This is a genomic window from Sphingomonas hominis, from assembly GCF_013328205.1.
In the GTDB taxonomy this organism is placed as follows: Bacteria; Pseudomonadota; Alphaproteobacteria; order Sphingomonadales; family Sphingomonadaceae; genus Sphingomonas; species Sphingomonas hominis.
Genome location: NZ_JABULH010000001.1, coordinates 730,272 through 841,589, shown reverse-complemented (window position 1 = coordinate 841,589; position 111,318 = coordinate 730,272). Strand labels below are relative to the sequence as shown.

112 protein-coding genes and 2 tRNA genes (2 of these 114 running past the window's edge) are annotated in these 111,318 nt (G+C 66.7%); 53 read left to right on the top strand and 61 right to left on the bottom strand.

Annotated features, from left to right (window positions below; translation table 11 throughout):
* Positions 1-63: the 3' end of a Holliday junction resolvase RuvX gene (gene ruvX / locus HRV97_RS04260; protein ID WP_174192393.1), read on the top strand. 408 nt of this gene lie to the left of the window's left edge; only the last 63 of its 471 coding nucleotides appear in the window; its start codon lies off the left edge, out of view; it ends in the stop codon at positions 61-63.
* Between the two features lie 43 nt (positions 64-106).
* Complete coding sequence (trmFO, locus tag HRV97_RS04255) at positions 107-1,417, top strand: methylenetetrahydrofolate--tRNA-(uracil(54)-C(5))-methyltransferase (FADH(2)-oxidizing) TrmFO (protein WP_174192392.1); 1,311 nt, start codon at positions 107-109, stop codon at positions 1,415-1,417.
* On the opposite strand, the gene HRV97_RS04250 is transcribed toward trmFO, so the two are convergent.
* Both HRV97_RS04250 and HRV97_RS04245 read right to left on the bottom strand, forming a co-directional pair.
* Entirely contained in the window at positions 1,414-1,887 is a 474-nt protein-coding gene (locus HRV97_RS04250; protein ID WP_174192391.1) for an EF-hand domain-containing protein, read from the bottom strand. The two genes, trmFO and HRV97_RS04250, sit on opposite strands and share 4 nt — an antisense overlap.
* Positions 1,888-1,953: 66 nt before the next feature.
* Positions 1,954-2,754, bottom strand: a complete 801-nt coding sequence (locus tag HRV97_RS04245; RefSeq protein WP_246248504.1) for a hypothetical protein — start codon at positions 2,752-2,754, stop codon at positions 1,954-1,956.
* Between the two features lie 65 nt (positions 2,755-2,819).
* On the opposite strand from HRV97_RS04245, the gene HRV97_RS04240 reads away from it, so the two are divergent.
* From HRV97_RS04240 to HRV97_RS04230, 3 genes are read left to right on the top strand one after another with little or no spacing between them, the layout of a single operon-like run.
* Positions 2,820-4,694, top strand: coding sequence for a pilus assembly protein TadG-related protein (locus tag HRV97_RS04240; protein ID WP_174192390.1), 1,875 nt, complete (start codon positions 2,820-2,822; stop codon positions 4,692-4,694).
* Positions 4,695-4,735: 41 nt separating this feature from the next.
* On the top strand, positions 4,736-5,284 hold the full coding sequence (locus HRV97_RS04235; RefSeq protein ID WP_343044424.1) for a TadE family protein: 549 nt from the start codon (positions 4,736-4,738) through the stop codon (positions 5,282-5,284).
* A gap of 44 nt (positions 5,285-5,328) precedes the next feature.
* Complete coding sequence (locus HRV97_RS04230) at positions 5,329-6,009, top strand: TadE/TadG family type IV pilus assembly protein (RefSeq protein WP_174192735.1); 681 nt, start codon at positions 5,329-5,331, stop codon at positions 6,007-6,009.
* 19 nt (positions 6,010-6,028) lie between these two features.
* Here HRV97_RS04230 and HRV97_RS04225 read toward each other — a convergent pair whose 3' ends face one another.
* Both HRV97_RS04225 and pdhA read right to left on the bottom strand, forming a co-directional pair.
* Positions 6,029-7,489 carry a pyruvate dehydrogenase complex E1 component subunit beta gene (locus HRV97_RS04225; RefSeq protein WP_174192389.1) on the bottom strand — a complete coding sequence of 487 codons (1,461 nt, stop codon included), beginning with the start codon at positions 7,487-7,489 and terminating at the stop codon, positions 6,029-6,031.
* Between the two features lies 1 nt (position 7,490).
* Entirely contained in the window at positions 7,491-8,540 is a 1,050-nt protein-coding gene (pdhA, locus tag HRV97_RS04220) for a pyruvate dehydrogenase (acetyl-transferring) E1 component subunit alpha (protein WP_174192388.1), read from the bottom strand.
* A 162-nt stretch (positions 8,541-8,702) separates the two neighbouring features.
* Here pdhA and HRV97_RS04215 point away from each other — a divergent pair, with 162 nt between their 5' ends.
* The 3 genes from HRV97_RS04215 to HRV97_RS04205 are packed head-to-tail and all read left to right on the top strand — an operon-like array spanning position 8,703 to position 12,285.
* The gene (locus HRV97_RS04215; RefSeq protein WP_174192387.1) at positions 8,703-9,983 is read left to right on the top strand and encodes an MFS transporter; all 1,281 of its coding nucleotides are present in this window, start codon (positions 8,703-8,705) and stop codon (positions 9,981-9,983) included.
* On the top strand, positions 9,980-10,900 hold the full coding sequence (cysK, locus tag HRV97_RS04210; protein WP_174192386.1) for a cysteine synthase A: 921 nt from the start codon (positions 9,980-9,982) through the stop codon (positions 10,898-10,900). Before HRV97_RS04215 ends, cysK begins: the two co-directional genes overlap by 4 nt.
* Positions 10,901-10,923: 23 nt before the next feature.
* The gene (locus HRV97_RS04205; protein ID WP_174192385.1) at positions 10,924-12,285 is read left to right on the top strand and encodes a cell wall hydrolase; all 1,362 of its coding nucleotides are present in this window, start codon (positions 10,924-10,926) and stop codon (positions 12,283-12,285) included.
* Positions 12,286-12,312: 27 nt separating this feature from the next.
* On the opposite strand, the gene HRV97_RS04200 is transcribed toward HRV97_RS04205, so the two are convergent.
* The 4 genes from HRV97_RS04200 to hisI are packed head-to-tail and all read right to left on the bottom strand — an operon-like array spanning position 12,313 to position 15,425.
* Positions 12,313-14,115 carry an acyl-CoA dehydrogenase C-terminal domain-containing protein gene (locus HRV97_RS04200; protein WP_174192384.1) on the bottom strand — a complete coding sequence of 601 codons (1,803 nt, stop codon included), beginning with the start codon at positions 14,113-14,115 and terminating at the stop codon, positions 12,313-12,315.
* 1 nt (position 14,116) lies between these two features.
* Positions 14,117-14,548 (bottom strand): MerR family transcriptional regulator, encoded by a 432-nt coding sequence (locus HRV97_RS04195; protein WP_174192383.1) that lies wholly within the window; start codon positions 14,546-14,548, stop codon positions 14,117-14,119.
* 32 nt (positions 14,549-14,580) lie between these two features.
* Entirely contained in the window at positions 14,581-15,072 is a 492-nt protein-coding gene (locus tag HRV97_RS04190) for a hypothetical protein (RefSeq protein WP_246248503.1), read from the bottom strand.
* On the bottom strand, positions 15,069-15,425 hold the full coding sequence (gene hisI / locus HRV97_RS04185) for a phosphoribosyl-AMP cyclohydrolase (protein ID WP_174192382.1): 357 nt from the start codon (positions 15,423-15,425) through the stop codon (positions 15,069-15,071). Before hisI ends, HRV97_RS04190 begins: the two co-directional genes overlap by 4 nt.
* A 138-nt stretch (positions 15,426-15,563) precedes the next feature.
* Here hisI and purF point away from each other — a divergent pair, with 138 nt between their 5' ends.
* Complete coding sequence (gene purF, locus HRV97_RS04180) at positions 15,564-17,021, top strand: amidophosphoribosyltransferase (protein WP_174192381.1); 1,458 nt, start codon at positions 15,564-15,566, stop codon at positions 17,019-17,021.
* 1 nt (position 17,022) lies between these two features.
* A complete protein-coding gene (locus tag HRV97_RS04175) occupies positions 17,023-17,733 on the top strand; it encodes an SDR family NAD(P)-dependent oxidoreductase (RefSeq protein WP_174192380.1) in 711 nt (236 codons plus the stop codon).
* Between the two features lie 117 nt (positions 17,734-17,850).
* Here HRV97_RS04175 and HRV97_RS04170 read toward each other — a convergent pair whose 3' ends face one another.
* From HRV97_RS04170 to HRV97_RS04160, 3 genes are read right to left on the bottom strand one after another with little or no spacing between them, the layout of a single operon-like run.
* Positions 17,851-19,074, bottom strand: coding sequence for an SAM-dependent methyltransferase (locus tag HRV97_RS04170; protein ID WP_174192379.1), 1,224 nt, complete (start codon positions 19,072-19,074; stop codon positions 17,851-17,853).
* Between the two features lie 12 nt (positions 19,075-19,086).
* A complete protein-coding gene (locus HRV97_RS04165) occupies positions 19,087-20,439 on the bottom strand; it encodes an FAD-binding domain-containing protein (RefSeq protein WP_174192378.1) in 1,353 nt (450 codons plus the stop codon).
* The gene (locus tag HRV97_RS04160) at positions 20,436-21,386 is read right to left on the bottom strand and encodes a histone deacetylase family protein (RefSeq protein WP_174192377.1); all 951 of its coding nucleotides are present in this window, start codon (positions 21,384-21,386) and stop codon (positions 20,436-20,438) included. The genes HRV97_RS04165 and HRV97_RS04160 overlap by 4 nt, the downstream gene beginning before the upstream one ends.
* A gap of 60 nt (positions 21,387-21,446) precedes the next feature.
* Between HRV97_RS04160 and HRV97_RS04155 the strand changes: the two genes are divergently transcribed.
* The 7 genes from HRV97_RS04155 to HRV97_RS04125 all read left to right on the top strand — a co-directional run bounded on the left by HRV97_RS04155 (position 21,447) and on the right by HRV97_RS04125 (position 27,834).
* Positions 21,447-22,457, top strand: a complete 1,011-nt coding sequence (locus HRV97_RS04155) for an alpha/beta hydrolase fold domain-containing protein (RefSeq protein WP_174192376.1) — start codon at positions 21,447-21,449, stop codon at positions 22,455-22,457.
* A 64-nt stretch (positions 22,458-22,521) separates the two neighbouring features.
* Positions 22,522-23,001: an RNA pyrophosphohydrolase gene (locus tag HRV97_RS04150; protein ID WP_174192375.1), complete on the top strand. Its 480-nt coding sequence runs from the start codon at positions 22,522-22,524 to the stop codon at positions 22,999-23,001.
* Between the two features lie 72 nt (positions 23,002-23,073).
* A complete protein-coding gene (locus HRV97_RS04145; protein ID WP_174192374.1) occupies positions 23,074-23,964 on the top strand; it encodes a DUF481 domain-containing protein in 891 nt (296 codons plus the stop codon).
* 112 nt (positions 23,965-24,076) lie between these two features.
* On the top strand, positions 24,077-25,282 hold the full coding sequence (locus HRV97_RS04140; RefSeq protein WP_174192373.1) for a hydrolase: 1,206 nt from the start codon (positions 24,077-24,079) through the stop codon (positions 25,280-25,282).
* Positions 25,279-26,295 carry an arginine N-succinyltransferase gene (locus tag HRV97_RS04135; protein WP_174192372.1) on the top strand — a complete coding sequence of 339 codons (1,017 nt, stop codon included), beginning with the start codon at positions 25,279-25,281 and terminating at the stop codon, positions 26,293-26,295. Before HRV97_RS04140 ends, HRV97_RS04135 begins: the two co-directional genes overlap by 4 nt.
* A gap of 1 nt (position 26,296) precedes the next feature.
* Positions 26,297-27,550, top strand: a complete 1,254-nt coding sequence (locus HRV97_RS04130) for an N-succinylarginine dihydrolase (RefSeq protein ID WP_174192371.1) — start codon at positions 26,297-26,299, stop codon at positions 27,548-27,550.
* A gap of 65 nt (positions 27,551-27,615) precedes the next feature.
* Entirely contained in the window at positions 27,616-27,834 is a 219-nt protein-coding gene (locus tag HRV97_RS04125) for a hypothetical protein (RefSeq protein ID WP_174192730.1), read from the top strand.
* 111 nt (positions 27,835-27,945) lie between these two features.
* Here HRV97_RS04125 and HRV97_RS04120 read toward each other — a convergent pair.
* Positions 27,946-28,022: transfer RNA gene (locus HRV97_RS04120), tRNA-Arg, on the bottom strand.
* A gap of 84 nt (positions 28,023-28,106) precedes the next feature.
* On the opposite strand from HRV97_RS04120, the gene HRV97_RS04115 reads away from it, so the two are divergent.
* Positions 28,107-28,634 (top strand): hypothetical protein, encoded by a 528-nt coding sequence (locus HRV97_RS04115; RefSeq protein ID WP_174192370.1) that lies wholly within the window; start codon positions 28,107-28,109, stop codon positions 28,632-28,634.
* Positions 28,635-28,640: 6 nt separating this feature from the next.
* Here HRV97_RS04115 and HRV97_RS04110 read toward each other — a convergent pair whose 3' ends face one another.
* The 3 genes from HRV97_RS04110 to hemB form a co-directional block, all read right to left on the bottom strand.
* Positions 28,641-30,854 carry a hypothetical protein gene (locus HRV97_RS04110; RefSeq protein ID WP_174192369.1) on the bottom strand — a complete coding sequence of 738 codons (2,214 nt, stop codon included), beginning with the start codon at positions 30,852-30,854 and terminating at the stop codon, positions 28,641-28,643.
* An 88-nt stretch (positions 30,855-30,942) separates the two neighbouring features.
* Positions 30,943-31,467 carry a GNAT family N-acetyltransferase gene (locus tag HRV97_RS04105; protein ID WP_174192368.1) on the bottom strand — a complete coding sequence of 175 codons (525 nt, stop codon included), beginning with the start codon at positions 31,465-31,467 and terminating at the stop codon, positions 30,943-30,945.
* A 42-nt stretch (positions 31,468-31,509) separates the two neighbouring features.
* Positions 31,510-32,502 carry a porphobilinogen synthase gene (gene hemB / locus HRV97_RS04100; RefSeq protein ID WP_174192367.1) on the bottom strand — a complete coding sequence of 331 codons (993 nt, stop codon included), beginning with the start codon at positions 32,500-32,502 and terminating at the stop codon, positions 31,510-31,512.
* Between the two features lie 74 nt (positions 32,503-32,576).
* Between hemB and HRV97_RS04095 the strand changes: the two genes are divergently transcribed.
* Positions 32,577-33,485 carry a diacylglycerol/lipid kinase family protein gene (locus tag HRV97_RS04095; protein ID WP_246248502.1) on the top strand — a complete coding sequence of 303 codons (909 nt, stop codon included), beginning with the start codon at positions 32,577-32,579 and terminating at the stop codon, positions 33,483-33,485.
* 10 nt (positions 33,486-33,495) lie between these two features.
* On the opposite strand, the gene HRV97_RS04090 is transcribed toward HRV97_RS04095, so the two are convergent.
* Both HRV97_RS04090 and HRV97_RS04085 read right to left on the bottom strand, forming a co-directional pair.
* Positions 33,496-34,956 carry an MATE family efflux transporter gene (locus HRV97_RS04090; protein ID WP_174192366.1) on the bottom strand — a complete coding sequence of 487 codons (1,461 nt, stop codon included), beginning with the start codon at positions 34,954-34,956 and terminating at the stop codon, positions 33,496-33,498.
* 102 nt (positions 34,957-35,058) lie between these two features.
* A complete protein-coding gene (locus HRV97_RS04085) occupies positions 35,059-37,713 on the bottom strand; it encodes a valine--tRNA ligase (protein WP_174192365.1) in 2,655 nt (884 codons plus the stop codon).
* Between the two features lie 129 nt (positions 37,714-37,842).
* Between HRV97_RS04085 and HRV97_RS04080 the strand changes: the two genes are divergently transcribed.
* On the top strand, positions 37,843-38,256 hold the full coding sequence (locus tag HRV97_RS04080; RefSeq protein ID WP_174192364.1) for a hypothetical protein: 414 nt from the start codon (positions 37,843-37,845) through the stop codon (positions 38,254-38,256).
* Between the two features lie 4 nt (positions 38,257-38,260).
* On the opposite strand, the gene HRV97_RS04075 is transcribed toward HRV97_RS04080, so the two are convergent.
* The 4 genes from HRV97_RS04075 to HRV97_RS04060 form a co-directional block, all read right to left on the bottom strand.
* A complete protein-coding gene (locus HRV97_RS04075) occupies positions 38,261-40,297 on the bottom strand; it encodes a S9 family peptidase (protein ID WP_174192363.1) in 2,037 nt (678 codons plus the stop codon).
* Positions 40,298-40,360: 63 nt separating this feature from the next.
* A complete protein-coding gene (locus HRV97_RS04070) occupies positions 40,361-40,885 on the bottom strand; it encodes a DUF2497 domain-containing protein (protein ID WP_174192362.1) in 525 nt (174 codons plus the stop codon).
* A 35-nt stretch (positions 40,886-40,920) separates the two neighbouring features.
* Complete coding sequence (locus HRV97_RS04065; protein WP_174192361.1) at positions 40,921-42,432, bottom strand: TolC family outer membrane protein; 1,512 nt, start codon at positions 42,430-42,432, stop codon at positions 40,921-40,923.
* A 10-nt stretch (positions 42,433-42,442) separates the two neighbouring features.
* Positions 42,443-43,111 (bottom strand): protein-L-isoaspartate O-methyltransferase family protein, encoded by a 669-nt coding sequence (locus tag HRV97_RS04060; protein ID WP_174192360.1) that lies wholly within the window; start codon positions 43,109-43,111, stop codon positions 42,443-42,445.
* Positions 43,112-43,256: 145 nt separating this feature from the next.
* Between HRV97_RS04060 and HRV97_RS04055 the strand changes: the two genes are divergently transcribed.
* From HRV97_RS04055 to HRV97_RS04045, 3 genes are all read left to right on the top strand, one after another.
* Positions 43,257-43,330 (top strand) — tRNA-Cys (locus tag HRV97_RS04055).
* 110 nt (positions 43,331-43,440) lie between these two features.
* Positions 43,441-44,109: a response regulator gene (locus HRV97_RS04050; RefSeq protein WP_174192359.1), complete on the top strand. Its 669-nt coding sequence runs from the start codon at positions 43,441-43,443 to the stop codon at positions 44,107-44,109.
* Positions 44,106-45,440 carry an ATP-binding protein gene (locus HRV97_RS04045; protein ID WP_343044422.1) on the top strand — a complete coding sequence of 445 codons (1,335 nt, stop codon included), beginning with the start codon at positions 44,106-44,108 and terminating at the stop codon, positions 45,438-45,440. Before HRV97_RS04050 ends, HRV97_RS04045 begins: the two co-directional genes overlap by 4 nt.
* A 42-nt stretch (positions 45,441-45,482) precedes the next feature.
* Here the strand turns inward: HRV97_RS04045 and HRV97_RS04040 are convergent, their stop codons facing one another.
* Positions 45,483-46,772, bottom strand: coding sequence for an Hsp70 family protein (locus HRV97_RS04040; protein ID WP_174192358.1), 1,290 nt, complete (start codon positions 46,770-46,772; stop codon positions 45,483-45,485).
* A gap of 175 nt (positions 46,773-46,947) precedes the next feature.
* On the opposite strand from HRV97_RS04040, the gene HRV97_RS04035 reads away from it, so the two are divergent.
* Positions 46,948-47,943: a glycosyltransferase gene (locus HRV97_RS04035; RefSeq protein WP_174192357.1), complete on the top strand. Its 996-nt coding sequence runs from the start codon at positions 46,948-46,950 to the stop codon at positions 47,941-47,943.
* Here HRV97_RS04035 and HRV97_RS04030 read toward each other — a convergent pair.
* The 4 genes from HRV97_RS04030 to HRV97_RS17755 all read right to left on the bottom strand — a co-directional run bounded on the left by HRV97_RS04030 (position 47,833) and on the right by HRV97_RS17755 (position 51,310).
* Entirely contained in the window at positions 47,833-48,414 is a 582-nt protein-coding gene (locus HRV97_RS04030; protein ID WP_174192356.1) for a class I SAM-dependent methyltransferase, read from the bottom strand. The genes HRV97_RS04035 and HRV97_RS04030 overlap by 111 nt on opposite strands.
* Positions 48,404-49,153 (bottom strand): PIG-L deacetylase family protein, encoded by a 750-nt coding sequence (locus HRV97_RS04025; protein ID WP_174192355.1) that lies wholly within the window; start codon positions 49,151-49,153, stop codon positions 48,404-48,406. Before HRV97_RS04025 ends, HRV97_RS04030 begins: the two co-directional genes overlap by 11 nt.
* The gene (locus HRV97_RS04020) at positions 49,144-50,229 is read right to left on the bottom strand and encodes an acyl-CoA dehydrogenase family protein (protein ID WP_174192354.1); all 1,086 of its coding nucleotides are present in this window, start codon (positions 50,227-50,229) and stop codon (positions 49,144-49,146) included. Before HRV97_RS04020 ends, HRV97_RS04025 begins: the two co-directional genes overlap by 10 nt.
* A gap of 427 nt (positions 50,230-50,656) precedes the next feature.
* Complete coding sequence (locus HRV97_RS17755) at positions 50,657-51,310, bottom strand: (deoxy)nucleoside triphosphate pyrophosphohydrolase (protein WP_343044421.1); 654 nt, start codon at positions 51,308-51,310, stop codon at positions 50,657-50,659.
* A 150-nt stretch (positions 51,311-51,460) separates the two neighbouring features.
* Here HRV97_RS17755 and HRV97_RS04010 point away from each other — a divergent pair, with 150 nt between their 5' ends.
* On the top strand, positions 51,461-51,634 hold the full coding sequence (locus HRV97_RS04010) for a Flp family type IVb pilin (RefSeq protein ID WP_174192353.1): 174 nt from the start codon (positions 51,461-51,463) through the stop codon (positions 51,632-51,634).
* A gap of 66 nt (positions 51,635-51,700) precedes the next feature.
* On the opposite strand, the gene HRV97_RS04005 is transcribed toward HRV97_RS04010, so the two are convergent.
* The 4 genes from HRV97_RS04005 to HRV97_RS17620 are packed head-to-tail and all read right to left on the bottom strand — an operon-like array spanning position 51,701 to position 55,500.
* Positions 51,701-52,651 (bottom strand): acetyl-CoA carboxylase carboxyltransferase subunit alpha, encoded by a 951-nt coding sequence (locus HRV97_RS04005; protein WP_174192352.1) that lies wholly within the window; start codon positions 52,649-52,651, stop codon positions 51,701-51,703.
* 9 nt (positions 52,652-52,660) lie between these two features.
* Positions 52,661-53,596: a tyrosine-type recombinase/integrase gene (locus HRV97_RS04000; RefSeq protein ID WP_281356771.1), complete on the bottom strand. Its 936-nt coding sequence runs from the start codon at positions 53,594-53,596 to the stop codon at positions 52,661-52,663.
* Between the two features lie 7 nt (positions 53,597-53,603).
* A complete protein-coding gene (locus HRV97_RS03995) occupies positions 53,604-55,376 on the bottom strand; it encodes a hypothetical protein (RefSeq protein ID WP_174192351.1) in 1,773 nt (590 codons plus the stop codon).
* Positions 55,366-55,500, bottom strand: a complete 135-nt coding sequence (locus HRV97_RS17620; RefSeq protein ID WP_281356770.1) for a hypothetical protein — start codon at positions 55,498-55,500, stop codon at positions 55,366-55,368. The genes HRV97_RS03995 and HRV97_RS17620 overlap by 11 nt, the downstream gene beginning before the upstream one ends.
* A 101-nt stretch (positions 55,501-55,601) precedes the next feature.
* Between HRV97_RS17620 and HRV97_RS03990 the strand changes: the two genes are divergently transcribed.
* The 3 genes from HRV97_RS03990 to HRV97_RS03980 all read left to right on the top strand — a co-directional run bounded on the left by HRV97_RS03990 (position 55,602) and on the right by HRV97_RS03980 (position 58,134).
* A complete protein-coding gene (locus HRV97_RS03990; RefSeq protein ID WP_174192350.1) occupies positions 55,602-56,141 on the top strand; it encodes a shikimate kinase in 540 nt (179 codons plus the stop codon).
* Positions 56,138-57,238, top strand: coding sequence for a 3-dehydroquinate synthase (gene aroB / locus HRV97_RS03985; protein ID WP_174192349.1), 1,101 nt, complete (start codon positions 56,138-56,140; stop codon positions 57,236-57,238). Before HRV97_RS03990 ends, aroB begins: the two co-directional genes overlap by 4 nt.
* A gap of 74 nt (positions 57,239-57,312) precedes the next feature.
* The gene (locus HRV97_RS03980) at positions 57,313-58,134 is read left to right on the top strand and encodes an alpha/beta fold hydrolase (RefSeq protein ID WP_174192348.1); all 822 of its coding nucleotides are present in this window, start codon (positions 57,313-57,315) and stop codon (positions 58,132-58,134) included.
* Between the two features lie 41 nt (positions 58,135-58,175).
* Here the strand turns inward: HRV97_RS03980 and HRV97_RS03975 are convergent, their stop codons facing one another.
* Positions 58,176-58,442, bottom strand: coding sequence for an FtsB family cell division protein (locus HRV97_RS03975; protein ID WP_246248500.1), 267 nt, complete (start codon positions 58,440-58,442; stop codon positions 58,176-58,178).
* A 91-nt stretch (positions 58,443-58,533) separates the two neighbouring features.
* Positions 58,534-59,814, bottom strand: a complete 1,281-nt coding sequence (gene eno / locus HRV97_RS03970; protein WP_174192347.1) for a phosphopyruvate hydratase — start codon at positions 59,812-59,814, stop codon at positions 58,534-58,536.
* A 134-nt stretch (positions 59,815-59,948) separates the two neighbouring features.
* On the opposite strand from eno, the gene HRV97_RS03965 reads away from it, so the two are divergent.
* Genes HRV97_RS03965 through HRV97_RS03945 form a run of 5 tightly spaced genes read left to right on the top strand, consistent with a single transcriptional unit; the run spans position 59,949 to position 61,977 of the window.
* Positions 59,949-60,494: a hypothetical protein gene (locus tag HRV97_RS03965; protein ID WP_174192346.1), complete on the top strand. Its 546-nt coding sequence runs from the start codon at positions 59,949-59,951 to the stop codon at positions 60,492-60,494.
* A 4-nt stretch (positions 60,495-60,498) separates the two neighbouring features.
* Positions 60,499-60,879 (top strand): phage holin family protein, encoded by a 381-nt coding sequence (locus HRV97_RS03960; RefSeq protein ID WP_174192345.1) that lies wholly within the window; start codon positions 60,499-60,501, stop codon positions 60,877-60,879.
* On the top strand, positions 60,876-61,196 hold the full coding sequence (locus HRV97_RS03955) for a DUF3618 domain-containing protein (RefSeq protein WP_174192344.1): 321 nt from the start codon (positions 60,876-60,878) through the stop codon (positions 61,194-61,196). The genes HRV97_RS03960 and HRV97_RS03955 overlap by 4 nt, the downstream gene beginning before the upstream one ends.
* Positions 61,197-61,227: 31 nt before the next feature.
* Positions 61,228-61,710, top strand: coding sequence for a hypothetical protein (locus tag HRV97_RS03950; RefSeq protein WP_174192343.1), 483 nt, complete (start codon positions 61,228-61,230; stop codon positions 61,708-61,710).
* A gap of 39 nt (positions 61,711-61,749) precedes the next feature.
* Positions 61,750-61,977: a DUF4170 domain-containing protein gene (locus tag HRV97_RS03945; RefSeq protein ID WP_174192342.1), complete on the top strand. Its 228-nt coding sequence runs from the start codon at positions 61,750-61,752 to the stop codon at positions 61,975-61,977.
* A gap of 158 nt (positions 61,978-62,135) precedes the next feature.
* Here HRV97_RS03945 and greA read toward each other — a convergent pair whose 3' ends face one another.
* The 5 genes from greA to carA all read right to left on the bottom strand — a co-directional run bounded on the left by greA (position 62,136) and on the right by carA (position 67,895).
* A complete protein-coding gene (greA, locus tag HRV97_RS03940; RefSeq protein ID WP_174192341.1) occupies positions 62,136-62,612 on the bottom strand; it encodes a transcription elongation factor GreA in 477 nt (158 codons plus the stop codon).
* A gap of 76 nt (positions 62,613-62,688) precedes the next feature.
* Entirely contained in the window at positions 62,689-66,054 is a 3,366-nt protein-coding gene (gene carB / locus HRV97_RS03935; RefSeq protein ID WP_174192340.1) for a carbamoyl-phosphate synthase large subunit, read from the bottom strand.
* Positions 66,054-66,362, bottom strand: coding sequence for a hypothetical protein (locus HRV97_RS03930; protein WP_174192339.1), 309 nt, complete (start codon positions 66,360-66,362; stop codon positions 66,054-66,056). Before HRV97_RS03930 ends, carB begins: the two co-directional genes overlap by 1 nt.
* A complete protein-coding gene (locus HRV97_RS03925) occupies positions 66,349-66,651 on the bottom strand; it encodes a hypothetical protein (RefSeq protein WP_174192338.1) in 303 nt (100 codons plus the stop codon). Before HRV97_RS03925 ends, HRV97_RS03930 begins: the two co-directional genes overlap by 14 nt.
* A gap of 50 nt (positions 66,652-66,701) precedes the next feature.
* Complete coding sequence (gene carA / locus HRV97_RS03920) at positions 66,702-67,895, bottom strand: glutamine-hydrolyzing carbamoyl-phosphate synthase small subunit (RefSeq protein WP_174192337.1); 1,194 nt, start codon at positions 67,893-67,895, stop codon at positions 66,702-66,704.
* Positions 67,896-68,039: 144 nt separating this feature from the next.
* Here carA and HRV97_RS03915 point away from each other — a divergent pair, with 144 nt between their 5' ends.
* Entirely contained in the window at positions 68,040-68,507 is a 468-nt protein-coding gene (locus HRV97_RS03915; protein ID WP_174192336.1) for a GatB/YqeY domain-containing protein, read from the top strand.
* 31 nt (positions 68,508-68,538) lie between these two features.
* On the opposite strand, the gene serB is transcribed toward HRV97_RS03915, so the two are convergent.
* Positions 68,539-69,417, bottom strand: a complete 879-nt coding sequence (gene serB, locus HRV97_RS03910; protein WP_174192335.1) for a phosphoserine phosphatase SerB — start codon at positions 69,415-69,417, stop codon at positions 68,539-68,541.
* Between serB and miaA the strand changes: the two genes are divergently transcribed.
* The 6 genes from miaA (at position 69,416) to HRV97_RS03880 (ending at position 75,383) form a co-directional block, all read left to right on the top strand.
* Positions 69,416-70,339 carry a tRNA (adenosine(37)-N6)-dimethylallyltransferase MiaA gene (miaA, locus tag HRV97_RS03905; RefSeq protein WP_343044439.1) on the top strand — a complete coding sequence of 308 codons (924 nt, stop codon included), beginning with the start codon at positions 69,416-69,418 and terminating at the stop codon, positions 70,337-70,339. The genes serB and miaA overlap by 2 nt on opposite strands.
* A gap of 81 nt (positions 70,340-70,420) precedes the next feature.
* On the top strand, positions 70,421-72,181 hold the full coding sequence (locus tag HRV97_RS03900) for an acetolactate synthase 3 large subunit (RefSeq protein WP_174192334.1): 1,761 nt from the start codon (positions 70,421-70,423) through the stop codon (positions 72,179-72,181).
* A gap of 54 nt (positions 72,182-72,235) precedes the next feature.
* The gene (gene ilvN, locus HRV97_RS03895) at positions 72,236-72,751 is read left to right on the top strand and encodes an acetolactate synthase small subunit (RefSeq protein ID WP_174192333.1); all 516 of its coding nucleotides are present in this window, start codon (positions 72,236-72,238) and stop codon (positions 72,749-72,751) included.
* Positions 72,752-72,806: 55 nt separating this feature from the next.
* Complete coding sequence (ilvC, locus tag HRV97_RS03890) at positions 72,807-73,826, top strand: ketol-acid reductoisomerase (protein WP_174192332.1); 1,020 nt, start codon at positions 72,807-72,809, stop codon at positions 73,824-73,826.
* 65 nt (positions 73,827-73,891) lie between these two features.
* On the top strand, positions 73,892-74,668 hold the full coding sequence (locus HRV97_RS03885) for a hypothetical protein (protein ID WP_246248499.1): 777 nt from the start codon (positions 73,892-73,894) through the stop codon (positions 74,666-74,668).
* Positions 74,669-74,762: 94 nt separating this feature from the next.
* Entirely contained in the window at positions 74,763-75,383 is a 621-nt protein-coding gene (locus HRV97_RS03880) for a YceI family protein (protein WP_174192331.1), read from the top strand.
* 36 nt (positions 75,384-75,419) lie between these two features.
* Here the strand turns inward: HRV97_RS03880 and HRV97_RS03875 are convergent, their stop codons facing one another.
* Positions 75,420-75,809, bottom strand: coding sequence for a BLUF domain-containing protein (locus HRV97_RS03875; protein ID WP_174192330.1), 390 nt, complete (start codon positions 75,807-75,809; stop codon positions 75,420-75,422).
* A gap of 288 nt (positions 75,810-76,097) precedes the next feature.
* On the opposite strand from HRV97_RS03875, the gene leuA reads away from it, so the two are divergent.
* Positions 76,098-77,756 (top strand): 2-isopropylmalate synthase, encoded by a 1,659-nt coding sequence (gene leuA / locus HRV97_RS03870; protein WP_174192329.1) that lies wholly within the window; start codon positions 76,098-76,100, stop codon positions 77,754-77,756.
* 459 nt (positions 77,757-78,215) lie between these two features.
* Here the strand turns inward: leuA and HRV97_RS03865 are convergent, their stop codons facing one another.
* The 6 genes from HRV97_RS03865 to HRV97_RS03840 form a co-directional block, all read right to left on the bottom strand.
* On the bottom strand, positions 78,216-79,283 hold the full coding sequence (locus tag HRV97_RS03865) for a catalase family protein (RefSeq protein ID WP_174192328.1): 1,068 nt from the start codon (positions 79,281-79,283) through the stop codon (positions 78,216-78,218).
* A gap of 60 nt (positions 79,284-79,343) precedes the next feature.
* Positions 79,344-80,159: an SDR family NAD(P)-dependent oxidoreductase gene (locus HRV97_RS03860; protein ID WP_174192327.1), complete on the bottom strand. Its 816-nt coding sequence runs from the start codon at positions 80,157-80,159 to the stop codon at positions 79,344-79,346.
* A 35-nt stretch (positions 80,160-80,194) separates the two neighbouring features.
* A complete protein-coding gene (locus HRV97_RS03855) occupies positions 80,195-80,959 on the bottom strand; it encodes an SDR family NAD(P)-dependent oxidoreductase (RefSeq protein ID WP_174192326.1) in 765 nt (254 codons plus the stop codon).
* A gap of 19 nt (positions 80,960-80,978) precedes the next feature.
* Positions 80,979-82,028, bottom strand: a complete 1,050-nt coding sequence (locus HRV97_RS03850; RefSeq protein WP_174192325.1) for a phosphotransferase family protein — start codon at positions 82,026-82,028, stop codon at positions 80,979-80,981.
* Positions 82,025-83,113: a Zn-dependent alcohol dehydrogenase gene (locus HRV97_RS03845; RefSeq protein ID WP_174192324.1), complete on the bottom strand. Its 1,089-nt coding sequence runs from the start codon at positions 83,111-83,113 to the stop codon at positions 82,025-82,027. Before HRV97_RS03845 ends, HRV97_RS03850 begins: the two co-directional genes overlap by 4 nt.
* Before the next feature lie 87 nt (positions 83,114-83,200).
* Positions 83,201-84,508 (bottom strand): acyl-CoA dehydrogenase family protein, encoded by a 1,308-nt coding sequence (locus tag HRV97_RS03840; protein ID WP_174192323.1) that lies wholly within the window; start codon positions 84,506-84,508, stop codon positions 83,201-83,203.
* Between the two features lie 155 nt (positions 84,509-84,663).
* Here HRV97_RS03840 and HRV97_RS03835 point away from each other — a divergent pair, with 155 nt between their 5' ends.
* On the top strand, positions 84,664-85,893 hold the full coding sequence (locus HRV97_RS03835) for a TetR/AcrR family transcriptional regulator (RefSeq protein ID WP_174192322.1): 1,230 nt from the start codon (positions 84,664-84,666) through the stop codon (positions 85,891-85,893).
* 19 nt (positions 85,894-85,912) lie between these two features.
* On the opposite strand, the gene HRV97_RS03830 is transcribed toward HRV97_RS03835, so the two are convergent.
* The 6 genes from HRV97_RS03830 to HRV97_RS03805 form a co-directional block, all read right to left on the bottom strand.
* Positions 85,913-86,752 carry an AraC family transcriptional regulator gene (locus HRV97_RS03830; RefSeq protein ID WP_174192321.1) on the bottom strand — a complete coding sequence of 280 codons (840 nt, stop codon included), beginning with the start codon at positions 86,750-86,752 and terminating at the stop codon, positions 85,913-85,915.
* An 84-nt stretch (positions 86,753-86,836) separates the two neighbouring features.
* Entirely contained in the window at positions 86,837-88,138 is a 1,302-nt protein-coding gene (locus HRV97_RS03825; protein ID WP_174192320.1) for an MFS transporter, read from the bottom strand.
* A gap of 194 nt (positions 88,139-88,332) precedes the next feature.
* Positions 88,333-91,176 carry a TonB-dependent receptor gene (locus HRV97_RS03820; protein WP_174192319.1) on the bottom strand — a complete coding sequence of 948 codons (2,844 nt, stop codon included), beginning with the start codon at positions 91,174-91,176 and terminating at the stop codon, positions 88,333-88,335.
* A gap of 136 nt (positions 91,177-91,312) precedes the next feature.
* Complete coding sequence (locus tag HRV97_RS03815; protein WP_174192318.1) at positions 91,313-92,377, bottom strand: acyl-CoA dehydrogenase family protein; 1,065 nt, start codon at positions 92,375-92,377, stop codon at positions 91,313-91,315.
* A 141-nt stretch (positions 92,378-92,518) separates the two neighbouring features.
* The gene (locus HRV97_RS03810) at positions 92,519-93,739 is read right to left on the bottom strand and encodes an acyl-CoA dehydrogenase family protein (RefSeq protein WP_174192713.1); all 1,221 of its coding nucleotides are present in this window, start codon (positions 93,737-93,739) and stop codon (positions 92,519-92,521) included.
* An 88-nt stretch (positions 93,740-93,827) separates the two neighbouring features.
* Positions 93,828-94,616, bottom strand: coding sequence for an SDR family NAD(P)-dependent oxidoreductase (locus HRV97_RS03805; protein WP_174192317.1), 789 nt, complete (start codon positions 94,614-94,616; stop codon positions 93,828-93,830).
* A 70-nt stretch (positions 94,617-94,686) separates the two neighbouring features.
* Between HRV97_RS03805 and HRV97_RS03800 the strand changes: the two genes are divergently transcribed.
* The 5 genes from HRV97_RS03800 (at position 94,687) to HRV97_RS03780 (ending at position 99,890) form a co-directional block, all read left to right on the top strand.
* The gene (locus HRV97_RS03800) at positions 94,687-96,228 is read left to right on the top strand and encodes a class I adenylate-forming enzyme family protein (RefSeq protein WP_174192316.1); all 1,542 of its coding nucleotides are present in this window, start codon (positions 94,687-94,689) and stop codon (positions 96,226-96,228) included.
* On the top strand, positions 96,225-97,010 hold the full coding sequence (locus HRV97_RS03795) for an acyl-CoA thioesterase (protein ID WP_174192315.1): 786 nt from the start codon (positions 96,225-96,227) through the stop codon (positions 97,008-97,010). The genes HRV97_RS03800 and HRV97_RS03795 overlap by 4 nt, the downstream gene beginning before the upstream one ends.
* Positions 97,011-97,170: 160 nt before the next feature.
* Positions 97,171-97,761: a hypothetical protein gene (locus HRV97_RS03790; protein ID WP_174192314.1), complete on the top strand. Its 591-nt coding sequence runs from the start codon at positions 97,171-97,173 to the stop codon at positions 97,759-97,761.
* A 78-nt stretch (positions 97,762-97,839) separates the two neighbouring features.
* The gene (locus HRV97_RS03785) at positions 97,840-98,559 is read left to right on the top strand and encodes a response regulator (RefSeq protein WP_174192711.1); all 720 of its coding nucleotides are present in this window, start codon (positions 97,840-97,842) and stop codon (positions 98,557-98,559) included.
* Between the two features lie 41 nt (positions 98,560-98,600).
* Entirely contained in the window at positions 98,601-99,890 is a 1,290-nt protein-coding gene (locus tag HRV97_RS03780) for a sensor histidine kinase (RefSeq protein ID WP_174192709.1), read from the top strand.
* Between the two features lie 121 nt (positions 99,891-100,011).
* Here HRV97_RS03780 and HRV97_RS03775 read toward each other — a convergent pair whose 3' ends face one another.
* Entirely contained in the window at positions 100,012-100,305 is a 294-nt protein-coding gene (locus HRV97_RS03775) for an NUDIX domain-containing protein (RefSeq protein ID WP_343044420.1), read from the bottom strand.
* Positions 100,302-100,469, bottom strand: a complete 168-nt coding sequence (locus HRV97_RS17340) for a hypothetical protein (RefSeq protein ID WP_246248498.1) — start codon at positions 100,467-100,469, stop codon at positions 100,302-100,304. Before HRV97_RS17340 ends, HRV97_RS03775 begins: the two co-directional genes overlap by 4 nt.
* Positions 100,470-100,543: 74 nt before the next feature.
* On the opposite strand from HRV97_RS17340, the gene dcd reads away from it, so the two are divergent.
* Positions 100,544-101,098: a dCTP deaminase gene (gene dcd / locus HRV97_RS03770; protein WP_174192313.1), complete on the top strand. Its 555-nt coding sequence runs from the start codon at positions 100,544-100,546 to the stop codon at positions 101,096-101,098.
* Positions 101,099-101,398: 300 nt separating this feature from the next.
* Here dcd and HRV97_RS03765 read toward each other — a convergent pair whose 3' ends face one another.
* The 5 genes from HRV97_RS03765 to HRV97_RS03745 all read right to left on the bottom strand — a co-directional run bounded on the left by HRV97_RS03765 (position 101,399) and on the right by HRV97_RS03745 (position 104,747).
* Entirely contained in the window at positions 101,399-101,740 is a 342-nt protein-coding gene (locus HRV97_RS03765) for a tetratricopeptide repeat protein (RefSeq protein ID WP_174192312.1), read from the bottom strand.
* A gap of 474 nt (positions 101,741-102,214) precedes the next feature.
* Positions 102,215-102,643 (bottom strand): ExbD/TolR family protein, encoded by a 429-nt coding sequence (locus HRV97_RS03760; RefSeq protein ID WP_174192311.1) that lies wholly within the window; start codon positions 102,641-102,643, stop codon positions 102,215-102,217.
* Positions 102,644-102,667: 24 nt separating this feature from the next.
* Positions 102,668-103,138, bottom strand: coding sequence for an ExbD/TolR family protein (locus HRV97_RS03755; protein ID WP_174192310.1), 471 nt, complete (start codon positions 103,136-103,138; stop codon positions 102,668-102,670).
* A 92-nt stretch (positions 103,139-103,230) separates the two neighbouring features.
* Positions 103,231-104,019, bottom strand: coding sequence for a MotA/TolQ/ExbB proton channel family protein (locus HRV97_RS03750; protein ID WP_174192309.1), 789 nt, complete (start codon positions 104,017-104,019; stop codon positions 103,231-103,233).
* Between the two features lie 47 nt (positions 104,020-104,066).
* Positions 104,067-104,747 carry an energy transducer TonB gene (locus tag HRV97_RS03745; protein WP_174192308.1) on the bottom strand — a complete coding sequence of 227 codons (681 nt, stop codon included), beginning with the start codon at positions 104,745-104,747 and terminating at the stop codon, positions 104,067-104,069.
* A gap of 271 nt (positions 104,748-105,018) precedes the next feature.
* On the opposite strand from HRV97_RS03745, the gene HRV97_RS03740 reads away from it, so the two are divergent.
* Positions 105,019-105,864, top strand: coding sequence for a hypothetical protein (locus tag HRV97_RS03740; protein ID WP_246248497.1), 846 nt, complete (start codon positions 105,019-105,021; stop codon positions 105,862-105,864).
* Here the strand turns inward: HRV97_RS03740 and HRV97_RS03735 are convergent.
* Positions 105,839-106,210: a dihydroneopterin aldolase gene (locus tag HRV97_RS03735; protein ID WP_174192705.1), complete on the bottom strand. Its 372-nt coding sequence runs from the start codon at positions 106,208-106,210 to the stop codon at positions 105,839-105,841. The two genes, HRV97_RS03740 and HRV97_RS03735, sit on opposite strands and share 26 nt — an antisense overlap.
* A gap of 169 nt (positions 106,211-106,379) precedes the next feature.
* Here HRV97_RS03735 and HRV97_RS03730 point away from each other — a divergent pair, with 169 nt between their 5' ends.
* The 4 genes from HRV97_RS03730 to HRV97_RS03715 are packed head-to-tail and all read left to right on the top strand — an operon-like array spanning position 106,380 to position 109,314.
* The gene (locus HRV97_RS03730) at positions 106,380-106,901 is read left to right on the top strand and encodes a GNAT family N-acetyltransferase (RefSeq protein WP_174192307.1); all 522 of its coding nucleotides are present in this window, start codon (positions 106,380-106,382) and stop codon (positions 106,899-106,901) included.
* Between the two features lie 51 nt (positions 106,902-106,952).
* Complete coding sequence (locus HRV97_RS03725; RefSeq protein WP_174192306.1) at positions 106,953-107,522, top strand: DUF1285 domain-containing protein; 570 nt, start codon at positions 106,953-106,955, stop codon at positions 107,520-107,522.
* The gene (locus HRV97_RS03720) at positions 107,519-108,127 is read left to right on the top strand and encodes a CoA pyrophosphatase (RefSeq protein WP_425505720.1); all 609 of its coding nucleotides are present in this window, start codon (positions 107,519-107,521) and stop codon (positions 108,125-108,127) included. The genes HRV97_RS03725 and HRV97_RS03720 overlap by 4 nt, the downstream gene beginning before the upstream one ends.
* A complete protein-coding gene (locus HRV97_RS03715) occupies positions 108,115-109,314 on the top strand; it encodes a CCA tRNA nucleotidyltransferase (RefSeq protein ID WP_174192305.1) in 1,200 nt (399 codons plus the stop codon). Before HRV97_RS03720 ends, HRV97_RS03715 begins: the two co-directional genes overlap by 13 nt.
* Here the strand turns inward: HRV97_RS03715 and HRV97_RS03710 are convergent.
* The gene (locus HRV97_RS03710; RefSeq protein WP_174192701.1) at positions 109,311-110,882 is read right to left on the bottom strand and encodes a putative bifunctional diguanylate cyclase/phosphodiesterase; all 1,572 of its coding nucleotides are present in this window, start codon (positions 110,880-110,882) and stop codon (positions 109,311-109,313) included. The two genes, HRV97_RS03715 and HRV97_RS03710, sit on opposite strands and share 4 nt — an antisense overlap.
* Before the next feature lie 170 nt (positions 110,883-111,052).
* Positions 111,053-111,318, bottom strand: the final stretch of a protein-coding gene (gene parC / locus HRV97_RS03705; RefSeq protein ID WP_174192304.1) for a DNA topoisomerase IV subunit A. 1,993 nt of this gene lie beyond the right edge of the window; the window shows 266 of its 2,259 coding nt (coding positions 1,994-2,259); its start codon lies off the right edge, out of view — the gene reads right to left on this strand; the stop codon is at positions 111,053-111,055.

Here is a 111,318-nt window from a genome sequence, read left to right as displayed (position 1 = left end):
GCGGCGGCCGCACACATCCTGCAAGCCGCGATCGACGCGCTGGTGAACGTCCAGCAGCATTGACGCGATGCTTGCGGTCATGAGGTCAGGCGTTATCTGGCCACCCATGACCCATGACATTCACGTGATCGGCGGCGGGCTTGCAGGCTCGGAGGCCGCGTGGCAGCTCGCCGAAGCAGGCTTCAAGGTGCGCCTGTCGGAAATGCGCGGCAGCGGCGAGAACACGCCCGCGCACCACACCTACCACCTCGCCGAACTCGTCTGCTCCAACAGCTTCCGCTCCGACGATGCCGAGTCGAACGCGGTCGGGCTGCTTCACCAGGAGATGCGCGCGCTCGGCTCGCTGATCCTGCGCACCGGCGACACGCACCGCGTCCCCGCTGGCAGTGCGTTGGCGGTCGACCGCGACGGCTTCTCGGCGGGCGTCACCGCCGCGCTTAAGGCGCACCCCAACGTCACGATCGTGCGCGAGCGCGTCGACACGCTGCCTGATGGCCCAGCGATTATCGCCACCGGACCGCTCACCGCCGCGTCGCTGTCCGACAGCATCGCCGCCGAAACCGGGCGCGATTCGCTCGCCTTCTTCGACGCGATCGCGCCGATCGTCCACCGCGATTCGATCGACATGGACGTGGCCTGGGCACAGTCGCGCTGGAACAAGGGCGACGGCACCGACTACATCAACTGCCCGCTCGACAAGGAGCAATACCACACCTTCGTTCAGGCCCTGCTCGACGGCGAGAAGACCGAGTATAAGGAATGGGAGGACGTTCCCTATTTCGAGGGGTGCATGCCGATCGAGGTGATGGCGGCGCGCGGTCCCGAGACGCTGCGCTTCGGCCCCATGAAGGGCGTCGGCCTCGACGTGCCCGCCACCGGGCGCTGGCCCTATGCCGCGGTGCAATTGCGACAGGACAATGCGCAGGGCACGTTGTGGAACATCGTCGGCTTTCAGACCAAGCTGAAGCATGCCGAGCAGGTTCGCATCTTTCGCACCATCCCTGGCCTTCAGAATGCAGAGTTCGCGCGATTGGGCGGCCTGCATCGCAACACCTTCCTGCGCTCGCCCGAACTGCTCGACGCCACCCTGCGGCTCTCCTCTCGGCCGAACATCCGTTTCGCCGGGCAGATCACCGGCTGCGAGGGCTATGTGGAGAGCGCCGCGATCGGCCTGCTCGCCGGACGGTTCGCAGCGGCCGAACTAGCCGGACGCGACCTACGCTCGCCACCGCGCGAGACCGCGTTGGGTGCACTGCTGTCGCACATCACGGGCGAGGCGGTGGCGGAAACCTACCAGCCGATGAACGTCAATTTCGGCCTGTTTCCGCCGATCGCGGGCAAGATCAAGAAAGCGGATCGCAAGCGGATGTACACCGACCGCGGACGCGAGGCGCTCGCCGGCTGGCTGGCTGCCTAGTCGTCGTCGCGCGCTGCCGCAGCGAGGCACGCGCACGCCGACCGCGCGCGCCGCTTCGGCTTGGTCGTCGCGAACTCTGGTGCTGTCAGCGCGCCCGAACGGTCGGCATCGGCGTCGGCGAAGCGCTTGGCCGTTTTCGCCGACCATTCGTCGAACGACAGTTGTCGGTCGCCATTCAGGTCGAGCTTGGCGAATGCCTTGACGCGGCTCGTCAAATATTCGTCGCGCGTGATTTTGGCGTCGCGATCCTTGTCGTAACGATCGAACCGCTTCTGCTCGCGCGAACGCTCAGGCGCCTCTGGCAGCACGACTGGCGCCTCTTCACCCTCTTGTGTTTGCGCCAAAGGCATTGCCGCTGGTGCGACATCTGACCGAACTGCGGCGTCGCTGCGCGCCTCGCCGTGGAACATCAGCCAACCGGCCGCCGCCAGCAGCACGACGACCAACCCCGCCAACAGATACCGCCACATCCCCCAGCCCCCTTCTGCATCCCCGCCGCAAGGTTAACCGCCTCCCTTGCGCCAGGTAAAGCGGCGTCAGCGACCAAGTAGCCTGAAACGAGCAACCGCGGCAGCGCGGCGCGGCCCGCCAGGCGCCCCCTGCCCCAACATCGCGGCCCGCGCGTCGAGTGCGAGCGCGCCGAGCATCCGCGCGTCATCCCACCGCTGGGCGAACGCCTGCTCGCTCAACGCGATGGCCGTTGCACGCGCCTGCTCCCGCAGTGCATCACGAGTGACGTTGGTTGCAAGATCGGCGAGCGCCCAGATCATGCCCGCCTGCTCGAGCAGATCCGACGTGGCGCCCAACAGACACCCGACCGCGGCGAACAAGCCACCACCACGCAAACGCGCAAACTCCTTAAGTGAGGCGGCGTCCGATCGCTCATCGTCGAGCAATATTTCCCAGCCCTCGCTCATCGGCGCGAGCGCACTACCCGTCACCCCCGCCGGCAAGACGCGGGTCGCCAACTCGGTAAGCAGCGGTTGTGCCGGTGGCGGTGCATAATCGAGTGCCCGAAGCGCTTCGTACCACCAGGTCAGCCGCATCTGACCCACGATCGGCTGCACCGTGGTGCGCACGATCTGGCCGAGTTGCCGATCAAGCGCGAACAAGGCGTCGACGCCCGTCGTTCGCATCGCACGCCCACACCACGCGAAAACTTGTTCGGGGCTGCTGAGAGGTTGCATGTCGCGCACATGCCGCAGATGGCGCCCGGACCAGCGACCGGCAAGCGTGGCTAATGCGTCCTTAACCCTCTTCCTTGAGCCGATATTGGACGTTTCTGCGTCATCGCGACGCGGTGACAACCGAGACTTGCCCCCCGCACCGCTCCGCATCCCACGACCGTGCGCACTTTCTCACGCGCTTGCTGCACGATCGTTCTGCGAACACGCTGGTCATCATGGCCGCTGCCATGATCCCGCTGACGGCTTTCGCCGGATCGGCGGTCGACATGGGGCGTATGTACGTGGTCAAGTCCCGCCTACAGCAGGCATGCGACGCGGGCGTACTCGCCGGGCGCAAGTTCATGCTCTCCGACGGCTCGTCCACACTCGACGCCAACGCCACCCGCCGCGCGCAGGACTTCTTTAACAACAACTTTCCAGCAGGCTGGGCCAATACCACTAACCTGACGTTCACGCCGACCAAGACCGGGGACCAGCAAGTATCCGGGACCGCGTCGGTCACCGTGCCGATGACGGTCACGAAGATCATGAGAGCGGGTGACGCCACGATCGATGTTACCTGCAAGGCCCGCTACGACATCGCGGATACCGACATCGTCTTCGTGCTCGACACCACCGGGTCGATGGCGTGCCGACCGGAGGACAGCGAAGCGCAGTGTAATACCTACGTCAACGCCAATCCTGCCGTTGCGTATACGCGGCCGTCGAACGACCCCGATGCGATGCCGGGTTACTCGGGCACGATGAGCTATGGTGTGCCCGAAACGCTGGTGGGCTCCGGTTCTCGGATGAAGGCGCTGCGGCAGGCGGTGAAAGACTTCTACAGCACCGTTGCCACGTCGGTCGATAGTTCGACCCGGGTCCGGTATGGATTCGTCAGTTACACCTCAATCATCAACGCCGGAAAGGCGATCTCCGCGGTCTCTCCCTCATACCTTGCCGGATCGAACAGCGGAGAAAGGGTTGATTATGAGACCCGACAGGTTTCAGACGAATACCAGATCTCGCTGAGCAGCACGTCGCAAGCAAACACCAAACCACAGGCTCAATGCCCGTCCAGCGCCAACACTCCGACACGCAGCCCCACTACGGCCCTGACATTTAGAACGTCTGATTCCAGCGCGACTTATACTTGGCAGGACTGGAACGCGAACACCGGGCGCTGTTCGGATTATACTAGGGTCGTTGGTCCTATCTGGTTGTACAAACAATATCCCATCGACGTGTCGAAGTACGTGACCGGCGTGTCCGTGGTGGACCCGACGCAAGTGAACGGTGCGACCTCGCGATGGGACGGCTGCATTGAGGAGCGTCAAACCCAGGCTGGTGTGACAAGCTTCAATTCCACCTCGTACGACCTCGACCCGTCGCTTGTTCCGACAACCGCAATGGCAACGCGCTGGCGCCCGGCTTGGGCTCCGATCACATGGGCGCGCTACAGCTATGCGGCCAACTGGGACCAAAAAAGTAACGGCGAGGATTTCAGCCCCTACCTTTACGGCAGCAATTATCCTGCCTTGAACATGGGTGCAGAGGCGCGGCGCAAATCGGGCTTTTACTCGTGCGGCAAGCCGATCCGCCGTTTGTCCGTCATGTCGGCGTCCGACGTCGCCGGTTACGTCGACGCCGCGGACTTCAAGCCGCTCGGCGGTACCTACCACGACACTGGCATGATCTGGGGCGTTCGACTGCTTGCCTCCAACGGTATCTTCGCCGCCGACAATATCGGACGCAGCGGACAGCCCGCTCCGAAGAAAGTCATCGTCTTCCTGACCGACGGCGACATGGCACCAAACGCTAACATCTACGGGCTGTACGGAATGGAATATTACGATCAGCGCGTCGGAGGAACCAACACGACCACGTCACTGAAGGACTTCCACAACGCCCGCTTCCTTTACGCATGTAGCCAAGCATCGAAACTCAAGATCGATGTCTGGACAGTCGCAATCGCGCCCAACACAACCGATCAGTTGACGCAATGCGCCAGCAATAGCGGACAGGCGCTTTACACGACGACGGGCAGCGGACTGACTACGCTGTTCCAAAAAATTGCCAAGCAGGTGGCGATGCTGAGGCTCGACAAGTGAGGCCTATCTTTTTCAAGCGGCTCGCACGCGAGCGGCGCGGGGTGACCGCGATCGAGTTCGCGTTCGTTGCGCCGGTGATGTGCGGATTGCTGATGGGCTTGTGTGACCTGCTATACCAGTCATATGCCCAGTCGATCCTCGATGGCGCAATGTACAAGGCCGGCCGGGACTCGGCGCTGGAGGATAACGTCAGTAGTGCGACACAGATCGACGCCAAGGTTCAAGCAATGGTCAGCCTGCTCGGTCCAGGCATGAAGTTCGAACCCGAGCGGCGGAGCTACTCGAGCTTTCTGTTGGTCAAGCCGGAGCAGATCACCGACAAGAACGGCAATGGTCAACTCGACAGTGGAGAATGCTTCGATGACGTGAACGGCAACAAGCAGTGGGACGCCGATCCCGGTCGCCGCTCACAAGGCGGCGCCAACGACGTGACGCGTTATACGATGCGGGTGACGTACACCCGATTGTTTCCGGTGTTCGGTCTCTTGGGCATGTCTCCCAACCAGACGATCGTTGGGGAGACGCTGCTGAAGAACCAGCCCTACCGCACGCAAGTAACCCAACCAGTCGAGTCTGTATGCATCAAGTGAGCGCGCGTTCCATCAAGCGATACGGGTTGCGCCCCTTGCGAAAGATGCTCGCGACGATCGGCCACGATCGTCGGGGCCTCGCGCTCATCGAGTTTGCGTATACATTTCCTGTCGTCTTGAGCCTTGGCTGCTTCGCGGTGGAGAACGCCAATCTGACTGTGATGAACGAGCGCGTGAACCAGATCTCGCTCAATCTCGCCGATAATGCCTCGCGCGTCGGGGACATGCAGAGCAACAATTCGTCGCAGCTACGCGAGATCGACGTCAACGACGTGCTCACCGCCGCACGCCTGCAAGGTGAGAAATGGGGCCTGACGCAATATGGTCGCATTACGCTGTCCAGCCTGGAAGAGCATGATGGACAACAATTCATCCACTGGCAGCGATGCCTAGGCATGAAGAAGGGCGCGATGTACGACTCGCGCTACGGCGTGGCTCCCACGGATGCGGGCACGCAACCGCTTCCTGCGACGCCCGGAACCCGGGTCGCCGGCATGGGCGATCCTGGTGCATTGGTGACCGCACCACCCGACTCAGGCGTGATGTTCGTCGAGATCGCCTATGATTACCAGCCGGTGTTGGGACGTATCTGGATCCCGTCCGGGCCGATGCAATTACACTATAAGGCGTCGTTCATCGTGCGCGACAAACGAGTCTTCAACCAGATCTACAATCCTCAACCTCAAGCAACGCCATATACCTGCGACCGCTACACGACGACGTGAGCGGCCGCAGGCGCGCGGCTTAGTTGCGATAGCAGACCTTCTTCACCGCCGCGATCACCTTGTCCGCCGACACGAGCGCCAGCTTCTCCAGATTGGCGGCATAAGGCAGCGGCACGTCCTCGTCGGTCACGCGCATCACCGGCGCGTCGAGGTCGTCGAACCCCTCCTCCATCGCGATCGTGCTGATTTCCGACGCGATCGAGCAGGTCGGCCAGCCTTCCTCGACCACGACCATGCGGTTGGTCTTGGAAAGCGACTTCAAGACCGTCTGCTTGTCGAGCGGGCGCAGCGTGCGCAGGTCGATCACCTCGGCGTCGATGCCCTCTTCGGCCAGCTTGTCGGCGGCTTCGAGCGCGAGCCCGACGCCGATCGAGTAGCTGACGATCGTCACGTCACGGCCCTCGCGCATGATCCGCGCCTTGCCGATCGGCAGCACCCAGTCGTCGAGCTTCGGCACCTCGAACGAGCGGCCGTAGAGCAGCTCGTTTTCCAGGAACACGACCGGATCGGTGGTGCGGATCGCGGCCTTGAGCAGCCCCTTGGCGTCCGCCGCATCGTAGGGCGCGATCACGATCAGGCCCGGCACGCTCGCGTACCACGGGCCGAAGTTCTGGCTGTGCTGCGCGCCGACGCGGCTCGCCGCGCCGTTCGGACCACGGAACACGATCGGGCAGCGCATCTGACCGCCCGACATGTAGTTGGTCTTGGCGGCCGAGTTGATGATGTGGTCGATCGCCTGCAACGCGAAGTTGAAGGTCATGAACTCGACGATCGGCTTCAACCCGCCCATCGCCGCACCCGAACCGATCCCGGCGAAGCCATATTCGGTGATCGGCGTGTCGATCACGCGGCGCTCGCCGAACTCGTCGAGCAGCCCCTGCGTCACCTTGTACGCGCCCTGGTACTGCGCGACTTCCTCGCCCATCACGAACACGCGGTCGTCGGCGCGCATCTCCTCCGCCATCGCGTCACGCAGCGCCTCGCGGACGGTGATCTTCACCATCTCGGTGCCGGCGGGGATCGCGGGGTCGCGCACCTCGGCCTTGTTCTCGGCAGCGGCGAACAACTGGCGCGCGCCGGTCTCGACCTTCTCCTGCGCCGGGTGCGCCGAATCCTCGACCGTATCGGCCTTCTTCTCGTCGGCCTTGGCGTCGGCGGCGGGATTGTCGTCCTTCGTCGCGGTCGTCTGATCGGCGGGCGCCGCCTGCTCCGACGCGGTCGAGCTACCAGCCCCTGCATCCTCGCCGTCGAGCTGCATGATGACCTCGCCGACCTTCACGTTGTCGGTACCCTCCGCCACCAGGATCTTGGAGACGACGCCCTCGTCGACCGCCTCGAATTCCATCGTTGCCTTGTCGGTCTCGATCTCGGCCATGATGTCGCCGGACTTGACCGTGTCGCCTTCCTTCACCAGCCACTTGGCCAGCGTGCCCTCTTCCATCGTGGGCGACAGCGCCGGCATCTTGATGTCGATCGCCATGTCAGTACTTCTCCACCAGAACGTCGGTGTACAATTCGGAAGGCTCCGGCTCGGGGGTGCTCTCGGCGAAGTCGGCGGACTCGTTCACCTGGCGGCGGATGTCCTGCTCGATCTTCTTGAGCTCGTCCTCGGCCACACCCTGTTCGGACAACAGCTTCTTGACGTGTTCGATCGGGTCGGACTTGTCGCGTACCGCCTGCACCTCGTCGCGCGAGCGGTACTTGGCGGGATCGGACATCGAGTGGCCGCGGTAGCGATAGGTCTTCATCTCGAGAATGATCGGCCCCTTGCCCGCGCGCACCCAGGCGAGCGCCTCTTCCGCCGCACCGCGCGCTGCCAGCACGTCCATGCCGTCGATCTGTAGCCCGGGAATACGGAAGCTCTCGCCGCGGCGATACAATTGGTCCTCGGCCGAGGCGCGGTTGACGCTGGTGCCCATCGCATACTGGTTGTTCTCGATCACGTAGATGATCGGCAGCTTCCACAGCTCGGCCATGTTGAAGCTCTCGTACACCTGGCCCTGGTTCGCCGCGCCATCGCCGAAATAGGCCAGCGCCACGCCGCCATCGTTCCGATACTTGTGCGCAAAGGCGAGACCGGTGCCGAGCGACACCTGCGCGCCGACGATGCCGTGCCCGCCGTAGAACTTATGCTCGACGCTGAACATGTGCATCGAGCCGCCCTTGCCCTTCGAGATGCCGGCCTGACGCCCGGTCAGCTCCGCCATCACGTCCTTGGGCGGGATGCCGCACAGCAGCATGTGGCCGTGGTCGCGGTAGCCGGTGATGACCGAGTCATCGCCCGACAATGCCGACTGCAAGCCGACCGCGACGGCTTCTTGACCGATGTAGAGGTGGCAGAAGCCGCCGATCAGGCCGAGGCCGTAGAGCTGCCCCGCCTTTTCCTCGAACCGGCGGATGAGCAGCATCTGCTCGTAGAATTTCAGCAGCTCGTCCTTTGACGCCGCATAAGGTTGCGGCTCGCTCGGACGCTCGCGATTGGACGTAGGTGGCTCGCTTGGCGCGGGTGCGCGGGCGGGGGCTTTGGCCACGGACAAAAACCTCGTACCTGGGGAAAGGGATGCGGGCCTATAGGCGCGATTGGCGCGCACCTGCAACGCTTGCCGCTACGACAGGTATGAGTGGGAGGACAGGCGTGAGTGCCGGCGTGAGTGGTTGCCTCGCGCTGCACCCCCGCCTAAGCCGCTCGCCAGATGGAACAGACCGTGCACCCGCTGCGCATCGCCAATTTCCGCGCCTATTGGCTGTCGCGCTTCGCCGGCACGATCGCGATCAGCGCGCAGGCGATCATCATCGGCTGGCAAGTGTACGGCATCGCGCGTCAGACGATGGACGTGCAGGAGGCCGCCTTCCTGCTCGGCATGATCGGGCTGGTGCAGTTCGTGCCGTTGTTCCTGCTGACCCCGCTCGTCGGTCTCGTCGCCGACAGCGTCGATCGTCGCTGGATCGTACGCTGCACCACGGCGTTGTTGTGCACGGTCGCGGCGACGCTCGGCTATTTGACCTATACGCACGCGCTGACGCTGCCGGCGCTGTTCGGCGCGGCCGTGCTGGTCGGGGTGGCGCGTGCCTTCTCCGGCCCGGCCTATTCCGCACTTGCCCCCAATTTGGTGCCCAAGGAGAGCCTGCCGACCGCGATCGCGATCAGCTCGATCGCGTGGCAGACCGGCACGATCGTCGGACCGAGCGTCGGCGGGTTCCTCTACGGGTTGCACCCCGACATCGCTTATGGCGTGGTGTCGGGCATGCTGCTGCTCGCGCTCGCGCTCATGTTCCTGATCGGGCGCGTGCCGCAGCCGCCGGCGCAGAAGGATCGCCGCCCGATGCAGCGCATCCTCGATGGCTTCCAATACGTGCGACAGAACCGGCTGGTGCTCGCCGCAATCACGCTCGATCTCTTCGCGGTGCTGCTGGCGGGCGCGACCGCGCTGCTGCCGATCTACGCGCGCGACATCCTGCACGTCGGCTCGACCGGTCTCGGTTTCCTCGCCGCCGGCATGGGGATCGGCGCGGCGTCGACCGCCCTGTGGTTCTCGATCAAGCCGATGAAGACCAACGTCGGGGTCAAGATGCTCATCGCGGTGGTCGTGTTCGGGCTCGCGATCCTGACCTTCGGCATCTCGCGCTCGTTCTGGCTGAGCCTGGTCGCACTGATCGTCGCGGGCGGCGCCGACATGGTGTCGGTCTACGTGCGTACCTCGCTGATCCAGCTCCACACGCCCGACGCGATGCGCGGCCGCGTCAGCGCCGTGTCGCAGCTGACCATATCGGCGTCGAACGAACTGGGCGAAGCGGAGAGCGGCATCCTCGCGTCGCTGCTGGGCCCGGTCGGCGCGGTGGTCGTCGGCGGCGTCGGCGCGATCGCAATCACGCTCGTCTGGGCGCGGCTATTCCCCGAACTGAAGAACGCACGGACCTTTGACCCGCCCGAGGCGCTAGAGCCCGGACCGCAGAACGGAGGCATACAGCCATGAAGGCCAACACCATTCTCGACACGATCGGCAACACCCCGCACGTTCGCGTGCAGCGGCTGTTCCCCGACAGCGAAGTGTGGATCAAGTCGGAGCGCGGCAATCCCGGCGGCTCGGTCAAGGACCGCATCGCGCTCGCCATGATCGAGGCGGCGGAGCAGTCGGGCGAGCTGAAACCCGGCGGCACGATCATCGAGCCGACCAGCGGCAACACCGGCATCGGCCTGGCGATGGTCGCAGCGGTCAAGGGCTACAAGCTCGTCCTCGTCATGCCCGAGAGCATGTCGCTGGAACGCCGCCGGCTGATGCTCGCTTACGGCGCGACGTTCGACCTGACCCCGCGCGAGAAGGGCATGAAGGGCGCGATCGAGCGCGCGTTGGAGCTGGTCGAGCAGACCGACAATGCGTGGATGCCGCAGCAGTTCGAGAACCCGGCGAACGTCGACGTTCACGTCCGCACGACCGCGCTCGAGATCCTGAACGACTTTCGCGACACGCCGATTGACGTCATCATCACCGGCGTCGGCACCGGCGGGCACATCACGGGCGTCGCCGAGGTGCTGAAAAAGGAATGGCCTAACCTGAAGGTGTTCGCGGTTGAACCCGCCGCCTCGCCGGTCATCGGCGGCGGTCAGCCCGGTCCGCACCCCATACAGGGCATCGGCGCTGGCTTCATCCCGGCGAACCTGCACACGCAATTGCTCGACGGCGTGATCGAGGTCGACGCCGCGGTCGCCAAGGACATGGCGCGTCGCTCGGCGAGCGAAGAAGGCATGCTGGTCGGCATCTCGTCGGGCGCGACGCTCGCCGCGATCCTGCAGAAGCTGCCCGATCTGCCCGACGATGTGCGCGTGCTCGGCTTCAACTACGACACGGGCGAGCGTTACCTGTCGGTGCCGGACTTCCTGCCCGAACAGTGAGCACCCCGACACACGGCGCGCAGGTGGACCCTCGCCTGCGCGTGATCCTTTCGTGCGTCGCGCTCGCGGCGGTGGCGGTGCCGACGTGGGTGGTGACCCACCCGCCAGTGCCGTCGACGCAACCGGCTGCGTTGCGTGCGCTGGCGAAGCGCAAGGTCGTCCCCGCGACGGTGCTGCCCGCGGTCGAACCGGTCGAGTTCGTCGCGCTCAGCCCGCAGGACGCGAAGGCGTTCAACGACAGCGTACCGTTCGTCACCGGCCCGAACCCGGCGGCGCGGCCGTTCCGTATCGCCGGTGACGCCGCCAGCATCGCGCGCGCGACCGACTGCCTCGCCGCGGCTGAAATCTACGAGGCGGGCAACGATCCAGAGGGGCAGCGCGCGGTCGCGCAGGTGATCCTCAACCGGTTGCGCCACCCCGCTTTCCCGAAAACCGTCTGCGGCGTGGTCTTCGAAGGGCAGGAACGCAGCACCGGCTGCCAGTTCACCTTCACCTGCAACGGCGCGTTGACCCGCTGGACCCCGACCGAGGCGATGTGGCGCGATGCACGCGCGCTGGCGGCACAGGCGCTCTCCGGGCGGGTCTACAAGCCTGTCGGCTATGCGACGCATTACCACACCGACTGGGTCGTTCCTTACTGGCAGTCGAGCCTCGACAAGATCGCGGCGGTGCACAGCCACCTCTTCTTCCGCTGGGCGGGCTGGTGGGGCACGCCGCCGGCGTTCAACCGCACCGTCGCCTCGGTCGAGCCGAGCATCGCCAAGCTCGCGACCATTTCCGACGCGCACCGCGACGGCGGGGTAGTGGACGAAACGGAGGAAGCGCTCGCCGCGGTGCTGCCGCTGTTCGCCGATCTGCCCGCCGACGCGCCGATCGCGCCCGGCGTCCTGCCGCTCGCGCAACCGACCGCGTTGAAACCGCTGGCCGAGGCGCCCGACACGTTCCTGGTCGTCATCGACCCGCGCCAGCCCGACGCGCTGCCGGCGCTCGCGCAGCGTGCCTGCGGCGAACGGCTTCGCTGCAAGCTGATGGGCTGGAGCGACGCGCGGCTGGTGCCCGCGGGGATGACGATGTCGCCGCAGCAATATACGTCGATGGGGTTCAGCTATCTGCGTGATCGCAGCAACGGGTTCGACCGCGTGCTGTGGAATTGCGGAGAGTTCAAGCGCGCCGACACCGCGCAGTGCATGCGTGGGCGCGGATCGATGACCGCGGTGCCCGTCACGGGTTCCGCACCGCCACTTGCGACGCCCGCGACGACGCGCGGACCTGCTGCACTGCCCGGCGTTCGCCGCGCAGCGCCCGCGGCTGCCACGCCGAGCGAGGCTAAGCCCGCTGCGAGCGGCGATCAGGCCAGTGAGGCGGGTACGACCGCCGGCGAGTGACGCGCACCCGCCGGCGGTCACGTCGGGTTATGCCGCCGCGAACATCTCGACCGGCAGCGCCATGACCGCGTCGGCACCGCCCTCGATCTTGCGACGCAGCGCGCCCGCTTCGGGCAGCACGCGCTCGGCGAAATAGCGCGCGGTCACCAGCTTCGCGTCGAGGAACGCCGCGTCGCCCTCGCCCGCCGCCTTTAGGCGCGCCGCCGCGGACGCCATGCGCAGCCACATCAGCCCGACCGCGACGATGCCGACCAGGTGCATGTACGGCACCGCACCCGCGCCGATGTTGTTGGGGTTCTTCATGCCGTTCGCCATGAACCACATCGTCGCGCCCTGCAGCTCGCCCGCCGCCTTCTCCAGCCGGGCCGCGAAGTCGGCGGTGGCCTCGTCCTGCTTGCCCGCCGCGATCTCCTCGGTCACCATCTTGCCGAACGCCATTACCGCGCGGCCGCCGTTCTGCGCCAGCTTGCGCCCGGCCAGATCCATCGCCTGCACGCCGTTGGTGCCTTCGTAGATCTGCGCGATGCGGGCGTCGCGGACGTACTGCTCCATGCCCCATTCCTGGATGTAGCCGTGGCCGCCATAAACCTGCTGCGCGTTGGTCGCGATCTCGTAGCCCTTGTCGGTGCCGACGCCCTTGATGACGGGCGTGAGCAGGCCGATCAGGTCGCCGGCGAGCTGACGCTCCTCCTCGCTCTCCGCATTGTGCTCGAGATCGACCTGGAGCGCACCCCATAGACACAAGGCGCGCAGGCCCTCGATCCACGCCTTTGAGTCCATCAGCATGCGGCGGACGTCGGGGTGGACGAATAAGGTGTCGGCCTTCTCGTTCGGCTCGGCAGGTCCCGTCAGCGCGCGACCCTGGCGCCGGTCCTTCGCATATTGCACCGCATTCTGGTACGCGGTCTCGGCGACGCCGAGCCCCTGCAGGCCGACGCCCAGGCGCGCCGCGTTCATCATGATGAACATCGCGGCGAGTCCCTTCATCTCCTCGCCGACCAGCCATCCGGTCGCGCCGTCATAGTTCATCACGCAGGTGGCGTTGCCGTGGATGCCCATCTTGTGCTCGATCGAGCCGCACGACACCGCGTTGCGCTCACCCAGCAATCCCTCATCGTTCACCAACACCTTAGGCACCACGAACAGCGAAATGCCCTTCGACGAGTCGGGCGCGCCCGGCGTCTTGGCGAGGACGAGGTGGATGATGTTGTCGGTCAGGTCGTGCTCGCCCGCCGAGATGAAGATCTTGGTGCCAGTGATCGCGTAGCTGCCGTCGGCCTGCGGCTCGGCGCGGGTGCGGATGAGCCCGAGGTCGGTGCCGCACTGCGGCTCGGTCAAGTTCATGGTGCCGCCCCACTCGCCCGAGATCATGCGCGGCAGATACTTCTCCTGCTGCTCGGGCGAGCCCTTCACCACTAGCGCGGCGATCGCGCCGTGGGCGAGACCGGGGTACATCGCGAATGCCATGTTGGCGCTGATCATATACTCCTGGAACGCGGTCGAGACGACGTGCGGCATGCCCTGTCCGCCGAACGCCTCGGGTGCGCTGAGCGTGCCCCAGCCCGATTCGACGAACTTGTTGTACGCGTCCTTGAAGCCGGTAGGGGTCGTTACCGAGCCGTCCTCGTGACGGGTGCAGCCCTCAAGATCGCCCGACTGGTTGAGCGGGAATAGCACCTCGGCGACGAAGCGGCCGCCTTCCTCTAGCACCGCGTCGACGGTGTCGGGGGTCGCGGCGGCGAAGCCGGTCACGTTGGCGTAGCGGTCGAGGCCGACAACGTGTTCGAGCACGAAGCGCGTGTCGCGGACGGGGGGCGTATATTGCGGCATGTCAGGCTTCCTTGGTCGAATGGGAGATCGGGTTTGATGTTTCGATGACGCCGATGAATTCCTCCAGTTCGAGGATCGCGGCGTCGATGTCGGTGCGTTGTGCCTGGAGCGTCGCGATGCGTTCGCGGCAGCGCTCGATCGTGATCGCGCGCTGCGCGCGGCGGCCGTCGCCCAGATCGTAGAGGTCGATCATCTGACGGATGTCGGCGAGGCTGAACCCGACGCGCTTGCCGCGCAAAATCCAGGCGAGCCGCGCGCGGTCGCGCTGCGAGTAGATGCGCGCGAGGCCACGACGCTCGGGGCTGATCAGCCCCTCGTCCTCATAGAATCGCAGCGCGCGCGGGGTGATGCCGAACTCCGCGGAGAGGTCGGAGATGCTGAAATGCTCGCGATCATCGCGCGGCGGAACGACGGCGTAGGCGACAGCGCTCATGCACCGCCATTTACCTTCCCCTTACGTGAACGTCAACCTGCGCAGAGCGGGCTACCGTCCGATCCGATGGCGCGCGTCGCCTCCGATATGCTGTCGCTCAGCCGCGCGGCCGCGAGCGCGGCGAGCGTCGCACGACCCTCGCACATCGTATCGCACGCAGCAGGCAGGACGGCTGGAAACGCGATCGTGTCGCCGTCGAGCGAAGCAACGAACTCGCAGCCCTCCCCCATCCGCACGTCGAGCTTGTCGCGTCCGCGTGCCGTACCGCGTGCCGTGCAGCGCTGCTGTTCGCCCAGGTCGATCGAGGCGCCGATGCGGTAGCGATCGCCGTCTTGCGGCACGAGGCAGACCTTGTCCTCTCCGCTGGCGTAGACGCCGGTGGAGATGATGCGGGCGGAATCGGGCACCATCCCGCTCGCGCGCGCGGCACGTTCGAGTGCGGCTCCGGCCCCGCCCTCGTCCGGAACGGAAGACTGTTCGCCGCACGCGGCCAGTAGCAGCGCGAGTGCGAGCGTGCGCTTCATCCGACCCGCTCCAGCGTGTCGCCGCTCACGCGGCGGTAGAAGCAGCTCGTCGCGCCGGTGTGGCAGGCGGGGCCGGCGGGGTCGACGATCAGCCACAGCGCGTCCTGATCGCAGTCGACGCGCATCTCGATCAGGCGCAGCACGTTGCCCGACGTCTCGCCTTTTTTCCACAAGCGAGCACGACTGCGCGACCAGAAGGTCGCCTCGCCGCTCGCCTGCGTGGCGGCGATCGCGTCGGCGTTCATGTGCGCGACCATCAACAGCGCGCCGGCACGGTCGCTGACGACCGCGGTGACGAGCCCGTTCGCGTCGAATTTGGGTTGAAAGGTGCTGCCTTGTTCGCGGTCGTCCATGCCGTGGCTGGTAGCGGGGTTCGCCGTCGCGCAACAGACCGCGCCGGTCCCCCGGGCGCACGCAGGATGACAATCGCGCGACAGTCGCTATATGCGACCCGGCATTACGCGAGCCCCCCAACGCGAGCTTCGGCCCCCATGCTGACCACCCATCCGTTCGACGACGATCACCTGCACGAGGAGTGCGGCATCTTCGGCGTGTCCAATTCCGAGGGTGCTGCCGCGCTGGTCGCGCTCGGCCTTCACGCACTGCAACATCGCGGCCAGGAGGCGGCGGGGATCACGACCTATGACGGTGCGATGTTCCACACGCACCGCGCGATGGGGCATGTCGCGGGCAATTTCGACCGCGACGACATCATCCGCTCGCTGCCGGGCGAGGTCGCGTGCGGGCACGTCCGCTATTCGACCACGGGCGAGACCGCGCTGCGCAACGTCCAGCCGCTCTACGCCGAACTGTCGTCGGGCGGTTTCGCGGTCGCGCACAACGGCAATCTGTCGAACGCGATGAAGCTGCGCCGCGAGCTGGTGCGGCGGGGTTCGATCTTCCAGTCGACCTCCGACACCGAGACGATCATCCACTTGGTCGCGACGTCGAGCTACCGCACGCTGCTCGACCGCTTCATCGACGCGTTGAAGCAGATCGAGGGTGCCTATGCGCTGATCGTGATGACACCCGAGGGAATGATCGCTTGCCGCGACCCGCTCGGCATTAGGCCGCTGGTGATGGGCAAGCTGGGTGAAGCGATCATCTTCGCCTCCGAGTCGGTCGCGCTCGACGTGGTCGGCGCGGACTTCGTCCGTGAGGTCGAGCCGGGCGAGCTGGTGATCGTGCAGGGTGCGGAGATGCGCTCGGTGCGTCCGTTCGCGCCGCTGTCACCGCGGCCGTGCATCTTCGAGTGGGTATATTTCTCGCGTCCCGATTCGATCGTCGATGACCAGTCGATCTACTCGGTGCGCAAGAACATAGGCGCGCAGCTCGCGATCGAGGCGCCGGTCGAGGCCGACCTCGTCATCCCGGTGCCCGATTCGGGCGTGCCGGCGGCGATCGGCTACGCGCAGGAATCGGGCATTCCATTCGAGCTCGGCATCATCCGCTCGCACTATGTCGGACGCACCTTCATCCAGCCGGGCGACAAGGTCCGCCACCTGGGCGTCAAGTTGAAGCACAACGCCAACCGCGCGCTGATCAAGGACAAGCGCGTCGTGCTGATCGACGATTCGATCGTGCGCGGCACGACCAGCCTCAAGATCGTGCAAATGATGCGCGACGCGGGTGCGGCCGAGGTGCACATGCGGATCGCGAGCCCCCCGACGCGCCATTCGTGCTTCTACGGCGTCGACACGCCGGAGCGCGCCAAGCTGCTGGCGGCCAAGCACGACATCGGCGGCATGACCGAGTTCATCCACGCTGACAGTCTCGCCTTCGTGTCGATCGACGGGCTGTACAAGGCGCTGGGCGAGACGCACCGGGCCGACATCCGTCCGAAATACTGCGATGCGTGCTTCACCGGCGATTACCCGACTAGCTTGACCGACCACGACGATACGACATCGGTCGACCAATTCGCGCTTTTGGCAGAACGAGTGAACTGATTTGACCAAAGGTTTGGAAGGCAAGCTCGCGCTGGTCACGGGTGCCAGCCGCGGGATCGGTGCGGCGACCGCGATCGCACTGGCGGCAGAAGGCGCGCACGTCGTCATCACCGCGCGCACCGCGAAGGATCTGGAAGGCGTCGAGGAGCGGATCTTCGAGGCTGGCGGGTCGGCGACGATCGCGCCGCTCGATCTGACGCAGACCGACTCGATCGCGCGTCTGGCGACCGCGGTGGCGGACCGGTGGGACGCACTCGACGTCATGGTGCTAAACGCCGGGATGCTCGGTACGCTGTCCGCGGTGCCCGCGATTGACGCGAAGGAGTTGGCGCAGGTGCTGACGCTCAACGTCTCGGCGCAGGTGGCGATGATCCAGGCGTTCGACCCGCTGCTGCGCCGGTCGGACGGCGCGCGGGTGATCGGTGTCACCTCGTCGGTGGGTGCGAAGCCGCGGGCGTATTGGGGGGCGTACGGTGCGTCGAAGGCGGCGTTCGACACCCTGCTCGGCGCTTACGGCGACGAGATGGCGGAGGTCAGCCGCGTGCGGACCGCGATCCTCGATCCGGGCGCGACGCGGACCAAGATGCGCGCGCGTGCCTATCCGGGCGAGGACCCGGCCTCGGTCAAGCCGCCCGAGACGGTCGCCGCGGCGATCGTGCGGCTGGCAATCGATGGGTTTCCGGCCGGGCACCGGGAGCGTGTCGAGGGGTGAAACTTCACTTCAATTACTCGTCTCCCCGGACTTGATCCGGGGTCCCGCTTCTCGGCAAGGTCAGAAAGCGGGATGCCGGATCAAGTCCGGGATGACGTAAATAGAGAACCTTTCGCGCTAGCGTTTGATCAACGTGACCTGCGCGACGTCGATGCCGCCGCCGCGAAAACCACCCTCGCAATACATCAGGTAGAAGCGCCACAGCCGCTGGAAGCGCGTGTCGAAGCGCGGCGGCAGGCGGCCCTCGCGCGCGGCCGCGTCGAAGCAATCGCGCCAGCGCCGCAGCGTCTCGGCATAGTCGAGCCCGAATGCGTGCTGGTCGCGCCATTCGAGCCCGTTCGCCTCGGCGATGCGGCGGAAGCGCGACTCGGATAGCAGCAAACCGCCGGGAAACACGTAGCGCTGGATGAAGTCGACGCTGCCGGCATAGGCCTCGAACACGTCGTCGGCGATCGAGATATATTGGATCGCCGCGCGACCGCCGGGTTTAAGGACGCGCGCGATCGTCAGGAGGTAGGCGGGCCAATATTCCTGGCCCACGGCCTCTACCATCTCGATGCTCGCGACCGCGTCGTAGGTGCCGGTCACGTCGCGATAGTCGGTCAGCGACACGGTGACTCCCGGTAGCGCGCGCGCGGCGACATGGTCGCGCTGCTCGGTCGAGAGCGTAAGCGCGTGGACCTGCACGCCCGCCGCCGCCGCCGTGGCGGCGAACGAGCCCCAGCCGCAGCCGATCTCCAACACGTGGTCGCCGGCCCGGGCGCCTGTGCGCGCGAGCACGGCGTCGAGCTTGCGCTGCTGCGCGGTGGCGAGCGGTTCCTCGGCATGTGCGAACATCGCCGACGAATAGGTCAGCGTCTCGTCGAGCCACTCGCGGTAGAAATCGTTGCCGAGGTCGTAATGCGCGGCGATGTTGCGCCGCGCGCCGCGGCGATCGTTGCGGCGGAATGCGTGGACGACGCGGGCGGCGAGTTTCGCGCCGCGTTTCGCGCGCGCGGTGTCGCCGAGCGCGACGCGGTTGCGCATGAACAGATCAAAGATCGGAACGAGATCGGGGCTCGACCAGTCGCCCGCTTCCCAGCCCTCGTACCAGCCGATCGAGCCGGCCGAGACGAGCCGCCACAAGGCGCGCCAGCGGTGCACGGCGACGATCGCGACGGGTCCGTCCTGCCGACCGCCGAGCAGCCGGTGCGTGCCGTCGGGCAGCGTCGCCTCGATCGCGCCTTCGACCAGGCCGGCATCGACGCGGTCGAGGATGCGGTGGAAGACGGGCGCGGTCAGCCCGGAGAAGCGGGTCGGGCGGGAAGGCTGGCGAGCCAGAGAGCGAACTGGAGCGTCCATGGGACGCGGCGGTTATCGCAACCGGGCCGCCGCCGCCAGCGCGCGTTCGCGAGCCTCGCGATGTCCGATGATCTTGGACGGGTAGGCGTCTGGCTTGCACCCCGCTGCCTCGGGATCGTGGATCGTAGGGTCGGGCACGTCGGCGAGCTCGGGTACCCAGCGGCGGATGTAGTCGCCTGCGTTGAACTTCTCCGATTGTGTCAGCGGCGCCATGATGCGCGAGAACATGTTGGCGTCGATGCCGGTGCCCGCGACCCACTGCCAATTGACCGAATTGTTGCCGTAATCGGCATCGACCAGACAGTCCCAGAACCAGCGCTCACCCTCGCGCCAGTCGATCAGCAAATGCTTAATGAGGAAGCTGGCGGTGATCATGCGCAAGCGGTTGTGCATCCACCCGCTGGTCCAGAGTTGGCGCATGCCCGCGTCGACGATCGGGTAGCCGGTGCGTCCGCGCTGCCACGCGCGCAGGTCAGCCTTCGCCTCCTTGCCGGTACGCCACTCGAGTGCGTCGTATTTGGGTCGACCGTTCTTGTCGCCATAGTCGGGCAACGCGAGCGTCACGCCGCTGGTGAAGTCGCGCCAGGCGAGCTCCTTCTGGTATTTGACCGCGTCCTCACCGGTGCCGACCTTGTGCCACAGCGCACGGACCGAGATCTCGCCGAAGTGGAGGTGCGGGGACAGGAGGGAGGTGCCCTCCTCAGCGGGCAGGTTGCGCATCTGCTCGTAGCGGTCGACGCGTTTGCCGAAAGCGACCGCCTTTTTCTGCGCGTCGGCCTCGCCGGGTTCGCCGTCGAAGTCGACCGACCAATCAGGCTTGGTCGGTAGCAGGTCGAGGCTGGCGAGCGTTTCCGACGGCGGCCAATTCTTGGGCGCGGGAATGGTCTTGGGCGCCGGGTGCGGCTTCTCGGGCGGAAGATGTTCCTGCAACGCCTTCCAGAATGACGAGTAGATGCGGAACGGCGCACCACTGCCCGTCTTCACATCCTCGACATGGACGAGGTGATTGCCGTCGTGGAGGTGGAGGCGATCGCCCAGCGCCTGCTCGACCTTTCGCCACCATGGTTCGAAATGGTGCAGCGCGTGGATGCGATCGGCTCCGCTTTCTTCCAGCACATCGCGCAGCACCTTCTCTGACGCGCCGCGGCGCAGGATCAGGCGGCTGCCGTGCGCGCGCAGGCTCTCGTCGAGCGAGGCGAGACTGCCGTGCAGCCACCAGCGCTGTGCACCGCCGATCCGCCAATCACCGGGTGTCTCGTCGTCGAGGATGTAGAGCGGGACCACATCATCGTCGGCGATCGCGGCGAGCAGCGCCGGTTGATCGTGGAGGCGAAGGTCTTGGCGGAACCACAGGATGCTCGTCACTCGGCGACTACGCTGGCTCCGCCATTCTGTTCCGCTGCCGCAACGTACGATCCGGTCAGCATCTCGCCGAGCGTCAAGATGACGCGAACGTGGCGCGCGGCGATCGCCATGATGTCGTCGCCGTAGCCGCCGCCAACCGTGCAGGCGAGCGGGAGTGCGCGGGCGGTCGCAAGCCGCGCGACCAATCGCTCGCGCTGGACCAGCCCGTCCTCGCTCAATGCCAGCCGACCGAGTCGGTCGCCCGCGAACGGGTCGACGCCACCCTGGTAGAGGATCAGGTCCGGGCGATGCGCGTCGAGGAAGCTCGACAGGGTGCGCTCGAGCGTCTCGAGATACTCGTCGTCGCCCACCCCATCGGCGAGCGCGACGTCGAGCGTCGACTGCGCCTTGCGCGCGGGGAAGTTCTTCGCCGCGTGAATCGAGTAGGTCGCGATCTGCGGATGACCCGCGCACAGCGCGGCGGTGCCGTCGCCCTGGTGAACGTCGCAGTCGACGATCGCGACGCGCTCCACCCTGCCCTCCTCGACCAGCCGGTGCGCGGCGATCGCGAGGTCGTTGAACACGCAGTAACCCGCGCCCGTGTCGGACAGTGCGTGATGGCTGCCGCCGGCCGTGTTGGCGGCGAACCCGCGATCGAGCGCGAGCAATGCGGCTAAATAGGTGCCGCCCGGCACCACTGCGGCGCGGCGCGCGACCAGCGGCGTGATCGGAAAGCCGGTGCGCCGCTCCTTCTCGCGGGGCACCTGCGCGGATAGCACCTGCGCGACGTAATCGGGGTCGTGCACCGCTTCCAGCCACGCCTGCGGCATGGCGGCAGGCTCGTGCCAGTCGATGCGACCGCCTTCGGCGCGCAGCAGGTCGCGAATCGCGCCATTCTTGCCCCAGCGATAGGTGCTGCGCGCGGGCGCTTCGGTGACGTAATCGGGATGGTGGACGACCGCGATCATGCGGCTAAGATAGGTTGCAAAGAACGACGCGCCACATGCGCGGCACACAGGAGAGCGTACGTGACCGACACGACCATCGATCGTCCTGCCCCGACCAAGAGCGACCCGTTCGTCCGCCCGGACGTGCGCAACTTTCTCGATTACCTGAACAGCATTCCCGGGCCCAAGATGCACCAGCAGACCCCGACGGAAGCGCGCGCGGTGTTCTACGCGATGAAGGATATCGCCGATCCGCCGGTGGGCGTGCTGGCGACGATCAAGGATCTGACGATCCCGGTCGAGGGCGGCAGCATCGCCGCACGGTTGTTCGACCCGCGCGAGACACGCGAGCCCGGCCCCGTGGTGGTGTTCTTTCACGGCGGCGGCTTCGTGATCGGCAACATCGACACGCATGCGAGCTTCACCGCCGAGATGGCGCGGCAGCTCGACCTGCCGGTCGTCTCGGTCGATTACCGGCTCGCGCCCGAAGCGAAATGGCCCGCGGCACCCGACGATTGCGAGGCGGCAGCGCGCTGGGTCGCGTCCAATCCCGCGGAGCTCGGGCGTACTGCGACCGCGCTGGTGCTGTCGGGCGACAGCGCGGGCGGCACGCTGACCATCACCACCGCGATCGCGCTGCGCGATGAGCCGGCGGCGGTGCCGGTGATCGTGCAGGCGCCGATCTATCCGGCGGCGGACATGATGAAGGAATATCCTTCCTTCAACGACTTCGCCGACGGATTTCTGCTGACGCGCGAAGGCATGATGTGGTTCGGCGAGCATTACGCACCCGATCCTGAGCACGTGAAGGCGTCACCGATGGCCGGATCGCTCGCCGGCTTGCCACCCGCGGTGATCGTTACCGCCAGTCTGGATCCGATCCGCGACCAAGGCCGCGCTTATGCCGCTGCGCTGATCCAGGCGGGCGTGCCCGTCACCTTTCGCGAGGCGCGCGGCAACATCCACGGCTTCATCACGCTGCGGCAGGCCGTGCCGTCGAGCGCGGGGGACGTCGCGGCTTACCTGACGGCGGTGAAGGGCGCGATCGTCGAAGCGGAGGGTCAGCGCGTCATGGCACAGGCCGCGGGCTGACGATTGCGGTCAAGGCGCGCGCTAACGGTGGAGTCGGCGCGCGCCGGCTGGTAGGGAAGCGGGTATGACCGATCCTGCCTCGCTTCCCTATCGACCCTGCGCGGGCGTCATGCTGATCAACCGCGATGGTCGCGTGTTCGTCGGGCAACGGATCGATAACACGCTGGAAGCATGGCAGATGCCGCAGGGCGGGATCGATCCGGGGGAGGATGCGCGAACCGCGGCTGTTCGCGAACTGGGCGAGGAAACCGGTATAACTGCCGACAAGGTAACGCTGATTGCCGAGGCGCCCGATGAGCTACTCTACGATCTGCCCCCTGAGCTGATCGGCAAGGTGTGGAAGGGCAAATACCGGGGGCAACGGCAGCGCTGGTTCCTGTTCCGCTTCGAGGGCGAGGACAGCGACATCCGCATCGACACCGCGCACCCTGAGTTCCGCGCGTGGCGCTGGGCGGAGCCCGCCGATCTGCCGCGGCTGATCGTGCCATTTAAGCGCGCGCTGTACGAGGACGTGCTCACCGCCTTCGCGGATCATCTGAACTGACGGGCGTCTCGTCGTCATCCGCTCGCCCGCGCGTTCAAGCGTGATCCATTCTCGCCTAAGACGGTGTCGCCGATGATCGCCGTGTTGCTCCTATCCGCCATTGCCGCCGACAGCACGCCCGACGCGATGGCGATCCCGCAGACGATCCGCGCGATGCTCGACGCGGCAATGGCGTCGGGTGACGAGAACGCGGTCAACACGATCGTCAAATACGCGCGCGTCGCCGACCCGGCGTCAGGCGACGCCTCGTTGCAGCTCGCGAGCGAGTGGAAGAACGCACGCGCGCGCGAACGCAACGAGCGATTGCGCGAAGCAAGCGCGTTCGAACTGTGGACCGGCCGGATCGAGGCCGGCGGCTTCGCCTCCACCGGCAACACGCAGGTGACCGGCATCACCGGCGCGGCCAATCTCCAGCGCGAAAGCCTGAACTGGCGGCACAAGTTGCGGCTGCAGGCGGATTACCAGCGCAACGCCGGTGTCACCAGCCGCGAGCATTATCTCGCCGCCTATGAGCCGAACTGGAAGGTGGACGATCGCCTCTACCTGTACGGCAGCGCGCAGTTCGAGGCGGATCGCTTCTTCGGCTATTACGAGCGCTACTCGGCCTCGACCGGTGCCGGCTATAATGCGCTGCGCTCACCGCAACTGACGCTCGACGTCGAGCTCGGGCCGGCGTTTCGTTACACCAGCTTTACCGACGGCCGGTTGCAGAGCAGCCCGGCCGCGCGCGGCAGCGTCGATCTCAATCTTCGCCTATCGACCGGCGTCACCGTCAAGCAGAACGCGTCCGCCTACGCCGAGCGGTTCAACAGCACGGTGAGCAGCAACACGGCGCTGTCCGCGAAGCTGATCGGGCCGTTGTCGGCGCAGGTCTCCTACACCGTGCAATATGAGAGCAGCCCGCCCGAGGGGCGCGTCTCAACCGACACGACCAGCCGCGCGTCGTTGGTCTACAGCTTCTGATAGATCGCTATGACCGGCGGCAAGCTGTTGTCCTGACGCGTGTCCCTGTCGGTTCGCACCGCTTAGGCCGAAAAGGTCGCATTTGTAACTTGATCGCGCTACGCTGCCGTTCGTGACGGAGCGGCAACATACAGATCAGGCACTGATCGCGCGCATCGATCCGGCGGCGCTGCTCGAGAGGACGCGAAGCTGGAGCGCGATCAACAGTGGCACGCATAACCTCCACGGGCTCACGCACATGGCCGCGCTGCTGGCGGACGCGTTCGCAGTCCTGCCGGGCGAACTGTCGCTGGTGGACGGCGACGCGGCGGAGAGCGTCGGTGCCGACGGCGCGATCACGCGGCTGGAGCACGGCCGACACTTGCGGCTGGTGGTACGCCCCGATGCGCCGGTACAAATGCTGTTCACCGGTCACATGGACACGGTCTATCCGGTCGACCATCCGTTTCAGACGCTCGCGTGGCGCGACGCCAACACGCTCAACGGACCCGGCGTCGCTGACATGAAGGGTGGGCTGTCGGTGCTGCTGGAAGCGCTGCGGATCATTGAGGCGGCGGGCACGCCCTCGCTCGGCTATGAGGTGCTGATCAACTCGGACGAGGAAACCGGCTCCTTCTCCTCGGCGCGGCTGATCGCCGAGGCGGCATGTGGCAAGTGCGCCGCGCTTACCTACGAGCCCGCGCTGGCCGACGGCACGCTGGCGGGCGCGCGCGGCGGCACGGGCAACTTCTCGGTCGTGGTGCGCGGTCGCGCAGCGCACGCGGGCCGCAATCCGCAGGACGGCCGTAATGCGATCGTTGCCGCGAGCGACGTCGCGCTTCGTTTGTTCGAGGCACGCTCGCCCGCGCTGGCGGTTAATCCGGCGCGGATCGACGGCGGCGGCCCCAACAATGTCGTACCCGACACGGCGGTCCTGCGCGTCAACTTCCGGCCCGGCGACACGGGCGAGATCGAGCGTGCCCGCACGCTGATCGGCGCGACGACCCGCGCGGTGGCCGAGCGACACGACGTCAGCGTGGAGGTGCACGGCGGCTTCAATCGTCCGCCGAAGCCGATCGACGCGGGCGCGGCGCGGCTGTTCGCGCTGGTCAAGGACGCCGGGTCGGCGATGAGTCTCGACGTCGCGTGGCGCGACACCGGCGGCGTGTGCGACGGCAACAACATCGCCGCGGCGGGCGTGCCGGTGGTTGACACGATGGGCGTGCGCGGCGGCGCGATCCACTCGACCGACGAATATCTGCTGGTCGACAGCCTGGCCGAGCGGGCCGCGCTGTCCGCGCTGACCATGTCACGCATCGCCGAAGGAGCGCTTTCTTGACGTTCGTTGTCCGTGCCGCGACCGAGGCCGATCTGCCGCACCTCTACGAAATGGCCAAGCTGACCGGCGGCGGCTTCACCAACCTGCCTCCCGATCGCACCGCGCTGTCGGCCAAGCTCGCGCGCAGCCGCGAGGCGTTCGCGCGCGACGGCGGGCCGATGACCGACGAGTTGTTCGTTCTCGTGCTGGAGAACACCGCGACGCGCGAGGTGCGCGGCACGTGCCAGCTGTTCACGATGGTCGGGCAGCAGCACCCCTTCTACTCCTATCGCATCGGCACACTGACGCAGCACAGCCGCGAGCTCGACCGCACCTTTCGCGCCGAGATGCTGACGCTGACCACCGATCTCGAAGGGTCGAGCGAGGTCGGCGGGCTGTTCCTTCACCCCGGCGAGCGCGCCGGCGGGCTCGGCCTGCTGCTCGCGCGTGCGCGCTACCTGTTCATTCGCGCGCATCGCGCGCGCTTCGCGCCGCGTATTCTGGCGGAACTGCGCGGCATCATCGACGAGGCAGGCGGATCGCCGTTCTGGGACGGGCTGGCCGGACGGTTCTTCGGCATGAATTTTCAGGCGGCCGACGAGTTCAACGCGATCAACGGCCATCAATTCATTGCCGACCTGATGCCGAAACATCCCGTTTACACGGCGATGCTGTCGGACAGCGCGCGCGCCGCGATCGGCCTGCCGCACCCGAGCGGGCGCGCGGCGATGCGCATGTTGGAGAACGAAGGCTTCGCGTTCGAAAATTACGTCGACATCTTCGATGGTGGGCCGACGATGACGGCGCGGACCGACAACGTACGCAGCATCCGCGAGGCGCGCGAGTCGCGCGTGGTGGCGATCGATAGTGACGGCGGCGCACAGGCGCTGGTCGCCGCGGGCACGCTGGCCGACTTCCGCTGCGCCTACGGCGAGGTGCGCAGATGCGGTGACGGCGTGATCCTGAGCGGCGCCTGTACCGAGGCGCTCGGCATCGGCGAGGATGCCGCCGTCACCCATATCGCGCGGTGGTGAGATGATCACCGAGATCAACTTCGACGGCATCATCGGCCCGACGCACAATTACGCGGGGCTGAGCCCGGGCAATCTCGCCGCCACGCACAATGCGGGCGCGATCGCGCGCCCGCGCGCGGCGGCGCTTCAGGGCATTGCCAAGATGCGCGCCAATCTCGCGCTCGGGCTGACCCAAGGCGTGCTGCTGCCGCACCCGCGGCCCGACCATGAATGGCTGGCGCGCTTGCACACCGACTATCCGTCCGCGGCGCCGCACCTTCAGGCACGCGCGCTGTCGGCGTCGGCGATGTGGGCGGCCAATGCGGCAACCGTCTCACCCGCGCCTGACTGCGACGATGCGCGCTGCCACCTGAGCGTCGCCAATCTGGTGACCATGCCGCATCGCAGCCACGAGTGGCCGAACACGCTCGCGCAACTCCGCCTCGCCTTCGCGCACGATGGTTTTCGCGTCCACGCGCCCGTGCCCGCACCCTTCGGCGACGAGGGTGCCGCCAACCACATGCGGCTGTGCGCGGGCCATGATGCGCCGGGTGTCGAGATCTTCGTCTACGGCGAGGCGGGCGGCCGCTTCCCCGCGCGCCAGCACGTCGAGGCGAGCCGGGCGATCGCGCGCGCCCACCGGCTCGATCCCGCGCGTACCTTGTTCGTGGAGCAGTCACCCGAGGCGATCGCCGCCGGCGCGTTCCACAACGACGTCGTCGCGGTCGCCAACGAGCGCACCTTGTTCGCGCATGAACAGGCCTTCGCCGATCGCGACACCTTCTACGCGAGGCTTCGGACGATCATGCCCGAGGTCGAGATCGTCGAGGTGCCGGCGGCCGAGGTGAGCCTGGCTGACGCGATCGGCTCCTACCTGTTCAACGCGCAACTGGTGAGCACGCCGGCGCGCGGGCAGACGCTGATCGTCCCCCAGGAGGTACGCGACTGTCCGGCCGCATGGGCCTGGGTCGAGCGCCACGTCGCCGGCAACGGTCCGATTCGCGCGGTGGAGGTGGTCGACGTTCGCGAATCGATGGCGAACGGCGGCGGTCCGGCGTGCCTGCGGCTGCGCGTCGCCTGCGATCCGGCTACGATCGACCCGCGTTTCCTAGTTGACGATCGCCAGCTCGACCGCATCGCCGCCGTCGTGCGCGCGCAGTGGCCCGAGGAGATCGCACCCGATCACATCGGACAGGCTACGCTGGTCGCGCATGTCGAGCAGGCGCGTCATGCCCTGCTGCACACACTCGACCTTGTCGAATTAACTGACAGGTAACCATCTACGGTAACGCCGAAATGGCGCAAATCCGCCGCTGGCGCGGAAAATGCGTAATGACGTGCATGTGGAGCCGCATCGCACGCCTGTTTGTCATCAAGACCAAGTTCGAGGCCTTCCTCGTCATTTACGGCCTGGGCACCGGCGCGGTGGAGCGCGGCATGCACTACCGCGCGCAATATCCCGGAGCGCAGGGCTGGGTGCTATTCGCCGCCTGCACGGTGGCGGTGTTCATGGCGGGCGCGAAGATCATCGAAGCGGTGGAGCATAGCGCGACCAACTGAGCCGATCGCACGATTCACGAACACCGGACACGAAAAAGCCAGGTCATTGCTGACCCGGCTTCGTCCACCCCGCGGATGGTTTGTCCAACCTACTTTCCCCTGTGAGGAAAGTGGTGCGCCCGGAACGATTCGAACGTCCGACCCTCAGATTCGTAGTCTGATGCTCTATCCAGCTGAGCTACGGGCGCCCTGTGGAGGCGCGCTGATACGAGGGCTTTTCGAACCGCGCAAGTGCGTTGCGCGATTTTGTTGGAGAATTTATCGCAGGCTTCATGTCGAGCCGCCTGCCATCCTCCTCGCCGCTGCTGATCGCGGCCCTGTTGACCGCCCCTCTGCTGACCGGCGCCTGCGCGGTGACGGAGGGGCCCTACCCGTCGCTCGCGCCGCGCCCGGCGGAGAAGCTGGGGTTCGCCGAGCCGCCCGCGCCGCCGCCGGTGGCGGTGGTCGCCGATCCGGCGCTCGACGCGCGGATCGCGGACAATGCGCGGGAGCGTGCCGCCGCTGTGCGCGGGTTCGACGCAGGTGCCGCGCGTGCCGACCGGCTGGTGCGCGCCGCACGGGGATCAAAGGCGGGCAGCGACCCGTGGCTGAATGCGCAGACCGCGATCGCAGAACTCGATGCCTTGCGCGCGCGGCACCAAGATGCGCTGGGCGTGCTGGAGGATGCGGCCGCGTCGCGCGCGCAGGCACTGCAGCCCGCTTATCCTTCGCTCGAAGCAGCGTTGGTCGAGGCGCGCGCCACCAGCGCGGCACAGACGCGCCGAATCGATGCGCTCGCCGGCTCGCTCGCGCCGGCCTGAGCCGCGTCAGAAGCGCAGCAGCGGCAAGATCGTCCCGTAATCGTCGGTCCAGGCGCGAAAGCCGGGCCGCGGACGGATGGTCGCCCAGGCGCCGCCGCGCTGCCGGATCGCGTCGAACACCGCCGGGTCGCGCGTCATCGCGATCCAGGCCGATTTGGATGCCTCATCCTCGAAGGCGTCGGGCGTGTAGTTGAGGATGGCGGCCTGCCAGCCACGCGCCCGCGCCGCCGCCGCGACCACCGGGATCAGGTTGAGGTAGCGATTGGAGATGTGCACCACGAGCGTTCCGCGCGACGAGAGCACACGACCGTAGGTGTTGAAGGCTTCGAGCGTCAGCAGATGCATCGGCACCGCGTCGGACGAGAAGGCATCGAGCGCCAGCACGTCGAGCGTGTCGGTACCCTGACGCTCCAGCGACAAACGCGCGTCGCCGATCACGATCGGCGCGCGTGGCGCACAGCGCGCGAGAAAGGTGAAATACGTGTCGCGCGCAACACCAACCATCGCCGGATCGATCTCGTAGAAGCGCCAGCGCTGCCCAGGTTGGCGATAGCAGGCGAGTGTTCCGGTGCCGAGCCCCACGACGCCGACCCGCGCCGCCGGACCGTATAGCGCCGGCGTCAGCGTCATGACGCGACCCACGCCCGATGCGGCGACGTAATAGGTAGTCGGCGTCCGCTCACGCGTCGGATTGCCCGCCAACTGGACGCCGTGGACGGTCGTGCCGTGGATCAGCATCCGACGCCGCGGCGCCTCCGCCAGCGTATAGACCCCGAAATAGCTGCGGACGCGCGCGCCGCTCTTGAGCGACAAGGTGAGCGCTTGCAGGCCGCCGAACAACGCGAGGCCGGAGGCGAGCACCATTATGTAGGGCAGCCGCGCTCCGATCGCGGCGATCCCGAGCAGGGCGATCGCGACGAAGGTCGGCAGCAGGTACGGATTCGCACGATCGGCCATGATCGGTTCGATCGCGAGCACGAACAACGACCCCAGAACGATCAGATAGATCACCAACGCGACCAGGCGGTATTTGGGCGTCAGCCACAATCGCGCGATCTGCTGTGCGAGAAAGGTCTGCGGCATCAATGCGCCTGTCGCCAGGATTAGGATCGGATACTCCCACGTCCAATCGAAGATCACCGGCGCCACCAGGCCGGCGAACACCCCGCCCAGCGCGCCACCGGCCGACATGGCAAGATAGAAGCTGGTGAGATGCGCCGGGGCCGGGCGCAAACGGTACAATCGCGTGTGCAGCGACACCGACGCGACGGACAGCACCATCAACGCGACCCCAACCGCGAGCAGCGCGGCGGAGGTGACGCCGCCCATCAGGATGGCGCCGAACACGACTATCGTCACCGGCGCGTAGCGCGTGATGGCGTCGGCGAGCATGCGATTGGCGGCGAACGCGACCGAGAAGCTCAGCAGGTAGAGCGCGAGCGGCAGCACCCACAGCAGCGGCATCGCGAGCAGGTCGGTGCTGATGAACGTGCTGGTCGCCAGCATCAGTCCGGAGGGAACGAGGCCGAGCACGACCCAGGTCAGCCACCGTTTGACGCCCGGCGACCTTCCAAAGTCGCGCGGCGCATGCTCGGCCACGACGACATCGGCCTGCACGCGCGCAGCGGGCAACAGGCGCACGCACAGTACGACCAAGCCAACCAGCACGACGTAGCCGGCACTCCACAGCCAGCGCTGATCGGTGACCGGCAGCAATGGCTCGACCAGCAGCGGAAAGGCGATCAACCCTGCGAAGCTGCCGACGTTCGACGCGGCGTAGAGGGCGTAGGGGTCCTCGCCCGGTCGCGCGAGCGCGAACCAGCGCTGCACCAGCGGCGCCTGCGCCGACACCGCGAAGAACAGCGGGCCGATCGAGATGGCGAACAGCCAGGGGACCCACAGTGCCGGCTCGGCCCCGGCGGGCAGCACGCGGTCGTTGAGGCCGATCGGCAGAAACACGGCGGCAACGAGCAGAACGGCCAGGTGCACGCCGCTCTGCACGCGCGGCGTCAACCGACCCAACAGGTGCGCGTAGCCGTAACCACCCAGCAGCAGCGCCTGATACATCAGCATCGCCGAGTTCCACACCGCCGGCGCACCACCGAGCCGCGGCAGTGCGATCCGCGCGATCATCGGCTGCACCAGGAACAACAGGAACGAGCCCGTCAGGATCGTCGCGACGAACAGCCGGCGCGACGCGCGCGCAGCAGGAAGGGTCATGCGTGCCTCTCGGGGCCGAGCCGCGGCCTGATGTGATGATGGGCGTTAGTGCGGATTGGTAACCGGCAGCGCAATAGCGCGGACCGGGTCAGGGACGTGGCAGCGCGTAGGTGACCACGTCGGCGAGTGGATCGTCGACGGTGAATTGCGGATGGAGAAAGTCGAGGTCCGGCAGGTGGTACATGCCGAGCCGCTCCATCATCGCGCGGCTCTTGGCGTTGCGCCGCGCGGTGATTGCCACCACCCGCGCGGCGCGCGTATTCGCCCAGCCCCAAGCGAGCACCCCCCGCATCGCCTCCAACGCGAAACCCTGCCGCCAGGCGGTGCGCGCAATGATCCATCCGGCTTCGATCTCACCCGCGATCGGCGTGGCGGGCGCACCGGGCTTTAATCCACAAAAGCCGATCACGGCGTCGTCGCTGCGGCGCACCACCGCGTGGAAGCCAAGTCCGTCACCGTAGTTTGCGTGTCGCGCGAGCGTCGCGTCGCTGTCGGCCGCCGACTTGACCGAACCGAGGTCGGCCATCACCAGCGGATCGCTCCAGATCGCGTGGAGCGCAGCGCGGTCTGCGGTCGTCGGCGGACGCAGGATCAGTCGTTCCGTCTCGATCATGAACGCCTTCCTGCTGCCATCATCTGCCGCGCATGGGCACCGTTACCCCGCCAGCAACCGCGCGGCGTGGAGCGCGTGGTAGGTCAGCACGCCCGAACAGCCCGCTCGCTTGAACGCCAACAGCGTTTCCAGCGCCATCGCGTCGCGATCGGCCGCTCCGACCGCGACCGCCGCCTCGATCATCGCATACTCGCCCGACACCTGGTAAGCGAAGACGGGAACCGCGAACGCGTCCTTCACCTCACGCACGATGTCGAGGTACGGCAGGCCGGGCTTGACCATCACGCTGTCGGCGCCCTCCGCCAAGTCGAGCGCCACCTCGCGCAGCGCTTCTTCGCGGTTCGCCGGGTCCATCTGATAGGTTTTCTTGTCGCCCTTGAGCAGCCCACGACTGCCGACCGCGTCGCGGAACGGACCGTAGAAGGCCGAGGCGTATTTGGCGGCATAGGCCATGATCTGGACGTTGACATGCCCCTCCGCTTCCAGCGCGTCGCGGATCAGTCCGACGCGCCCGTCCATCATGTCCGACGGCGCGATGATGTCGGCGCCGGCCGCGGCCTGGTTGAGCGATTGGCCGATCAGCACCTCGATCGTGCGGTCGTTGAGCACGTATCCGGCATCGTCGACGATCCCGTCGTGACCGTGCGCGGTGTACGGATCGAGCGCGACGTCGGTCAGGATGCCGATGTCGGGCACCGCCTGCTTGATCGCGCGGATCGCGCGGCACATCAGATTGTCGGGGTTCAGCGCCTCCCCGCCGTCGTCGCTGCGGCGTTCGGGTTGCGTGTTGGGGAACAATGCCAGGCAAGCGATGCCGAGATCGCGTGCCTCGCGCGCGCGCTCTACGATCAGGTCGACCGACCAGCGCGAGACGCCGGGCAGCGTCGCGATCGGCTCCTCTACACTCTCCCCTTCGGTGACGAACAACGGCCAGATCAGGTCGGCCGGCGTGAGCACGTTCTCGGCATGGAGGCGGCGGCTCCAGGTGGAGGCGCGGGTGCGGCGAAGGCGGAGCGCGGGATAGGCAGCATGCATGAGCGCGCATGTCGGCCCTGCGCCTCGACCGTGCAAGTATTTGACCCGGACGGAGCGTTACGGCGGCGAAATCGATGGTCGAGCGTTCGAGCGGCATGACACACCCGCGCATCGCGTCCGCCGCCATGATCGTGAACGCCAAGTCGCGCCGCGGTCAGAAGTTGTTCGCGCAAGCGTGCACGTTCGTCGGCGACCTGCCCTTCCCGGTCGACGCGCACGCCGTGGACGATCCGAGCGAACTGGAGGCCACCGTGCGTCGCGCACTCGCCAAGAAACCGGACTTGGTCATCCTGGGCGGTGGCGATGGAACGATCAGCGGACTGGTCGATCTGTTGGTCGGCAAGGACGTCATCCTGGGCGTGCTGCCACTCGGCACCGCCAACAGCTTCTCGCGCTCGCTGGGTCTGCCGCTCGACATTGCCGGCGCGGTGCGCGTGCTGGCGGATGGTGAGCCGCGCCGGATCGACCTCGGCATGATCGACGGCGATTATTACGCCAATTGCGCGGCGATGGGCATTAGCCCGCAGATCGCCGAGAGCGTGCCGCACGTGCTGAAAAAGGTCGCCGGACGGGTCGGCTATCTCGGCTGGGCAGTGCTGCAATATTTCCGCTTCCACTCGTTTACGCTGATCGTCGGCGAGGGGAAGGACGCCGCACGGATCAAGGCGGTCGAGGTGCGCATCTCCAACGGTCCCTTTCACGGCGGCACTGAGGTGGTGGAGGGTGCCGAAGTCGATTCAGGCGAGATCGTGGTGCAAGCGGTAAAGGGTCCGTTCAAGCGCAATCTGGTGAAGAATTGGGCGGCCTCCTTCTTCCGCCACGACGCACGTCACGAACACACCGTGGCCTTCTCGGGCAAGAGCATGCGGCTCGACACGGTCCCGTCGGGCATGCCGATCTCGATCGACGGTGAGGTGCTGGCGCACACTCCGGTCACGGCGCATATCGCGGCGGGCGTGATCGAGGTGATGGTGCCGCGCTGACCCTTCTCGCTCAGCTCGCCGGGCGTACCGAACCAGCGGGTTCGACATCGGCGTGACTGCGCTCCTCGCAACGCGTCTCCGCCCCCAGCAGCCCGCCCTTCCGCCAGCCGCCGTGTAGATAGTAAAGACTCGCCAGCAGCACCGTGGTCGCGGAGCCGAGCGGAAAGCTCCACCACAAGGCATCCGCACCGAGTGACGGACGCAGCGCGAGCGCGACCCCCAAACGCACCGGAAACATCGCAATGAACAGGATGGCGAGCGGTCCCCACACGGCACCGTTCGCGCGCACGGTGCCGAACAGCACCATGGTGGCCCCGAACAGTACGAAACCCCAGGTTGAAACGGTGTTGATGTGCTGCGCGATCCGCAGCACATGCGAATCGTCGGCGACGAACAGCGCCAGCAGCAGTTGATCGAAGAGCAACGCGACCGCAATGATCGCACCGGTGATCGCCAGATTGTAGAGGATGCCGCTGCGCGTGATCGCGCCGACGCGATCCCACCGCCCCGCGCCGATATTCTGCGCCGCCATTGCGCTCGCCGCCGCGCCGATCGCCATCGCGGGCATCTGGATGTAGGTCCACAGTTGCTGCGTGATGCCATAGGCGGCGGTGGTATCGACGCCGTTCCTGTTGACGAGGCCGACCATCGCCAGCCCGGCACCGGAGATCACCAGCATCTGCGCGCCGATCGGCAGCCCCTTGCCCACGATCGTGCCGATCAGCTCGCGCTCCGGCAGGATATAGCGCAACTCCTCGCCGACCAGGCGCAGCGGCAGTTCGCGCCGGTAAATGTAGAACACCAGCGCCGCGCACGCGACGACATTGGCGATCAGCGTCGCCGCCGCGGACCCCGCGATGCCGAGCTCGGGAGCGGGACCCAGGCCCAGGATGAACACCGGGTTCAACCCGGCATCGAGCACCACCGACAGTCCCATGAACCACAAGGGCGTGAGCGAATCGCCGATCCCGCGCAGCCCCATGAACATCAGCACCAGCAGCATCGAGGCCGGCAAGCCGAGAAAGATCACGCGCAAATAGGCCAGCGCCTCGGCATAGGCGTCCCCCGGCGTCGCGAGCAAGGTGAGGATCTCGGGCGCGAAGATCCAGCCGAGCGCGCCCGTCACCACCGACCCGGCCAGCACCAGCCCGATCGCGGAGCCGAACGCGCGCTTGGCGGCTTCATGGTCGCGCCGCCCCCAGGCCTGTCCGACGATGATCGTCGCCGCCATGCCGAAACCGAATACCATGCCGAACATCAGAAACATGATGATGTTGGCGTTGCTGGTCGCTGCCAGCGCATTCTCGCCCAGGAAGCGCCCGACCCAGATCGTGTTGATCGATCCGTTGAGCGATTGCAGCACGTTGGAGCCGAGCGTCGGCAGCGCGAAGGCGAGCAGCGTCGTGCCGATCGGCCCGTTGGTTAGATCGCGCTGGGGCCCATGCTGCGTCGGTTGCGTCGCTTCATCCATGCCGCTGCCCTACCCTCGTCGCGGCGATCCGTTCCGTCCGACCGTAGCCGGCGTTGCAACGGTGCAGCGAGGCGCTCCGATGATGGAAGCGCCCCGCTACGGTCACCCGAGCCGCGCGAGCGCGGCGGCGAAGCGCTCGGCGTCGGCCGACTTTTCGGCGTGATCGGCCTTCGCCTTCTCCACCGCCTCGGGTTTCGCGCGCTCGACGAAGCTCGGGTTGCCCAGGCGGCCGGCGAGTGCGTCGCGGTCCTTCTCGGCCGCGGCGAGCGACTTGGTGAGCCGCGCGCGCTCCGCGTCCAAGTCGATGACGCCGTCGAGCGCGAGCGCGAACGTTTCCGCCCCCCACAGGATCGGCGCGCGTGCGCCCTCCGCCTCGCCCGCGGTCACCATGACGCGCGCGAGCCGCTCGACATAGGGCACGATTTCGGCGGGGATCGCGCTAGCACCAGTGTGGAGCGCGATTCGCGCGCCCGGCGGTACGTTCAACTCGGCGCGGGCGGCGCGCACCGCCTCGATCAACTCGATCAGGCCCGAGACCTGCGCGCCTGCCGCGGGATCAAGCGCGCGCGCGTCGGCCATCGGCCAATGCGCGACGATCAGCTCGTGCTCGCGAGGCGCCAGCGCGTGCCACAATTCCTCGGTAATGAACGGCATGAACGGGTGGAGCAGCACCAGGATCTGGTCGAGCACCCAGCCGGCGACCGCCTTCGTCTCATCGTCGATCGCGCCCTTGATAAGCTCCAGATACCAGTCGCAGAACCGGCTCCAGGTGAATTGATAGATCGCATTCGCCGCGGCGTCGAAGCGATAGTCGGCTAGCGCCAGGTCGACCGCCTGCACGGTCGCGATCGCTTCCGCGACGATCCACTTGTTGACCGCGTTCGTCGCGACCGGCGGGTCGAGCGTGGTCGAGCCACCGATGCCGTTTCCTTGCGCGAAACGGCTGGCGTTCCACAGCTTGGTCGCGAAGTTGCGGTACCCCTCGACCCGCTTCTCATCCATCTTGATGTCGCGGCCCTGGCTCTCCATCGCCGCCATGAAGAAGCGGAGCGCGTCGGCGCCGTAGCGGTCGATCAGCCCCAAGGGATCAACCGTGTTGCCCTTCGACTTCGACATCTTCGCGCCGTCCGCCGCGCGGACGAGGCCGTGGAGGTAGAGCGTGCGGAACGGCACGTCGCCCATGAAGTGCATGCCCTGCATCATCATGCGCGCATCCCAGAAGAACAGGATGTCGAAGCCCGATATCAGCACGTCGTTGGGATAGCGGCCCGCGAGCGTGCGATCCTCACCCTCGGGCCAGCCGAGCGTCGCGAACGGCCACAGAGCGGAGGAGAACCACGTGTCGAGCACGTCCTCGTCCTGACGCAATGCGACACCCTCGCCTGCCTGCGCTTGCGCTTGCTCGGCGGTCTCGGCAACGAAGATGCGGCCGTCCTCGGCGAACCACGCCGGAATGCGGTGCCCCCACCAGAGCTGCCGAGAGACGCACCACGGCTGGATGTTCTCCATCCAATTGAAGAAGGTCTTTTCCCACGTCTTGGGCACGATTTTGATCTTGCCCGATCGCACTGCCTCGATCGCCGGCTGCGCGAGCGTCTTCGCGTCGACGTACCATTGGTCGGTCAGCCACGGCTCGATCACCACGCCCGAGCGATCGCCATACGGCGTCTGGATCGTACGCGGCTCGGCGTCGTGTTCCGCGCCGTCCTTGTCGACGTGCGGGACCAGCACGCCCTCTCCCTTGAGCCGTGCGACCACCGCCGCCCGCGCCTCGGCCGTCGACAGTCCCAGGAACTCGGCCGGAATGCTGCCGTCGGCCACCTGCGTCACGCACGCCTTGGCATTCAGCATGTTGAGCATGTCGCGCGCCTCGATCCCAGCGCGACGGCCGACCTCGAAATCGTTGAAGTCGTGCCCCGGCGTGATTTTCACCGCACCCGAGCCGAGTGCCGGGTCGGCGTGCTCGTCGGCGATGATCGGGATCAGCCGTCCGGTGATCGGCAGGCGCACGTTGCGTCCGATCAGCGCGGTGTAGCGCGCGTCGTCGGGGTGAACCGCGACCGCCATGTCTGCGAGCATCGTCTCCGGCCGCGTCGTCGCGACCTCGATGAAGCCCGATCCGTCCTCCAGCGGGTAACGCAGGTGCCAGAACTTGCCCTGCACCTCGCGCGTCTCGACCTCCAAGTCGCTGATCGCGGTGCCGAGACCCGGGTCCCAGTTAACCAGCCTTTTGTCGCGGTAGAGCAGGCCCTCGCGGTGCAGCTCCACGAAGACCTTGAGCACGGCCTTCGAGAAGCCCTCGTCCATCGTGAAGCGCTCGTTGGCCCAATCCATCGAGCAGCCGAGCCGGCGCAGCTGCCGCGTGATCTCGCCGCCGCTCTCCGCCTTCCAGTCCCACACGCGTTCGACAAACTGTTCGCGCGACAGATCGGTGCGCTTCTGTCCCGCGGCATTCATCTGCCGCTCGACCACCATCTGCGTCGCAATGCCCGCGTGGTCGGTGCCAACGACCCAGAGCGCATCCTTGCCCTTCAACCGCGCGTGGCGGGCGAGTATGTCCTGCAGTGTATTGTCGAGCGCGTGGCCGATGTGGAGCGAGCCCGTCACGTTGGGCGGCGGATTGACGATTGTCCACGGCTCGGCGTTCGGCCGGTCGGGGCGGAACAGGCCCTTCTCTTCCCAATGCTGGTACCAGCGCGTCTCGATCGCGGCGGGGTCGAAGGTTTTGGGCAACGTGTTCTGGGGAAGTTCGCTCATGCGCCCGCGTGTAGCCAGCCCAGGCGTGCGTGAGAAGCCTGCGACGGACGCGAGCCGACCGCCGCGCATCGCGCCGCCACTAAGCCGTTGCACACGCTTGCTTAACACCCATCACCTAACGCCGACCGCGTGAGACAGGCACATCGACCCACCGACGCGCTGCGCGACAACCACGACCACCTCCGCGCGATCATGCGCGATTACGCGGCCGTGCTGGCGGCCCAGCCAGCCGATATCCGTGCCGCGCTGCTGCGGCGTCGCGTCGACTTCTCGCAGATCTTCTCAGCCCACATTCCCGCCGAACGATCGGCGGCGTGCGCGGTCCTGTTGCCCCCGACCGTCCGCGCCGCGGAGCACGAGATGCTGGCGCTGTTCCGCGATTACAGCGCCCATATCCGCGCCTGGACCCCGGCGCGGATCGAGGCCGAGTGGCCGGCCTATGTCGCGGCAGTACTGGCGTTGCAGGCGCGCCTGCAACGCCGCTTCGATTGGGCGGAGCGCGAGCTGTTCCCGCGCCTCCACGCTGCTCCTGCGGCGGCCTGACGCGTCAGCGCTGGCCCTTGGTCCAGCGGTCCATCCAGCCGAGCACCTCGCCGTACCATTGCCGCGAGTTCTTGGGCTTCAGCACCCAATGGTTCTCGTTCGGGAACACGACCAGCCGCGAGGGGATGTTGCGGCGCTGAAGCGCGGTGAAGGCGGCAATCCCTTGCGTGTAGGGGATGCGAAAGTCCTTCTCGCCGGTGATGACGAGCTGCGGCGTCTTCCAACGGTCGACGTAGTTGACCGGGTTCCAGCGCTCGAACGCCTGCGGGTCTTCGAAATACGCCTTGCCGCCATGCTCCCACTCGTCGAACCAGAGCTCTTCGGTTTCGTACGCCATCGCGCGGGCGTCGAAGACGCCGTCGTGCTGAACGATGCACTTGAAGCGATCGGGCCAGCGTCCCTCGATCCAGTTCATCATATACCCGCCGTAGGACGCGCCGAGCGCGCAGGCATTGTCGCCGTCGAGCCACGAATATCTGGCAGTCGCGGCGGCCAAGCCCTTTTGCAGATCCTCGAGCGGCCAGCCGCCCCAATTATTGCTGATCGCGTCGGTAAACGCTTGGCCGTACCCGGTCGAGCCGTGGAAATCGACCGCGACCAACCCGTAACCGGCGCCCGCGAACACCGCCGGGTTCCAGCGGTATGACCAACTATTATTGCTCGACCCCTGCGGTCCGCCGTGGACCATGAACGCGATCGGCACCTTCCCCCCACCCGTCGCCGGCGCACCGTACGGCTTGACCGCATAGCCCCACACGGTGTCGTTGTTCGCGCCCTTGAAGCTGAAGCGGTCGACGGTCGGCATGTCAATACCGGCGAGCTTGGCGGCATTGACGCTGGTCAGCCGCTGCGGCTGACTACCCGCGACTCGGTAGAAATCGTCGGGCGCGGTCAGGCTGTTCATCGCGACCACCGCCCCGCGCGCGCCGACGACGACCGCGGAGACGTTGCCCGCCTGCGTCAATCGGGTCACTTGCCCGCTCGCCGCATCGACGCGCCACACTGGGTTCTCCTGCGTGTCCTCCGCAGTGACGTAGAGACTGCGCGAATCGAGCGCCCAGGCGATCGATCCGACCGAACGATCCCAGCGCTCGGTCAGCGACACCGTCTGGCCGCTCGCCAGATCGCGGATCGTCAGCACGTAGCGGTCGGCCTCGAAGGCGGGGCGGCGCATCGCGAGATAGGCGAGCTTGCGCCCATCTGGCGAGACGCTCGGCTGCGTGTCGGTGGCCTTGTTGGCGGCAGTCAGGTTGGTCGGCGCGGCTGACCCGTCGGCGGGTGCCGCGAAGATGTCGAGGTTGGTCGACAAGGGCTCGATCCGCCCGGCCTCGCGCAGCGCGAAATAGACGGTGCGCCCGTCCGCGCTCCAGCTCACTTCCTCCGCGCCGCCGAACGGCTTGGACGGCGCGTCGCCGACCAGCGTACCTTGGATCGCCACGCCGTTGCCGGGCGCACCGGCACTCGTCAGCGGCAGGACGAACAGCTGCGAGCGCGTGCCGTCGGCCCAGCTGTCCCAGTGGCGCACGAAAAGCTGATCGTATGTGCGCGCCGATCCGGCAAGCGTATCCTTCTTCTCCATCACAGGCTCAAGGCTCGGCGCACCAGGCTTGCGATCGGCCCAGACGACCAGGCGATCGCCGGTCGGCGCGACCTTGTAGCCGTTGAAACCGCCCTTGAAGTTGGTCAGACGCCGCGGCGTGCCGCCCGTCACCGGCACCGACCAGATCGCGTCGTCGGCGGTGAGATAGACGGTGGCGCCGACGATCTGCGGATCGTTCTCGTCGAGCTTGGCGTCGGCAGCGAGCTTCTGAGGTATCGCGCCGGTTTGCGACAGGTCGAGCCGCCACAGATCGTAGCGCCCGCGATCCGCGGCGAGATCGGTTTCGCGCTGCGCCCAAACCAGCCAGCGTCCGTCCTTCGACATCGTTGGCGAACCGACGCGCGACAAGGTCGTCACGTCAGCGATCGTCAACTGGCGCGCAGCGGCAGGAACGGCGGTGACAGCGGTGGCGAGCAGGGTCGCCGCGATGATCCTCTTCATCGCGTCGGTTAAGCAGATCGTCGCGCGTGAAACAATCGCGCGCGCATCATTGACGTTCGCGAACTACTGTCCCGCGGTGATCTTCGCGATCTCGCGTGCGACCAGTTGCTCGACGATCCCCGGTAGATTGCGGTCGAGCCAGGCGGATACCATCGGACGCAGCATCTCGCGCACCAATCCTTCGAGCGTGCCGTCGCTGTCGGGCTCGGGCTTCACCAGCAGACGCGACAGCGAGCCCAGCGCACCGCGCGTTGCCTCGACGGTGGCGGCGGACACGTGCGCGGCCTGCGCGTCTTGATGATCGGCAGCGGGCGCGTAATGTGGCGGCGGCGCAGCACGCGCAGCCGGTATGGGTCGCGGCTCGACCAGCGGCGGTGCGGGCGGCGGCGGTGTCGGTGGCGAGATCGGGTCGCTCAGTTCGAGCACCTCGTCCTCGTCATCATCCTCGTCGCGACCCATTGGCAGCGGTGCGGCGCGGCCCTGCACGCGGCGATGCCGCGGCGTGCTGGTGTCGCCTTCTTCCGCGATGATGCGCTTGATGGAGGAAAGAATGTCCTCCATCGACGGCTCCGCGCTCATGTCGCCCATCGTAACCCCGTTTGCCCCGCCCGTTTGGCGCCCCGTTACGGGCGCCGCGTGTCTGCACCTGTGGTTAATGGCGCGCTTCTGTCAACATTGCTCTGCAACATCGGATCGAGCGGGCGCGTGACCACCGCGTTCTGCGCCGGCACCTTGGCGGTTGACGGCGCCGGCGACGCCTCGGCTATCCGCGTGTCGAAATCCGACAAGCTGCCCCGATAGCGTTGATAGTTGGCGACCGGATCGTAGAGCGGCCCGCCTTCCAGCCCCAGATCGCGCGCCTCCGCTGCACCCATCGCGGCGAGCAGCGCGAAGCCCGCGACATAGGCGTCGCGCCGCGCGGTCACCAACGTCACCTGGCTGTTGAGCAATTCCTGTTCGGCATTCAGGATGTCTAGGATGGTGCGCGTACCGACGCTATTCTCCGCGCGCACCCCCTCCAGGCTCAGCTTGTTGGCGGCCACCGCGGCTTCGGCCGACGCGATCACCTCCAGCGACGAGCGCCACACCGCATAGGCCGAGCGCGTTTGCGCGATCACCTGCCGCTCGGTCTGCGTAGCCTGCTCGATCGCCTGCGAGCGCAGTTCCTGCGCCTGTCGGATCAGCGCGGCCGGCCGGCCAGCCTGGAACAACGGCACGTTGAGCGACAATCCCGCCGCAGTCGACGTGCCCGATTGCGTCCCGTTATACCCCTGACCCGCGCCCAGCGTGCCGAGGAAGTTGGAGTAATTCTGCCCGACGGTGACGCCGACCTGCGGCAGCCGGCTCGCCCGCGCGACCCTGATGTCGTAATCGGTCGCGTCGCGCGATCGCCTGGCGGCGAGCAATTGCGGATTGTCCTCCAGCGCCATCTGCACCGCCGCGTCGGGTGACGCGGGCAGGTTGGGCAGCGCCGGTGGTTGTTCGAGCGATTGCGGTGCGGCACCCACCAGGCTGACGTAATTCTCGCGGCTGGCGATCAGGTTCGCCTGCACCGTCTGATATTGTCCGCGCGCGAGGCTCAGGCGCGCTTCCGATTGCGCCACGTCGGTGCGCGTCAGGTCGCCGACCTCGAACCGGTCGCGGGTCGCGCGCAGGTTGGTTTCGAGCACGCGAATGTTCTGCGCGTTCAGCCCGACGATCGCCTCGTCGCGCAGCACATTGTTGTACGCGCCGACCACGGCGGTGAACAATTGCGCCTCGGTGCCGCGCAGGGTCAGCTGCCCCGCCTCGATCCGCGTTTCCGCCGCGCGCACCGAATTGCGCACCGCGCCGCCCTGATACACCGGCACGGTCACGCCGATGCTGGCGTTCAGCGACCGCTCCGGGCTGGTGAAGCTGTTGCCGCCACGAATGAAATTCTCGTTCAACCCGCCCGTCGTCGCCACCGTCGGGCGCCCCGCCGCGCGTGCCAGCGGCACCTGCTGGTCGGCGGCGCGCTGACCGGCGCGCTGACCGGTCAGCGTCGGGTTGGTTTGATACGCCTTGAACAACGCCTCCCGCAGCGTCTCGGCCGACGCGGATGCGACACTGGTGCCGGCAAGAATCGTCCCGAGCAGAAGCGGAAAGGCGCGCAAAGGGGTGTCCTCAGAAGGTAAAGGTACGCGGTTTCGCGAAACCGGGCAGCGGCACACTGTCGTAATCGACGAACGGCAGCAGCCCGAGCACGTCGGCGTCGCGCGCGCCCGCCGCCAGCCGCGACACGCCGCGGTCGTTCAGCCCGGTGACCGCGCGCCCGCGCTCTGCCAATTGGGTGTAAAGCGTCGACGGCACCTGCTCGACCGCGCCGTCGATCACCAGCACGTCGTAGGGCGCACCCGCGGCATGCCCCTTCTCCAACGCGCCCTCGACGACGAGGACGTTGGAGAACGCCGCCAGGTTCGCGCGCGCCGCCGCAGCGAGCGCGGGCGTGCTCTCCACCGCCACGACCTCCGCGACGATCTGCGCCAGAATCGCGGCGGTATAGCCCATCGCCGCGCCGATCAGCAGCACGCGGTCGGTCGCGCGTAGCCGCGCCTCGACCAGCAGGCGCGCGGTCGCCAGCGGCGTGTTGGCGCGGCGACCCTGCCCCAGGTCGATCGTCGAATCGCGGTAAGCGAGCGCTCCCATGCCGGCCGGCATGAACCGCTCGCGCGGCGTTTCCGCCATTGCCGTGATCACGCGCGGGTCGGTGACGCCGCTGGGGCGCAATTGGCTGGCGACCATGGCGATACGCATGGTTTCGAGTTCGTCGGATCGGAGCATCGTCGCGGTCATCGCTGGTTCCTGTGCCATAGCTGTCATAGTAAGACAACACACTTCTTCTGAACTGTTCTGTATCGAACCCGCGCGCGCTCGCCAACACTCACGAGGCTTGACACAGGCGCCCCAGGCCGCGCATTGGCGCGCCTCCCGACGTCGAGGCCCGATGGCGGAGTGGTGACGCAGAGGACTGCAAATCCTTGCACCCGGGTTCGATTCCCGGTCGGGCCTCCAACGATCGCGACCTCGTGTCGTGCCGCATCGGCCGCGCTGTCCGGTCGCCACCCCCGACCGTTGAACCCACCCGTTCAGCCTGAGTTTACTCGGCGGAGGTAGCGGGCATCATGCGTATTCTATTGATCGAGGATGATCCCGACCTCGGTCCTGAGATCGCCCGCGCGTTGCGCGCCGAGCAATGCGCGGTGGACCTGTTCACCAACGGCATCGACGGCGGTCACGCGGGCGCGACTGAGGCTTACGCAGCCGCGGTGATCGACCTCGGCCTGCCCGACCGAGACGGCGTCAGCGTGCTGCGCGAATGGCGCGCCGCCGGGCGCGACCTGCCGGTGCTGATCCTGACCGCGCGCGAGGCATGGTCGGACAAGGTCGCCGGGTTCAAGGCCGGTGCCGACGATTACCTGGTGAAGCCGTTCCGTATCGAGGAACTGGTCATGCGATTGCGCGCCTTGGTACGCCGGGCGGCCGGCCATGCCGCCGCGCGGATCGCGTGCGGCCCGCTCGCGTTCGAGGCGCAGACCGGGCAGTTCGAACTGCACGGCATGCCGCTGAAGCTGACCGCGCTCGAGTGGCGCATCCTGTCGGCGTTGATGCTGCGCAAGGAAGCGGTGATCGACCGCCTCGACCTGCTCGAACAGGTGTACGAGGGCGACGCGGACGTCGAATCGAATAGCCTGGAGGTGATCGTCGGCCGATTGCGCAAGAAGGTGGGGGCACCGTTGATCGAGACCGTGCGCGGCCGCGGTTATCGCCTGACCGCGAGCGCGCTGGCGTGAAGCTGCTGCCGGGATCGTTGTTCGGCCGGATGTTCGCCTTGTCGCTGCTGACGACGCTGGTCGCGCTGGTGTTTGCCGGGGTCGCGATCGGCGGCGTGTTGCAGCGTTTCGTCACGCAGAGCGTCGACGCGCGCCTGCGCGACCGGCTCGCCGCGTTGGAGAGTGCGGTGCACCGCGATGGTACGATCGACCCGGCAGCGATCACGCGCGTGACGGCGCGCTTCCCGCGCGACGAGCCGTGGCAAATCGAGACGCCGGCCGGCGTGCGGCTGGGCGCAGGGAACCTCAGCGAGGAAGCCCCGGCCCTCGCGCGACCCGCAGCACCCCCGCGCGGCCATTCCGGGCCAACACCTGCACCGCTGGACGACGTGCAACCGTTCGACGCGCGCATGCCAGCCGGCGAACGCGTCCATGGTCTCGCGTCCACGCTGATGACGTTGACCGGTTCAACCCGCGTCAGCGTTGCGGTTCCCCGCGAGCAGATCGACCGGCCGGTGCTCGCCGCCTTGGCCCCGCTCGCCGCGTCGCTGGCGATCCTAGGCTTCGCGCTGGGCGGTGCCGCGTTGATACAGCTGCGCCTGGGTCTGCGCCCGTTGCGTGCGCTACGCCACGCGGTGGAGGCCATTCGCCGCGGACGTGCGGGTCAGGTGCCGGAAGACGTACCCGACGAATTGCGTCCGCTCGCGCGTGAGCTGAACGCGCTGGCGGACGAAAATGCGGCGGCACTGGCCGGCGCGCGCGCCGCCGCTGCCAACCTGGCGCACGCGCTCAAGACACCGGTGTCCACGCTCGCGCTTCACCTCGCCGACGATCGCGCGGCGCAGGCGCAACTCGGGCGGATCGACGCGACGCTGCGCCATCATCTCGGCCGAGCGCGCGCGACCGCGATCGACCGTCGCGCCGTGACGCCGCTCGCCCCGGCGCTGAACGATCTCGCCGCCGCCATCACCGCCTTGCACATGGGACGGGTGGCGATCGCCGTCGACGTCGCGCCCGATCTGGTCGCGGGCATCGACGCGCAGGATCTGGACGAGCTGGCCGGTAACCTGATCGACAATGCAGCACGCCACGCCGCCGCGACGGTGCGTATCTCGGCGAACGCTCAAGACCGGCACGTGTGGCTGACCGTCACGGACGATGGTGAGGGTATTGACGCCCAGGATCGCGAACGCGCGACCACGCCGGGCACGCGCCTCGACGAGCGCGGCAGCGGTCACGGCTTCGGACTGTCGATCGTGCGAGAGCTGGCGGAATTATACGGAGGAGCGCTGACGCTAGGCGATGCGCCCGGCGGCGGGCTCATGGCGACGGTATCTCTGCCGCCGGGCTGATCCAGGCGTTCTCCGGCTCGGAAGCGCACAAGGCGGCGCGTGTCACGCGGTCCAGGCGGACACGTCCTCCTCCTGCGCGATCAGCGCCAGCCCGTGCGCGATCGAGGTCAGCTCGCCACCCGACACGATCCGCTCGTGGCCGAAGCGGTCCTCGAACAACCGCCGCACCGCCGGCACCAGCGACGTGCCGCCGGTCAGGAACACCCGGTCGATCGCGCCCGCGTCCACGCCCGCGTCGACCAACGCTTCATCGACCGCGCCCGCGATCCGCGCGACGTCGTCGGCGATCCAGCGCTCGAAATCCGCGCGGGTGACCGAGGTCGCGATGTCGACCCCGCCGCCGTTGAAGCGGAACTCCGCTCGTTCGGCCTGCGATAGCGCCCGCTTCAGCGCACCGACTGCATCGTACAACGGAAAGCCCTGCTCATGCTCGATCAGCGCGATCATGCGCCCGATCGCGTCGGGATCGACTGCGCTGCGTTGCAAACGCTCCAGTTCGCCCAAGGTGCGACGATTGCGCATCAGCGCCAGTTTCGACCAATCGGCGAAATCGGCGAAATAGCCGCCGGGTATGTCCAGCACCTTGTCGAACGAGCGATAGCTGCTGCCCTTACCCAAGAATGGCAGCACGAGCCGGTCGACGATGCGATAGTCGAACCGGTCGCCCGCGATGCCGACGCCCGCGTGGCCGAGGGGGACGCAGCGACGCTCGCTGCCTGGCTGCTCCACCCGCACGACCGAGAAATCGCTGGTGCCGCCGCCGAAATCCGCGACCAACAGCGTGGCGGGCTCGCTCAACCGCGTGGCGTAGCTGAACGCCGCCGCCAAAGGCTCGAACACGTAATGCACCTCGGCCGCGCGGCCGGCGAACATCGCATCGTAACGGGTGCGCGCCAGCGCCGGATCGGGCCGACTGCCCGTGTAGCGCACCGGCCGCCCGACGATCAGCCGATCGAGCGAGGACAGCGCGCCATCGGCATGCGCGGCGAGCCGGTCGAGGAACGATCGCCCCAGCTCCTCGAAGCGGTAACGTTTGTTGAACACCGGCGCACTGTCGAACGACGCGCTGGCGGCGACCGACTTGAACGATTGCAGGAAACGACTGCCGTCCGGATAGTCGAGATAGTCGCGGATCGCGGCCGGCCCCGCCTCGACCATCAATCCGCCGCGCGCAACCTCGTCCTGCCAGAAACACAGCGCCGAGCGGAAGATCTCGCGATGGCCGATCGGATCGAGCGGCAGCAGATAGGGTGTCGGCTGCTCCGGCCCGACCAGTGCGACGACGCTGTTGGTGGTGCCGAAATCGAGCCCGGCGGCGCGGTTGGTCAACATTGCCTCGATCCGCCTGATGGGAACAACGCTATGGCAAGGCAGCAGGAGATGGACAAGAGGTGCGAGCGCGCTAGCCCTAACCTGGACAGGTAAGGTATGTTGTACTTGTCGGTTAGTCGGCTTATCCCCGAACGGCATGCCTGTCGGCTCCATCACGAACGATCGTCGCCCCTGTGTGGCGGTCGCGCTACCCGCCAAGGACGAGGCGGCGTACCTGCCGGATTGCCTGGCCGCGCTGGACGAGGCTGCGGCGCGGTTCGATGGTCGTGTGTCGGTGATGGTGGTCGCCAACAATTGCCGCGATGCGACGCTCGACGTGCTCGGCAGATCACATTTGCGACACGCCGAACTGCACTGGGCGGCGGTTTCGCTGTTGCCGGGCCATCGCCACGCCGGCTGGGCGCGGCGGCTCGCTTTCGATGCGGCGGCGGCGCTGCTCGAGGAGCCGCACCATCTCCTATTATCGACCGACGCCGACACGCTGGTGTGGCCCGACTGGATCGTGGCTGCGTCGAGGCATCTGGCGCGCGGGGCCGACGCGGTGGCCGGGCGCGCATTGACCAGGCGCGACGATCGCGCAGCGCTGGGACCAGCGGCGATGCTGCGGCTCAATCTGCTCGGACGCTATTATACCGCGCTAGACTGGCTGCGCGCGGACCGAGAGCCCTCGGCCGGAGATCCCTGGCCACGTCATTATTATGAGGGTGGCGCCAGCATCGCGCTGACACTCGGCACCTATCGCCTGATCGGCGGCGCTCCGACACCGGCGCTGGCCGAGGATCGTGCCTTGTTCGCGGCGGTGCGCGCGGCGGGCGGCACCGTGCGTCACCCGATCGACGTGCGGGTGTTCACCTCCAGTCGGCTCGACGGCCGCGCGCCGGGCGGGATGGCGGATGCCTTTGCACGCTGGATCACGCAAGGCGAAAACGAGCCGCTGCATGAAACCTACGCCTTTCCGGCCGCGCTCGATCCCGATCGGGCGACGACGTCGGATCAGCTCAGTTTCGCGACCCTGCCTGCCGCGATCGCGCGTGCGGGTGCGCTGATCCGCGCGCGGCGGTCACCTGCACCGCCACAGGTCGAGCCGATACAGCTCCCGCCGCTCTTCATGGATCGGTTCGATCATTTGGCCCAGCAATCCCCTGAGGCCCTCGACCGCGTCGTCTCCTGACAACGGATAGTCGGTGTCGCCGGTCCAGTGAACCAGCAGGATATCGCCACCGACGACAACCACTTCGCGCAGGTAATCGGCCAGACGCGCCAGATCGGCGCGATCCCAGTAATAAACGACTTCCGACAGGGTCACCAGATCGAAGCGGCCATCGGGCGCGTCCTGCGGCAATCGACGGCGGTCGAAGCGGACATGCGGCAGATCGGCGCAACGCGCGCGCGCCGCGCTCAGCGCCGTCTCCGACACGTCCACCGCGATCATCTCGTCGCACCGCTCGGCAAGCCGTCGGCTCAACACCCCATTGGCGCAGCCGACCTCGAGCACCGAGCCGTAGCGCGGGCGCGACAGACTGGCGAGCGTGTGGTCGTATTTGGCTTGTTCGTACGCGCTGGTCTCGAACTGCCACGGATCGCCTTGCTCGCGAAACAGCGTCTCGAACCAGTCGGGATCGATCGAGCGTTCACGCCGCATCGCGTTCCTCCAGCAACATCGTGAACGGGCGGTCGGCCAGCCGACGCATCGCACGCGACAGCACGAAGCGCTCGCGTGCACCGGTAATACGACCACCCAATTGGCTGCGGTGACACGACAAGGCGCGCCGCACGATCCCACGGTGCTGCGGCGCGTGGAGCGCCCAGGGACGCACCCCCGCTAGCTGCTGCGCGATGTCATCGCGGGTCCACCCCCACACGCAGTAGAACAAGGGGGTGGTACCCAGCCGGCGCGCCACCGCTCGCGCGACCTGCGCGGCGGCCTGATGGTCGCAGTGCGGATCGGCTTCCCACGTCGTCGCAACCCGGGTCAGCCGCGCGCGGCGACACAGCGCGACCAGGCGGCGTACGGTTCGGTCGAACGGCGGCGTGTCGGGCGCGTGCGGTGCGGCGTCACGCCAGTTGAGCGAGGTCGCCGGAGCGTCCCCCCCAAGGATGCGCAGCGCCTCGCGTGCCTCGCGCGCGCGCAATGCGGCGACGCGCCGCGCGCTCCAACCGGGTGCGCCGACGTGACTCCCCGACCCGTCGGTCAGGAAGGCGACGCGCAGCGGTACGCGACGCCGCGCCAGTTCTGCGATCAATCCACCCGCGCCCAGCGCCTCGTCGTCGGGGTGCGGCGCGATCACCAACCAGCCCTCGCGCGCGGCCGCCGCGATCGGCAGCGCGCGCGCGCGCAGCGCGGCACGGCGCCACGCCGCCCGGCCGGGTGTCACCACCATTCATTCTCGCCCCAGCAATCCGCCTCCAGCCACGCCGCGGCGGCGCGGTCGCGCGCCTGATCGGGCACCGGCTGGCGCAGGTACAGCCCTAGGTCGCGCGTGATGCGATCGATACGGCTCGACGCGAAGAACGAGGCCGTTCCCACCGCGCGCGACGCCCCTTCCATCACCAACAACCCCGCCTCCTCCACCACCCCCCGCGTCATGAGCACGTGAGCGATCGCCTGCGGCGCTTCCGTTTCGGCCAGCCGAGCAGCCTGGGTGACCCACAAAGCGGCCGACCGCGTCGCGACGAACGCCGCTGCGATGCGCGCGCGCTGGATGGCGTCGCTTCCCTTGCCGCTCGCCACGAGGTGATCACGCCAATGACGCAGCAGCGCCTCGACCGCGCCGAGTTGCACCGCGGTGAAGCGCCACGCGCCCGCCGAGAAGCGCGGTTCGCGTTCGTATAGGTCGGGCGCGCCGATCAGCGCGGACTCGGGAACCAACATGCCGTCGAAGTCGAACGTGCCGCTCATTGTGCCGCGCATGCCGCGCACCTGCCATGCGGTATTATCCACGCGTGATCGGTCAGCCGCCACGTCGACGACAACGAGCTGCTTGCCACCATCGTCGCGGGTAGCGGTGATCAGCGCCTTGTCGATGTGACCGGCACCGGTCGCGAAGTTCTTGGCGCCTGACAAAAGAAAACCGTCCGAACTCGCGCAAATGCGCATCGGCGGCGTAGGACCGGTGTTCCAAACGCCGTAGCAGCGACCACGCGCGAGATCATGTTCGAGCTCCGCTCGCTGTTCGTCGCTACCGTAAGCGTGGATCAGCTGCGCTGCGTTGACATGCCCCTCGAACACGCGCCCCAAGCTCAGGTCCGCGCCGCCGATCAGTCGTAGCGTCGTCAGCAACTCCGCGATAGCCGAGCAGTCGTTCAGCATGACGAACGAAGACAGCGCACCGATTTCGGCTAGAACCCGCAACCGATCGGCCGGAAACGTCTCCGGACCGTTTACCTGATCCCAGTCGCGGGCCACCTCACGCACCCGCTCGGCCAGCGAGCCACGCGTCCCCAACGCTGGTTCCATCAACAAAAGCGTTTTCTCCCTTTGCTTGGTGAGCGCGCCAGTGTCGCTGCTTGTTCCCATCACCCCCGTACGATCGCGCATCGGCAGCGACGACCAGCAAGGCCAGGCTGAACAACCGTGGCTCCGACCATCCGTGAATTCGCGGGCACTGCCAGCCCGCGCGAAAAGTATTGGACATGTTACGCCTGCTTCGGCTCTGCTGTTCGATCAGAAAGAGGCTCTTTCAGCTGCGGCACTCAGCATCGCGAGATCGCCCCCGCGTTGGCCTGCGTTCGCAAGGCGGCTTGAGAGCAGTCGCTCGGCACAAAAAAACAGCATTTCATCCGCCCTTGTCAAGGCCGTTCACCTAAACGAAACTCTCCATGCAGTCACCGATACGGTGAACCAAGACAATGCTTGCATGGCAGTATCGGCATAATCGCGAATGCTACAACGTGAAGCGATCAAGGCGCCGCTGGTCCAACATGCGCTGAACGAGCGCCACGTCCAGCGGCGGCATGGGAAGCTCGGCGAGATATGCCGGGACGGCCCACCGCAGCTCATCCGCCGCCGACGCGATCATGTCTCCTTGCCAACAACGACACGCGAACAGCAATAAGATCACGTGCTCAGTCGCTGCGAAATCGATCGAGCATTGACTCGTCACATCGACAACAATGCCGAGCTCCTCACGCAACTCCCGCACCAAGGCTTCGGAGGGCGCCTCCCCCACTTCAACCTTGCCGCCTGGGAACTCCCACAGTCCGGCGTGTGCTTTCCCTGCAGGTCGCCGTTGCATCATCACGCGTCCATCCGCGTCGATCGATCCCGCCGCCACGACGATCGTGGGCATAACGTCGCGTGTTTCTTCATGCTTCGATGTGGATGGATCGTTAAGGCTCACCTGATAGCTCCTTGTACCATGAGGATACCTCCGTTCCGCATAGGGCACATCGTAACGTTCCTGCGTCGTGTCGCACACGCGCGCGCCGGGACGAGCAGCGTCGAATACGGCTTCATCCTGGCTTTCATCGTGCTCGTGATCTTCATTGCGATTGTCCAGCTGGCGGACGTCACGCAGCGCATGTGGTCCGACATCCATACGCGTGTGACCGCATCAACGGCCTCACACTAACTGGTTCGAGGCTTAAGAGTTTTTCAACTCGGCCGCATTTATGAAGCTGTTGCTGGCTACCGGACTTCGGAAAACCAGCCGGGTAACTGAAGTTTCGAATAGTCACTGGAGATCGACATGCAGCAGATTCGTGCATTTCTGAAGAACAACAAGGGCGCCACCGCGATCGAGTACGGCCTGATCGCCGCGCTGATCGCCGTCGCCGCAATCGCCGCCATGCAGGGCCTGGGCACCCAGCTGAAGGCGACCTTCACCAAGGCCAGCACCGAGATGGCGAAGACCACCGCCTAAATCTCAAACAGGGCAGCGAACCTCACGGTTCGCTGCCCTGTTAGCGTACCAAGCGACAAAAGCTGATCAGCCAACACATCCCATCGCCAGGAACTTCGATCGGCGTGCCTGACGCAATGCGGTAGCGTCAAGCGGGACCAGATCGCCGAGCGCATGCTCGATCGCATCGCCCAAATTGGCGATCGCCCGTGCGGGATCGCGATGCGCGCCGCCCAACGGCTCGGGCACGATCGTATCGGCGACACCTAACGCGTGTAGATCCTGCGCCGTTACCTTCATCGCTTCCGCCGCATCGGGTGCCTTGTCGGCGGTGCGCCACAGGATCGAGGCGCAACCCTCGGGCGAAATCACCGAATAGACCGCGTGCTCGAACATCAGCACACGATTGCCGCTCGCCAACGCGACCGCGCCACCCGATCCGCCTTCCCCGACGATCGCCGAGACGAGCGGCACGCCGAGCGACAGGCATGTCTCGGTCGAGCGCGCGAGCGCCTCGGCCTGACCGCGCTCTTCCGCCTGGATGCCGGGAAAAGCGCCCGACGTGTCGACCAAAGTGACAACAGGCAACGCGAATCGGTTCGCCAGTTCCATCAGCCGGATCGCCTTGCGATAGCCCTCGGGCTTGCCCATACCGAAATTGTGACGGAGCCGGGTCGCGGTATCATCGCCTTTCTCATGTCCAAGCACCACGATCCGCCGGCCGCGAAAGGTCGCGAAGCCGCCCAGGATCGCCTGATCGTCGCCGAACGCGCGGTCGCCAGCGAGCGGCATCCACTCGCTGAACAAGCCGGCAACATAATCCTTGAAATGCGGACGTTCGGGATGACGCGCGACCTGCGTCTTCTGCCACGGCGTCAGACGCGCGAACGTGTCTTTCAGCAGCTTGTCGGACTTGGCCTGCAACCGCGACACTTCGGCAGCGATGTCTACGCCGCCCTCCGCACCGGTATCGCGCAGTTCGTCGATGCGCGACTGGAGTTCGGCGATCGGCTTCTCGAAATCGAGGAATTTAAGCATCGCGGGCGGTTAGGACGCGCGCGCGCCAGCGTCAACGAGCGCCTCCCGCAACGGATGCCGCTCGTTGACCAGTTCGACGAGCTTGCGACGGTCGACGTGCGTGTAGATCTCGGTGGTGGCAATATCGGCGTGGCCGAGCATGGACTGCAACGCGCGCAGGTCGGCGCCGCCCTCCAGCAGGTGGGTCGCGAAAGCGTGACGCAGCACGTGCGGGCTGATCCGATCGGGTGCGATCCCCGCCTCCGCCGCGATTGCACGAACGAGCTGGAACAGCCTGAAGCGCGAGATGTGCGTCTTGCCCGAGGGGAACAAATAATGCTGCTCGACCGGCACATGGACGCGCCAGGCCGCCACCGCGGCGCGCGCGCGATCGGACAAGGGGACCAGCCGCTCGCGCCCCCCCTTTCCTTTTAGGATCAGGAACGGCTTGTCGGACTGCACCGCCAGCCGTGGAAGCCCGACCAGTTCGCTCGCGCGCAGGCCCGAGCCGTAAAGGAGCTCCATCAACGCCGCGAGCCGCAGATCGGCGGTTAGCGGAGGCTCGCGCCCTAACCGTTCGCTCACGACCGCGAAGAGGCGATCGACGTCGTCGTGCGACAGCGTGCGCGGAAGGTTCCGATCGCTGCCGGGACGTGGCAGCGCGGAGGACGGATCGTCGGTCAGATCGCCCTCCTCAACCAAGAAGGCGAAGAAACGCCGCAAGGCTGCGGCCTTGCGTGCGATCGTGGCGCGCGACAACGCGTCCCAACTCGTCGCCAAGCGGCCGAGCGACTCGGCATCGGCGACGACGAGCGCACCGCTCAGTACCTCAGAGGCGAGCCGCAGGTCGGTGCGATAGGCGGACAGCGTATTGCGCGCGGCCCCCGACTGCGCCGCCATCATCTCCAGGAAACGCTCAATGGCATCGCGGTCGCTCAACCGCGTCTCGCGTGAAGCGGCGGTCAACGCGACCTCACAGCCTGGTCAACGCCTCGACTGCGATCATGCGCGCTTCGCCGGTCAGCCCGACGGCGCGCATCGCACCGATGATTCGGTACAGCGCAGCCGGCGGTACGCCGCCCCAGTCGCCCGCCTGCATCCCAGCCGCGGCGAGCAGCAGCACCGTGCCGGTCTGGCCATCCGCCGCCGCGCGATCGAGCGCGCGGGTCCAGGCGTCGGCCGCGCCGATACGGACGTCGAGAGCCTGCGCCCCGGCCTCAACATCGTCCTGCGCCATGCGACCGAGCCCTGCCATCGCAGCAAAGAACAACTGCTTCTTGCGCGCCGCGTTCGCGCCCGCCGGCGCGTAATCATCCAGATCGTTGAACTCGGCACCCGAGCGGTCGGGATTGGCGAGCAGCAGCATCGCCCACGCGTCACCGCCGACGGGCACATGCCCTTGCCAGCGCATCGCGGTGCGATCGAGCCCGGCCGACAGCATCGCGGCGACGAGCCGGTCGGGTTGCTCCACGCCGTCGAACACGGTCAAACGCCCCGCCGCGCGCGCGGTCAGGATCAATCGCGCGTAGCGACCCGCCGGCGTGTCGCTGCCGTCCCACAACGACGCCATGGCCTTCAACCGGGTCGCGCGGTCCGTGCCGATATAGGCATCCTGCAGGTCGTTGGCCGCCTGCACGAGCGCGGCCGGCGCTTCCTCCAACTCGCGCGAGGCTGCGAAGAAGTCGACGAGTGCGGCGTTGGAGAGGACCCCCATTGCCGCCGCCCGCTCGGCCGCGACCATCCGATCGGCAAGCGGGATCGCGGGCGCGAGCGCGCGCCATCCTGAGACCTGCGGACCGACCGTGGCGTAGAGATTGTCGGGGATCGTCACGCCGGTCGCGGTCGCGAGGCCGAAGCGCCAGGCGGTCAGTTGCGACACCGGGTCCCACTCGATCGTGATCGCCTGTCGACTGGCAGCGCCCGTACCGACCACCTTTTGTGCCAGTTGCAGGTCGATGCCGGTCGCGACGCGACGGCGACGGAGACGCTGGATCAGCGGCTGCGCGCGCTCTCCGACCATCCCTGCGCACATCGCGCGCGCCATTTCCCAACCGCGCTCGCTCGCCGCGATGCGCGGCTGCTCGGCGAGCGTGCACAGCCCGGCGGGATCGGCATTGGCGAGCGACGCCTGCATCCACACCTGCGCGAGCTTCGGCGTAACATTGTTCGCGTCGACCGACTGAGCGACCGCGCGGGCGGCGACCGACTCGCCCATCCGCAGCAGCAGCCACGCGCGTTCGGCCGCGAAGTCGGCGCCATTGACGTGCGCGGGCGTCTCGAGGCGCGAGGCGAGCAGGCGACGCAGCGCGATCGACAACCAGCGCGAGGGCAGCGGCGCCGACAATCGCCGCATCAGCGTTTCGAGATAGCGGCCATCCGCACGCCCGAACGCGTCGGGTGCCACCCCGCCCTCACCCGCACCGATCGGCCCGACCCGCGTGAGCGAACGACGCGCGAACGCGGGCATTTCATACAAAGCGAGCGCCGCCGCATCCGGCGTCGGGGACGCGGTCGGTGTGGGGCTGGGCAATACTAGTGGCGGCAGTGCCGGCAGCGGCTGGATCGTGCCGGGCGCCGCCGGACGACTGACGGAGGGCGTGCTCGTCGCTGTCGGCGTCGGCACAGGCGCGGGCGGCGGTGTCTGCCCGAAGCCGGGAGGGAGCAGCGATTCGGGACGTTCCTGCGCCAGCGCGGTGGCCGCGATCGCTGCCGCCGCCGCGCCCGCCAGCAGGCGTTTAAGCCGCAAGGTTGCCGAGCTCGACCGGCTTCTCGATCTGCGTCACCGGACGCTCGGTCGCGCGGCCGGCAAAGAAGAACAGCGCGCCGACGATCAGCAGTACAACCACCAGCAGCGAGACGATCAAACGCATATCTTGTACCCTGAACAAAGCGGTGACCCGACCGCGCCGCCCTCGCGCCGAGCGCAAGGTCTGGCGCCCGCGTCGAAGTGCGCTGTATAGCCCGCCTCGCCATGTTGCATAGCCCGCCCGTGACACCCGCCTGGACGGGACAGCCGATCGTGTTGGTGGGATTGATGGGCGTTGGAAAGTCCACAGTGGGGCGCCGGCTGGCCAACCGGCTCAAGCTGCCGTTCGTCGACGCCGATCACGAGATCGAGCACGCGGCGGGCATGACCATCGCCGACATCTTCTCGCGTTACGGCGAGCCATATTTCCGTGATGGCGAGCGGCGGGTCATCGCGCGGCTGATCGACGGCCGACCCAAGGTCATCGCGACCGGCGGTGGCGCCTTCATCAACGACGACACGCGCGCGCTGATCCTGGCGGACGCGCTGTCGATCTGGCTCGACGCACCGGTCGAAGTGCTAGTCGAGCGGGTGCGGCGGCGCGACACGCGACCGCTGCTGCGCGGACGCGACGCGGGCGCGGTGCTGCGCGATCTCGCCGCGAAGCGGAACCCGTTCTACGGCCTCGCCAACCTAAGGGTGACGAGTGCAGACGCACCGCACGAACACACGGTGCGCGCAATACTGGAGGCGATTGGACGATGAAGGTGGTGCCGGTCTCACTCGGTGAGCGCAGCTACGAGGTGCGGATCGCCGGCGGGCTGCTCGCGCGCGCGGGTGACGAGCTTGCACCCTTGGTCGGCACGCGGCCGGTGGTGATCGTCGCCGACGAGCATGTCGCGCCGCACCTCGACACGCTGCGCCACTCGCTCGCTCAGGCCGGCATCGCCTCACACGAGGTCGTGCTGCCATCGGGTGAGGGCACCAAGAGCTGGGCGGTGCTGGAGCGTTTGTGCGACGCGCTGCTGGGCTTCGGAGTCGAACGGCAGGACCATGTGGTGGCGCTGGGCGGCGGGGTGATCGGCGACCTAGTCGGATTCGCGACTGCGATCCTGAAACGCGGTTGCCGCTTCGTGCAGATCCCCACGACGTTGCTCGCCCAGGTCGACAGCTCGGTCGGCGGCAAGACCGGGATCAACGCGCGCGCCGGCAAGAACCTGATCGGCGCGTTTCATCAGCCGCGCGTCGTGCTGATCGACCCCGACGTGCTCGACACGCTGCCCGCGCGGCAGGTGCGTGCGGGCTATGCCGAGGTGGTCAAATACGGCCTGATCGACGATGCCAACTTCTTTGCCTGGTGCGAGGCGAACGGCGCAGCGCTGCTCGCGGGCAACCCCGAGGCCCGGGTGTACGCGATCACGCACGCGGTCGCCGCCAAGGCTCGGATCGTCGGCGAGGACGAGTTCGAGACGACCGGCCAGCGCGCGTTGCTCAACCTGGGTCACACCTTCGGTCACGCGCTGGAGGCGGAGGCAGGCTTCTCCGACCGATTGCTGCACGGCGAGGCGGTGGCGGCGGGATGCGGGCTCGCTTTCGATTATTCTGCGGCACTCGGGCTATGCACGCGCGCGGACGCCGACCGGGTCGCGGCGCACTGGCGCGAGAGCGGGCTGCCCGACGGGCTCGCCGCGTCGCGGGTCACCGCACCCGCTGCGCGGCTGGTCGAGCACATGCGTCACGACAAGAAGATGACGGCGGGCACCCTGCCCTTCCTGCTCGCGCGCGGTATCGGGCAAACGTACCTCGACAAGACCGTGTCGCTCGATCGGGTCGAACGTTTCCTGGCCGACGAGGCGCGCTGACCGTCACCAGCGGGCAGGAACGCCCTGACTTGATCCACGTTTATCCGGCTCAACAACAGGCTGGAGATAGCCGCATGCCTTACGTGAAGACGCGCGACGGGACGGACATCTACGTCAAGGACTGGGGTTCGGGTCGACCCGTGATCCTGATCCACGGTTGGCCGCTATCGTCCGACAGCTGGGACCCGCAGATGCAGGCCCTGGCCGACGCAGGTTTTCGCGCGATCGCGTATGATCGACGCGGGTTCGGCCGCTCGGGCCAGCCATGGTCGGGTTACGATTACGACACGCTCAGCGACGATCTGGCCGACGTGATGAAGGCAACCGGCGCCGAAGAGAACGTCAGCCTGGTCGGCTTCTCGATGGGCGGCGGCGAGGTCGCGCGCTACATGAGCCGTCACGGGGGTCGCGGCGTCGTCTCGGCCGCACTGATCTCGTCGGTGGTGCCGTATATGCTCAAGACCGACGACAATCCCGACGGCACGCCGGAGGACAAGCTGCAGGAGATCGCCGATGGCATCAAGAAGGATCGCCCGGCGTTCTTCCAGTCATTCTTCAAGGACTTCTTCGGCGAAGGCTATCTGACCAGCCCGGTCAGCAGCGCGACGATCGATTGGGCGTGGCGGCTGGCGATGCAGGCCGGGCTCAAGCCGACGCTCGCCTGCGCCGAAAGCTTCGGGCACACCGACTTTCGGCCCGATCTCGCCGCATTCCGCGTACCGACGCTGGTCCTCCACGGCACTGACGACAAGACGGTGCCGATTGACGCTGCCGGCCGGGCAGCGGCCGCGGGGATCGCGAACAGCCAATTGGTCGAATATGACGGTGCACCGCACGGTCTGTTCGCGACCGAGGGCAACCGATTGACGCAGGACCTGCTGACTTTCCTGCGCTGACGAACGATCGGTCGGGGCCGTACCAAGCAGCCCCGACCCGATCACTTCAACGGGATAATGACCTCGTCAGGGTGCGCGACGTTCAATTCCTTGCGCACCAATTCGTCGACCAGATCGGGATTGGCGTGCCGTGGATCGAGTAGCGCGACTCGATTGCGCAACATCGTGCGTTGCTGATCAAGCTGCTGATATTGCCGCTCGTGCGCCGCAATCTGCTGCTTATAGTCGCCCAGCGCGAAGATGCCGTTCGACCCTGTCACCGCATAGGCGCCGAAGAACCCCATCACCGACAGCGCAGCGGCGGGCATCGCGGCCCGGCGGAGAAGAACGATCGGTGGTGTTTGTTTGCGGCGCATCGCGCATGAAAATCGCGCAGATGCGCCGCCGTGGCAAGACGGTTCAGCGCGTGCGCAGCACGTCGCGGCCCGCGTAATGCGCCACCTTGTCCAGTTCTTCCTCGATGCGGATCAACTGGTTGTACTTGGCGAGCCGGTCCGAGCGCGCGAGGCTGCCGGTCTTGATCTGACCGCAATTGGTCGCGACCGCCAGATCGGCGATCGTCGAATCCTCGGTCTCGCCCGACCGGTGGCTCATTACCGCCGTATAGCCCGCACGTTCGGCGATGCGGATCGCCTCCAATGTCTCCGACAGCGTGCCGATCTGGTTGACCTTGACCAGCAACGAGTTGGCAAAGCCCTGCTTGATCCCGTCGCGAAGCCGCTTCGGGTTGGTGACGAACAGATCGTCGCCGACGAGCTGAACCTTGCCGCCCACTGCGTCGGTCAACGCCTTCCAACCCTCGAAATCGTCCTCGGCCATGCCGTCCTCGATCGAAAGGATCGGATAACGCGCGACGAGGTCGGCGAGATATTCGGCCATCGCGCCGGGCTCAAGCGTGAGGTTTTCGCCCGAGATGACGTATTTGCCATCCTTGAAGAACTCGGTCGCGGCGCAATCGAGCGCGAGCATGACGTCGTCGCCCGGCGTGTAACCCGCCTTCTCGATGCTCGCCATGATGAAGTCGAGCGCGTCGGTGGTGCTGGCGAGATTGGGCGCGAACCCGCCCTCGTCGCCGACTGCGGTCGCCAGCCCCTTGTCGTGGAGGCCCTTCTTCAAGGTATGGAAAATCTCCGACCCGCAGCGCACCGCTTCGCTCAGCGACGGCGCGCCGACCGGCATGATCATGAATTCCTGAAAATCGATCGGATTGTCGGCATGCTCGCCGCCGTTGATGATGTTCATCATCGGCACCGGCAGCACGTGCGCGGCGACGCCGCCGACGTAGCGGTAGAGCGGCAGGCCGCGCGCGTCCGCCGCCGCCTTCGCGACCGCGAGGCTCACGCCCAGGATAGCGTTGGCACCCAGCCGACCCTTGTTCTCGCTGCCGTCGAGCTCGATCATCGCGTGATCAATCTCGAGCTGATCCTCGGCATCCATGCCGACGATCTCGCCCGCAATTTCCTCGTTGACCGCCTCGACTGCCTGATCGACGCCCTTGCCACCCCACCGGCCCTTATCGCCGTCACGCCGCTCGACCGCTTCGTGCGCGCCGGTCGAGGCGCCTGAGGGAACCGCGGCACGGCCGAAGCTGCCATCCTCCAGCAGCACGTCGACCTCGACCGTCGGATTGCCGCGGCTGTCGATGATTTGCCGCCCGTGGATGTCGATGATTGCGGTCACGTAACGGTCCCCTTACCTGTGTTGCCGACGCTTGTGGCGACGGCCTTAGCGGCGGCCGACCGATGCCGCAACGCGAGGGAACCGGTGGCGGCGAGCGGGGTTCACGCCGAAACCATAAGAAGGAATCGACGACGATGGCCGACTCTAATGATCGCAACGATTTGGCACCGATGACCAGCAGCGACATCGAGACACCGCCCGTGAACACGTCGTTCCAGCCCGCGGCTCCGCTGAAGGACACGGGCGCGCAGGTCGACGGCGACAAGGGCGCAACGTCGGTTGCCGACAATGCGTCGGCCAAGGTGGCGGAGGCGACCGAGACGGTGAAGCAGGGCGCGTCGGGCTTGCGCGGCCAAGCAGCCGACCGCGCGCGCCTGTTCGCCGAGGACGGCAAGACGAAGGCAACCGACGCGCTCGGCCAGTTGACACAGTTGCTCAACGACGCGGCAGACCAGGTCGACGAGAAGCTCGGTCAGCAATACGGCCAATATGCGCGCAGTGCCGCGGATCAGGTACAGTCGTTCACCAGCACGCTCGACGAAACCAGCGTGGACGAGTTGTTCGATCAGGCACGCGAACTGGTGAAGAAGAGCCCGGGCGTCGCGGTCGGCGTCGCGGCCGCATTCGGCTTCGTCGCAGCGCGGCTCGTTTCGGCGAGCGTCGACCAGCGCGGCGCGTAAGGCGATGACCGAGCCCAGCAATGTCACGCCCATCCGCCGCCTGGCGGACGGCGTACGCGACGAAGCGCCCTCGCCGGGGGTTGCAGGCCTTGTCTCGCAATTGACCGACGACGCCAAGGAAGTGGCGCGCGCCGAGATCGCCTTGCAAAAGGCGAAGGTCGGAGAAGCGGTTGGTCGCTACAAGACCGCCGTGATCTTCTTCGCGGTGGCTGGTGTGCTGGCGCTGGCCGGGCTCATCGCACTGCTGGTCGGCTTGATTGAGACATTGGCGACAAAGGTGGGACCCGGGTTCGCGACGTTGATCGTCGTCGGCCTGGTGTTCGTGACGGCGGGCGTGCTGGCCGTAATCGGCAAGAACCGCCTAACGCCAAAGGTCGCCGCATGACGACGCCGGCCGACGTCGTCGCGGCAGAGGCACGCGCCACCGCGGCGCGTGAACGGCTGAACGGGACTGTGGAGCAGCTCCAGGTTCAGCTGGCACCCAAGAAGCTCGCCCGTGAGGCCGTCGACAGCGCGACCGAGGGCGCGCAGTCCATGGCGCGTGCGTCGATCAAAACCGCAATGCGCAATCCGTCGATTGTCACTGGCGGGGCGGCGCTCTTCATTGTGTTGTTGTGCCGGAAACCGCTGGGTCGCGCGCTCGGGTTGATCAAGCGGCCGCCATCGGCAGCGCAACCAGCGCATCTCAGGCACGTTCGATAATCATATATTCGCTCGTAAAAGGATCACCGACATGACCGACAAGAACAACGGGCACGATGAACATCAGGGTCGCCTTCGCGAAGGCGTCGACAGCGTCGTGACGATCGCGAGCGATGCGGTGGATACGTCGCGCGATAAGGCTCGCGAACTGGCGCACCAGACCGCTCATGTTGCCGAAGCGAATCCGTTGGGGATCGTCGCCGGTGGCATCGCGCTCGGTGCACTGGTTGGTGCGGTGCTGCCCCGCTCGCAGAAGGAGAAGGAACTTCTTGCCCCGGTCGGCAAGCGTTTGGGCGCCACGGCGGTCGCCGCGTTCGCCGCCGCGCGTGAGTCCGGCAAGAGCGAGTTCCAGAACCTCGGGCTGACCAAGGGTGGCGCGAAGGATCAGGTGAAGACGCTGGTTCAGAATATGGCCGGCGCCGCCGCGACGGCGGGCAAAGCGGCTGCGTCCGCCGGCAAGAAAGAGCTGAGCCAGGCAAACGAGCAATCGGCCACGCCCTCGACTGCAGCCTAAGCCTTCACGTTTCCCGCCGATGACGTTAAGGGCGCGCGCATGAGCAAGCTTCACCTAGTCTTCGGCGGGCGCGTGAGCGACCCGCGCACGCTGGAATTCAACGATCTGACGTCGATCGACGTCGTCGGCGTCTTTCCCGATTACGCCAGTGCCGAGAAGGCATGGCGCGGTGCGGCACAGCGCACCGTCGACGACGCCGAGATGAAGTATGTGGTGGTGCATTTGCATCGGCTGCTGGAGCCGACGCTCGGCGGCGAAGTGGCATAAGCATCAAGAAAGTCGGCGAGCGTTTAAGACGCTCGCCGACTTTAGTCATTCACACGTTAGCTTCTGCGTTCGAATCCGCTGAGCTGAAAACAACATACTAGCTGACCACAATCGTCTGCACGGCCACTCAGCGTAGCGCGTATGCAGGCAGGCTTGAGTCAGATAAACTCGATCTTCGACACCAAGTAATACCGGTCGCCCGACGGAACGGTCACTTCCACCTCGTCATCGACACTGCGTCCGATCAGCGCACGGCCCAGCGGTGAGTTGTAGCTGATCCGTCCACCTTTCGCATCGGCCTCCGTCTGGCCGACGATCTGGTAGCGAACGGGCTTGTCGTCCTCGTCCATCAACGTGACCGTCGCGCCGAACACGATCTTGTCGCCCGACAGGTCGCGCGGGTCGATGATCTGCGCGCGGCTGAGCTTGTCCTCGATGTCGGCGATCGACGCCTCGATCTGGCCCTGCCGCTCCTTGGCGGCGTGATATTCGGCATTCTCGGACAGGTCGCCGTGCGCACGCGCTTCCTCGATCGCGTCGACGATCTGCGGGCGTTCGATCTTCAGACGCTTCAAATCCGCATTCAGCTTCTCATAGCCTTCCTGCAGCATCGGCATCTTTTCAACGGTCGCCATGCGTCACTTCCTTCAAACGCCCCCGAGCGGCCTCCCCTGCGAGGCCGCACGCACGATCAAACTATATGTCCGAGGTTCAGTTGTGCGATTGCGAATAATAGGATTGCAGCGGGCGCACTTCAAGCGCGCCGCTTCCCGGCGTCGTTGCACCCGCCGCGGCCTTAGCCGCGATCGCCTTGGCTGCCTCGATGCTGGCCGATGCGGTGGTGAAATACGGAATACGACCGTTAACCGCGCTGGCACGGATCGGCTGCGAGTCCTTCAGGCTTTGCCACCCTTCCGTCGTGTTGAAGATCAACGCGATGCCGCCGTCCTTGATCCGGTCGACGATGTGCGGGCGACCTTGCGCGACCTTGTTGACCAACTCGATCGGTATGCCCGCACGCGACAGATAATCCGCCGTCCCCGTGGTTGCGACGATCGTGAAGCCGGCATCGACCAATTGGCGCGCGGCAGGAACGATCAGCGGCTTGTCGCTGTCCTTGACGCTGACGAACACCGCGCCCGCGCTCGGCAGCACGGTGCCGGCACCCAGCTGCGCCTTGGCAAAGGCGGTGGTGAAGTCACGGTCGATCCCCATCACCTCGCCCGTCGACTTCATCTCCGGGCTGAGCACCGGATCGATGCCGGGGAAGCGATTGAACGGGAACACCGCTTCCTTGACCGCGACATAGTCGATGCTGCGACTAATCGGCGGCAGGTCTCGCAGTTTCTCGCCCGCCATTACCCGCGCGGCGATCTTCGCGATCGGCGCGCCGATCGCCTTGGCGACGAAGGGCACCGTGCGGCTGGCGCGCGGATTGACCTCGATGAGGTACACCTGCCCGTCCTTCACCGCGAACTGAATGTTCATTAGGCCGACCACGTTCAGCCCGCGCGCGAGCGCCTCGGTCTGGCGCTCGATCTCGGCGATGATCTCCGCCGACAGGCTGTAAGGCGGGATCGAGCAGGCGCTGTCACCCGAGTGGACGCCGGCTTCCTCGATGTGCTGGAGCACGCCCGCGACCACCACCTGATCGCCGTCGCAGATCGCGTCGACGTCCACCTCGACCGCGTCGCGCAGATACTGGTCGATCAGGACGGGCGAGTCGCCCGACACCTGCACCGCGGTCTGGATGTAATCGTCGAGCTGCTGGTCGCTGTCGACGATCTCCATCGCGCGGCCGCCGAGCACGTAGCTCGGGCGCATCAGCACGGGATACCCGATGCGGTGCGCGACTGCGATCGCCTCGTCGCGGCTGCGCGCGATGCCGTTCGATGGCTGCAACAGCTTGAGCTTGTTGACGAGCGCGGCGAAGCGCTCGCGGTCCTCGGCAAGGTCGATCGCGTCGGGCGCGGTGCCGAGGATCGGGATACCCGCCGCCTCCAGCGCGCGCGCGAGGTTAAGCGGGGTCTGCCCACCGAACTGGACGATCACGCCGACGAGTTCGCCGCGTGACTGTTCGACGTGGAGGATTTCGAGCACGTCCTCGGCGGTCAGCGGCTCGAAATAGAGTCGGTCAGACGTGTCATAGTCGGTGCTCACCGTCTCCGGGTTGCAATTGACCATGATCGTCTCGAACCCCGCATCCGCCAGCGCGAAGCAGGCGTGGCAGCAGCAGTAATCGAACTCGATCCCCTGCCCGATCCGGTTGGGTCCGCCGCCCAGGATGACGATCTTGCGGCGATCCGACGGCAGAGCCTCGTTCTCGGGCTCGCCGAACGACGGTGCCTCGTAGGTCGAGTACATGTAGGGCGTTTTCGCGTCGAACTCGGCCGCGCAGGTGTCGATACGCTTGAAGACAGGGCGCACGCCGAGCTTGACGCGGTGCGCGCGCACTTCATCCTCGGTGACGCCGCCGGTCATCGCCTTGACCGCCTCGTGGATCAGCCCCGAGCCGCGCGCGATGCCGCGGCTCATGCCGCGCAGATTGGCCGATTGCAGCGCGAGCCAGGCGAGCCGCTTGTCGCTGAACCCCATCGATTTCAGGCGGCGCATGCCGGCCGCGTCGATCGGCAGGCCGTTCTCCATCACCTCGGCCTCGGCGGCGACGATTTCGGCGATGCGTTCGAGGAACCAAGGATCGTACTTTGCGATCGCGTGAACCTCAGCGACGGTAAAGCCTTCACGCAGCGCCTGTGCGGCGACCAGCAGCCGGTCGGGCGAGGCGACAGCGAGCGCCGCCTCGATCTCGGCACGCGGCGCGCCGATCAGGCGATCGACGTGGTTGAACCCTGACAGGCCCGTCTCCAGCCCGCGCAAAGCCTTCTGCATCGATTCGTGGATGTTGCGCCCGATCGCCATCACCTCGCCGACCGACTTCATCGCGGTCGACAGCACGGCTTCCGCGCCCTTGAACTTCTCGAACGCGAAGCGTGGGATCTTGGTGACGACGTAATCGATCGTCGGCTCGAACGACGCGGGCGTGGCGCCGGTGATATCGTTCTCGATCTCGTCGAGCGTGTAGCCGACCGCCAGCTTCGCCGCGACCTTGGCGATCGGGAAGCCGGTTGCCTTCGACGCGAGCGCCGACGAGCGCGAGACGCGCGGGTTCATCTCGATGACGATCAGGCGGCCGTCCTTCGGGTTGACCGCGAATTGGACGTTCGAGCCGCCCGTTTCCACCCCGATCTCGCGCAGCACCGCGATGCTCGCGTTGCGCATGATCTGATATTCCTTGTCGGTCAGCGTCAGCGCGGGCGCGACCGTGATCGAATCGCCGGTGTGCACCCCCATCGGGTCGACGTTCTCGATCGAGCAGATGATGATGCAATTGTCCGCGCGGTCGCGGACCACCTCCATCTCATATTCCTTCCAGCCGAGCAGCGACTCCTCGATCAGCACCTCGGTCGTCGGTGAAGCGTCGAGCCCCTTGCGGACGATGTCGAGGAACTCCTCGCGGTTGTAGGCGACGCCGCCGCCGGTGCCGCCGAGCGTGAAGCTAGGGCGGATGATTGCGGGCAAGCCAACCTTTTCCAGCCCCGCGAGCGCCTCGGCCTCGGTATGCGCGATCGCCGAGCGCGCGCTTTCCAGCCCGATCTTGTCCATTGCGTCGCGGAATTTCAGCCGATCCTCGGCCTTGTCGATCGCGTCGGCGTCAGCACCGATCATCTGCACGCCGAACTTCTCGAACGTGCCGTCGCGGAACAGCGCGAGCGCGGTGTTGAGCGCGGTCTGCCCGCCCATCGTCGGCAGCACCGCGTCGGGGCGCTCCTTCTCGATGATGCGCGCGACGACTTCGGGCGTGATCGGCTCGACGTAGGTCGCACCGTCGCTGCCGACCAGATCGGGATCGGTCATGATCGTCGCCGGGTTCGAATTGACCAAGACGATGCGATAGCCCTCCTCGCGCAGCGCCTTGATCGCCTGCGTGCCCGAATAATCGAACTCGCACGCCTGACCGATGACGATCGGCCCGGCGCCGATGACGAGGATGGTGGAGATGTCGGTGCGTTTAGGCATTATGACTCTTTTTTGAACCCTTGCTCTTTGAACCACTGCCATGATTGCTCCGGCAAAGTTCCAAAGTTTTGTCCTAGCTCAAGCTTACTAATGATAAATGGAGATACACCTTGCAGAAACTTGAATATCGATTGCGCAATTTCTTCTGATGATGAAGACGATGCGATTAGGAACAGCCCGTCAAACGGCTTATTCCAAGATTGTATTTTCTTACTCTCATCAATAAACGCTAGCAGCTGCTGCTGAACATCCTCGATACCATTCCACATGACGGTCATAGAGTAGAGTTGCGGATCACTCATCTTCATTCTCTCGAACATGGGTGACAAGCTTCGCATCTGATGGCGGCAGCTTCAGAGGATCAATGATGATCGTATCCGGCAGACGCGCCACCACCTCTTTCTGAATTCTATAATCCTCAGTTTGCAACCGATCCGGAGCCGTGATCGCAAAGTAGACATATGCCCAGAGGGCGACAGCCAATACAATGCTAGCAACTATGAATAACGCCCAACTCAAGCCAGATGGCCAGACATGTACCGCGCCTGCGATGGCAGTAACGAAGACGCCAAGTGCCAAGGCACCGATCGGAGTCATGATGTTTTTCTTTGGGAAAGGGTCAAGCTTAGGTGACCAAGGCGGCAAGCTCATTTCCCAATAATCCCTACAAACCGCTCGAACAAATAGAGACTATCCTGCGGCCCCGGGCTCGCCTCCGGGTGGTACTGTACCGAGAACGCCGGGCGATCGGTCAGCTCCAGCCCCGCGTTGCTGCCGTCGAACAGCGACACGTGCGTCTCGCGCGCGTTGGCGGGGAGGCTGTCGCGTTCGACCGCGAAGCCGTGGTTCATGCTGGTGATCTCGACCTGCTCGGTAGTGCCGTCAGGGCCGACGCGCTTGACCGGGTGGTTGGCGCCGCGGTGGCCCTGGAACATCTTGGTCGTGCGCGCGCCGACCGCGAGCGCGAGCAATTGGTGGCCGAGGCAAATGCCGAACAGCGGCAGCTGCGTGTCGAGCAACTGCCGGATCACCGGCACCGCATATTCACCGGTCGCGGCGGGGTCACCGGGGCCGTTCGACAGGAAGATGCCGTCGGGTTGCAGCGCCATTACCTGCTCGAACGTGGCGGTCGCGGGTAGCACGCTGACCTTTGCGCCAGCATGGACGAGGTTGCGGAAGATGTTGTGTTTGCTGCCGTAATCGATCGCGACGACGTGCGGGCGCTCATCGTCGCCCTGCGCGCCATAGCCGAAGCCGAGCCGCCACGGCCCGCCCTCACGCGTCTGACCCCAGGCGTAATGCGTCTCGGTCGAGACCGTCTTGGCGAGGTCCATCCCCTCCAGCCCCGGCCACGCACGCGCCATGTCGAGCAGCGCGTCGAGGTCGAACTGGCCCGCGGCCGAATGCGCGACGACGCCGTTGGGCGCGCCGCCGGCGCGGATGCGCCTGGTCAGCGCGCGCGTGTCGATGCCCGACAGGCCGATGCGCGCGTGGCGGCGCATCCAGCCGTCCAAGTTCTCGACCGCGCGGAAGTTCGACGGCGCGGTCACGTCCTCGCGCACGATCATGCCTAGCGCGTGCGGTGCGTCGGCCTCGATGTCGTCAGGATTGGCGCCGACGTTGCCGATGTGCGGAAAGGTGAAGGTGATGATCTGCCCCGCGAACGACGGATCGGTCATGATCTCCTGATAGCCCGTCATGGCGGTGTGGAAGCACACCTCGCCCACCGCCTGCCCTTCCGCGCCGAAGCCGCGACCCCAGACGACCTCACCCGAGGCGAGCACGAGGACGCCGGTGGCGCCGTCTGGTTTTGGCGCGTGCGAAGGCTTGGCGTCGGCCATGATCGGCGGGCACTCCTGGTCAAAGTCTGCGATGTCGCTAAGCCCCGCCCGCTAGTGCCACCGCCCCCGTTCGTCAACCGATCGCGCGTGCCTGCCGTCTCCAACCCCCTCGCCTAGCGAGCCGTCGCGCGCTATCGCGAGTGCATGATCAGAGACGACATCAAGCAAGCCCAGATCGCCGCCATGAAGTCGGGCGACAAGGAAGCCCGCGCCGCAATCGGCCTCATCCAGGCGGCGGTGAAGAACCGCGACATCGAGGCGCGCACCGGCAACGCGCCCGAACCTGGCACCCCCGGCGACGATGCATTGGTGGTCGAGGTGCTGCAGAAGATGGTGAAGCAGCGCCGCGAGTCGATCGACATGTACCGCAAGGGCGGGCGCGAGGAGCTGGCGGCGAGCGAAGAGGCCGAGGTCGCGGTGATCGAGCGCTTCCTGCCGCAGCAGATGAGCGAGGACGAGACGCGCGCGGCAATCGAGACGATCAAGGCCGAGCTGGGCGCGGGCGGCATGAAGGACATGGGCCGCGTGATGGCCGAGCTGAAGGCGCGCCACGCCGCCAACCTCGACATGAGCAAGGCAAGCGGGCTGGTGAAGGCGGCGCTGGCGGGATGATGCGTGCTCGGGCGGGCGCGAGCGCGTCCGCTCAGTCGACCCATTCGGCTCGGGGGATGCCCTGTGCCCACAACAATGCGGTCAGATCGTTGTGGTCGATCCGCGCAATCGCCGCCGCCGCGACGATCGGCTTGGCGTGGTAGGCGACGCCCAGCCCGGCGACTTCGATCATCGACAGGTCGTTGGCGCCGTCGCCGACCGCGAGCGTCGCGGTGTCGGGAAGGTCGAGCGCGGCGCGATACTCGAGCAGCGTCGCCTTCTTGGTCGCGGCGCCGACGATCGGGCGCGCGACGGTGCCAGTCAGGTGGCCGTCCGCGATCTCCAGCACATTGGCGATGGCGCGATCGAAGCCGATCTCGGCGGCGACCGGCTCGGCGAAGCGGGTGAAACCGCCCGACACCAGCACCGCCATGCCCCCTCGCGCACGTATTGTTCGCACCAGCGCCCGCGCGCCGGGCATCAGCGTGACCCGCTCGGCACGGCAGCGGTCGATCGCCGCCTCGTCCAACCCGCGCAGCAACGCGACGCGCGCGTCCAGCGCCGCCTCGAAATCGAGCTCGCCACGCATCGCGCGCTCGGTGATATCAGCGATCTGCGGCTTGAGCCCGGCATAATCGGCGAGCTCGTCGATGCACTCGACCGTGATCATGGTCGAGTCCATGTCGGCGACGAGCAGTTGCTTGGCACGACCCTCGGCCGGCTGCACGACCACGTCGATGCGGTGGAACGCGTTCTCCAGCGCTTCGCGGGCAGCGTCGGGCGACGAACCAAAGGTAAGGTCAGCCGCGTCCCCCTCGTCGATCCAGGCGAGCGTCATCGGCGTGCAGTCCGCCGCCGCCAACCGCTCGCGCGCGTCCGCCAGCGTGTTGGGGGTCAGCCGCCCCGCTGCTATCAGCGTTGCCGTGAACATCGTGTCGCCCCCTAATCTGCGCCCAAGTCCGCACCCGAGTGTCGCGCTCATCGCAGGGCCGACCGCGAGCGGCAAGAGCGCGCTGGCGATCGAGCTGGCGGAGGCGATCGGCGGTACCGTGATCAACGCCGACGCGAGTCAGGTCTACCGCGACCTGTGCGTGCTGAGCGCGCGACCCTCGATCCAAGACGAGGCGCGCGTGCCGCACCGGCTATTCGGCTACGTCGACGGGGCGGAGGCATGCTCGGCCGCACGCTGGGCCAGCGATGCGGCAAAGGCGATCGACGCGGTGCATGCGCAAGGCGGCGTTCCGGTGCTGGTCGGCGGAACGGGGCTATACCTGCGCACGCTCCTCGACGGCATCGCGCCGGTGCCCGACATCGACGCGGACATCCGCGCCGCGGTACGCGTGCTACCGGTGGCCGACGCGCACGCGGCGCTCATACGCGAGGACCCGGCCGCTGCCGCTCGGCTCGCGCCCGCGGACACGATACGAGTGGCGCGCGCGCTGGAGGTGGTGCGCTCGACGGGCAAGCCCTTGACGCATTGGCAGGAGCAGCGCGCCGGCGGGATCGGCGACCGTGTTGCGCTCTCGGCCGCAGTGCTGCTGCCCGACCGCGAGGACCTGTTCGCCCGCTGCGATCGCCGGCTGGAGGCGATGTTCGAGGAAGGAGCGGTGGAGGAAGTCGCCGCCCTGCTGACCCGCGACGACGTGTCTGTCGACGCCCCCGTTCGGCGCGCGATCGGGGTGCCCGAGATTGCCGCCATGCTGGCGGGCACGATCAGCCGCAACGACGCCATCACACGCGCGCAGCTTGCTACGCGACAGTACGCCAAGCGCCAATACACTTGGTTTCGTAACCAGCCGCCACCCAAATGGCGCCGCATCAGCATGCCTCATCCGCAATTTTATTTCATGTAGTCTGGTTGACGCGCAACTTTACATAGCCTAGCGCGCCGCCACTCAGCGGGCTGCGTCCCGCACCAGCACGGGAGTTGAGTTGTGGTTGAGCGAAGCGGAGCGGACATCCTGGTCGAGGCGCTGGTCGATCTCGGCGTGGAGGTCGTGTTCGGCTATCCCGGTGGCGCGGTTCTGCCGATCTACGACGCGCTCTTTCGTTCGCAGAAGATTAAGCACATCCTCGTCCGCCACGAACAGGCCGCGACGCACGCGGCGGAAGGCTATGCGCGCTCGACCGGCAAACCCGGTGTCGTGCTCGTCACCTCCGGACCGGGCGCCACGAACGCGATCACCGGCATCACCGACGCGATGCTCGACTCGATTCCGATGGTCGTCATCACCGGTCAGGTCCCGACGCACCTGATCGGATCGGACGCATTCCAGGAGGCCGACACCGTTGGCATCACGCGCCACTGCACCAAGCACAATTACCTGGTGAAGGACCCCGCGATCCTGGGCGCGACGATCCACGAGGCGTTCCACATCGCCACTTCGGGGCGGCCGGGTCCGGTCGTGATCGACATCCCCAAGGACGTGCAGGTCGCGACCGCGGCGTACAGCAAGCCCGGCCCGATCCAGCACAAGACCTATCGCCCCGCGCTCAAGGCTGACCGGACGGCGATCGAGCAGGCGGTCGACATGATGGCAGCGGCCGAACGACCGGTGCTCTACACCGGCGGCGGCGTCATCAACTCAGGGCCAGCGGCGGCGCAGTTGCTGGTCGAGTTGGCGCGGATCACCGGTGCGCCGGTCACCTCGACGCTGATGGGGCTGGGTGCATATCCCGCCTCGTCGCCGCAGTTCCTGGGGATGCTCGGGATGCACGGCACGTTCGAGGCGAACTGGGCGATGAACCAGGCCGACCTGATCGTGAACATCGGCGCGCGATTCGACGACCGGGTTACGGGTCGGCTCGACGCCTTCGCGCCCAACAGCCGCAAGATCCACGTCGACATCGACCGGTCGAGCATCAACAAGACGGTGCGGATCGATCTGCCCATCGTCGCCGACGCCGGGCGCGCGATGGAGGACATGATCCGCGTGTGGAAATCGCGGCAATACGCCAAGCCCGATCTGTCGGCGTGGTGGGCACGAATTGCCGAGTGGCGCGCGAAGGATTGCCTCGCCTTTCCCGAAGACGAGCCGAACGGCTTCCACGGTGAGATCATGCCGCAGCGCGCGGTGCGGGCGTTATGGGAGGCGACGCACCAGCGCCAGCCGATCATCACCACCGAGGTCGGCCAGCATCAGATGTGGGCGGCGCAATATTTCGGGTTTGAGTTACCCAACAAGTGGCTGACCAGCGGCGGGCTCGGCACAATGGGTTACGGCCTGCCCGCTGCGATCGGCGCACAACTGGGCAACCCCAACGCGCTCGTCATCGACATCGCGGGCGAGGCATCGATCCAGATGAACATTCAGGAGCTCGCCACCGCGACGCAGTACCGGCTGCCCATCAAGGTCTTCATCCTCAACAACGAATATATGGGGATGGTGCGCCAGTGGCAGGAGCTGACCTACGAGAGCCGCTACTCGGAGAGCTATTCCGATTCGCTGCCCGACTTCGTGCGGTTGGCGGAAGCCTATGGCTGGAAGGGTATCCGTATCGAACGCCCCGATCAGCTCGACGCCGGGATCGCCGACATGCTCGCCTATGACGGGCCGGTGATGGTCGACTGCCGCGTGGCGAAGCTCGCCAATTGCTTCCCGATGATTCCCTCGGGCGCGGCGCACACCGACATGATCCTGCAGGCGAACGAGGTATCGGGCACGATGGACGACGAGGCACGCGCGCTCGTCTGATTTCCTGCCCTCAACGATTGCCTCCGCCCTGGCCGGGCGCGCAGAAGGACCATCATGCATATTCGTGAGGAAAAGGCCGAGCGGCACACGCTGGCGGTCATCGTCGACAACGAACCCGGCATCCTGGCGCGCATCGCCGGGCTGTTCACCGCGCGCGGCTACAATATCGAGAGCCTGACCGTTAGCGAGGTGACGGCCGACAAGGCGGTCAGCCGCATCACGATCGTCACCAGCGCGTCCCCGGCGACGCTGGAACAGATCGTCGCGCAGCTCGACCGGCTGGTGCCGGTCCACCGCGTCCACGACCTGACCGCCGAGGGCCCGCACGTCGAGCGCGAATTGGCGCTGGTCAAGGTACGCGGCACCGGCGACCACCGGATCGAGGCATTGCGCCTCGCCGACGTCTACCGCGCGCGCGTCGTCGACGCGACCACCTCGTCGTTCGTGTTCGAGGTCACAGGCGGCATCGAGAAGATCGACAAGTTCGTCGAGCTGATGGCGGAGGTTGGCCTGATCGAGGTGGCGCGCACCGGGGTGGTCGCGATCTCACGCGGTAAGGACGCCGCCTGACACTTTCGCGGCGCCTCGATCCGGCGCTGCTTTCCACGATCAAAGGGAGCTTACCATGCGTGTCTATTACGACCAGGACGCCGACCTGAACCTCGTCACGGGCAAGAAGATCGCGATTGTCGGCTACGGCAGCCAGGGCCACGCGCACGCGCAGAACCTGCGCGATTCGGGTGTCAAGGATGTCGCGATCGCACTGCGCGAGGGCTCGTCGACTGCGAAGAAGGCCGAGGACGCCGGCTTCACCGTGATGAGCAACAAGGAGGCCGCGGCCTGGGCCGACCTCGTCATGATCCTCGCGCCCGACGAGCATCAGGCCGGCATCTGGGAGAACGATCTGAAGGGCAACATGCGCGCGGGCTCGGCGATTGCGTTCGCGCACGGGCTGAACGTGCATTTCGGGCTGATCGAGGCACCCGCCAACATCGACGTCATCATGATCGCGCCGAAGGGCCCGGGCCACACCGTGCGCTCCGAATATGTCCGCGGCGGCGGCGTGCCGTGCCTGATCGCGGTCGAGCAGGACGCGAGCGGCAACGCGCATGATCTCGCACTCGCCTACGCCAGCGCGGTCGGCGGCGGACGCTCGGGCATCATCGAGACGAACTTCAAGGAAGAATGCGAGACCGACCTGTTCGGCGAGCAGGCGGTGCTGTGCGGCGGCATTACCCACCTGATCCAGGCGGGGTTCGAGACGCTGGTCGAGGCGGGCTACGCGCCCGAGATGGCCTATTTCGAGTGCCTGCACGAAACCAAGCTGATCGTCGACCTGCTGTACGAGGGCGGGATCGCCAACATGCGCTACTCGATTTCGAACACCGCCGAGTATGGCGACATCACGACGGGTCCGCGCATCATCACCGACGAGACCAAGGCAGAGATGAAGCGCGTGCTAGCCGACATTCAGGCGGGCCGCTTCGTCAAGAACTTCGTGCTCGATAACCGTGCGGGGCAGCCCGAGCTCAAGGCCGCGCGCAAGGCCGCGGCCGCGCACCCGATCGAGAAGGTTGGTGCAGAGCTGCGCGCGATGATGCCGTGGATCGGTGCCAACAAGCTGGTCGACAAGGCCAGGAACTGACGGTCACGAAAACGCGCCCCGGCCCGGTTGCCGCGGCGCGTACGTGCGCGTAGGGGCGGCTCGTCATGAGTGCGGCGTCGTACCGGTCATTGTCGTACGACGCGCGCGCCTCGCGCGGCGGACGCGCGGCGTCCTGGGCGATGGCGCTCGGCATCGCGGCGGCGATCATTCTCGCGCTGCTCGGGATGGGTGGTTACCAGCGACATGAACCGGGCGACGGGCGGCGGCTGTCGACCTTCAACGTGACCCCACTTGGATCTTCAGAGACGAGCAAGCGATCGGTGCAGCGCACGCGCGCGGCTTCACCGACCGCTGCCACGCCGGAGCCGCGTCCGGTGACAGAGCCGCGCGAAGCGCCGGTCGTGCCGCCGCCGCCGGTCACGCTTCATCTGCCCGGCGTCATCATGCTGAGCCAATCGGACTATGCCGCCTCGAACATCGGCAAGATTAAGGGCACCGCGGGAACGGGCGACGGCACGCAGACCGCCTCGGCGGGCGAAGCGGGCGGCGATCCGAGCATCGGCACGGGTCCGGGTGGCGAGCCGATGTACGCCGCCGAATGGTATCGCAAGCCGACCCGCGCGGAGATGTCGACCTACCTGCCCGCCGGCAAGCTCGGCTGGGGCGTGGTCGCGTGCCGCACGATCGCGCGCTACCACGTCGAGGATTGCCGCGAGTTGGGTGAGACGCCGGGCTCGCGCATCGCCGGCGCGGTGCGTCAGGCGGCGTGGCAGTTCCTGATTCGCCCGCCACGCAAAGGCGGCCAGCCGATGCTCGGCGTGTGGGTTCGGATCAGATACGACATTCTGCCGCAGGGCTCGAAAGAGCTCGACGACGACTGAGGGCGAGCGAAACCGACCGTTTCGGGCGCGACATATTCCCTTGATCGCGCGGCTGTGGTTGGATCACCCGATCAACAGGGAGTCTTCCTCAACCATGCGCATCCGTCATCTCGCCGCCGCCACATTGGCGCTCATGTCCGTCCCCGCGCTCGCGCAGATCGCGACCACGCCGCAGCAGCCCGGACAGCCGATCGCCTCGCGTGTCCCCGCCGGCACCTATCAGGTCGACCCCGCGCACACGCAGGTCAGCTGGCAGGTCAACCACATGGGCTTCTCGATACTCGAAGGGCAGTTCGGCGCGAGCGGCGGTTCGATCACGATCGATCCGAAGAAGCCCGCCGCAACCAAGGTCGACATCTCGTTCAACGTCGACGATCTATCGGTGACTTCAGCGGGCTTCGCCAAGCATCTCAAGTCGGCCGACTTCTTCAACGCTGCGCAATATCCGACTGCGCGCTTCGTCTCGACCCGTATCGTACCTAAGGGCGCGAACAGTGCGACGATGACCGGCAATCTGACGATCAAGGACCAGACCAAGCCGGTGACGCTCGACGTCACCTTCGTCGGCGCCGGCGACAATCCGATGAGCAAGAAGCTTAACCTCGGCTTCACCGCCAAGGGGCAGATCAAGCGCAGCGACTTCGGCGTCGGTGCCTACGCGCCGGTCGTGTCGGACACGGTCAACCTGACGATCCACGCGGCCTTCACCGCCTGATTGGTCGGCGCGGGGGGCGTAGGCCGCCCGTGTCTCTCACGCCGCGCGACGCAGCTTGATGAAGCTGTCGAAGGTCGCGCGGACGTTGGGTCCGGTGTTCGCGAGCAGCCGATCGATGCGCGCGCAGAATTGGTCGCCCTCCTCACCAACGCGTCGTTCAGCCATCGCCCAGTCGCCGAACTCGCGCGTGGCGACCTCGCGTCGCGACAGGATGACGAGCGCATTGTGTCGTGGGTCCTGCTTGATCCGCGCGTAGGCGGTCTCGACCGCGAGCGTCGGCCCCTCCAGCGCCTGGAGAAAGCGCACGCCGTCGGAGTAGAGCAGCCCGCTGATCCCGTCGCGACGGTTGTTGATCCGCGACACCGCGAGGATGCTGGCGAGGTCGGCGGCTCTCGCGACCGACGAAATATAGACGAGTTGCAGCATGGCAAAGGCTCCTTGCCGACGGCCTAGACCCGAGAAGTTAGGCAAGGGTGAATGCTTGCATCCAGGTTAAGTAGATTGCCCGAGCAGCAACGTCGTTTTCGTGAACCGAAGCGCGCTACATGCGGGGTGGACAGCGCGGCGCATGCGCGGCAGAACGACGCACGATGATCTCGGCTAGGCGCCTTCTTCGACTTACGCGCCCTTAGGCGCGACCTCGACTTGTGCGCGTCGCTCGCGCACCCCGCGCCTGAGGGCCTAGCCGACACTCCCCAAGCAGAGAGCTGAGCCATGCTGCGCGATCCATCGACCAAATACCGCCCCTTCCCCGCCATCGACATTCCCGACCGCACCTGGCCGAGCAAGACGATCACCCGCGCGCCGCGCTGGCTGTCGACCGACCTGCGCGACGGCAACCAAGCGCTGATCGATCCGATGGACGCGGAGAAGAAGACGCGCTTCTTCGACCTGTTGGTGAAGGTGGGGTTGAAGGAGATTGAGGTCGGCTTTCCCAGCGCGGGTGCGACAGAGTTCGACTTCATCTCTGGCCTGGTGCGCTCCGGACGTGTGCCCGACGACGTGACGTTGCAGGTGCTGACCCAGTCGCGCCGAGACCTGATCGAAACGAGCTTCCGCAGTCTGGAGGGCGCGCGCACCGCGATCGTCCACCTCTACAATGCGGTCAGCCCGGCGTGGCGGCGGATCGTGTTCGGCATGTCGCGCGACGAGGTGCGCGGAATCGCAATCGAGGGCGCGAAGATCCTGCGCGACGAAGCGGCGAAGCGCCCCGGCACCGACTGGCAGTTCGAGTATAGCCCCGAGACATTCTCCACCGCCGAGCTCGATTTCTCGGTCGAGGTCTGCGCTGGCGTCATGGACGTGCTGCGCCCCACGCCCGAGCGTCCAATCATCTTCAACCTGCCTGCGACGGTCGAGTGCGCGACCCCCAACGTCTACGCCGACCAGATCGAGTGGTTCGCGCGGCATATCCCGAACCGCGACGCGGTGGTGATCTCGCTCCACACCCACAATGATCGCGGCACCGGCGTCGCGGCGGCCGAGCTGGGGATGATGGCTGGTGCCGACCGGGTCGAGGGCTGTCTGCTCGGCAATGGCGAACGGACAGGCAATTGCGACCTCGTGACGGTCGCGCTCAACATGTACACGCAAGGCGTCGACCCGGGGCTCGACCTGTCGGACATCGATGGCGTCGTGAAGACGATTGATTATTGCACCAACCTGCCCGTCCACCCGCGCACGCCCTACGCCGGGGATCTGGTGTTCACCGCCTTTTCGGGCTCGCACCAGGATGCGATCAAGAAGGGCTTCGCGGCGCAGGCGGCGCGGAATGACGGATTGTGGGAAGTGCCGTACCTGCCGATCGACCCCGCCGACCTCGGGCGCAGTTACGAGGCGGTGATCCGCGTCAACTCGCAATCGGGCAAGGGCGGCGTCGCCTGGGTGATCGAGCAGGACAAAGGGTTGCGGCTGCCCAAGCGGCTGCAAGCGGATTTCAGCCGGCATGTGCAGGCGATGGCGGACGAGACGAGCCGCGAGCTGAACGCGGCTGACATCTGGGAGCGGTTCGAGGCGACCTACCTGCCGGGCGAGCAGGACCGTTTCGTGCTGCGCGACTATGAGGAAACGGGTGCGGTAGGCGATCGGTTGTTCGTCGGTCGCGTCGCGGTTGACGGTGAGGAACGGTCGATCTCGGGTCGTGGCAACGGCCTCATCTCGGGCGTCGTTGCGGCGCTGGCTGAGACCACTGGCCCGGACCTCGACGTGATCGACTATGCCGAGCATGCGATCGGCCACGGCGCGGGTGCGCAGGCGGCAGCGTATCTGGAATGCCGGACGGCGGATGGCCGCGTGGTCTGGGGTGTAGGCATCGACACCGACATCGCGACCGCGAGCGTACGCGCGGTGCTGTCGGCGGCCAACCGGGCATGATTCGGTATGAGTCGAAGTGAAGTGACGGGTGTGCGATGGTCGGCTTGTCATTGAGCCCGAGGGTAGCGGAAAACGTGTAATCGTCGAGGCTTGCATTTGCGTGCTGAGAACGCGTGACACGCAGCCGGGCGAGCGAAGTGGAGGAAGTGGAGGTTCACCAACGTTTTTCCACTTTGCCTCCACTTCGCCTGTCATTGCGCTCTCGCCTGCTGGTCCCGGGTGAGCCAAGACATGATGCGGGCATGTAGGACAGCGGTAAGGGCGGCGGGGCGGTTGCGGTCTCAAACGGAGAGCTTGATCGCTAGAGTGCAAGAGGTGCCGCTAGGCATTGCGCGCGAGCGGAACCCCGCATTGTGCCTTTCTGAGCTTCGGAGTTCTCCAGCGGTAAGGCAGAAGGGGTCCCGGATCGAGTCCGGGATGACGGTGGGAGGGTGATCGAGCGTTGAGGTGCCCCGCCACTCACGCGGGTTCGTGGATCGGGCAGCCGTTGGCGCGGGCGCGGAAGTTGGCGCTGTGCTTGTACACGTCGCGGCGCGAGCGATTGATGTTGCCGAGCGGCTGGTGCGCGGCGAGGCCGGTCCAGACGCTGAACCGCAATTCGTCGTTCACGCGCTGAACGCGCGCGTCGTTCCAGCTGTCCTGCGGCTTGGTGCGGATCGTTGCGACGGTGATCGCGGGCGCGTCCTGCTCCTTCCACTCGACCGTCGGGTCCTCGATCGGCTGTTTGTCAGTGTCGCGCTGGAGTTGGACGCGGAATTCCCATTCACCAGCGATATCCCGCAGCTCCTGCTGTAGCGTCTCGCGGATCGCGTTGGGACGGCCCGACGCGTCGATGATCGCCCCCGTGCGCTCCTTCAGGCCAGGCGAGACCGGCACGAGCGAGAATTTGGCGACGTAATCGCCGTAGCGGAACGGCACCGCGCTGTAATAGGTCTCGCCGATCGGATCGACGTTGGGCGCCCCGCCCATCGACCGGACCGCCGCGCTCTCCACGCCCACCGCAGTCAGCGCCGCGTTGACGCCGCGCAGCACCGCGGACAGCGCGATCTTCGCGCCCTCGGCCTTGTCTGTGGTGCGTGCGAGCAGTTTGAGGTTACCGAGGAACTTCTCCGCCGTCTTCGCCTGGAACACGGGTCCGTTGACCATCACGAAGTCCTGCGTGCGCCCCTCCGCGCCGGGCAGCCGCGCGCCGTCGACATTCATCACCTTGATCGCGAGCCCGCGTGGCAGCGAGATCGCGTCGCTCAGGATATCGCCCGGATTGGTCGAGAAGCGCATGAACACTGGATGCTCGCCGGACGTCGCGAACAACCCTTGCGCGAGTTCGGGCGGCAGGTCGGGGTGGATCGTCAGCGTCCCCTCGACGATCGCGTGCGCCTTGGCATGGACCGAGCGGACGGCGTGGCCGTAATCCTCATGCGTGGTCTTGAGGATGATGTCGAACTGCTCGTTGAGCTGCTCGACCGTCTCGCCCTCGTCGGGCTGCACGTCTTCGAGGTCGGACGAATAGCGGATCGGATCGGTCATAGGTGAAGCCCCTTTGTTCTTCACCCATGTTAACCCGCTGGTTGCGCAGCCGTTCCGATGTCACACCGCGGTGCGGCCATATTCCTGCTTGGTGACCGGATGGCTCGACGACAGCCCGCCGTCGACCGCGATCGCCTGCCCGTTGACGTAACTGGCGTCATCACTGGCGAGGAACAACGCGACCTTGGCGAGTTCCTCGGGCTGCGCACCGCGGCGCAGGGGATTGAGACGGCCGAGGCGATCGGTCTTGCCTGCATCCCGCGCGTAATCGAACGTCGGCTTGGTCATGCCCGTCTCGGTCAACCCGGGGCAGATCGCGTTGACGCGGACGTTCGCGCCCGAGAGCTGCTGCGCCGACACCATCGCCAGGTTGATGACGCCCGCCTTGGACGCGGAGTAGGCGGGAGAGCCCGCGCCCGAGCGGATGCCCGCGACGCTGGCGGTCAGGATGATCGCTCCGCCTCTGCCCGTCTGTGCGGCACGCTCCGCGATCTTCGGCGCGGCGTGCTTCACCGCCAGGTATGGCCCGATCAGATTGACGCGCAGCACTTCGGTGATGAGCGACACGTCGGTGTCGAAGATATTGGCCATGCCGCCGGAGATGCCCGCGTTGGCGAACATCACGTCGAGCCCGCCATGCTTGTCGCAAGCGAGCGCGACGGTGCGGATCACGTCGTCCTCGTTACCCGCGTCCATGCGGATTGCCTCCGCGGTGCCGCCGGCGTCGCGGATCATCTGTGCGGTGGCGTCAGCGCCCTCGCTCACGTCGGCGACGACCACGCGCGCGCCCTCGACGGCGAACAATGTTGCCGCGGCGCGGCCGATACCAGAGCCAGCGCCGGTGACGATGATCGATTTATCGGTGAAGCGTGCCATGTCGTTGTCCTTCCCTGCCCTGCTTCCAGCCCGACTCAGATCGTGACGCCGCCGTCGATCACCATCGTCTGCCCGGTCATGAACGCGCTCGCCTTGCTGGCGAGATAGACGACCGCGCCGGCGATCTCCTCGGGCTCGCCGATGCGGCGCAGCGGCGTGGTGGCGTTGCGCTCGGCGACCGCCGCCTCGTCGTCCCACAATGCCTTGGCGAAGTCGGTCTTGATCAGGCCGGGCGCGATGCAGTTCACGCGAATGTTGTGGCGGCCGTATTCGTGCGCGAGGTTGCGCGCGAGCTGCATGTCAGCGGCCTTGCTGATGCAATAAGCACCGATCACCGTGGAGCCACGCAGGCCACCGATCGAGGAGACGATGACGACCGAGCCGTCACGCCGCTCCTTCATCTCGGGCACCACCATGTTGATCAGCCAATGGTTAGAGATGATGTTGTTGTCGAGGATCTTGCGGAACTGATCGTCGGCGATGCCGGCCTGCGGACCGTAATAAGGATTGGAGGCGGCGTTGCAGACCAGCACGTCGATGCGGCCGAATGCACGCCGCGTCTCGTCGACCAGATGCTGCAGGCCCTGCTTGTCGGAGATGTTGGCCGCGACCGCGATCGCGGTGCCCTCGCCGAAGCGCGCGTTGATCTCGCCCGCCGCGGCGTCGCACGCGTCCTGCTTGCGGCTGGAGATGACCACCTTGGCACCCTGCTCGGCGCAGGCGATCGCGGAGGCCTTGCCGATCCCGCGCGAGGAACCGGTGATGAGCACGACCTTGCCGGTCAGATCGAACAGCGACATTCTCGTCCCCTATTAGTGGTCAGGCGCCAGCGCGGCGGGCAAACATCAGCGCCGCGTCGGCGAGCATCGGCACGCGCGCGCTCGTCTCCTCGGCGCGGGCGTTGGAGGCGGTGCCGATCAGGAAGCGCTTCTTGATGCCCTGCACGATGCTGGCGAGGCGAAAGAGGTTGAAGGCGAAATACCAGTCAAGCTGCGGCAAGCCATCGCGACCGGTGCGCGCGCAATAGCGCTCGACCATCTCCTCCAGCGTCGGGATGCCCGTCTCGGGCCCGGTCAGCCCCTGCACGCCCGAGCGCCCCTCGGGCTCGGTCACCCAGCTCATCAGAAAATAGGTCAGGTCGGCGGTCGGGTCGCCGAGCGTGCACAATTCCCAGTCGAGCACCGCGACCACGCGCGGATCGGTGCCGGGCGCGAACTTCATGTTGTCGACGCGGTAGTCGCCGTGGACGATCGAGGTGCGCGTCTGCTCGGGCAAGGTGCGCGGCAGGAACTCGATCAGCGTTTCCATCGCTGGCATGTGCTCGGTCTCGGCACCGCGATATTGCTTGGTCCAGCGGCCGACCTGGCGCTCGAAATAATTGCCGGGGCGACCGAAGTCGCCGAGGCCAGTGGCTTGGTAATCGGTGTTGTGGAGATCGGCGAGCGTGTCGATCATTGCGTGATAATGGTCGCGGCGCTGGTCGGGCGTGAGGCCGGGCATGCCGCCGTCCCAGATCGTTCGCCCCTCGACCATCTCCATCACGTAGAAGGCCGAGCCGATCACGCCCGCGTCCTCGCATAGCCCGTATTGGCGCGGCACGGGGAAGCCGGTGGGGTGAAGCGCGGCCATGACGCGGTGCTCGCGGTCGACCTGGTGCGCGCTGGGCAACAGGTCACCCATTGGCTTGCGGCGCAGCACGTAGTTCGCACCCGGCGTCGTCAGCTTGTAGGTCGGGTTCGACTGACCGCCCGAGAACTTGGCGTAGCTGAGCGGCCCGTCGAAACCGGGCACGTGCGCGCGCATCCACGCGGACAGCCGGTCGGTGTCGAGCCGGTCGCGCTCGGCGATGTCGGTCTGCAGCTCGCTCATTGATCGAACACAATCACGCTGCGGGTGGTGTCGCCCTTGCGCAGCTCGTCGAAGGCGCGGTTGATCTGGCTGAGCGGCAGGCGATCGGCGATGATCGTGTCGAGGTCGAGCTGCCCGCGCATGTAGAAGTCGACCAATCGCGGAATGTCGACCGGAAACCGGTTATAGCCCATGATCCCGCCTTGGAGCCGCTTGCCCGACAGCAGGTCCATCGCCGACAGGCCGACCTTCTCGCTGAGCGGCATCATGCCCAGGATCGTCGCGGTGCCACCGCGACGCAGCACGCCGACGGTCGTCGCGGCGGATTGCGGGCGGCCGACCGCCTCGATCGCGTGGTGGACGCCGCCCTTGGTCAGCTCGACCACCTCGGCCACGGCAGTGTCGCTCATCGGATCGAAGCTGTGCGTCGCGCCGAGCTTCTCGGCGACGGCGCGTTTCTCCGGCACGGGATCGAGCGCGATGATCTTGGCCGCGCCTGCGATCTTGGCGGCGTTGACCGCGGCGAGCCCAATGCCACCGCAGCCGACGACGCACACCGTCTCGCCCGGCGACACGTCGGTAGTGTTGAACACCGCGCCCGCGCCGGTCGTCACCGCGCAGCCGATCAGCGCGGCGCGATCGAGCGGCATGTCGCGGTCGATCGACACGCAGGCGTGCTCGTGCACCAGCATCATCTCGGCATAGGCAGACAGGTTGAGCATCTGCTGCACGCTGCCGCCACTCGCGAGCCGCAGCCGCGGCTCGTCGCGTGACGAGCGGCGTGTTTCGCCCGAGACGCACAGGTACATGCGCCCGGTGATGCAGAATTCGCAATGGCCGCAGAAGGCCGACAGGCAGGTGACGACGTGGTCGCCGGGCTTCACCGTGCGGACTTCGTCGCCGACCGCCTCGACTACGCCCGCCGCCTCGTGGCCTGGGATGGCGGGGAGCGGGTGCGGATAGGCGCCGTCGACGAAGTGGAGGTCGGAACGGCAGACGCCGCAAGCGAGCGTGCGGATCAGCACCTCGTGCGCGCGAGGCTTGGCGACGTCGACGTCCTCGATCTGGAGCGGCGACTTGGTTTCGAACAGAACGGCGGCTTTCATGACCCCACCCTCACCTCATGACGTGCCCCGGCATCTGGCCGGCAGCGAACAGGTGCCCCGCGCCGCGCCCGGCGCGAGGCATGACGGTCAGCGGCTGACGCCGATGTCGCCGCTGGTGACGACGGTGCCACGATCGTTCGACGGGCGATCGATCTTCCACTCGGCATATTTGCCGAACTCGTTCCGCGCGATCGAGCGGGCGTGGACCTCGTCGGGACCGTCGGCGAGGCGCAAGGTGCGCTGGCTCGCCCAGGCGTGCGCAAGGCCGAAATCGTCCGAGACGCCGGCACCACCGTGCGCCTGCACCGCGTCGTCGAGGATTTTGAGCGCCATGCTGGGCGCCTGCACCTTGATCATCGCAATATCGAGCTGCGCCGCCTTGTTGCCCGCCTTGTCCATCGTGTCGGCAGCCTTGAGGCAAAGCAGCCGCGTCATCTCGATGTCGATCCGCGCGCGCGCGATCCGCTCCTCCCACACGCTATGATCGGCGATCCGCTTGCCGAAGGCGACGCGGCTGACGAGGCGCTTGGCCATTGCCTCGATCCCCGTTTCGGCGACACCGATCGTGCGCATGCAATGGTGGATGCGGCCCGGCCCGAGCCGCCCCTGCGCGATCTCGAACCCGCGGCCCTCACCCAGGATCACGTTCTCGACTGGCACGCGAACATCGGTAAACACGACCTCGCCGTGGCCGTGCGGCGCGTGATCGTAGCCGTAAACCGAGAGCATGCGCCTGATCTCGACGCCGGGCGTGTCCATCGGCACGAGCACCTGGCTCTGTTGCTGGTGACGCGAGCCCTCGAAGCTCGTCTTGCCCATCAATATGCCGATCTTGCAGCGTGGATCGCCGACGCCCGACGACCACCATTTGCGCCCGTTGATGACGTAGTGATCGCCGTCACGCTCGATCCGCGTCTCGATGTTGGTGGCGTCGGACGAGGCGACCTGCGGCTCGGTCATCAGAAAGACCGAGCGGATCTCGCCGTTCATCAGCGGGCGCAGCCAGCGCTCCTTCTGCTCCAGCGTACCGTAGCGGTGGAGCACCTCCATGTTGCCGGTGTCGGGCGCCGAGCAGTTGAAGCACTCGCTCGCCCAGCCGATCTTGCCCATCTCCTCGGCGCAGAGCGCATATTCGAGGTTGGTGAGCTGCGTGCCCTCGAACTCGAACGTCTCGTCGACGTGATGCTGGCCCGAATGCGGCGGCATGAAGAAATTCCACAGGCCCGCGGCCTTGGCCTTCTGCTTGACCTCTTCGATCACCGGAATGACTTTCCAGCGGTCGCCGGTGTGCGACTGCTCGTGATATTCGTGATTGCGCGGTGCGATCTCGGCGTCGATGAACGCCTTCACGCGGTCGCGAAAATAGGTCTCGCGCTCGCTCAGGGTGAAATCCATCTCGTCCCTCCGCCTTGATCCGTTTGACGCGGGTCTAGGCCATACCGGTTATTCGGTAAAGCGCCTGATTGCGCCGTTTATCGCTGCGACGAGTTGACGGCGGACGCCCGCACAAAGGGACTGTTTCTTCGAAAAGCTTTTGCTACAGTCCGGCGATGGGGGACACCCGAGTAGACGATACCACCAGCACGCGGCGTTTTCGCGAGAAGCGCGACGCGATCCTGGCCGCCGCCGCCGAGGCGATCAACGAGCAAAGCGCGAAGGGCATGACCTTCGCCGACGTGGCGCGTCGCGTCGGGCTCAACACGACCAGCGTCACCTATTATTTCAAACGCAAGGAGGATCTGGCCGCCGCCGCGTTCGAGTATACGCTCGATTACCTGCTGCGGATGCTGGACGAGGCGATGCTGGCCGACACGCCGGCCGAGCGCGTCGCGACCTACCTCCGGCTCAACATGGAACGGCTCGCGCGCATTGAGCGCGGCGAGGAAAAGCAGTTCGCCGTCCTGTCCGACCTGCGCGCGACCGAGGACCCGGTGCGCACCAAGCTGATGGCGGGGTGGCGCGAGGTGTTCCGCCGCACGCGGCTGCTCTGGGGTCCGGCCACCAACCGCGCGCGGACCGATCTCGCCAGCGCGCGCGCGCACGTGCTGCTGGAGAACACGTTCTGGATGCCGGTGTGGCTGCCGCGCTACGACGTCGACCAATGGCCGCGCGCGTGCGAGCGGTTGATCGACCTGTTCCGCCACGGCGTCGCCGGACCGGCCGCGGCGTGGTCGCCGCACCCGATCGCGCTGGGCCACGACGATCCGGTACCCGGGCGCGAGGCGTTCCTGCTGGCGGCGACGCGGTTGATCAACGAACTCGGCTATCGCGGGGCGAGCGTGCAGCGGATCGCGTCGGAGCTGAACGTCACCAAGGGCAGCTTCTATCATCACCTCGACGCCAAGGACGATCTGGTCGCCGCCTGCTATCGGCGCAGTTTCGACACGATTGCGGCGGCGCAGCGCCAAGCCGACGAGCGCGGCGGCACACAGTGGCAGCGGTTGTGCGACACCGTGGCGACGCTGCTCGACGTGCAATTCTCCGAGCACGGCCCGCTACTGCGCACCACCGCGCTGAGCGGTTTGCCGACCGAGACGCGCGCGGCGATGGTCGAGCGATCGAACCGGATCGCGCGGCGCTTCGCCGGCACGATCAGCGACGGCGTGGCCGAAGGCACGATCCGCGCGGTCGACAGCCTGATCGCGGCGCAGGCGATGATGGCGCTGCTCAACGCCGCGTTCGACATGCGCAAATGGGCGTGGTCGATGCCGCGCGAGCGCGCCGCCGCGCTCTACGCCTCCACGCTGATGTTCGGGATGTTCGACGACCGCGCGCTGTAACGGGTGCGGTTCGGCTTCCTCAGACCGGCTGACCGAGCACCTTCTCGCGCACGCGCAACGCGATTTGGTTGAGCGGGCCGCGGCGACGCGTGAATTCGCGCACCGAGCAGCCGAGGAACAGGTGGCTGTCGCGCAGCAGGTGCGAGCGATCGTAATAGCCGGTCGCTTCGAGCACGCTGGCACCCTGGTCCGGTGTGGCGAGCAACGCATTGAGCGCGCGCGTGAACCGAGTGCGGCGCAGCAGCAGCTTGGGCGTGAAACCGAAGCTCAACCGCGTCATCGTCGCCAGGGCGCGCGGGTTCATGCCGAGCATCTCGGCGATCACGTCGATCCGCGTCTCCTCCCCCTGTTCGAGTATCGCGAACAATTGCGCGATCCGCGGATCGGCGGGCGGTCGGCGATGCAGCCGCGCCTCGAGCCAGCGGGTAAACGCCTGCTCTGGCGTGTCGGCGGCATTCAGCGCGTCGTGCAATTGATCGGCACCCAAGTCGAGGTGCGACAAGGGAATGACGCGATTGGCGTGTTTCGAGATATCGCCGCCGAACAATTGCGCCCAGCCGAGCGGCTTGATCCCGACGCCCACCATCGTTCCGCCCTGCGTCGACAGGTAACCCGCGCAACTGGTCGGGCCGATGAACGCCACCTCTGGCATCGGGTCGAAGGTGCGCGGCCCCATGCGCAGCGACCAAGGCGGGCTCTCGTGCAACGACACCCGGATCGAGGGCCAGCTCGGCAGGAACACGTCCTTGAGCGTCAGCCCCGGCGGCAGCGCCGCGTGGAAGGAATGATATCCTGTGACGTAGGGCGCCAGCGCGGCGCTCGGCTGCCAATATTGTACCGGTGAAACTGCTTCGCTCATCGCCCCCGCCCCCCAGCAGTGATGAACGCGCTCGTTACCACCCTTTCCTACATTAAGGAAACCACGAATAAACGGCCACTTTGGTTACAAAGTTGCGGTGGCGTCGCGTCGCCGCATCACGACGCCCGCGCGCCAGTAAGCGAAGATCGCGAGCGGGGTGAGCAGTGCGACACACAGCATCGCCCAGCGGAGCGACTGCGTGCCGTAGCTCGGTTGCAGGTGGTCGCTCAGCTTGCCGACCAGGAACGGCCCGAGCCCGAGACCAATCAGGTTGATGACGAGCAGCGTCAGCGCAGCCCAGACCGCGCGCAACCGGATCGGCGCGAGATGCTGGATCAGCGCAAAGGTCGGTCCGAGATAGGCACCCGCGAACAAGGCGGCGATGAAATAGCTGGCGAGCGCGAAGCGGGGATCGTCGACGAAGTAGAAGCCGACGGCGAAGGGGAAGGCGACGACCTTGAACACCGCCACCACCCAACTCTGCGCGTGAAGCCCGTAGCGCTTGGCGGCGCGATCGGCGGCGGCACCGCCGAGCAGCGCGGAGGTCGAGCCGATCAATGCGGCAGGCAGCGCGACGTATTTCGACACTTCCAGCATGGAGAAGCCGAGCGAGCGCTGCATGTAGCTCGGCCCCCAGCCGGTCAGCGCGTAGCCGACCAGCGAGGTAATCGTGACCGCGGCAACGAGATACAGCGCCACGGGATCGCGCCACATCGCGGCGATTCCGTCGCCCAGCGACGGCATGGCGGCGGGCGCATCCATCGCACGTTGCGCGTCGGACAAGCCGCGGCGCGGCTCGGCCATGAACAGCCACACGATAATCGCGAGCACCACGCCTGGCAGGCCGACCACCATCATCGCGACGCGCCAATTGTACGCGTGCGCGACGAAGCCACCGATCATCATGCCGAGCCCGCCGCCCAGCAACACGCCGAGCGAGTAGATCGCCATCGCCGACGCGCGCTTCTCCGGCGGGTAAAGGTCGGCGATGATCGAGTGGCTGGGCGGCCCCGCCCCCGCCTCGCCCACGCCCACGCCGATACGCGCCAGCATCAATTGCGTGAAATTCTGCGCGAAGCCCGACAGCGCGGTCATCGCGCTCCACACCGCCAGGCTGATCGCGATGATCCGCTTGCGGCTGGTCCGGTCGGCCAGACGCGCGATCGGAATGCCGAGCGTCGCGTAGAATATGGCGAAGACCAGGCCGGAGAGCAGCCCCAATTGCGTGTCGGACAGCTTCAGGTCGGCCTTGATCGCTTCCAACAGGATCGCGAGGATCTGCCGGTCCATGAAGCTGAAGAAATAGGTTAGCGTCAGCAGCGCGAGCGTCCAGCCGCGGCGCTTGAGCGCCAGCGTGTCGGCGATCTCGGGACGGTCCAGTTTCACCGAACTGCTCTCCTGTTATCTTTGCCGGAGGCTAGCGGCTGCGGCGATGGTAAGCCAGTCGCTTTATCGCGCCGAAACGTTGCGTCACAATAGTTTGGCGCGAAACGACACGGCCTTGAGATAAGCGACTAATCAACAACGAAGCGCGGCGCCGCACGGGAGTTGTGCGACGCCGCGAAGTCACGATTACGCGATCAGAAACGACCGCGCAGGGTCACGCCGTAGGTGCGCGGCTCGGCCAGGAATTGCGAGAACAACTGGCGCCCGCCCGGATAGATCGGATCCTGGAAGGTGGCGGTGTTCGCGCCCTGCTGGAACGGCGAGTTGAAGGCGACCTGCGCGTAATCCTTGTTGAGCAGGTTCTGCGCCCACAGCTCGACCGAGATGCGGTTGTTGGGCGCACGGAAGCCGACGCGCGCGTTGACCAGCGCGAACCCGTCCTGCTCCTTTTGCGGGAACAGGTCGGAGCCGGTGTTGTAGTCGCCGGTCAGGCGGGTGTCGCCGTAGAACAGCAGCGACCAGCCGGTGCTGCCGAGGTCGGGCGTCCATGCCGCCGAAGCGGTGACCACCGCCTGCGGCGCGTTCGACAGATTGTCGCCCGGCAGCTTGCGCAACGCCTGGTTGAGCGGCGCGCCGCTGTTCGAGCCGACCAGATTGTTGCGGAACTTGGTGTCGGCATAGGTGAAGCCCGCGGTGAAGCGGAAATCGCGCGCGGGCACCAGCGTCGCTTCCAACTCGACACCCTGCGACACGACGCCGTAGCCGACGTCGTCGCGCGCGCAGGCACCCGAGGCGGCGGCGGCAGCGTTGAAGTTGGGTGCGGTCGCGAAGGTGCTCTGGTCGCGGTCGGCGCCGTTCAGGCTGCTGGTGCACCCGTTGACGTTCTGCACGATGAACACGGTGCCGTCGAAGGTGTTGAGCTGGAAGCTGCTGAACTCCTGCCGGAAGCCGGCGATCGACAGCGAGAACGGGCCGGTCGCGTATTTGGCGCCGATCTCGAAGGCGTTGACCTTCTCGGGCTCGAACTGGAGCCCGCCCACCAGTGCCTGCGCGCCGCCGAGCGATGCGAAGCTGGTCGTGATCTGGCCGTTGGCGGGTTGCAGCGGCGCCTTGAGCGCGGAACGGTCGAAGTTGAACCCGCCCGCCTTATAGCCGCGCGAGTAGCTGCCGTAGACGAGCAGGTCGTCGATCGGCTTCCACGACAGGATTCCGGTGCCGGTGAACTGATCTTCCGAACGGCGATCGCGGATGCTGACGCCGTTCAGCTCGGCGGTGGAATTGCCCTGACAGCCGAGCCCGATCAGCGCTTGCGCCAGTGCGCGGCGCGTGGCGAGCCCGGGTGCCGCCGCGATCTGCGCCGCGGTGATGTTCGCCTCATCGGTCAGCGTCTGCTGCAAGGCGACGCAGCCGGTGTTGTCGTTGCCGAACGTCGCGGAGAAGCGCTTCTTCTCGGTGGTGTAGCGCAGGCCCAGCGTCAGATCGATGTTCGAGGTGACGTGGATGATGTTGTGCGTGAAAGCGGCGAAGCTTTCCATGTTCTGGTTGTAGCGATCGATCGTCGATCCGCGATCGTTGATGCCGTCGAGCGTCAGGAAACCCGCGGCGACATCCGCCCCACCCGCGGCGGCGAGCGTAGCGGGTCCGACGCCGGGTGCGACGCAACCGGCGCTGTTCGGCGCGTAAAGCGCGGCGAGACCGCCACCCGAAATGATGCGGCAGGTCGCGAAACGCCCATATTGCGAACCGAACCGCAGGTTGCTTTTGCCGCGGAACTTCTCGTTGACGTAGAAGCCGCCGATCAGCCAGTCGAGCTTGTCGTTGAACAGGCTGCCGTTCAGCCGCACTTCCTGGGTAAAGGTCTTGAACTGGCGGCGGTTGTTGCCGTCATTGGCGTTGTAGAGGATGTCGACAGTGCCGTAGTCGGTGTCGCTGCCCTGCTCGTTGTAATAGTCGCGGTAGGCGGTGATCGACGTCAGGTTGGTGTCGCCGAACTTCCAATCGAGCTGGCCCGAGAAGCCGTAGTCCTGCGTCTCGCCGTCGTATCCGCGACCGCGCGACACCGACACGTTCCGGCTGTAGCCCTGGTTGAACGCGCCCAGGTTCTGACCCAGGTCGCGCAGCACGTTGACGATGTTGTTGCCGCCAGCAAGGTTGGTGGCGAGCGGTGTGGCAGGCTCGTTCAGATTGCCGATGTATGGATTGACCGTCCGGTCGACGTAGGTCGCGGCGCAGCATGCTTCCTTGCGCTTGGTGTAATCGCCGATCAACCGCAGCGAGATGTCGCTGGTCGGCTCGAACAGCAATTGCCCGCGCAGGAAATAACGGTCGCGGTCGTTGATGCGGCGATCGTTGTTCGTGTCGCGGTAGAAACCGTCGCGCTTGACGTAGACGCCGTCGAGCCGCGCGGCGAGCGTGTCGCCCGCAATCGGGCCGGTCACACCGCCGGCCAGACGCACGAAGTCGTAATTGCCGTAGGTCGCCTCGCCGTTCGCGCCGAAGGTGAAGCTCGGCTTCACGCTGATGATGCTGATCAGACCGGCCGAGGAGTTGCGCCCGCCAAGCGTGCCCTGCGGGCCGCGCAGCACCTCGATCCGGTCGATCTCACCCAGTTCGTTGAGGCCGATGCCCGAGCGTGAGCGGTACACGCCATCGATGAATACGACGACCGAGCTTTCCAGACCCGGATTGTCGCCCACCGTGCCGATGCCGCGAATGCGTGGCGAACCGTTCGCCTCCGATCCGGTGGAGGACACCAGCAGCGACGGCGCGAGCTGGTTCAGCTGGCGGATGTCGTTCGCGCCAGACAGCGCGAGGCTCTCGGCGTTCACCGCCGAGATCGCGACCGGCACGTCGGCCAGCACCTGCGCGCGGCCCTGTGCGGTGACGACGATGTCGGCGGGGGTGGAATCGACGTTGCTGGTCGACTGGACCGGTGCCGCCTCGGCAGCACCGTCCGGCGTGGTGGTTTGCGCGCCGGCACTGCCGGCGGCGATAAAGGCGGCGACCGCGCACGCGGACAACAGCATATGCCTTGCCATCTGATCCTCTCCTGTCGGCCGGGCGGTTGTGCGCTCCGTACCGTATGTTCGAGTAAACCGGATCGGGCCGATCAGATCAAGACAGTTTCCCTGCTATATGTCCTTTTATTGCGTACCGAGTGCTTGATGGAGATTATCAGTAACCGTTCAACCGCGCGAAACGGTCACGATGATGCGCGGCGTTGCCCCACATCACCTCCAGCACCGCGGCGCGTTTCAGGTACAGGCCGGCATCATATTCGTCGGTCATGCCGACGCCGCCGAACAATTGCACCATCTCGCGGCTGACAAGGCGCAGCGCCTCGCCCGCGGTGGCCTTGGCCAGGCTCACCGCCTGGTCGACGTCGGAGCGACCGGCGTCGATCGCCTCCAGCGCGCCTTCGACCGTGGAGCGCATCAGCTCGATTTCCGTCAGCATCTTCGCCATGCGATGCTGGAGCGCCTGGAAGGTGGACAGCACCTGACCGAACTGCACGCGCTGCTTGAGGTAATCGAGCGTCTGGTGGAACGCGCTGTCGGCCATGCCAAGCATTTCGGCGGCCGTGATCGCGGCGGCACGATCGGCGACCTGCGCGGTGAACTCGGGTCCACCCAGCTTCTCCGCCGCCGCGCCGTCGAAGCGCACCTCGGCGTGGCTACGTCCGTCGGCCATTACGCGCGGCGAGACAGTGACGCCGTCACCCTTCGCAACCAGGTACAAGCCGTCCTGCGCGGCGACCACGAACACGTCGGCGCCGTCGCCTTCCGCGACAAACGCTTTGGTGCCGGTCAGCTTGCCCGCGTCGACCGTTGTCTGCACGTCGAGGCTATGCGTCGCGCCTTCATCGATCGCGAGCGTGGCGATGGCCTCGCCGCTGGCGAGCTTGGGCAGCCATTCCTGCTTGGCGGCGTCGGACGAGCCCATCACGATCGCGCTCGCCGCCACCGCGGTCGACGACAGCGGAGAGGCGGCAAGGTTGCGCCCGAGCTGCTCGACGACGAGGCCGAGCGAGAGATAGCCGAACGCAGACCCGCCGAACTCCTCGGGAACGACGACGCCGGCCCAGCCCATCTGGCCGATCGCGCTCCACGCCTCGGGATCGAAGCCGGTCGCAGGCGCGGCGTCGCGCAATTTACGAAAGGCGGTGACCGGGCTCTCATTGTCGGCCCATTCGCGCGCCATATCGCGCAACATCACCTGTTCGTCGTTCAAAGCGGCCATGTGTCGTGTCCTCGATAGCGGTCGCGGCGATGGTGGATGAAGGAGCCAAGCCGGGGAGGAAGGGACGTTCTGTCGCGTCCGCTTCCTCGACCCAGCCCTCTCCGGGCGCGGCGATACGATGCCGCCGCACCTACCTCGTGATTACTGGTGGTCGAGCATCCCCAGGATGCGCTTGGCCACGATGTTGTTCTGGATCTCGGACGAGCCGCCGTAGATCGACACCGCCTTGCCCCACAGCCAGGAACGGGTCTGCGTCAGCTCTTCCTCGCTGAAGCCTTCGCCTTCCCAGCCCAGTCCCTGCATACCCATGATTTCGATGTTGAGCTCGGCGCGATCCTGCGTGATGCGCGCGCCGACGTTCTTCATGATCGAGGTCGCGGCGGACGGCCCGGCATTGCCCTTCGCCTCCAGCGCGGCGCGGCGCAGCGTCAGCGCGAACGCGCGCTGGTCCATCTCGTGCTTGACGATGCGGGTGCGCAGGTCGGCGTCGGCGATGCGGCCTTCGGCATCGGTGCCGCGATATTTTTTGGCAATGTCGGGCACGGTCTTGCCCGCGTTCATCCTGCTCGCCGAACCGCTGCCGCCCGACAGCGAGTTGCGCTCGTGCTGGAGCAGGCGCGTGCCGATGGTCCAGCCCTGCCCCTCCTGCCCGACCAAATTCTCTTTGGGCACGCGCACGTTGGTGAAGAACGTCTCGCAGAACGGCGACTGGCCGCTGATCAGGCGGATCGGCTTGGTCTCAACCCCTTCGGCGTCCATGTCGATCAGCAGGAAGCTGATGCCGGCATGCTTCTGCGTCTTGTCGGTGCGAACCAGCGCGAAGCATTTGTCGGCCCATTGGCCACCGCTCGTCCAGGTCTTCTGCCCGTTGACGATATAGTGATCACCATGATCCTCAGCGAAGGTCTGCAAGCTGGCTAGGTCCGAACCCGCGCCCGGTTCCGAATAACCCTGGCACCAGCGCACCTCGCCGCGGACGATGCCGGGTATATGCTGCTGCTTCTGCTCCTCGGTGCCATATTCGAGCAACGTGGGCCCGAACATCATCACGCCCATGCCGCCGATCGGGTTGTAGGCACCGGCGCGCGCCAGCTCCTCCTGCACGATCCGCGCCTGCGCGCGATCGAGCCCGCCGCCGCCATATTCCTTGGGCCAAGTCGGCACGCCCCAACCCTTGTCGCCCATCGCCTCGCGCCATTGACGCTGGTCGGCGTTTTCGTCGCTCGGCCCTTCGAGCGCGGACATGCCATTGTCGGTGCCGCGCAGCGATGCGGGGAAGTTGGCCTCGATCCAGCCGCGCACTTCCTGGCGGAAGTCGTCGGCCGCGCCGGCGGGACGGGTCTGTTCGGCGGCAGTCGCCATCGCGTCAGTCTCCACGTTCTGAATAAACGGTATGGCGATGCTCATGCCATAATCGTGCGGCGCTGCAAAGGGTGAAGCGCTTCCCCGATCAGTTCTCGCGTCCGGGTCGCCGGCTAAGCCCGACGTCTAGGTGCGCGCCCGCATCCACCAGCATCACCTCGCCGGTGATCGCGCGCATGGCGGGGTCGAGCAGCAGCGCGATCGGTGCTGCGACTTCGTCGGGGCCGGTGGCGAGCGCCATCGGCGTCGCGGCGGCGATCCTGGCGTTGAGCTTGGCGAAGCCTTCCTCGCCCAGCCGCTTCTCGAACCAGCCGGTCCCGACATAGCCTGGCGCCACCGCATTGACGCGGATCGCGGGCGCGAGGACGCGCGCCAAGCTCTTGGTCATGGTGACCAATGCGCCTTTAGCGGCGGCGTAAGCGACCGAGGAGCCGATACCGAACACGCCCGCGACGCTGGCGACGTTGACCACCGCACCGAACGGGCTCTCACGCAAGGCGGGTGCAGCGGCGCGGATCATCTGGAACGCGGCAATGACGTTCAACTGGTAGATGTCGACGAAGTCGGCGGCATCGAGCGCGTCGAGATCCTCGTGCGCGGCAAACTTCGTGCGCCCGGCATTGTTCACCAGGAAGTCGACGCGCCCGAACGCCTCGATCGCCGCCGCGACAAGGCGGCGACAGGCGGCGTCGTCGACGATGTCAGCCTGTATCGCAATGGCGCGCTGCCCGACCTGCGCGGCGAGTGCTTCGGCATCGTCGCGGCTTGAGGAATAGTTGATCACGCACGACACCCCGCGCGCTGCCAGCCGCCTGACCGTCGCCGCCCCGATCCCCGTGCCGCCGCCCGTCACGATCGCCACCGCACCTTGCATCATGTCCGTCTCCGCTGGTTTTTCGAAGAACGCGTATGGCATTGACGAACGCGTTCGCCTAGCAATCGCGGGCATGGACGCCCCCACCGACATCGCCGCCCTGCTCGCCGAGGATTTCGGCACCCTGGCCGACTTGATCCGGGTTCACGCGCAGCAGCGACCGGACAAGCTGGCGATCGCCGACGAGACGGCGCGCGTCAGCTATGCCGAGCTAGATCGACTGATGGACCGGGTGGCAGCGGCGTTGCAGAAAGGCGGCACGCGCGCCGGTCAGGCGGTCGCCTCGGTCTCCTACCCCAGCGTCGCGCAGGCGGTCGTGTTCCTGGGTGCGCTGCGCGCCGGTTCCGTCGCGGCACCGATCCAGCCATCGGCGACACCTGCGCAGATCGCGGGCATGATCGCCGACAGCGGCGCCAAGGTCGTGTTCCTGGACGCCGCCAACGCCGACGCGCTGATCGGGCAGGACGTGCCCGCCGAGGTCGTGATGCTGGACGACCTGGAAGCGTGGCTCGCGCCCGAGGGAGCGGCGCCAACACCGGTCGCGGTGCACCCGAGCGATGGATTCAACATCATCTACTCGTCGGGCACGACCGGCGTGCCCAAGGGCATCGTGCAGAGCCACGCGATGCGCTGGCAGCATCTGTCGCGCAACACGGCCGCGGGGTTCGACACCGCGGTGACGCTGATCGCGACGCCGCTCTACTCGAACACGACCTTGGTCAGTTTCCTGCCGACGCTAGGCTGGGGCGGCAGTGTCGTGTTGATGAAGAAGTTCGAGGCGAGGCTCTACCTCGAACTCGCCGCCGAATATCGCGCGACGCACACGATGCTGGTCCCGGTCCAATATCAGCGGATCATGGCGCTTCCCGACTTCGACGATTTCGACCTGTCGTCGTTCCGCTTCAAAACGTGCACCTCCGCGCCGTTCAAGCCCGAGTTGAAGCGCGACGTGGTGGCGCGCTGGCCGGGGCTGCTGGTCGAATACTATGGCATGACCGAGGGCGGCGCGAGTTGCGCGCTGAATGCCACCGAGCACCGCGACAAGCTCCACACCGTCGGTCGCCCGCTGCCCGGCCACGAAGTGCGCCTGATCGACGACGACGGTCGCGAGGTGCCCGCGGGCGAGATGGGCGAGATCGTCGGGCGGTCGGGCGCGATGATGAACGGCTATCACGGCCGCGAACAGGCAACCGCCGACGCGACGTGGATCTCGCCAGAAGGAGCCCGCTTCATCCGCCACGGCGACGTCGGCCGCTTCGACGCGGACGGCTTCCTGATCCTGACCGACCGCAAGAAGGACATGATTATTTCGGGCGGGTTCAACATCTTTCCGTCCGACATCGAGGCGGTGCTGGCCGAGCATCCCGCGGTCGCCGACTGCACCGTGGTCGGCGTCGCATCGGAGCAATGGGGCGAGACACCGGTCGGCTTCTACGTGCCACGCGAGGGCGCCACTGCCGGCACCGGCGAGGTGCTCGCCGAGGTCAACGAACGCCTCGGCAAGACGCAGCGATTGTCGGCGCTCTACCAGGCCGACGAGCTGCCGCGGAGCGCGATCGGCAAGGTGTTGAAGCGCGAGCTGCGCGATCGGCTCATCGCGGGGGAGTTCGCATGACGACGTTGCAACAGGTGCTGGGCGGGCTGGAGCCGAGCGATGAGGCAAACGTCTGGCGCGGCACGATCCCCGACAATTGGCTGCAGGGGCGCACCGCTTACGGCGGCCTCTCCGCAGCGGTTGCGCTTCACTGCGCGCTGCAATCGCAGGACGACCTGCCGCCGCTGCGCTCGGCACAGGTCAGCTTCATCGGGCCGTTGTCGGGGCCGATCACGGTCAGCGTCCACCTGCTGCGTCGCGGCAAGAACGCCGCCTTCGTTCAGGCCGATGTCGCGAGCGAGGCGGGGCTGGGGCTGCGCTGCACCTTCGTGTTCATGCGCGCGATCGAGAGCGCGGTCGATCATCGCGCAACCGAAACTCCTGACTTCGCCTGCCCGGCGCCCGGCGACCGCACCTTCAACGGCAATCCGAATGTCGCCTTTTCGCAGAATTTCGAGTTCCTCGACCAACGCGACGCGACCGCGTTGCGACCGGCCGAGTGGCTGCGCTGGACCCGATTGGTCGAGCGCGACGGGCTCGACCCGATGGTCGAGTTGATCGCGATCGGTGACTGCCTGCCGCCCGCGGCCCTGCGGTTGCTGGGCCGCAACGTGCCGCTCAGTTCGATGACATGGATGCTCAACGTTCTAGGCCCCGCGCCCACGACGCGCGACGGCTGGTGGCTGCTGCGTGCGAACGCCGATTACGCGCGTGCCGGATCCTCGTCGCAGCAGATGGGCATCTGGAACGCCGATGGAGAAATGGTGGCCGAGCAGATGCAGTCGGTGGCGCTGTTCGGGTGAGGTCTCACGCCGTCTTCGGCGACCCAGTCTCGAGTCACATCATTCCCGACGATACAATTCGCGACAAATGCACCCGCGGCGGACACAGTCACGCGACAGGCCGCGGCTAGATGACCAACACGGGCGAGGAATGGCCGCGTCCGTGTTCGAGGGATCATCGATGAACAGATTTGTGCTCGCCGCCCTGCTCGGTGCGACCGCGCTGACCGCGGGCGCGGGTGTGCCCGCCATCGCGCAGACCACGCCGCCGGCGCCGACCCGCGATGCGCCACCCGAGCCACGCGGCGGTGGCATGCGCGGCGGCTGGCTGATGCGCGCCGACGCGAACAACGACGGCATTGTCACGCGCGACGAAGTGATCGCCGACGCCGACCGCCGCTTCGCCGCGCGCGACAGCGACCGCGACGGCAAGGTCAGCCGCGACGAGGAGCGTGCCGCGCGTGACGCGCGCCGCGGACCGCCCTCGCCTGGTGCGGACGGGATGGTCCCGCCGCCTCCCCCGACCGGCACGGCCGACTCGCCTCCGCCATCGGACACCCGCGGCGATCATCCGCGCCGCGCGATGCGCCCGCAGACGCGCGAACAGGCCCGCGAGCGCGCGCTCCGCATGTTCGATCGCGCCGACACTAACCATGATGGCCGCGTCGATGCGCAGGAGATCGAGGCGATGCGGCTGCTGATGCGCGCGCGCTTTGCCGGGGCGGGCGACGGCGATCGCCGCGGCTCATTGCCTGGCGACGAGCAGCGCTGAGCGCATGCCGGGCGCGTCAGCGCGACCCGGCACGTTCGCCTTTCACTGGAGGCGCAAATCATGTCAGACGCCGACATCATGGCCGACACCCCCCACCTTCTGCTGGTCGACGATGAGCGTTCGATCCGCGAGCCGCTGGCACAATATCTCACCAAGCAGGGTTTCCGCGTCACCCAGGTCGGCGAGGCGGAGGCCGCGCGCGCGCGTATCGCCGCCTATGCGATCGATCTCGTCATCCTCGACATCATGATGCCGGGCGAGGACGGTCTGTCGCTGTGCCGCCACATCCGCGAGACGAGCGAGACGCCCGTCATCCTGCTGACCGCGCGCAGCGAGGAAACCGATCGCATCGTCGGGCTGGAGATGGGCGCCGACGATTACGTGGTAAAGCCCTTTTCCCCGCGCGAACTCGCCGCGCGCATCAAGGTGGTGCTCCGTCGCACCGCCGGCGGCGGCACGCGGCAGCACGCACCCGATGCGGGTGCCTACGCCTTTGCCGGCTGGGTGCTGAAGACGGGCGAGCGCGCGCTGGTCGACCGCGAGGGCGTGTCGGTCGCGCTGTCGACGGGCGAGTATAACCTGCTGCTCGCGCTGGTGCAGCGCCCGCGACAGGTGTTGACGCGCGACCAGTTGCTCGATCTGACGCAAGGGCGCGAGGCGGCCGCCTTCGACCGCGCGATCGACAATCAGGTCAGCCGGTTGCGCAAGAAGATCGAGCCCGACCCACGCAATCCTGAACTCATCAAGACGGTGTGGGGCGGCGGCTACGCGCTGTCGGCCGAGGTGACGAGGCTGTGACGCGCGCGCGCCTCGGCTGGCCGCAGAGCCTGGCGGGGCAGATGGCGCTGCTGGTCGCGATCGCGCTGTTCGTCGCGCAGGCGATCAACTTTACTTTGGTGCTGCGCGACCGCGCCAACTTTCGCCTCGCCCAGGCGACACGGCCGGTCGCGACGCGCATCGCCGACGCGCTCGAACGCGAGCAGGCGGGGCGCACGCTCAGCCCCGAGCGCGGTCGCGTGCGGCGCGTCGGCGCGAACCCGATCGCCCCCGCGCTGCCGCGCCATCCCGAAGTATCGAGCGAGTTGCGCGACCAGCTGAAAGAGCTCGGCCTGCGCGTCGGCCGGATCGACACCGGGCTGCAACCCCCGCCCGCTAACCCCGACGCACGAGACCGGCGGCTGGGTCGCGACGGGCAGAGCCTGCTCATCGCGGTCGAGCAGCCGGGGCGCGGTTGGCTCACCGTCGTAGCACCCTGGCCGGGCGGCGGCGGCTACATCTTCTGGCGCTTGTTCGCGCAGACGCTGATCCTGTACGTCATCATGCTGACGGCGGTGTTGTGGATCGCGCGCCGCATCTCGCGACCCTTGCGCGCGCTCGCAGCCGCTGCCGACGACTTCGATCCGAGCATCTCCCCCACCCCGATCCCCGAGGATGGCCCGTCCGACGTGCGCGCGGTGACCGCCGCGTTCAACGACCTGCGGTTGCGCGTCACCGCGATGCTGGATGAAAAGGACCGCATGCTCGGCGCGATCGGGCACGACCTGCGCACGCCACTGGCGGCGCTCCGCGTCCGGATTGAGTCGGTCGAGGACGAGCAGGACCGCGCGCGCATGGCCGACACGATCGCGGAAATGAACCGCACGCTCGACGACATCCTCTCGCTTGCACGGCTCGGCCGGCCCAGCGAGCCGGTGACCGAAGTCGATCTCGCTGCGCTGGTCGACGCGGTGGTGGAGGATTTCCGCGATCTCGGCGCCGACGTGACGTTCGAGGAAGCCGAGCGGCTGCGTATCCGCCTCCGCCCCTCGCTGATCCGCCGCGCGATCCGCAACTTGATCGAGAATGCGATCAAATACGCCGATGGCGCCACGGTGACGCTGCGGCCGAGCGCGGATGCGGTGGTGATCTCGGTCGGCGATCGCGGCCCCGGCATCCCGCCCGACCGGCTCGCCGACGTGTTCGTGCCGTTCACCCGGCTGGAGACGTCGCGCAATCGCGAGACGGGTGGGATCGGGCTCGGCCTCGCGCTCGCACGCGCTATCGTTGAGGAAGCCGGCGGGCAGATCGCGCTTAGCAATCGCGACGGCGGCGGGCTCTGCGCGGAGATCAAGCTGCCGCGCGGACGATGAGCGAGCGCGGCACACCAAGAGGCGACGACGATCCAGGCTGATCGACTCGGCAGGTTATGGCTGCCGCTTCCGTGCCGTTCTCGCATCCGGTCGCAGCGCTCGGCATGAGCCCAGAGCCCGCCTACCAGCAGGCGTCGGCTGCACGTTCGCCGCGCCACTCTGCCAATCGCCGCTTCGTCGCGGGTGACAGATCGTTGGGCAGATCGCCCGGCGCGAAGAAGCGTGCGGTCGCGAGTTCAACACCGTCGGCGATCGGCTCACCCGCTCCCTTGGCAACGAAGAGGTCGATCGTGTCGCGGCGACCTTCCGCCATCGATCGGTAACGCGCGAACAGGCTCGGCTCCGCGGCACGCAGTCCCGTCTCCTCGCAGAGCTCACGCCATGCCGCATCGATCGGCGCTTCGCCGTGCTTCACCCCGCCGCCCGACAGCCTCCATCGCTGCGCCCCATAGCGAGCCGAACCAGCAGCACCCGGCCAGAAGCATCATGGCCCAGCACCTCGACGCCATGCGTCTCCATCCGCAGCAGCGCGAGTGCGCGACGCCGGACGGCATAAGCGAAATCAATCAACGACCGCACGTGTGGCTCCGCTTGCCGCCCTTGCCTCGAACGCGCAACCACGCGACAGGGCGATCATCTTAAGGGGTGCCGCCATGTCCATTCAATCCGACCGCTGGATTCGCGAGCGCGCGCTCGCCGATGGCATGATCGAGCCGTTCGTCGAGGCGCAGCGGCGCGAGTCGTGCATCAGCTACGGCCTGTCATCCTACGGCTATGACGCGCGCGTGGCGGATGAATTCAAGATCTTCACCAACGTCGACAATGCCATCGTTGACCCCAAGGACTTCGCGCACAACAGCTTCGTCGATCGCAAGACCGACGTGTGCATCATTCCGCCGAACAGCTTCGCACTGGCGCGGACGGTGGAATATTTCCGTGTGCCGCGCGACGTGCTGGTGATCTGCCTCGGCAAGTCGACCTATGCGCGCTGTGGGATCATCGTCAACGTGACCCCGCTCGAGCCCGGCTGGGAGGGTCATGTCACTTTGGAGTTCTCGAACACGACGCCGCTGCCCGCCAAGGTCTATGCCAACGAGGGCGCGTGCCAATTCCTATTCCTCAAAGGCGAGGAACCCTGCGAGGTCAGTTACGCCGACCGTGCAGGCAAATATATGGGGCAACGCGGCGTGACGTTGCCGCGGTTGTAAGCTGCGGATCGGCAAGCGCGGCCGATCGGCGCGATGCTATAAGAAGCATCAGATAGACGGACGCGTCCGCATAAGACGGGTATCCAGCCTCTCACCTCCCGTACAAAGTCGCGATCAGATGTGAGTGGCGCTGCCTCCATGCGATGGCGCCCCCCGATTCGCGGATCGAGGCAGTCGCACCGCTCGTGACGACAATCATTCGACCTTAGTCAAACTCGCCGGCCACGATCTCAGCCAAGCCCCATCGCCGCAACCCCGAGCGACGCGTGACTTAAAACACGCGCCACCCATCCGATCAGATCAACGCGCCGCCAGTGTCTCGCCCAGCCGCGAGAGGCCGCGCTGCGCCACGTCGTGCGACGACATCGTGCCGCCGTCCGCCAGTTCAAGCGCGACCGGCTGTGCCGCGAGCACGTCGTCATACAGCGCGCGTGCCTGCGAATTACGGTTGGTGCGGGCATAGACCGCCGCGAGGTTCAGCAACACCTCGGGGCGCCGCGGATAGATTGCGCGCTCGGCCGACAGCGTCGCTTCGGCCTGGGACAGATTGCCGGCGGCGATCGCGGTGTAGCCGGAACGATCCTTGGCCAACGCCGGAGTCGCAAGCAGACCCGCGACGACGAGCAATGAGCAAATACGCATGACCTTCTCCTCTCGTTTCACTTTTGTGACACTGTGATGTCACTTTTGCTACACGCGAGCAAGTACAAAGCGTCGAGGAAACAAGGTCGGCACGAGTAGCTAACGCGTAGCCTGGCTTAGGCCGACTACGCACACAGCTGGGCTTGGAGGAGAATAAACCCACGCCCACACCGTGTGCAGTAGCGAGCCGACAGTTAAACACAGCTTATCGCTGTGAGGCACCTCATGGGGGAGCCATGTGAGCCCGAAGCAACGAGGGCGATCACCAGTGGTTTCGCGGGCAGTAATCCGAAGCGAAGTGGTATCCGGATCACGTCTGCTCGCGATATTGAGCGACCCGGGCGAGCCTACGTCAGCAAGTCCGCCCGTACGAACTAACTGCCGTGAACCGTACCTGCCAAAACAACGAAGGGCAGGTACTCCGTATCGGAGTACCCGCCCTACCGTGTTCAACCGATGGCGCTATGCGCGCGATCAGAAGTCCTTGTAATATTGCTCGTTGCCGACGAAGCCAAGCTTGGTCACCGCCGACCGTTTGATCGTGGCGAGCGTCTTGTCGACGACTTCGTAGCGCGAATTGCGGTCCGGCTGGAACTGCAGCTCGGGCTCCGGCTTGATGTTCGCCGACGTATCGAGATACTGGCGCAGCGTCGTCTCGTCGACCGGCGCGCCGTTCCACGTGACCAGTCCTGCCGCGTCGATCGCGATCTTGTTCTTGATCGGGTCGACCGGCGGCTTGACCGCGTTCGGGTCGTTAACCGGCAAGTCGACCTTCACCGCATGGGTGGGGATCGGAAGGGTGATGATGAACATGATGAGCAGCACGAGCATGACGTCGATCAACGGCGTCGTGTTCATCTCCATCATGGGTTCGCCGTCGTCGCTCCCCGCACTCATTGCCATAACAGCTACTCCTCTGGCTGGGTGTCAGGCGCCGCCGACGCCGGGTTGCGAGATGAAGCCGACGCGCGCGAAGCCCGCCTGCTGCATGTTGAAGATGGCGCCGCCGATGCAGTGCCACGGCGTGTCGACGTCGCCGCGAACGTGCGCTTCGGGCAGTTCGAGGCCAGCGGCGTTCGGGCCGCCCTGACGATCGATCTCCGTCTTCAGCTTGGCAACTGCCCGGTCGAGCAATTCCTTCTGCGTGACGGGGGTGACGCCCCAATAAACCTTGCACGCGCCCGATGCGTCCGAGGTGATCGAGAGTGACACGTTCTCGGGCTTGGTGGCGGTGGGATCGAATCGGACGTCAGGCAGCTTCACCTTGACCGTCTGGATCGCGACCGGAACCGCGATCAGGAAGATGATGAGGAGCACCAGCATCACGTCAACCAGTGGCGTGGTGTTGATGTCCGATAGAGGTTTCTCGGTGGCGTCGCCACCAACACTCATCGCCATAAGCCAGGCTTTCCTATTCTTCGTCCAACGGGAACGTCCGCTGGGTCAAGTGGCGGGATCGCGCCGCTTCCGACGCGATCCCTCCATCTTTCTTACGCGCGGGTCTGCACGCCACCCGCCTGACCGGCGGTGGCGGTCGCGCCGGCCGGCTTCACCGGCGCCTTGGCCGGGCTACCGATCGACGGACGAACCTTGCCGTTCGAGGCGAGGAAGCCGAGCACGTCGTTCGAGAAGGCCGACAGGTCCTCCGCGATCGACTTGTTGCGGCGCTGCAGCCAGTTGTAGGCGAGCACGGCCGGAACCGCGACGACCAGGCCGAGTGCGGTCATGATGAGCGCCTCACCGACGGGGCCGGCGACCTTGTCGATCGACGGATCGCCCGACGCGCCGATCTTGATCAGCGCGCGGTAGATGCCGACCACGGTGCCGAACAGGCCGATGAACGGCGCGGTCGCGCCAACAGTTGCGAGGAAGGCGAGACCGCCGCCCAGCTTCGAGTTGATCGCGGCTTCCGAGCGCGCGAGCGAGCCGTGGAGCCAATCGTGCGCTTCGACCGGATCGGTCAGCTGCGCGTGCTGGTCCTGCGCGGCCAGGCCGTCGTCGACGAGCTGCTTGTAGGCCGAGTTCTTGTCCAGCTTGGCCGAGCCCTCGCGCAGCGAGTTCGACGACCAGAAACCTGCGCGCATGCGCTTGGCCTGGTTGATGATCTTCTGCTGCTCGAACAGCTTCGAGAACAGGATGTAGAACGACACAACCGACATCAGCACCAGGATGGTGAAGACCGACTGCGAGATGATGCCGCCTTCTTCAAGCGCCTGTTGAAGACCGAACTGGTTCTCGGCGGCCACGGTTCCACCCGCGGCCAGAATGGTGGTGATCATGCGGTTGTATTCCCTTTAAATAGCTTGGCTCGTGTGTCGTTTGGCAATCAGTCGCGCGGCAGGACCCAGCGGACCGGCAGCGTGTAGCTGGAGGCAGTCGGGTTGCCGGCGGCATCGATCGCGGGCGAGAAACGCACGCGGCTTTTGGCGATCCGGCAGGTGGCCTGATCAAGCGCCGACGAGTTGCTCGACGTCGTGACAACGCAATCCGTCACACGACCATCAGTGCCCACCGTCAGCTTCGCGACCACACGACCTTCCTCTTCGGCGCGAATGGCCGAGGGAGGATAATTGTCGGCGCCGAAATACTGGCCCGGATTGCCCTTCAGACCTGCAGCCTTGCTGACCGCGGGCGGTGCAGGCGCAGGAGCTGGCGCCGGTGCCGGCGGAGCGGGCGGCGCAACAACCGGCGTCGGGATGTATACCGGCGGCGGATTGGGCGTTGTCGCGATCACGACGGGCGGCGGGTTCGGGTTGCGCACGATCGGCGGCGGCGACACGACCGGCGGCGGCGACATCGGAATGTCGGGCGGCGGGGGCGGCGGTTCGTCCGGCGGCGGGGGCGGCGGCTCTTCCACGTCGAACGTGTTCAGCTTCTCAACCTGCTTCTTCACGAAGTTGGTCGCGAGGCCGGTCACGAAGGCGTAGCCGAGAGCAAGGTGGACCAATGCCACAATCACCAAGGCGGTGATCTTGCTCCCGCTCATCTTCTGGTCAGAATAGGCCATTCAGCAACGAAACTCCCTCATCCTGCGGCCCTGTTGGGCGGTCGGACAAACCCGACCGTCGAAAACAATCCACGACCCCCCTTGCGGGAGTAGCCGTAGCGTCATCGGTTCTATCGCGGCACTGGAAGCGACGCAAACGCTTTGTCGGGCGCAACAAACGTACAAGCGCGTGATGACAGAATAATTTCTGTTTCGTTCACCTGTGTCAGCGTATTGATGAGCCATGTTTGTCCGCTTCGCCGCCGCCCTGATCGCCGTGCCTCTGACTCAAATGGGCGCTTCACCCGTCGGTGCGCAGACCGCGCCTGTCAACGCTGTCGGAGTCGTAGATCCCGGCATCGGTTACGCCGACCTGGCCGACCTGGTGGTCGCCAGCCCGCTGATCATCGACGCCACCATCCGCTCGGCCTTACGGATCAAGGGCGCCGAGGCGGCAGGCGTCGCCGCCAATGCGGCGCGCTTCTACGTCGAGGGCGATGTGGTGACCCTGGTGCGCGGCACCGGTGCGATCCCGGCGCGCGTCGGCTGGCTGGTCGACGTGCCGCTCGACGCGCGTGGGCGTGCGCCGTCGCTCAAGAAACAACGCGTGCTCGCGTTCGCGCGTCCGGTGGCAGGACGGCCCGAACAGATCCAACTCGTCGCGCGCGACGCGCAACGCCCCTGGTCGCCTGCGACCGACGCGCTGACCCGCCGCATCGCGACCGAAGCCGCAGGCGCCGACGCGCCGCCAGTGGTGACAGGTGTCAAGAGCGCCTTCTTCGTGCCCGGCAGCCTGCCCGGCGAAGGCGAAACGCAGATCTTCCTGACCACGCAGGACAATCGCCCCGCCGCGCTGTCGGTGCTGCGCCGGCCCGGCGAGCAGCCGCGCTGGTCGGTCGCGCTGAGCGAAGTGATCGATGAGAATGCCACCGCACCCACGCGCGACACCTTGTTATGGTATCGCCTGGCCTGTTTCCTGCCCGCGGCGCTGCCCGCAAATGCCGCTGCCGCGCTCAGCGAAGAAGAAGCGGCGCACGCGCGCGAGGATTACGCCTTCGTCATGACGCAGCTCGGTGGTTGTCGCGCCGGCCTGCCCGGCGCCGGAGCCCCGCTCAGCGCCGGTGACGGACCAGCGTGATGCCGATCGCCTCGACCGCCTCGGCGATGGCGAGCTTGACGATCTTGATCTTGACCCGCTGAACGCGCGTATCCTGCAGGAACAGCGTCTCGCAGATATGGTCCGCGACCGCCTCGATCAGCGTGAAATGCCCCTGGTTCTCCAGCGCGGTAGTCGCGGCGAACTTCAGGTCGAGGTAGTTCTTCGACGCCGACAGCGGCGTGTCGGGCGCGAAATGCGCCGGCGCGTCGAGCAGCACGGTGAGCGAGATGCGCAGCGGCTGCGGCAGCAGCGTTTCTTCGGAATAGATGCCGGTCAGCACCGGCACTTCGAGGTCGTGAACTTCCAGTTCGAGTGTATCGTCCATCCCCGCGCCGTTAGCGTGCGGTGCGGACCCGCGCCAGCCGCGGTGTCCGCCTTCGTGCGTGACGCTCCACGCATCGCTTGCGTTCACACGCGCCTCCGCTAAGGGCGCGGCGCCCGGCGGTGTCGGCGATGGCGAGGCTCGCATGAGTGCTCGAAGCAGAGGAAGCTGAGTGACGCAGTTGGTGCCGATCGGACAGGTGGACGCGGACGCGGTGGAGCAATTGCTCGACCGCGCGTTCGGCCGCGACCGGTACGGCCGCACGGCCTATCTGCTGCGTGCGGGCACGCAGGCGATCGCGGCATTCAGCTTTGCGGCACTGGACGGCGGTGAGCTGCTCGGCACGATCCAATGTTGGCCAGTCTGGTTCACCGGTGATGATGAGGGCGACGGCAACGGGCGCGCACGCGTGCCGCTGGTGCTGGTCGGCCCGGTCGCCGTCGCGCCCGAGCGGCAGCAGAACGGGGTCGGTCGGCTACTGATGCAGGCGGCGCTGGCGGCGGCCGAGGACGGCGACGCGCTGATGCTGATCGGCGATCCCGAATATTACGGCCGCTTCTTCGGCTTCTCGGCCGAGCGTACCGCCAACTGGCGCCTGCCCGGCCCGTTCGAGCACCGCCGCCTGCTCGCGCGCGGGCGTCATGTTCCGGCGGGCGCCGGGGCGATCGGCCCGCGTGTCACCGCCGACGAGTGAGGTGAACGCCGCGCCTTTACCCGCGGGTCACCCGTCCCTACTTCGCATGACATGCCGATGGCGCCTTTACCCGATTTCGATACGCTGACCGTCGCCGATATCGCGCGACTGGCCGACAGCGACCGTCTGCCGCCGGTCGAGCGCTGGAACCCGCCGCATTGCGGCGACAGCGACATGCGGATCGCGCGCGACGGCACGTGGTTCCACCAGGGATCGCCGATAGGCCGGCCGGCGATGGTGCGCGCGTTCAGTCGCATCCTGCGGCGCGAGGCACAGGGTGGCTACGTGCTGGTGACGCCGGTTGAGAAGCTCGACATCCAGGTCGAGGATGCGCCCTTCGTCGCGGTCGAGATGAAGGTGGAGGGCGCGGGCGAGGCGCAATCGCTTGCCTTTCGCCTCAACACCGGCGACCTCGTCACCGCATCGGCCGATCACCCGCTGCGTTTCGAGGAGCATGACGACGGGCCGCACCCGTATCTCCACGTGCGCGGCGGGCTGGAAGCGCTGATCGCGCGCGCGATCTATTATGATCTGGCCGAACTGGCGCTGGCGACCGAGGGCGACGTGCCCGGCGTGTGGAGCGGCGGCACCTTCTTTCCGCTGACCCCCGCGGGCAAGTGAGCGACGCACCCGATCTGCCCTCGCTCGCCGAGCGGCTGGCGACGGCATTGGTATCCCCGCACGAGGTCGCGATCCTCGTCGGCGACCGCGACGACCTGCCCGCGCACGAGACACTGACCGCCGCCGCGGTGCTGATCCCGATCACCGATCGCGCACGGCCCGGCGTGATCCTGACGCAGCGGGTCGAGACGCTCCGCAAGCATGCCGGTCAAGTCGCCTTTCCCGGCGGGCGGATCGACCCCGGCGAGGACGCAATCACTGCCGCGCTGCGCGAAGCGGAGGAAGAGGTCGCGCTACCGATGTCCTCGGTTGAGGTGATCGGGCCCACCGACCGCTATCGCACCGGCACCGGTTACACGATCACGCCGATCGTCGGGGTGGTGCCGCCCGACCTCCCGCTCCACCCGAACGAGGGCGAAGTGGCCAGCGTGTTCGAAGTGCCGTTGGACTTCCTGCTCGATCCCGCCAGCCACCGCGAACGCACGATCGACTGGCAGGGCGCGGAGCGAACCTATTGGGAGATGACGTGGGAGGATCGGCGGATTTGGGGCGCGACGGCGGGTATGATCGTCAACCTGTCGCGGCGGCTGCGATGGACGGCGTGACCGCGGCGACGCTGCCCGACGCGGCGTGGCGCCACCGCGCAGGACTGACGCGATTGGCGGAGGTGCTCGGCGCCGACCATGGTGAGGCGCGCTTCGTTGGCGGCGCAGTGCGCGACACGTTGCTCGGGCTCGACGCGCACGACATCGACCTCGCCACCGTCCACGCGCCCGACGAGGTCGTGCGGCGGCTGGAGGCGGCCGGCATCAAGGCCGTGCCGACCGGCATCGCGCACGGCACCGTCACCGCGGTGTCGTCGGGTGCTGTCGTGGAGGTGACGACGCTGCGCCGCGACGTGTCGACCGACGGCCGGCACGCGGTGGTCGCTTACACCGACAACTGGCGCGAGGATGCGGCGCGCCGCGACTTCACGATCAACGCGCTCTACGCCGATCCGTCGAGCGGACGAGTGTACGACTGGTTCGACGGCCTCGCCGACCTGTCCGCCGGGCGCGTTCGCTTCATCGGCGATCCGTACAGCCGTATCGCGGAGGATCACCTGCGTATCCTGCGCTTCTTCCGCTTCCACGCGCGCTTCGGTGACGTCGTCGACGCCGACGGGCTCGCCGCCTGCGTCGCGCGCGCCAACGACCTGATGGCGCTCAGCCGCGAGCGCGTCGCGGCTGAACTGACCAAGTTGCTGGTTGCGCGCTCGGCGGTCGAAGTGGTCGCGTTGATGGAGGCGGAAGGCATCTTCCGCCCGATCGTGCCCGAGGTCGATGCCAGCGGCGTGGAACGGCTGCGCACCCTGGCCGCACGCGAGCACGATGCCGGCGTCGCGCCCGACGCGATCCGCCGACTCGCGGCGCTGCTACCGAACGATGCCGCGGAAAGCGTCGGCGCACGGTTGAAGCTGAGCAACGCCGATCGCAAGCGGTTGGTCCTCGCGACCGCCGGCGCGGGCGACGAGGGCGCGCGCGGTCTCGCCTATCGCTGCGGCATCGACATTGCGCTCGACCGGTTGCTGCTCGCCGGCGCGGACGTATCGGCGTTGGACGAATGGGTAGCGCCGCGGCTGCCGATCTGCGGCGGCGATCTTGTCGCGCGCGGGCTGAGCAAGGGGCCGCTCGTCGCGCAAACCCTCAAGCGGATCGAGTCTCGCTGGATCGCGGAAGCCTTTCCCGATGCGCCGCGCACCGCCGCGATCGCCGACCAGGAGGTCGCCGCCGCGCTGACGCACGCGACCTAACGGTTGCGCGTCAGCAGAAAGCGGTAGGCGTCCTCCGCATCCAGCGGCTGCGCGAAGGCGTAACCCTGCCCCGCCGTGCAACCCAGCCCCGCCAGCGTCTGCGCGACCTCGTGCATCTCGATCCCCTCGGCGACCGTCGACATGTTGAGTGCCTGCGACAGGCTCAGGATCGCGCGCACGATCGCGATCTTGTCGCGGTCGCCCAACATGCCGGTGATGAAGCTGCGATCGATCTTGAGCACGTCGATCGGCAACTTCTGCAACGACGCGAGGTTGGAGAAGCCGGTGCCGAAATCGTCCATCGCGATCGTCAGCCCGAACGATTTCAGCGCGGTCAGCATCCGCGCCATCCGCGCCGGCTCCGCGATCAGCGCGCTCTCGGTCAATTCCAGCTTCAACCGCTCGCCCGACATGCCCGAGGCGGCCAGCGCATGCTCAACCACGTCGGGCATCGAGTCGCGCTGAAGCTGGATCGGCGACACGTTGACGCCGACGCGGATCGCGTGGCTGGCGTCGCCGCGCCGGTCCCAGCCCGCGAACGTCGCCAGCGCGGCATCGATCGCCCAGCGGCCGAGCGGCACGATCAAGCCCGATTCCTCAGCCACCCGGATGAACTCGGTCGGCTGGTGCTGCACCCCGTGCTCGTCGGTCCAGCGCGCCAGCGCCTCGAAACTCTCCACCTTCCCGCTCGCGAGATTGCAGATCGGTTGGTAGCGCAGCGTCAGGTCGCCATTCTCGATCGCGCGGCGCAGCGCGGTTTCCATCGCGAACTCGGCGCGCGCCGAATCGAGTGCGCGCGTCTGATAGGCTTCGGCCTTCTTGCTCGCCTTGGACTTCTTCATCGCCACCTGTGCGTGACGGATCACGTCCTCGGGGTACGTGACGCTCGGGTCGCCGAAGGCGATGCCGATCGCGCAGGTGACGCGGATCTCATATTCGCTCAGCCGGAACGGCGTCGACAGTGCAGCCTGCAACCTTTTGGCGACGTGCTGCGCCTCGTCGTCGCGCTCGTCGATCGCGAGCAGGATGCCGAACTCATCGCCTCCGGTACGCGCCAGCGTGTCGCGCGCGCGCAGCGCGCCCTTGATCCGGCGCGCAACCGTGATCAGCAATTCATCGCCCGCCATGCTGCCCAGGCACGCATTGATCCGGCTGAACCGCTCCAGATCGACCATCAGCACCGCCCAGCGCGACGTGCCGCTGGTGATCGTCCCTTCCAGCGCGTCGGTGAAGCCGCCGCGATTCGGCAATCCGGTCAGCGAATCGATCGCCATCTCGCGGCGCAGCGTTTCCTGGATGCGCACCTCGGCGGTCTGATCGACCAAGGCGACGACGCACACCGGCTCCTCGCGCAGCGTGATCCGCGACAGATAGACGCGGAAATACCGCCGCTCGACCTCGCCGCCCGACTGCCAGTCGTGCTCCGCGGTGGCGCTGCCGCTCAGCAGGAATGCGCGAATGATCGGATCGAGGCTGGTGCGCGCACCGATCTGCGCGCGCACGAACGCGCGATTGATCGCCTCGTGCACGACCTCGTCGCCGTCGAGCGCCGCCATCAACAACGGCATCGGCACCAACTCGAGCCCGCCTTGCGCCGCGGCGATTCCGGGCGGCAGGACGTAGGGAGCGGCGCGCGCGACGGTGCGTGCAACGGGGGACAGGCTGGTGACCATCGCTGACAACGATAGCCAACAAGGATTAAGGCCGACTTACCCTTGTTAGCGCGGCCAGCAATCGATCAGAAACGATTGTCGCGCGGAAAGCCATTGGGCGGCATCCGTCCAGCGGCACCGCGCGCGGTGCGCCACGCATTGAGGTCGACCTCGGTCCGCGTGCGGCGGGTCTCACCGCGCATCGTCCAGCTCAGCCCTTGTGCAAACACGAACGTCTTGGCGTCGGCCAGCCCGCCCTCACGGTAGCGTTGCAACTGAACGCCCTGCCCCCGCGCGAGCGCCGGCAGTTCGGCGATCGGGAACACCAGCAGCTTGCGATTGTCGCCGATCA

Excerpts from the sequence above, each read along its gene's own strand:
- HRV97_RS03810 (WP_174192713.1), bottom strand. The coding sequence starts at position 93,739 with ATGGCGACTGCCGCCGAACAGACCCGTCCCGCCGGCGCGGCCGACGAC.
- HRV97_RS03975 (WP_246248500.1), bottom strand. The coding sequence starts at position 58,442 with ATGCCCGCCGCTGCGCTGTCGGTGATGGGGTTCTTCGGCGCCTATGCG.
- HRV97_RS04225 (WP_174192389.1), bottom strand. The coding sequence starts at position 7,489 with ATGGCGATCGACATCAAGATGCCGGCGCTGTCGCCCACGATGGAAGAG.
- leuA (WP_174192329.1), top strand. The coding sequence starts at position 76,098 with ATGCTGCGCGATCCATCGACCAAATACCGCCCCTTCCCCGCCATCGAC.
- HRV97_RS03800 (WP_174192316.1), top strand. The coding sequence starts at position 94,687 with ATGGACGCCCCCACCGACATCGCCGCCCTGCTCGCCGAGGATTTCGGC.
- trmFO (WP_174192392.1), top strand. The coding sequence starts at position 107 with ATGACCCATGACATTCACGTGATCGGCGGCGGGCTTGCAGGCTCGGAG.
- purF (WP_174192381.1), top strand. The coding sequence starts at position 15,564 with ATGCTGACCACCCATCCGTTCGACGACGATCACCTGCACGAGGAGTGC.
- HRV97_RS03755 (WP_174192310.1), bottom strand. The coding sequence starts at position 103,138 with ATGGCGATGAGTGTTGGTGGCGACGCCACCGAGAAACCTCTATCGGAC.
- carB (WP_174192340.1), bottom strand. The coding sequence starts at position 66,054 with ATGCCTAAACGCACCGACATCTCCACCATCCTCGTCATCGGCGCCGGG.
- HRV97_RS03780 (WP_174192709.1), top strand. The coding sequence starts at position 98,601 with ATGGCGCTGCTGGTCGCGATCGCGCTGTTCGTCGCGCAGGCGATCAAC.
- HRV97_RS04195 (WP_174192383.1), bottom strand. The coding sequence starts at position 14,548 with ATGAGCGCTGTCGCCTACGCCGTCGTTCCGCCGCGCGATGATCGCGAG.
- HRV97_RS04025 (WP_174192355.1), bottom strand. The coding sequence starts at position 49,153 with ATGGTGGTGACACCCGGCCGGGCGGCGTGGCGCCGTGCCGCGCTGCGC.
- HRV97_RS03750 (WP_174192309.1), bottom strand. The coding sequence starts at position 104,019 with ATGATCACCACCATTCTGGCCGCGGGTGGAACCGTGGCCGCCGAGAAC.
- HRV97_RS03795 (WP_174192315.1), top strand. The coding sequence starts at position 96,225 with ATGACGACGTTGCAACAGGTGCTGGGCGGGCTGGAGCCGAGCGATGAG.
- HRV97_RS04130 (WP_174192371.1), top strand. The coding sequence starts at position 26,297 with ATGATCACCGAGATCAACTTCGACGGCATCATCGGCCCGACGCACAAT.
- HRV97_RS03715 (WP_174192305.1), top strand. The coding sequence starts at position 108,115 with ATGGACGGCGTGACCGCGGCGACGCTGCCCGACGCGGCGTGGCGCCAC.
- HRV97_RS03855 (WP_174192326.1), bottom strand. The coding sequence starts at position 80,959 with ATGTCGCTGTTCGATCTGACCGGCAAGGTCGTGCTCATCACCGGTTCC.
- HRV97_RS03990 (WP_174192350.1), top strand. The coding sequence starts at position 55,602 with ATGTTGCATAGCCCGCCCGTGACACCCGCCTGGACGGGACAGCCGATC.
- HRV97_RS04115 (WP_174192370.1), top strand. The coding sequence starts at position 28,107 with ATGTCGAGCCGCCTGCCATCCTCCTCGCCGCTGCTGATCGCGGCCCTG.
- HRV97_RS04070 (WP_174192362.1), bottom strand. The coding sequence starts at position 40,885 with ATGGGCGACATGAGCGCGGAGCCGTCGATGGAGGACATTCTTTCCTCC.
- HRV97_RS04040 (WP_174192358.1), bottom strand. The coding sequence starts at position 46,772 with ATGTTGACCAACCGCGCCGCCGGGCTCGATTTCGGCACCACCAACAGC.
- serB (WP_174192335.1), bottom strand. The coding sequence starts at position 69,417 with ATGTTCACGGCAACGCTGATAGCAGCGGGGCGGCTGACCCCCAACACG.
- HRV97_RS03925 (WP_174192338.1), bottom strand. The coding sequence starts at position 66,651 with ATGACTCCGATCGGTGCCTTGGCACTTGGCGTCTTCGTTACTGCCATC.
- HRV97_RS03880 (WP_174192331.1), top strand. The coding sequence starts at position 74,763 with ATGCGCATCCGTCATCTCGCCGCCGCCACATTGGCGCTCATGTCCGTC.
- ilvN (WP_174192333.1), top strand. The coding sequence starts at position 72,236 with ATGCATATTCGTGAGGAAAAGGCCGAGCGGCACACGCTGGCGGTCATC.
- HRV97_RS03785 (WP_174192711.1), top strand. The coding sequence starts at position 97,840 with ATGGCCGACACCCCCCACCTTCTGCTGGTCGACGATGAGCGTTCGATC.
- HRV97_RS04095 (WP_246248502.1), top strand. The coding sequence starts at position 32,577 with ATGGTCGAGCGTTCGAGCGGCATGACACACCCGCGCATCGCGTCCGCC.
- HRV97_RS04145 (WP_174192374.1), top strand. The coding sequence starts at position 23,074 with ATGATCGCCGTGTTGCTCCTATCCGCCATTGCCGCCGACAGCACGCCC.
- HRV97_RS03745 (WP_174192308.1), bottom strand. The coding sequence starts at position 104,747 with ATGGCCTATTCTGACCAGAAGATGAGCGGGAGCAAGATCACCGCCTTG.
- HRV97_RS04250 (WP_174192391.1), bottom strand. The coding sequence starts at position 1,887 with ATGTGGCGGTATCTGTTGGCGGGGTTGGTCGTCGTGCTGCTGGCGGCG.
- HRV97_RS03885 (WP_246248499.1), top strand. The coding sequence starts at position 73,892 with ATGAGTGCGGCGTCGTACCGGTCATTGTCGTACGACGCGCGCGCCTCG.
- HRV97_RS03710 (WP_174192701.1), bottom strand. The coding sequence starts at position 110,882 with ATGCCGTTGTTGATGGCGGCGCTCGACGGCGACGAGGTCGTGCACGAG.
- HRV97_RS03860 (WP_174192327.1), bottom strand. The coding sequence starts at position 80,159 with ATGGCACGCTTCACCGATAAATCGATCATCGTCACCGGCGCTGGCTCT.
- HRV97_RS03915 (WP_174192336.1), top strand. The coding sequence starts at position 68,040 with ATGATCAGAGACGACATCAAGCAAGCCCAGATCGCCGCCATGAAGTCG.
- aroB (WP_174192349.1), top strand. The coding sequence starts at position 56,138 with ATGAAGGTGGTGCCGGTCTCACTCGGTGAGCGCAGCTACGAGGTGCGG.
- ilvC (WP_174192332.1), top strand. The coding sequence starts at position 72,807 with ATGCGTGTCTATTACGACCAGGACGCCGACCTGAACCTCGTCACGGGC.
- HRV97_RS04190 (WP_246248503.1), bottom strand. The coding sequence starts at position 15,072 with ATGAAGCGCACGCTCGCACTCGCGCTGCTACTGGCCGCGTGCGGCGAA.
- HRV97_RS03955 (WP_174192344.1), top strand. The coding sequence starts at position 60,876 with ATGACGACGCCGGCCGACGTCGTCGCGGCAGAGGCACGCGCCACCGCG.
- HRV97_RS04215 (WP_174192387.1), top strand. The coding sequence starts at position 8,703 with ATGGAACAGACCGTGCACCCGCTGCGCATCGCCAATTTCCGCGCCTAT.
- HRV97_RS04060 (WP_174192360.1), bottom strand. The coding sequence starts at position 43,111 with ATGACCGCGACGATGCTCCGATCCGACGAACTCGAAACCATGCGTATC.
- cysK (WP_174192386.1), top strand. The coding sequence starts at position 9,980 with ATGAAGGCCAACACCATTCTCGACACGATCGGCAACACCCCGCACGTT.
- HRV97_RS03930 (WP_174192339.1), bottom strand. The coding sequence starts at position 66,362 with ATGAAGATGAGTGATCCGCAACTCTACTCTATGACCGTCATGTGGAAT.
- HRV97_RS03945 (WP_174192342.1), top strand. The coding sequence starts at position 61,750 with ATGAGCAAGCTTCACCTAGTCTTCGGCGGGCGCGTGAGCGACCCGCGC.
- carA (WP_174192337.1), bottom strand. The coding sequence starts at position 67,895 with ATGGCCGACGCCAAGCCTTCGCACGCGCCAAAACCAGACGGCGCCACC.
- HRV97_RS03725 (WP_174192306.1), top strand. The coding sequence starts at position 106,953 with ATGCCGATGGCGCCTTTACCCGATTTCGATACGCTGACCGTCGCCGAT.
- HRV97_RS04160 (WP_174192377.1), bottom strand. The coding sequence starts at position 21,386 with ATGATCGCGGTCGTCCACCATCCCGATTACGTCACCGAAGCGCCCGCG.
- HRV97_RS04030 (WP_174192356.1), bottom strand. The coding sequence starts at position 48,414 with ATGCGGCGTGAACGCTCGATCGATCCCGACTGGTTCGAGACGCTGTTT.
- HRV97_RS04150 (WP_174192375.1), top strand. The coding sequence starts at position 22,522 with ATGACCGATCCTGCCTCGCTTCCCTATCGACCCTGCGCGGGCGTCATG.
- HRV97_RS03830 (WP_174192321.1), bottom strand. The coding sequence starts at position 86,752 with ATGAGCGAAGCAGTTTCACCGGTACAATATTGGCAGCCGAGCGCCGCG.
- HRV97_RS03950 (WP_174192343.1), top strand. The coding sequence starts at position 61,228 with ATGACCGACAAGAACAACGGGCACGATGAACATCAGGGTCGCCTTCGC.
- HRV97_RS03835 (WP_174192322.1), top strand. The coding sequence starts at position 84,664 with ATGGGGGACACCCGAGTAGACGATACCACCAGCACGCGGCGTTTTCGC.
- HRV97_RS04050 (WP_174192359.1), top strand. The coding sequence starts at position 43,441 with ATGCGTATTCTATTGATCGAGGATGATCCCGACCTCGGTCCTGAGATC.
- HRV97_RS04010 (WP_174192353.1), top strand. The coding sequence starts at position 51,461 with ATGCAGCAGATTCGTGCATTTCTGAAGAACAACAAGGGCGCCACCGCG.
- HRV97_RS03790 (WP_174192314.1), top strand. The coding sequence starts at position 97,171 with ATGAACAGATTTGTGCTCGCCGCCCTGCTCGGTGCGACCGCGCTGACC.
- HRV97_RS03820 (WP_174192319.1), bottom strand. The coding sequence starts at position 91,176 with ATGGCAAGGCATATGCTGTTGTCCGCGTGCGCGGTCGCCGCCTTTATC.
- greA (WP_174192341.1), bottom strand. The coding sequence starts at position 62,612 with ATGGCGACCGTTGAAAAGATGCCGATGCTGCAGGAAGGCTATGAGAAG.
- HRV97_RS03845 (WP_174192324.1), bottom strand. The coding sequence starts at position 83,113 with ATGAAAGCCGCCGTTCTGTTCGAAACCAAGTCGCCGCTCCAGATCGAG.
- HRV97_RS04085 (WP_174192365.1), bottom strand. The coding sequence starts at position 37,713 with ATGAGCGAACTTCCCCAGAACACGTTGCCCAAAACCTTCGACCCCGCC.
- HRV97_RS04230 (WP_174192735.1), top strand. The coding sequence starts at position 5,329 with ATGCTCGCGACGATCGGCCACGATCGTCGGGGCCTCGCGCTCATCGAG.
- HRV97_RS03740 (WP_246248497.1), top strand. The coding sequence starts at position 105,019 with ATGGGCGCTTCACCCGTCGGTGCGCAGACCGCGCCTGTCAACGCTGTC.
- HRV97_RS03840 (WP_174192323.1), bottom strand. The coding sequence starts at position 84,508 with ATGGATTTCACCCTGAGCGAGCGCGAGACCTATTTTCGCGACCGCGTG.
- HRV97_RS03815 (WP_174192318.1), bottom strand. The coding sequence starts at position 92,377 with ATGGCCGCTTTGAACGACGAACAGGTGATGTTGCGCGATATGGCGCGC.
- HRV97_RS03735 (WP_174192705.1), bottom strand. The coding sequence starts at position 106,210 with ATGGACGATACACTCGAACTGGAAGTTCACGACCTCGAAGTGCCGGTG.
- HRV97_RS03805 (WP_174192317.1), bottom strand. The coding sequence starts at position 94,616 with ATGATGCAAGGTGCGGTGGCGATCGTGACGGGCGGCGGCACGGGGATC.
- dcd (WP_174192313.1), top strand. The coding sequence starts at position 100,544 with ATGTCCATTCAATCCGACCGCTGGATTCGCGAGCGCGCGCTCGCCGAT.
- HRV97_RS04075 (WP_174192363.1), bottom strand. The coding sequence starts at position 40,297 with ATGAAGAGGATCATCGCGGCGACCCTGCTCGCCACCGCTGTCACCGCC.
- HRV97_RS03850 (WP_174192325.1), bottom strand. The coding sequence starts at position 82,028 with ATGAGCGAGCTGCAGACCGACATCGCCGAGCGCGACCGGCTCGACACC.
- HRV97_RS04020 (WP_174192354.1), bottom strand. The coding sequence starts at position 50,229 with ATGGAACCAGCGTTGGGGACGCGTGGCTCGCTGGCCGAGCGGGTGCGT.
- HRV97_RS03760 (WP_174192311.1), bottom strand. The coding sequence starts at position 102,643 with ATGGCAATGAGTGCGGGGAGCGACGACGGCGAACCCATGATGGAGATG.
- HRV97_RS03965 (WP_174192346.1), top strand. The coding sequence starts at position 59,949 with ATGGCCGACTCTAATGATCGCAACGATTTGGCACCGATGACCAGCAGC.
- HRV97_RS04245 (WP_246248504.1), bottom strand. The coding sequence starts at position 2,754 with ATGCGGAGCGGTGCGGGGGGCAAGTCTCGGTTGTCACCGCGTCGCGAT.
- HRV97_RS03765 (WP_174192312.1), bottom strand. The coding sequence starts at position 101,740 with ATGCGTATTTGCTCATTGCTCGTCGTCGCGGGTCTGCTTGCGACTCCG.
- HRV97_RS04110 (WP_174192369.1), bottom strand. The coding sequence starts at position 30,854 with ATGACCCTTCCTGCTGCGCGCGCGTCGCGCCGGCTGTTCGTCGCGACG.
- HRV97_RS04240 (WP_174192390.1), top strand. The coding sequence starts at position 2,820 with ATGGCCGCTGCCATGATCCCGCTGACGGCTTTCGCCGGATCGGCGGTC.
- hemB (WP_174192367.1), bottom strand. The coding sequence starts at position 32,502 with ATGCATGCTGCCTATCCCGCGCTCCGCCTTCGCCGCACCCGCGCCTCC.
- HRV97_RS17620 (WP_281356770.1), bottom strand. The coding sequence starts at position 55,500 with ATGCGTTTGATCGTCTCGCTGCTGGTGGTTGTACTGCTGATCGTCGGC.
- HRV97_RS03960 (WP_174192345.1), top strand. The coding sequence starts at position 60,499 with ATGACCGAGCCCAGCAATGTCACGCCCATCCGCCGCCTGGCGGACGGC.
- HRV97_RS04090 (WP_174192366.1), bottom strand. The coding sequence starts at position 34,956 with ATGGATGAAGCGACGCAACCGACGCAGCATGGGCCCCAGCGCGATCTA.
- HRV97_RS03875 (WP_174192330.1), bottom strand. The coding sequence starts at position 75,809 with ATGCTGCAACTCGTCTATATTTCGTCGGTCGCGAGAGCCGCCGACCTC.
- HRV97_RS03980 (WP_174192348.1), top strand. The coding sequence starts at position 57,313 with ATGCCTTACGTGAAGACGCGCGACGGGACGGACATCTACGTCAAGGAC.
- HRV97_RS04200 (WP_174192384.1), bottom strand. The coding sequence starts at position 14,115 with ATGCCGCAATATACGCCCCCCGTCCGCGACACGCGCTTCGTGCTCGAA.
- HRV97_RS04005 (WP_174192352.1), bottom strand. The coding sequence starts at position 52,651 with ATGCTTAAATTCCTCGATTTCGAGAAGCCGATCGCCGAACTCCAGTCG.
- hisI (WP_174192382.1), bottom strand. The coding sequence starts at position 15,425 with ATGGACGACCGCGAACAAGGCAGCACCTTTCAACCCAAATTCGACGCG.
- HRV97_RS04170 (WP_174192379.1), bottom strand. The coding sequence starts at position 19,074 with ATGGACGCTCCAGTTCGCTCTCTGGCTCGCCAGCCTTCCCGCCCGACC.
- HRV97_RS17755 (WP_343044421.1), bottom strand. The coding sequence starts at position 51,310 with ATGGATGTCGGACCACATGCGCTGCGTGACGTCCGCCAGCTGGACAAT.
- HRV97_RS04125 (WP_174192730.1), top strand. The coding sequence starts at position 27,616 with ATGTGGAGCCGCATCGCACGCCTGTTTGTCATCAAGACCAAGTTCGAG.
- HRV97_RS04105 (WP_174192368.1), bottom strand. The coding sequence starts at position 31,467 with ATGATCGAGACGGAACGACTGATCCTGCGTCCGCCGACGACCGCAGAC.
- HRV97_RS03865 (WP_174192328.1), bottom strand. The coding sequence starts at position 79,283 with ATGACCGATCCGATCCGCTATTCGTCCGACCTCGAAGACGTGCAGCCC.